Genomic DNA, 115,343 nt, shown 5'->3' with positions numbered 1-115,343 from the left:
GGAAATAGGCGTCCGGGGCAGACTCGCGGATCAGCTCCAGCGCCGGCGTACCCAGGTTGCCGCCCACCGCGGCGTCGAACCCGGCCTGCTCCGCCATTGCGGCAAGCATGCTGGTGACCGTGCTCTTGCCATTCGAACCGGTGATCGCCACCACCGGTGCGTTGGCGTGCCGCGCAAACAGTTCAATATCGCCGAACACTTCGCGGCCGGCGGTGCGGGCCTGCTGCAGCACCGGCAGATCGGCGGCAACGCCCGGGCTGACGATGACCCGATCGGCGTCGAGGATCAGCGCCGCGTCGAGACCACCCAGTGCCAGCGGACGGTCGACCAGGTCCGCCGCCTCACGCCGTCCTGGCGGCTCGGCGCGACTGTCCGTGGCCCACAGCACCTCGCCGCGACGGCGCAGGAAACGCAGGCAGGACAGGCCCGTGGCACCAAGGCCCACCACGACCGTGCTGCGCATGCTGTTCTGTGTCTGCGTCATCATCAGCGGATCTTCAACGAAGCAAGGCCGATCAGGACCAGAATCACGGTGATGATCCAGAAACGGACAATCACCCGCGGTTCCGGCCACCCCTTGAGTTCAAAGTGATGGTGCAGCGGTGCCATGCGGAAAATGCGTCGGCCGGTGAGTTTGTACGAGGCCACCTGCAGGATCACCGATACGGTCTCCATAACGAACACACCGGCCATGATGAACAGCACCAGTTCCTGCCGCGTCACCACGGCCAGCACGCCCAGCGCCGCGCCCAGCGCCAGGGCACCGACATCACCCATGAAGACCTGGGCCGGGTAGGCGTTGAACCACAGGAACCCGAGGCCCGCACCGACCAGGGCACCACAGAACACCACCACCTCACCGACCCCGGGGACGAACGGAATCCCCAGGTAGGTGGCGAAATAGAAATTGCCGGAGGCGTAGGCAAACACTCCCAGGGCGCCGCCAACCAGCACCGTGGGGTTGATCGCCAGACCATCGAGTCCGTCGGTCAGATTGACGGCATTGCTGGAACCGACGATCACGAAATAGGTGAGCGGAATGAACAGCAGACCCAACTGCCAGCTGACATCCTTCAGGAACGGCATGATCAGCGTGGTTTCCACCGCTTCCTGCGCGGTAACGAACAGGATCACGGCCGCCAGCAACGCCGCCACCGATTGCCAGAAGTACTTGCTCCGCGCACGCAGGCCCTGGGAATTGCCAAAGCGCAATTTCAGGTAATCATCGACGCCGCCGATCACGCCGAAGGCCAGGGTCGTCAACAGCACGATCCATACGTAACGATTGGTCAGGTCGGACCAGAGCAGGGTCGACATCGCGATGGCGACCAGGATCAGGGCACCGCCCATGGTAGGCGTGCCGGCCTTGACCAGATGACTGCTGGGGCCGTCGTCACGCACCTGCTGACCGATCTGATACTGGCTCAAGCGGCGAATCAGGAACGGGCCGACAATGAACGAGAAAATCAGCGCGGTCAGCACGCCGAGAATTGCGCGCAGCGTCAGGTACTGAAACACACGGAAGCCGCTGTGATAGGCCTCGAGCCATTCTGCGACATGCACCAGCATCAGCCCGCCTCCTCCGCACCGCGCTGCGGCGCGCCGAGTGCGCGGACCAGCTGATCCATGCCGGCACTGCGTGAACCCTTGATCAACACGGCGACGCCGCCGTGCAATTCCTGCTGCAATGTCGCCTGCAAGCCGGTCTTGTCCTTAAAATGGCGGCCGCCGGCGCCGAAGGCGTCGACGGCCGCAACGCTGAGGGGCCCCACGGCATACAACCGTGTCACCCCGGCTTCCCTGGCGGTGTGCCCCGCGGCGGCATGCAGGGCGGATGACTCCGGACCCAGCTCTGCCATGTCGCCCAACACCAGCCAGGGCTCGAGACCCTGCTGCAGAAGTACGTCTATCCCCGCGCGAAGCGAAGACGGGTTGGCGTTGTAGCTGTCGTCAATCAGGCAACTGCCATTGGGACCGGACAGCAATTGCAGGCGGCCGGCCTCCGGCTCGAATGCTTCCAGCCCGGTCGCGACCGTGGCCAGCGGCACCTCCAGCGCCAGCGCCGCTGCAGCGGCCGACAGCGCATTGCGTTGGTTATGCGTGCCGGGCACCGGCAGATGGAGGTCGACCCGCTCGCCCTGCCAATGCAGCCGCAGGCCGCCGCCGGCCAGTGTTTCGCCACGCAAGTCCGCCTCGCCGGCGAGCGACACGGTCACGCGACGCCGCACGCCGGCCATGTCGTGCCACAGCGTGGCGAAGGAATCATCCGCATTGATTACCGCGATGCCATCGGCCGGCAGACCGGAGAACATTTCGCCCTTGGCCTCGGCCACGCCCTGCAGGGAGCCAAAGCCTTCCAGGTGTGCCGGACCGGCGTTCAGCACCACGCCCACCTCGGGCTCGGCCAGCGATACCAGCCAGGCAATCTCGCCCGCGGCACTGGCACCCATTTCGATCACGCCGAAGGCATGCTCCGGTGTCAGCTCGGCGAGGGTCAGCGGTACCCCGATCTCGTTATTCAGATTGCCGCGCGTTGCCAGCGTCGGCCCCACCTGTGACAGGATCGCCGCCAGCATCTGCTTGCTCGTGGTCTTGCCATTGCTGCCGGTAATGGCCACCAGACGCGCCGGCATCCGGCGGCGCCAGTGGCGTGCAAGCTCGCCCAGTGCACGGCGGCTGTCCGGGACTTCGATACCCGGCGCATCCGGCAAACGGCCGTATTCGCAGAGCAACGCCGCCGCGCCGCCGGCGCGGGCCTGCTGCAGGTAGTCGTGACCGTCGAAATTCGGCCCCCGCAAGGCGACGAAAAGACAATCCTCGCCGAGCTGCCGGGTGTCGGTACTCAGCCCGGTAAAGGCGGTGTCGGCATGCAACCTGGCACCCTGCATGGCGCTGGCGATATCCTGCAGCCGGAGGCGCATCATGACCCCGCCCCTCCCAGCAGCCGCTGCACGGTTTCCGCATCGCTGAACGGTCGCGCGCCGTCGGCACCGATCTGCACCTGCTCGTGCCCCTTGCCGGCAACCAGCACCACGCCGGAGGGCCCGGCCATGTGGATGGCTTCCGCTATGGCCGCCTCGCGATCATGCACCACCTGCGCCGAACCACGGCGAAAGCCCTGCTGAATGTCGGCAACGATTCGGGCCGGCGGCTCACCACGGGGATTGTCGTCGGTCAACACGACCCGGTTGGCAAGCCGCTCGGCGGCGGCAGCCATCAACGGCCGCTTGCCGCGATCCCGATCGCCGCCGCAGCCGAACACACAAACCAGGCGGCCATCGACATGCCGCCGCAGGCCATGCAATGCGGCGCGCAAGGCCCCCGGGGTATGCGCGTAATCCACGACGACCAGTGGCTTGCCGGCAACACTGAAGCGCTGCATCCGCCCGGGCACCGCGCTGAGGGCGGCCACCGACCGCTGGATTTCCGTCGCAGACCAGCCCAGCGCCACCAGTGCGCCGATCACGGCAAGGACATTCTGGGCGTTGAACCGACCCAGCAACGGCAGATCGGCCGCGACCAGCCCGACCGGGGTGATCGCCTCCAGACGGAAGCCCGTGGCATGCATCTTCAGGGATGTGGCGACCACGTGGGCATCACTGTCGGCCTGCATCGAGTAGCCGATACGGCGAATACCCGGGGCCAGCGAACGCCGCACCGAGCAACCGAAGCTGTCATCCAGGTTGACCACGGCGCTCTGCAAACCCGGTTGTCTGAAGAGCAGACGTTTGGCCTCGGCATAGGACTGCTCGGTGCCGTGGTAGTCAAGATGGTCGCGACCGAGGTTGGTCAGCACAGCGATCGCCACGCGAGCGGCATTCAGCCGGCCCTGATCCAGCGCATGCGAGGATGCCTCCATCACCGCATGGCGGGCGCCGGCATCGCGAAACTCCGCCAGCAGCTGCTGCAACCTGGCCGCATCAGGCGTGGTATGGCTCGCCGGATCGAGGCCGGGATACAGGCCGTAACCCAGGGTGCCGATCAGGCCACAACGGTCACTCGCCGCGGCCAGGGCCTGGGCCAGGAACTGACTGACCGAGGTCTTGCCGTCGGTACCGGTCACGGCGAACAGGCAAAGATCCGCCGATGGCTGGCCGTAGATCATCGCCGCCAACTGGCCAAGCTCCCGACCCAGCCCCGGCACGGCGACCGTTGGTACGCCCAGCGCGGGCTCCGGCGTAATGCCCGCCGCCGGTTCCCAGACGATGGCCACCGCACCCCGGTCTATCGCCTCCCGCGCATGGGCAAGGCCATGGGTACTCGCACCGGAACAGGCGGCGAACAGGTCACCGGGGGCTATCCGCCGACTGTCAACGCTGATCCCGGCAATCCGCGGGTTGCCGCCGGCAGCCAGTTCCGCACCGGGGACCAGGTCGGCAAGATGGAGATGCTCACCCAGGCACTGCGCGGGCATCATGGCTCCTCCCCGCGCATGGCGGTCAGCGACGGAGGGGGCTCATCGGGGCGTGCGTCCGGCGGAATGTTCATCAACCGCATGGCGCCGGCCATGACCTGCCCGAACACCGGCGCAGCAATCTGGCCGCCGTAGTAGGCCTGCCCGCCCGGCTCGTCGAGCATGATCACCATGGCCAGCCGCGGGTCACTCACCGGCCCGACACCGGCGAACCAGGCCACGTAATGGTCACTGGAATAGCCACCAGCCATGGACTTCCGCACCGTGCCGGTCTTGCCGGCCAGACGATAACCGTCCACCGCGGCGCGGGTGGCGGTGCCACCCGGCTCGACGGCCGCCTCCATCATTGCCATCAGGGCATCGGCGGTTTCACGCCGCATCACGCGCGTGCCTTTCACCGGTTCGTCAACGCTGACAAAGGAAACCGGCTTCAGCTCGCCACCGCTGGCAATCGCGGCGTAGGCCTGGGCCAGTTGCAGCGGGGTTGCCGACAGGCCGTAGCCGAAGCTCAGCGTGGCACGCTCGACACTGGACCGCGGCGCCTGCGCGGCCAGCGCGCCCGCCGACTCGCCTGGATAGCCGCTGCCGGTGGTGCGGCCGAAACCGAGACCTGCCAGCAGGTTCCACAGGGTCTCGTCCGGCAGTTCAAGCGCCAGCTTGGCGGCGCCAATATTGCTGGACTTGCTGATCAGCGTGGTCAGATCGATCTTGCCGAAATCGCGGACATCGGTGATGGTATGCCGGCCGACGCGCATGCTGCCCGGGTGGGTATTGAGGATCGTGTCGGCGTCGGCAATGCCGGCCTCGAGCGCGGCCGCCACGGTAAACGGCTTGATCGTGGAGCCTGGCTCCCAGGCGTCGACCACGGCACGATTGCGGTGCGCATTGCCACTCAGCTGACGCCGATTGTTCGGATTGAAGGCCGGCTGATTGACCATCGCCAGCACCTCGCCGGACCGCGTGTCCAGCAGCACCAGTGAGCCGCCACGGGCGCTGTTGTTCTGCACCGCACTCTTCAGCTCGCGGTAGGCGAGGAACTGCAGGCGCCGGTCGATGCTCAGTTGCAGATCACGGCCCGGCCGCGGCTCGCGCAACTGTTCCACGTCCGCAATCGTACGCCCCAGGCGATCCCGCAGCACCCGCTTGCTGCCCGGCGTGCCGCGCAACCAGCTTTCATAGGCGTACTCCATGCCTTCCAGACCGCGGTCATCGATATCGGTGAAGCCGAGCAGATGACCGACGATTTCGCCCGAGGGGTAGAAACGCCGGTATTCCCGCTGCACCGCAACCCCGGGCAGGCCCAGGGCCATCGCCTGTTCGGCGACCGCCGGCGAGGCCTGGCGCCGGAGATACATGAATTCCCGGTCCCGACGGTCGTCGAGCCGCTGCATCAGGGCTTCGCGATCGACACCCAACAGGTCGGCCAATTCTCCAAGGTCGGCGCCGGAATCCAGCAGGTTCGCCGGGTGCGCCCACAACGACTCGACCGGGGAGCTGATCGCCAGCGGCTGACCGGTGCGATCCTTGATCATGCCCCGGTGGGTCGGAATCGCCATGGTCCGCAAATGCCGCGCGTCGCCCTGCAACTGCAGGAAGTCCTTGTGCAGGATCTGCAGGTCCACGGCACGCGCCAGCAACACCAGGCACAGCAACGCCAGCACCAGCAACAGCAGCGCGTAGCGCCACGTCACCAGGTCCTGCGCTGTTGTCCGGGATTCGCCCATCAGTCCTCCGACCCTCGCGCCGCTGCACCGAGACCGCTTGCACTATTCACCACGCCGCCGCTCCAGAATCACCACATCCCCGGATGCGGGAAGCCGCATGTCCAATCGCTCCCTGGCCAGTCGTTCAATCCGGCCGTGGGTGGCCCAGGCGCCCTGCTCAAGCTGCAACTGCCCCCATTCCGCATTCAGGTCATCGCGCAGGCGGTTCTGCTCCTCCACGGCGGAAAACAGATCCCGACTGGCGTGTTTGCTGTAGACCACACCCAGGGCACTCAGGGTCACTGCGGCCACCAGCACCAGAAGCAGCACGAGTTCCGCAAGCCGGCTCACGCGGCTCGCTCCGCAACCCGCAGCACGGCGCTGCGTGCGCGCGGGTTTTCAATGTCATGCCGATCACCGAATAACGGCTTGCCCACCGCACGAAGCGACGGCCCGGTTGGTGGCTGCGCCACCGGAATCCCCGGCGGCAGATCGGTAGCGGCCCGTGCGCCACGCATTGCCCGCTTCACCATCCGGTCTTCCAGCGAATGAAAACTGATCACGACAAGACGACCACCGACACGCAGCCAGTTCGGAGCCTGCTGCAGAACGACTTCCAGGGCATCGAGCTCGCCGTTGACGGCAATTCGAACGGCCTGGAACGTCCGGGTCGCGGGATGCTTGTGCCGATCCCGGCGCGGAATTGCCGCCGACACCAGCTCGGCCAATCCCAGGGTCGTACTCGGCAAGGCGTCCTCATCGCGGGCGATCCGGATCGCCGTCGCGATGCGGCGCGCGAATCGCTCCTCGCCGTAGACCCGCAGCACCCGCACCAACTCCTGCTCGTCCACCTGCTGCAGCCATTCGCGTGCGGTGGGTCCGTGAGTGGTATCCATGCGCATATCAAGCGGCCCGTCGCGCATGAAGCTGAAGCCGCGACGCGGCTCATCGAGCTGCGGCGAGGACACGCCCAGGTCCAGCAACAAGCCGTCAAGCCGGCCCTCGGCGCCCGCCTCGGCCAACACGTCATCCAGCGCGCGGAACGAAGCATCGACAATCCGGCAGCGCGGATCATCACCGAAGTGGACCCGGGCATGGGCAATCGCTTCAGGATCCCGATCGATCAGCCAGAGCCGCCCACTGCTTCCGAGGCGTCGGAGGATGGCGGCGGCGTGCCCGCCGCGCCCGTATGTGCCGTCGATGTAGAAGCCATCTGCTCGCACGGCCAGCCCCTCGACTGCCTCTTTCAGAAAGACGGACTCATGTCCGCTCGCCTCACCTGTCGTCACAACGACAGCGACTCCAGCTCCTCGGAAAGCTCGAAGTCCTGGGCTGCTTCTTCCAGCCACTGATCGCACCGCTCGCTCCAGACCGTCTCGTCCCAGAGCTCAAACTTGTTGCCCTGGCCGATCAGCACCGTTTTCTTCTCCAGCGCCGCGAACTCGCGCAGCGGCGGCGGCAATAGAATCCGGCCGCTACCGTCCAGCTGCGCCTCGGTGGCATGCCCCATGAGCAGGCGCTGCAGGCGACGGGTCTGGGGCTTCAGGCTGGGCAGGGCAATGAGCTTGCGCTCGATAAGTTCCCATTCGGGCAGCGGATAGATCAGCAGACAACGATCAGGGTCGACAGTGACCACGACCTCACCGGCACACAGGGTCACGAGCTTTTCCCGATACCGGCTCGGAAAGCTCATACGCCCCTTGGCGTCCAGATTAAGGTGTGCCACCCCGCGGAACATGTTGCCCCTGACTCCCCCGATTACGCCCTTTCGCGCCACTTTTTCCCACTTCCGGACACTATAGGTACCGGGCAACCGAGGTGTCAAGCAATTCGGGGCGAATTCTTCCTGTCACAACAGGCACTTACGAAACATCAACAAGTCGCCGTCTGACGACTTCTGCGGGGCTTTCTTTTATTACTGGAAATCAGTCTTTTGGCGGATATTCCTCGGATCGGCTGGAATCGATGGGAAAACGCGAGGAGAACGAGACAGGGTCTGGAGGCGTCGTCTTGGGGTGATGCCCACCGGATGGCTCTCGAACCAATGAAAATGCCGTAAACATTTCCGTATTGGCCCGGGTCACCATTCTGAGGGCGCTCGGGCCAGTGCAAGCTTTTTTCTTGGCCTGACGTACGGTTGGTCCAACAGGACCAAGAAAAAAACTTCCACTGCCCCTACCCGACAGCGAGTGGTATTGCTTCGCCGGGACCGCGGCCGTGAAGCCCAGCAACTTCCGGAAGATCACCGCCATGCCAGCTGGCACAGAATGCCGGGGGACCTGATCCTGGTCCCGGGTAACGGACGACGACCGCCTGCCCGGCCAAGAACCGGACTGGCGGGGCGGCTGTTGAAAGGTGGAGTCGGCCTGTAAGCCGGGTTCTGTCGGGGACAGTCATTCATCTGGGGTGCGTGTCACCACGCACCTCTAGCGACCTACCCGGGAGCAGTGCGGGCCACACCAATGCTCCCCTATTTGGTCTTGCTCCGGGTGGGGTTTACCGTGCCGCGGCGTGTTACCACCCGCGCGGTGCGCTCTTACCGCACCTTTTCACCCTTGCCGGCGCCGAAGCGCTTAGGCGGTATGTTTTCTGTGGCACTTTCCGTAGGCTCGCGCCCCCCAGGCGTTACCTGGCACCCTGCCCTGCGGAGCCCGGACTTTCCTCCACCAGACCTGCTGGCAGCGACTGTCCGGCCAACTCCGGGGCGGATCATAGCAGAGCCGGGGCGAGCTAACCGCCCTTGGCAAGTTCCACCGCCCGCGCATACAGCGTTCGCTTGGGTTCCCCCGTCAATCGGGCCGCCAGCGCGGCGGCCCTGCTTGCCGGCAACTCGGCAAGCAGGGCTTGCAGCAGGTCATCGCACTGCACGGCAAGCCCGCTGCTTTCCGCCGGTCCTGGCGCACCAGCGACAACCAGGACGAACTCCCCCTTGCGTTGCTGCGGATCAGCCGACAGCCAGTCCAGCAGCTCGCCCAAGGTGCCGCGCCGCACCGTCTCGAAGGTCTTGCTCAGCTCGCGGGTCAGCGTGGCGCTGCGTTCAGCACCGAATAAATCCGCCAGGTCCGCGACGCAATCCATGATCCGATGGCTGGATTCCAGCAGAACCAGGGTGCGGGGCTCCGCGGCCAGGGCCTCGAGCCAGCGCCGACGGGCGGCCGTGCGCGAGGGCGGGAAGCCCTCGAAGCAGAAACGGTCACAAGCCTGGCCGGCAACGGATAGCGCGGCAATGATGCTGCTCGGCCCCGGCACGGTCCGCACCGGCAGGCCGGCGGCATGGGCTGCGCTGACCAGGCGGTACCCTGGATCACTGACAAGCGGTGTGCCGGCATCGCTGACCAGGGCGATGGAGGCGCCGTCCTGTAGCCGTTCCACCAATCCGCCCACGCGGGCCTGCTCGTTGTGTTCGTGCAGACTGAGCAACGTGGCGCTGACCCCGAAATGCGCAAGCAACCGCTTGGTATGGCGCGTGTCCTCGGCGGCAACCAGGGTAACCTGCTGCAGGACGTCCAGCGCCCGGGCACTGATATCGCCCAGATTGCCGATCGGCGTTGCAACAACATACAGCGTTCCAGGGTCGGCCACGGCTTCTCCTCCCGCCCCTGCAGACGGTGAATTGATCCCCGTTGGCGGGTTGATACACTTCAGAAACCAGACTGCGCGCCCGCGCGCGCCGCCGCTCAACATCAGGGATTCCTGCCTGCCATGCAAGCCACAAGCACTGTCACCGTAATCCGCCTGCTGGCGCTCGCCGCTTGCATCCTGGCCCTCGCTGCCTGCGAGACCACACCGCCGCCCGATCCGGAGCCGGAGGTGGCCGAGCTGGCCGCCGATGCCCGCGCCCGCGGCGATCTGGATCAGGCCCTGGCGCTCTACGATGAAGCGCTGGCGGACACCGAAGACGAACGGTCCCGCGCCCTGCTGAATCTGCGGGCCGCCGAGGTGCTGCTGTTGCAGGACCAGCGGGACGAGGCTGCGGAGCGCCTGGAGTCGGCGCGGCTGGATGATCCGGACGAGTTGGTGGACGACCTCGATGCGGCGCTGCGTGGGCGTATGGCGTTACTGGACGAGGAACCGGAAGCTGCCCTGGAACGGGTCGAACCGCGGCTTCCCGGCGAGCCGGGTGCCCGGCGCCAGTTGATGCAGGTTCAGGCCGAGGCCCTGGCGGCGCTTGGCCGCCACCTGGAAAGCGCCGAAGTGCGTAGCGAGCTGGAGGAGGAATTGCGCATCGCCGCCGATCGCGAACGCAATCGCGAGGCACTCTGGCAGGATCTGATGCAGGTACCCATGAACGAACTGCAGGAGATCATGCCGCCGCCACCGGATGTGTTCGGCGGATGGGTCGAATTGGCCTTCTTCGCCCGCAGCCACCGTTTCGACCGGGAACGGCTACGGCAACAGCTGGAACAATGGGCCGAGCGCTATGAGGGGCATCCGGCCGGCGAACAGATCCTGGCGGAGGTGCGGGACGATATCGATCGCACCCGGGTGGCAGCCGGACGGGTGGCGGTACTGCTGCCACTGAGTGGCAGTCTGGCGGATGCCGGCCGCGCCGTTCGCGACGGCATGCTTGCCGCGCATTTCAGTGATACCGGCAATGGTACCGAGCGCCCGCAACTGCGTTTCGTCGACGTCGGCGAGCACGGGGTGAAGCCCCGTGACGCCTACGAGCGGGCGGTTTCCGACGGCGCCGAACTGGTGATCGGGCCATTGACCCGGGACGACGTTGAAACCGTGGTCCTCGGCGGCGATCTGCCGGTGCCGCTGCTGGCCCTGAACGGCGTGCCGCGGGGCACCGAGGTACCACGCAACCTGTTCCGCTTCGGCCTGATGCCGGAACATGACGCGGCAGCCGCCGGCCGCTTCGCTGCCGAGCGTGGCTTCCGTGAGGCACTGGTGTTCGTGCCGATGGACGACTGGGGACGGCGAGTCAACGCCGCCTTCACCGAAGCCTTCGAACAGGGGGGTGGACGGGTCGTGGCGCGCGAAACATACACCAGCGGCGAACGTGACCACGCCAATACGCTGCGGCGCTTGCTCGGTGTAACCGGCAGTCGCGGCAGTGATCGCGCCGAAATGCGCAAGGATGCGGACCTGCTGTTCCTTGGCGCCTTCCCCGACAATGCGCGCCTGATCATGCCGCAGATTCGCTTCCACCACGGCGAGAATCTGCCGGTCATTGCCACCTCGCATGTCTACACCGGCAACCGCGATCGCCGCGACGATGACATCAAGGGCCTGGTGTTCATGGATGCGCCATGGATGGTTGGGGACACCGGTCCGAGTCCGAGACGCACTGAGCTCGCCCGCCACTGGGACGATCAACTGCGTGAGCAGGCGCGCTTGGTCGGCATGGGCCTGGACACCTACCGCCTGATTCCGCGCCTCCGCCAGGCGGCCGATGGCGCAATGCAGGAACTGGAGGGAGCAACCGGGCTGCTCCGCGTGAGTGACGATGGCGAGATTGTGCGCGGCCTGGTTCCGGCACAATTCACGGATCGCGGTGTCCGTCGCCTCGGGAGCGATAACGGCGCCTCGGAATGAGTGATGGACAGAGCAAGCGGCGGCGGGGTCGAAGTGCCGAACGAACGGCGCGCCGCTTCCTGGAAAAGGCTGGCATGCGGCTGCTCGACGAAAACTGGCAAGCACGTTGCGGCGAGCTTGATCTGGTCATGCAGGATGGCGAGACCCTGGTCTTTGTCGAGGTCCGGTATCGTGGCGCCGGCGCCTGGGCCGATGGCGCCGCCTCCATCGACAGCCGCAAGCAGGCACGGGTGATTCGCGCGGCCCAGCTCTGGTTGCAGCGGCACGGCAATCCGGATCGGCCCTGTCGTTTCGATGTCATCAGCCTGGGACGCACCGCCGAACCGGACTGGATCAGGAACGCGTTCGGCGCGTGACGACACCCCGATCCATTGCCGCGTCTGCATGCAAACCCAGCCGCTCCGAGAATGCGCGTGCAAACCACCGCATGGTCTCTTACAGTTGCGGCGGACTGCAGAAGCCAGAAAGGAACAGGCCGGCCCATGGATTCCCACGATCGTGTGATTCACCACTTTCACGACAGCATTCACACCAAACAGCTGGCAATGGATCAACTGGCGCCGTCCATCGTTCAGGGCGGCAGCCTGCTGGTTCAGGCCCTGAGCCGCGAAAACAAGATCCTCAGCTGTGGCAATGGCGGCTCCGCCGGTGACGCCCAGCATTTTTCTTCCGAACTGCTCAATCGTTTCGAAATGGAACGCCCCGGTCTGCCGGCCATCGCCCTGACCACGGACAGCTCCACGCTGACCTCGATTGCCAACGATTACAGTTACGCCGATGTGTTCTCAAAGCAGATCCGCGCACTGGGTCAGGCCGGGGACGTGTTGCTGGCGATCAGCACCAGCGGCAATTCGGGTAACGTTGTCGCCGCGGTCAAGGCGGCCCATGATCGCGGCATGCAGGTCATCGGCCTGACTGGCCGCCAGGGGGGCGCGATGGCGGCCCTGTATCAGGAACAGGACGTCGAGATCCGGGTGCCGTCAGGCGTCACGGCCAGGATCCAGGAAGTGCACCTGCTGGTGATTCATTGCCTGTGCGACATGATCGACCACACCTTGTTTGGCGGGGAATAGACAGTGCGGACGCTGCTGCCGGCGCAGGCCCTGCTGCTGTTCGTCGCGCTGGCCCTTGCCGCCGGCTGCGCACCGTCCCGGGTGGACGAGGTCCGTGATGACCGTGAAACCGCCGATGGCAGCCGCAACTTTGCCGACAGCATTGATGACCAACGGCTGCGGGGCCGCATCATCGGCCATATCCTGAACGACCGGGAACTGCAGGACCGCTCCCACATCAACGTCACGGTGTTCAATGGTGTGGTGCTGCTCACCGGCGAGGTTCGCTCGCGGGAACCGGGACGTGGGCTGGCCCGCTTCGCGGAGTCGCAGGACGGCGTTCAGCGGGTGCACAACGAACTGGTGGTCGCCGACCTGAGTTCGGTCATGGCCCGCAGTCGCGACAATGTCATGCAGAGCAGCGCCAGGACCCGGATCCGCATGTTGCGCGAACCCGAGGGGTTCGACCATCGCCGCGTGGTCGTGCGCGCGGAGCGGCGCCGCCTGTATCTGCTGGGTTCGGTAACGCGGGAGGAGGCCGATGCGATCACCGAATCGGTGAGGCGCATTTCCGGCGTCCGCGAGGTGGTCCGGCTGTTCGACTACCGGGACTAGGGAAACACTGATCTATTCCCGCGTCTCCAGCTTCGCCGCTATTTCACGACCCGCAGGTGCGGACGGCTGTCATTGTCACCCTTGCCCTCGCCATCGGAGGGGCCGCCGCCTGGAGGCGGAGGGGCGTCGTCGGAATCGCTGAACAGCATGCCCTGCCCGTTTTCCCGCGCGTAGATGGCCGACACGGCAGGTGTCGGCACCCAGACGTCCCGCGGCTCACCGCCAAAACGCCCGTTGAAGAAAACCGCCTCCATGCCCAGATCGAGATCGCGTACGGCACGCGGCGAGATGTTGAGTACCAGCCGGCCGTTCTCCACGTACTCCAACGGTGCCTGCAACTCGGCGTGCTCGGCATCGACCAGCAGGTACGGGGTCAGGCCGTTATCCACGATCCAGTCATACAGCGCCCGAATCAGGTACGGCCGGCTCGATGTCATGCCCTGACTGACAGACATGACTAGACCCGCATGGTCCGCTCGACATCGCTCAGGCTCTCCTGAAACGATGGCCGGGCGAACAGTCGTTCCGCGTAGGCGGTCAGGGCCGGCGCCTTGTCACCCAGATCGATGCCGTAACGGGGCAGCCGCCAAAGCAGGGGAGCCAGCGCGCAGTCCATTACCGACAGCTCCTCATTGAGGAAGAATTCCGCCTGTGCAAACAGTTCATCGCTGGCGATCAGGCTTTCACGAAGCACCTTGCGGTGTTTGGTCAGGCCGGCACCAGAGGTGTTGTCCAGCGCGTGCAGCACCGAGTACCAGTCGTTTTCGATCCGGTGCAGGGCCAGCCGCGCCTTGGCCCGGGAAACCGGGTCGATGGGCATCAACGGCGGGTGCGGGAAGCGCTCGTCCAGGTATTCGACGATGGTCCGCGTATCGTACAAGGACAGGTCACGGTCGACGAGTGTCGGCACCCCGCCATAGGGATTCAGGTCAATCAGATCCTCCGGCATCGCGTCCATATCCACCGAATGGATCTCGACGGTGATGCCCTTCTCGGCAAGGACGAACCGGACACGGTGGCTGTACGGACAGCTCGCACCGGAAAACAGGGTCATGATGGAACGTTTATTCACAGCAGCCATCAGGCGCTCCCTAGTCGGGTCGGAGAGTGGGTCGACGCTGAGGGCGTCGCGGGCGCCGACGGGAACCAGTCCCGGCGCGGCGCGCCGCTTGTGGGTTCAGGCAATGCGTTCATAGGCAGGAAAGACGGACGGCCGGGCCCGGACGATGCCGGACCCGGCCGCCGTTCCGAGCGTTCAAGGCTCAGTGAACATCTCTCCAGAATTCCTTTTTCAGCAGATACGTCAGCACCAGCAGGATCAGCAGAAAGCCGATCACGTATACCCCGAGGCGCTGCCGCTCCGCCTTTACCGGTTCGGCGATGTAATCCATGAAATTGGTCAGGTCACGGGTGAAGCGGCGGTACTCGGCGGGACTCATCATCCCCGCCTGGTTGAGTTCCAGGCCGACGAGCCGCTCCTGGCCATCCACGTCCTCGTAAACCGGCTCTGGCAAGCCCTGCAGCTCCTGCAACACGTGCGGCATGGACACGCCGGAGATCACCAGATTGTTGACCCCGAACGGCTGATTCTCGTCCTTGTAAAAGCTGTTGAGGAAAGTGTACACCCAGTCCGGACCATGCCGACGTGCGGTCATGGTCAAGTCCGGCGCCGGGGCACCGAACCAGTCTTGGGAGTCCTCCTGGCGCATGGCGTTGCGCATGACATCGACCGCCAGGGTTCCCGGCGTGAAGATCAGGAACTCCTCGACATCCTCATCGCTGAACCCCAGGTCGCGGGCGACGCGGTTGTACCGCATCAACTCGGCCTGGTGGCAGGCCATGCAATAGTTGGCAAAGGCCTGCGCACCACGCTGCAGGGACTCCTTGTCATGGGGGTCCACGTCCGCACTCAGCTTGCCATTCACCGGTGCCGCGCCGACGGCGAATGCCGGCACCAGGACAAGCGTCAGGATCATCAGGTATTTCTTCATGGCATTGTCACCCTTTCCGGTACCGGCTTGGTCTTCTCGAGCCCGAAATAGGTGTAAACCCAGAGGAACACGAAGAAGCCGAAATAGATGGCAGTAAAGATTCGCGCCAGTATCGTATACAGGCCGGTCGCCGGCTGCAGGCCGAGATAACCCAGCACGACGAAGCTGATGAAGAACAGTATCACGGCAACCTTGAAGCCCAGGCCACGATAGCGGATCGAGCGCACCCGGCCCCGGTCAAGCCAGGGCAGGAAGAACAGGATCGCCACTGCGGCACCCATGACCACGACCCCGCCAAAGCTGTCCGGAATCGCCCGCAACATCGCGTAATGCGGCGTGAAGTACCAGACCGGTGCGATATGGTCCGGCGTGACCTGCGGATTCGCAGGCTCGAAGTTCGGCGCCTCGATGAACAGGCCGAAGAATTCCGGCACGTAAAACACCACGATCGAGAAGAAAATCAGGAACACGATCAGGCCGAAGGTATCCTTCACCGTATAGTACGGATGGAACGGAATGCCGTCCTTCGGGTTGCCATTGGCATCCTTGTTCTTCTTGATCTCGATCCCGTCCGGGTTGTTCGACCCGACTTCGTGCAGCGCCAGGATGTGCGCCACAACCAGGCCGATGATGACCAGCGGCAGGCCGATCACATGCAGCGCAAAGAAGCGGTTGAGCGTGATCTCCGAGATCACGTAGTCACCGCGTATCCAAAGCGCCAGCTGGTCACCGATGACCGGGATCGCACCAAACAGGGAGATAATGACCTGGGCGCCCCAGAAGGACATCTGCCCCCAGGGCAGCATGTAGCCGAAGAATGCCTCGGCCATCAGCGAGACATAGATCAAAACGCCGAACACCCAGAGCAGTTCCCGCGGCTTCTGGTAGGAGCCGTACAGCAGCGCCCGCGCCATGTGCAGATAGACCACGACGAAGAACGCCGAGGCACCAGTGGTGTGGATGTAGCGGATCAACCAGCCCCAGTCCACGTCCCGCATGATGTACTCCACCGACTCGAAGGCGCGGTCGGCGGAGGGCTGGTAGTTCATGGTCAGCCAGATGCCGGAGAGGATCTGGATCACAAGGACCACCAGCGCCAGGGAACCGAAGTAGTACCAGAAATTGAAGTTTTTCGGTGCGTAGTACTGACCGACGTGCTCATTCCACATCTTGGTCGCCGGGAAGCGCTCGTCCACCCAGCCCATCAGGCCACCGCTGCTGCCTCTGGTCTCGCTCATTTAGACATCTCCCTCGTCTTCGCCGATGAGCACCGTGTTGTCATCAATGAAATGATACGGCGGCACTTCCAGGTTCAGCGGTGCCGGCACCCCCGAGTACACCCGGCCGGCCAGGTCGAAGTAGGAACCATGGCAGGGGCAGAAGAAGCCACCGAGCCATTCCCGCTCGATGCCGGCCGGCCGCTCATCGGGCCGGAACAGCGGCGAACAGCCCAGGTGGGTACACAGGCCCACCATGACCATGATCTCCGGCTTGATCGAGCGGTGCTTGTTCTGCGCGTACTCCGGCTGCTGTGGCTGATCCGAATCCGGATCGCGCAACAGGCCATCAAGCTTTTCCAGATCGCTCACGTTCTCGTCGGTGCGCTTGAACACCCACACCGGATTACCCCGCCACTTGACGTTGATCAACTGGCCCGGTTCCAACTGCGAAATATCGACTTCCACCGGTGCGCCGGCGGCCTGGGCGCGGGCACTCGGATTCCAGTACGAAAGAAACGGGACCGCCAAGAAGGCTGCACCTACACCACCGACCACACCTGTTGCTGCGGTCAGGAAGCGGCGTCTGCTCTTGTCTGCGCCATCCTGATTCATCTGGGACTCCTGCTTGGATATAAGCGATTTCGGCCTGATGCCGAAGAACGGCCCGGGTTCGGAAGGAAGGCCGGGTAAAGCGGACACGCGCCAACCCGTGTCCCTCGCGGACACGGCGCGTAAGGATCCAACATCCGCCGTTTCCGGTCAAGGCCAACGACGGAAATGGGGCCTGGCGACGCGCTTCATGCTAAGGTTTCGGCCTACCGGTCGAGACCGGTAGACGGCACGTCAAGCCCAGACCGCAGGCCACGTCGGTCATGCTTCGGGCCGCCGCGGCCTCGGGCCGTTCAAGCCGGCCGGGCCTCTCGTCCAGCGCGGGCGCATCGCCCACGCATGATTTCTGCAAGCCGCGTGGAAACCTCGGAACCCAGGACTGTCGACCATGCAAGCCCGTCGCCTCGCACGCTTCCTGCTGAGTTACATTCTACTCGGTGCCGTCGTGGCTGCCATCATTCTCTGGCTGTTCCCGGATTGGCAGGGTACCGGCTTTCCGTCCCGCGTTGTCGAAGTCCAGGAAGCGCCCAGCGAACGGCTGGCGGACGCCGTCGGAAGGCCGCAAGCCGGGCCGGTGTCCTATGCCGACGCCGTGGACCTGGCAGCGCCGGCCGTGGTGAACATCTTCACCAGCAAGCGCATCAGCCGCCAGGATCATCCGCTTTACGACGACCCGATGTTCCGCCATTTCTTCGGCGAGGACGATGAGGGTGAGCGGCGGCGCCCCGAGCCGACCGAGACCAACCTGGGTTCGGGGGTGATCGTCAGTGACGGTGGCTTCATCCTGACCAACAACCATGTCATCGACGGCGCGGATGAAATCCAGGTAGCACTGGCCGATGGCCGTTCCACGGATGCCGAGGTCGTGGGTACGGATCCGGAAACCGACCTCGCGGTGTTGCGCATCCGGATGCAGGACCTGCCGGTGATCACACTGGGCCGCTCCGAGGAAGCCCGCGTCGGCGATGTGGTGCTGGCCATCGGCAACCCGTTCGGGGTCGGCCAGACCGTGACCCAGGGCATCGTCAGCGCGACGGGCCGCAGCCAGTTGGGCCTGTCCACCTTCGAAAACTTCATACAGACCGACGCGGCGATTAACCCGGGTAATTCCGGCGGCGCGCTGATCAATGCCCGCGGTGACATGGTCGGCCTGAACACCGCGATATTCTCCGGCTCCGGCGGCTCCCACGGCATTGGTTTCGCGATCCCCGCGGAGCTGGCCCAGGGCGTGATGGAGAGCATTATCGAAACCGGACGCGTGGTGCGTGGCTGGGCCGGCGTCGAAGTCCAGAACCTGACCCGACAACTCGCCGAATCCTTCCAGCTGGATCGTCCTCGCGGGGTGCTGGTGGCCGGCATCATGCGCGGCGGACCGGCCGACCGTGCGGGCCTGCGGCCGGGTGACCTGATTCTGGCCATCGAGGGCGAGGAAATCGACAACGCGCAGGATCTGCTGCGGCTGGTGACCGAGCAGGCCCCGGGGCAGACAATTCAGTTCAGGGGCCTCAGCGACGGCGAGCGGGCAGACTGGGAGCTTCGGGTGCGGGAGCGACCGCGGATCGAGGACCTGCGATAGCAGGCCAGCGCAAGCCGGCGTTTGCCTCAGCCTTCGCCTACCGCGGCCAGCGCGTCGACGAAGGCCCGGTTTTCCCCGGTGCTGCCCACGGTCACGCGCAGGCAGTCGTGCAGCAGGGGATGACTGCCATCCAGGCACTTGATCAGGATGCCGGACTCACGCAGCCGGGCATGAATCGTCGCGGCCGATCCACTGCGGCTGCGGAAGGTGATGAAATTGGCACGGCTGGGCCAGGCCTTGACGACCGCCGGCAGCCGTTGCAGTTGCTCCAGCAGCAACTCCCGGTCGGCACGGATACGCGCCGTCTGCTCCTCCAGCAAGGTCTCGTGCTCCAGCGCGAACAAGGTGCTGCGCTGTGTCAGCGTATTGATGTTGTAGGGCAAGCGGCACTTTTCCAGTTCCCGGATCCAGGCCGGCTGCGCCACCAGGAAGCCGAGCCTCAGGCCGGCCAGCCCCATCTTCGACAAGGTCCGCATCACCAGCAGTTGCGGCCGGTCGGGCACCAGGTCGATAAAGCTCTCGCCGCAGAATGCATGGTAGGCCTCATCCAGTACCACGACGCCGGGAGCCAGATCGAGGATTTCCCTGACCTGCTCCGCATCGAAGGCATTGCCGGTCGGATTGTTCGGATAGGCCAGATAGATGATTGCCGGCCGACACTCGGCAATTGCCCTTCGCATTGCCGGCATGTCCAGCGCGAAATCCTCGCCCCGTAGCGGAACCTCGACAAACTCCATGCCGGTGAAGCCGGCGATCAGCCGGTACATGGCGAAGCCCGGCCCCGGGCTGAGCACGGTACGGGACTCGCCGCCAAGGGCCATGCCCAGCAACTGAATCAGCTCATCGGAACCGTTGCCCAGCAGCAGATCTGCCGCATCGGGGATGGCCTGACTGCGCCGCAGCGCGGCCTTCAGATCCGCGGCCTGCGGATCCGGATAGCGATTGATCTCGGCATCGCGCAGGGCACCAAGCCACTGTTCCCGCACTGCCTGTGGCCAGCTGTACGGGTTCTCCATCGCGTCGAGCTTGATCAGGCCACGTGCCGGGGGCACATGGTAGGCACGCATCTCCTGCACCGCCGGACGGACCAGTGCACGGATCAGCGCATCCGCCTCAGTGCTCGGCATCCGCCGCCTCCACGCGGTAGTCGGCGGAGCCCGCATGGGCATCCAGCCCCTCGGCCCGGGCTAGTACGGCGGCAGGCCCACCGAGGTAGGCGGCGCCCGCGGAGGTGCAATGAATCAGGCTGCTACGCTTCTGGAAGTCGTAGACCCCGAGCGGCGAGGCAAACCGCGCCGTGCGCGAGGTCGGCAACACATGATCCGGACCGGCACAGTAGTCGCCCAGGACCTCGGCCGTATGCCGCCCCAGGAAAATCGCGCCGGCATGGCGAATGCGTTCTGCCATCCGTTCCGGCTGCGCCACAGACAGCTCCAGATGCTCCGGGGCCACGAAGTTGACCACCTGTTCGGCCTCCACCAGGTCACGCACGCAGATCAGCGCACCGCGGCCGGCGAGGGAGGCCCGGATGATGTCGGATCGCTCCATGCCCGGCAGCATGCGTTCGATCGCCTGCTGCACCTCGTCCAGATAGCGGGACTCGGGGCAGACCAGGATGGCCTGGGCATCCTCGTCGTGCTCGGCCTGGGAGAACAGGTCCATCGCGATCCATTCGGGGTCGGTCTGACCGTCACAGACCACGAGGATTTCCGAAGGCCCGGCGATCATGTCGATGCCGACGGTGCCGAACACCCGCCGCTTTGCTTCGGCAACAAAGGCATTGCCGGGGCCGACGATCTTGTCCACCGCCGGCACCGTCTCGGTGCCATAGGCCAGCGCCGCCACGGCCTGTGCGCCACCGATCATGAACACCCGGTTGACGCCGGCCAGCCAGGCGGCGGCCAGCACCATCGGCTCCAGCTTGCCGTCGGGAGCCGGCACCACCATGACAATGTCCTCGACGCCGGCCACCTTGGCCGGCAGCGCGTTCATCAGCACCGACGACGGATAGGCCGCCTTGCCCCCGGGCACATACAGGCCAACCCGATCCAGCGGCGTGACCTTCTGGCCCAGCACGGTGCCGTGGCCGTCGTCGTAGCGGAAATCCTCGATTTTCTGCCGTTCGGCATAAGCGGTGATGCGCCGGGCAGCGAATTCCAGTGCCTCCCGTTGCTCCGCCGGCAATTCCTCGAACGCCGCACGCAGGTGTTCCACCGGCAACTCCAGTTCCGCGACGCTGCCCGCCTTCAAGCGATCGAACTTTTCCGTATAACGAAGCACTGCGGCATCACCCTCCCGCCGCACCGCCTTGAGAATATCGCGCACCACGCCCTCAACCCGGTGTTCATGGGCGTCATCCCAATCCGTGAGGCGACGCAGGGCATCCCAGAAATCGGGCTGCGTTGTGCTCAGTCGGGTGATATCCACCATGCTGTGTCCCTCGCTGACTCAGGCCGCACCAAGGCGTTGTTCCAGTTTTTCCAGGAACGCCTTGATCGGCTTGTGTTTAAGCTTCATCGACGCCCGGTTGACCACCATACGCGAGCTGATGTCCGCAATATGTTCCAGCGGCACCAGTCCATTCGCCTCCAGCGTACGTCCGGTGTCGACCAGGTCCACGATCAAATCCGCCAAACCGGCGATCGGCGCCAGTTCCATCGAGCCGTACAGCTTGATGGTTTCCACCTGGCGCCCCTGCTCGGCAAAATAACGCCGGGTAATGTTGACGAACTTGGTCGCTACCCGCAGCGTGCCCGGCCGCCGATGGGCGTCCGGGAAGCCGGCCACCATCAGCCGGCAACGGGCGATGCCCAGGTCCAGCGGTTCATACAGGTCGTCACCGCCGTGTTCCATCAGCACGTCCTTGCCGGAGACTCCCAGGTCCGCGGCACCGTACTGCACGTAGGTCGGCACATCCGTGGCCCGCAGCACCACCAGCTTGACCCCGGGGTCCGTGGTGTCGAGCACCAGCTTGCGGCTGCGCGCCGGATCGTCCACCGGCTCGATGCCGGCGGCGGCCAGCAGCGGCAGCGTATCCTCCAGAATCCGCCCCTTGGACAGGGCGATGATCAGGTGTTCAGTCATCGGTTTGCATTCCCGCCTCTCAATCCGGCACGCGACGGATCTCGGCGCCAAGCTGCGCAAGTTTCTCTTCAATACATTCATAACCGCGATCGATATGGTAGATCCGGTCGACCAGCGTCTCGCCCTCCGCCACCAGCCCCGCCAGGACCAGGCTGGCCGAGGCGCGCAGGTCCGTGGCCATGACCGGTGCGCCGGTCAGGAGCGGCACACCCTGACTGAAGGCGGTGTTGCCTTCAAGCCGGATATCGGCGCCCATGCGCTGCATCTCCAGCACGTGCATGAAGCGATTCTCGAACACGGTCTCGGTGATGGTTGCCGCACCCTCGGCTACCGCGTTAAGCGCACAAAACTGGGCCTGCATATCGGTCGGGAAAGCCGGGTAAGGCGCCGTTCGCAGGCTCACCGCCCTGGGCCGGCGGCCATCGCGCATTTCCAGTTCGATCCAGTCCGGCCCAACCGTGATCGTAGCCCCGGCCTCGCGCAGTTTGGCCAGCACCGCATCCACCAGATCCGCCCGGGTCTCGCGGAGCCGAACCCGACCACCGGTGATCGCCGCCGCCACCAGGTAGGTCCCGGTTTCGATCCGGTCAGGCAGCACATCGTATCGGCGCCCCTCCAGCCGCTCGACACCCTCGATCACGATGGTGTCGGTACCGGCGCCGGTGATCTGCGCGCCCATGGCATTGAGGCATTCGGCCAGGTCCACCACTTCCGGTTCCCGGGCCGCGTTCTCGATGATGGTCCGGCCATCGGCCAGCGTCGCCGCCATCATCAGGTTTTCGGTGCCGGTGACAGTGACCATATCCATGACGATCCGCGCGCCATGCAGTCGCTTGGCGCGTGCCTTGATGTAGCCGGCTTCGACCTGGATATCGGCGCCCATACGAGTCAGTCCGTCGATGTGCAGATTGACCGGCCGGGAGCCGATCGCACAGCCACCCGGCAGCGACACATCGGCGCGGCCGAACCGGGCCAGCAGCGGACCCAGCACCAGGATCGAGGCGCGCATGGTGCGCACGAGCTCATACGGTGCGAAGCAGCTGGTCAGCGTTCGCGGATCAACCTCGATGCGCATGCGCTCATCGACGGTCAAGCGCACGCCCATGCGCCCCAGCAACTCCATGGTCGTGGTGATGTCATGCAAGTGCGGTACGTTGCCAATGCTCATCGGACCATCGGCCAGCAGCGCTCCGGCAAGGATCGGCAGGGCCGCATTCTTGGCACCGGAAATGCGGATGCTGCCGTCAAGGCGGCGACCGCCGTTGATAATCAGCTTTTCCATGTTCGGATGTCTGTGCTCGGAATCGGGCGGCGGGATTGCCGCGAAGCCGCGCCCGGGATTCGCCTCGCCCCGGTTGCAGGCCGTTCTGTTGCGGGGAGCGGATTCAGCCCTGCTGCTGGTCCCATTCGGCCGGTGTCAGCAAGCGCGTCAGGGACAGCGCATGCAACGCCCCTGAATCCATCTGTTCCCTGACCGCCTCATTCACCAGCCGGTGCCGGGCCAGCAGCGGCTGGCCCTCGAACGCCGGGCAGACCACCACGGCCTGAAAATGCTGGCCATCACCACTGACCTCGGCGAACGAGCCATCCAGTCCCGACTCGATCAGTCTTTTGACCTGTTCCGGTTCCATCATGCTTGCAACTCCTGTTGTTCCGAATCGGCTGCCGGCACATCAAGTGCCAGGATCTCTCGCACACCGCAGGTCCCCGCGATGGCCCGGATCTGCTCCGGCACGCGCGTGAACGTCACTGCTCCGCCCTGCTGCCGGGCACGCCGAACCCAGGCCAGCAGAAAGGCAACGCCGGCACTATCCGACCGCTGCACCGCCTGCAGGTCAAGCGCGGTGGCAGCCGAAAAATCCACGTCCCGTTCGGCCTGTCGCCAGAGGGCTGTTACCGACTGAAACCCCAGCTCACCGCGCAGCGCGTAGCCCTGGCCGTCCACCCGGACCAGCTCTCCCGTGCCCTCAGTCGTCATCGCCGCCATCACCCATGCTGGTCAGGAAACGTCCGATCAGTCGTTCCAGCACCAGCGCCGACTGGGTCAGCGTGATTTCGTCGCCGTCCTCAAGGTAGAAATCAAGCCCGCCCGGGTCCAACGCAATGTACTGTTCACCCAGCAACCCCGAGGTATAGATCGAGGCGCCCGTGTCTTCCGGAATCTCGTTGAAATCGCGTCGGATGGTCACCGTGACCACCGCGTCGAAGCTACGCGGATCCAGCTCGATGGACTTGACCCGGCCGACCTGGACCCCGGACATCGTCACCGGCGCACGTTCGCGCAAGCCACCGATGTTATTGAAGCGCAGGTGCACATCGTAACCGTCCACGGTCTGAAACAGCGGGATATTGCTGACCTGCATGGCCAGTCCCAGCAGGGCCGCAAAACCGGCCGCGACAAACAGCCCGACCCAGATTTCGACGCTACGTGCCATGTTCATGTGCTACCCCGACTCAGCCGAACATCAGCGCGGTGAGGACAAAGTCCAGTCCCAGCACTGCCAGTGAAGTGTGTACCACGGTGCGTGTCGTGGCGCGGCTCACGCCTTCCGCCGTGGGTTCCGCATCATAGCCTTCGTAAACCGCAATCCAGCTCGCGACAAAGCCGAACACCAGGCTCTTGATCACGCCGTTCATCACGTCGTCGCGGAAATCCACGGCGGATTGCATCTGCCCCCAGAACGGCCCTTCATCCAGCCCCAGGGCGCCAACACCGACCACATAGGCCCCCATGATGCCGAGAAAACTGAAGATCGCTGCCAGCAGGGGCATGGAGATGAACCCCGCCAGCAGGCGTGGCGCAATCACACGCCGCATCGGATCCACCGCCATCATCTCCATGCTGGACAACTGCTCGGTGGTTTTCATCAGGCCGATCTCGGCGGTCAGCGCCGAACCGGCGCGTCCTGCAAAAAGCAGCGCCGTGACCACTGGTCCGAGTTCGCGCAGCAGCGACAACGCCACCAGCACACCAAGCGAGTCCTGGGCACCAAAGTTGACCAGGGTGTTGTAGCCCTGCAACGCAAGCACCGCGCCAACAAAGGTGCCCGAGACGACGATAATGATCAGCGACAGCACCCCGATCGAATAGATCTGCGCGACCACCAGCCCCGGGCGCAGAATCAGCCCGGGAAGCCCAACCAGGGCATGCCAGAGGAACAGGCAGCCGCGACCGATACGGGCGAGCACGCCCAGCGTCGAGCGGCCGATGCGCGAGAAGAAATCCGTCATCGCCGGGTGTCCAGCAAATCGTCGGCCAGCGAGTCTGCCGGATAATGGAACGGTACCGGCCCATCCGGCAGCCCGTGCATGAACTGGCGGACCCATTCGGACTCCGACGCCATCAGCTGCTCGGGGCTGCCCGACTCCACCACCCGTCCCTGGGAGATCACGTAGATCAAGTCGGCGATTCGGGCAGTCTCGGCAACGTCATGGGAGACGATGACGCTGGTCAGCCCGAGGGCGTCATTCAGGGTCCGGATCAGCGTCACCAGCGCGCCCATGGAGATCGGATCCTGCCCCGCGAACGGTTCGTCATACATGATGATGGCCGGATCCAGGGCAATCGCACGGGCAAGTGCCACACGCCGCGCCATACCGCCGGACAGCTCCGCCGGCATCAAATCACGGGCGCCCCGCAGGCCAACGGCCTGCAGTTTCATCAACACCAGATCACGGATCAGTGGCTCAGGCAGATCGGTGTGCTCACGCAGCGGGAAAGCCACGTTCTCGAACACATTGAGGTGCGTGAACAGGGCACCGCTCTGGAAAAGCAGCCCCATCCGCCTGCGCAGCCGGTAAAGCTGCCGGTGCCGCAACTGATGCACCGTTTCATCGCCAACGCGGACCTCTCCCGCATCCGGACGCAACTGGCCGCCGATCAAACGCAGCAAGGTTGTCTTGCCGGTACCACTCGGACCCATGATCGCGGTAACCGAACCGCGGGGAATGCGGATGTCGACTCCGTCGAAAATCACGTTGCGGCCGCGCGAGAAATGCAGATTGCGGATATCGACGATGCAATCGTCGGCAGAGTCTGAGGCGGCCATGGGTTTCCGTGATCGAGCGCGCAGTCGGAGAATGGCGGTCGAGTATCTGTGAAGGGCAGAAACGAGTCAAATCAAGGGCTGGCGGAGATTTTTCGACAACGCCGGGAGTCGCGCAGCGCAATTTCGGTGGGAAACGCGGATCTGTTCGCCTGCTATGATCCGCGCAGACCGCAGGAATTCCGGAGCAGATCTTGAGCGATGTAAACCGAACCGACCGCGGACCACCCCCGATCGACGACAGCTGCATGCTGGAACTGGCGCGCAGTGTGCTCGAACTGGAAGCCGACGCGGTGCGCGGACTCATCGCGCGCCTGGATCACGACTTTGCCCGCGCCTGCCACCACCTGCTGACCTGTCGCGGTCGCATCGTGGTACTCGGCATGGGTAAATCCGGGCATATCGGCGGCAAGATCGCCGCCACCCTTGCCAGCACCGGCTCACCAGCCTTTTTCGTGCATCCCGGCGAGGCCAGCCACGGCGACCTCGGCATGCTCACCCGCGATGACGCGGCACTGGTATTGAGCAACTCCGGAGAAACCGGTGAACTGGTCACGATACTGCCGTTGATCAAGCGTCTCGGGATTCCGCTGATCACCTTGACCGGCAATCCGCGTTCGACGCTGGCCGGGGCGGCCACTTTCAATATCGATGTCAGCGTACCGCAGGAAGCCTGCCCGCTGAATCTGGCGCCAACGGCCAGCACTACCGCCGCCCTGGCCATGGGCGACGCGATCGCCATTGCATTGCTCGAGGCCCGGGGCTTCACCGCCGAGGACTTCGCCCGCTCGCATCCGGGCGGACGGCTTGGCCGGCGCCTGCTGTTGCTGATTGACGATCTGATGCATACCGGCGAGCGAATTCCTCGTGTCGCCTCCGGAGCCCCGCTGCGGGATGCGCTGGTGGAAATGAGCCGGAAGGGCCTGGGCATGACCGCGGTCGTGGATGACGACGACCGTCTCGCCGGCATCTTTACTGACGGTGACCTGCGCCGCAGCCTGGACCAGGGTATTGACGTGCACGAGGCACGGGTCAGTGAACTGATGACCACCGGCCCGCGCACCATACGCCGAGGCGCCTTGGCCGCCGAGGCACTGCGGCTCATGGAAACTCACAAGATCAACGCCCTGGTGGTCACCGACGACAAGGACCGCGTGGTCGGCGCGCTGAACATGCACGACCTGCTGCGCGCCGGGGTGGTGTAATGGCTGATCCGCAATCGAGCCTGGTGCCGCTACCCGACGAGACCCTGCTGCGGCGGGCCGGACGTATCCAGCTGCTGGTCCTGGACGTGGACGGCGTACTGACCGACGGCACCCTCTGGTATGGCGAGACCGGGGAGGCGGTCAAGGCGTTCAACAGCCTGGACGGGCTGGGTATGACGCTGCTGAAACGCGAGCAGATAGCCGTCGCTTTCCTCAGTGCCCGCGACTCGGCGCCGCTACGACAACGGGCCGGCGAGCTTGGCGTCACCCATCTGCTGCTGGGGCGTCATGACAAGGCCGAAGCCTGGCAGGGACTGCTCCGAAAACTCGATATCACGGCCGAGCAGGCGGCCTATGCGGGTGACGACCTGATCGACCTGCCGGTGCTACGCCGGGCAGGACTGGCGATCACGGTCCCGAACGGGCACCCTGCCCTGCGCCAATATTGTCACTGGTGTACCGAACGCCGCGGGGGCCAGGGTGCCGTGCGCGAAATCTGTGAACTGCTGCTGGCCGGCCGCGGTCGACTGGATGCTGTAGTCCGGAGTTACGCGGATGCCTGAAAAGCCGACCCTGCGATCACCGCAGCGCCGCCTGTTTCCATGGGTGGTGGGCGTGTTGCTGGTGGTGGTCGGCTGGCTGGTGCTGGATGAGCAGATGCGGCCAACCGCGCCAACCGACGTGACCCGCGAGGAGGAAACGGAGCGCCAGCCTGACTATTTCATCGAGGACTTCCACAGCATTTCACTGGACGAGACCGGCGAACCCGCCTGGGAATTGCGCGGCCCGCGCATGGTACATTTTATTGATGAGGACCTCTGGACCATCGACTCTCCGGACATGCTCTACCATGTGGAGCGCGGTGAGCCATGGCGGCTGAGGTCGGATTCGGGCCGCGCCTGGTCGGCGCTCACCGAAGCCGTGCTGGAAGGCGATGTGCTGGCCAGCCGCGAAGCCGGTGAAGACAATGACTGGGCGGAGCTTGAAACCACGGAAGCCTGGCTCTATCCGCAGGAGCGCCTGGTACAGACCCAGAAGCCGGCAACGTACCGGACCCGCGGCGCGGTCGTCGATGGGGTGGGTGCACGAGGCGCGCTGGCGGTCAACCGTATCAACCTGCTATCCGAAGTGAGATCCCGCTATGCGCCGGAATCCGAGTAACCAGAACCGATCGCCATTTCGGCGACCCGCCGTCGGCGCCGCCCTGCTGCTGGCAATGCTGACGCTGGGTTCGGTTGCCACGGCCGACCAGAGCAGGCAGCCCATCTATCTCGATTCGGACACCGCCGAGCTGGACAACACGACCGGCACCAGTGTCTACACCGGCGATGTTGTCATGACCCAGGGCGTCAGGCGGGTGACCGGGGACAAGATGACCGTCTACACCACCGAGAACCGCCAGGTCCGGCGGATCGTGGTTGAGGGGCGGCCCGCAGTCTGGATCGAACGCCCCGCAGAGGAAGGCGAGTTGCTGAAAGGCGAGGCGCCGCGCATGGAATACCATGCGCAGGGACCAGAGCGGGTCATGCTGTTCGAGGGCGGCACCGTCACCCAGGGACGCAACACGGTGACCGGCGAAACCGTGGAATACGATCTGGAGACCGAGATCGCCAAGGCGCGCGGCAAGGACAGTCGGGAGCGGACCCGGATCACCTTCTTCCCCGAGGACGACAACGGCGACGAATGAGTACCCTCCGCGTCGTCGACATCAGCAAGGCCTACCGCCGACGCCGCGTGGTGGAAAATGCCTCTTTGCACGTCAGCAGCGGTGAAGTCGTCGGCCTGCTGGGTCCGAACGGTGCAGGCAAGACCACCTGCTTCTACATGATTGTCGGCCTGGTGCCCGTGGATGGCGGTGAGATCCTGCTGGATGACCAGGACATCACCGGGCTGGCGATCCACACCCGGGCGCGCCGTGGAGTCGGTTACCTGCCGCAGGAAGCCTCGATATTCCGCAAACTCAGCGTGATGGACAATCTGCTGGCAATCCTCGAGACACGACCGGAACTCGATGCAAGACGACGTCGGGACCGGGCACTGGAACTGCTGGAGGAATTCAACGTCGCCCACCTGCAGGACCAGGTCGGGATCAGCCTCTCCGGCGGTGAACGGCGGCGCGTGGAGATCGCCCGAGCGCTGGCGGCCGACCCGCGTTTCATCCTGCTGGATGAACCCTTCGCCGGTGTCGACCCGATCTCGATTGGCGACATCCAGGACATCATTCGCCACCTCGCGGAGCGGGGCATCGGCGTCCTGATCACCGACCACAATGTCCGGGAGACCCTGGGCATTTGCGGCCGCGCTTACATCCTCGGCGAAGGACGCATCATCGCCGAAGGCGACGCGCCCACGATACTGGCCAACCAGAAAGTGCGGGACGTCTACCTTGGTGAAACCTTTCGCCTTTGACGGACCACGAATCGCTGCGAAGGCCTGCGTCGGGATGCGGCTCCCCCTCACCGCCAGGGGCGTGCCAAATGCCGCCGGACAGGCACCGCGCCTTGCCAGATGACCAAAACCGGTCTCGGACGCAGACGCGGGAATAGATCAGTGTTTCCCTAGCAGGCAAGAGTCGGGCCAACTATTCAACAGCAGCCGCTATTCAGCTAACATAGCAAGCTATGCGAATTCACTCGCCGGCCTGTCATCGATATCCCTTGCTGCAGCGGCCTGCCGTTCCGCTGCTGTGCGCATGGCCATGCATGCCGTCATCGGGAGTCGCTGTCGCATGAAGCAATCGTTGCAGCTCCGCCTCGGTCAGACGCTGACGATGACCCCACAGTTGCAGCAGGCGATACGCTTGCTGCAACTGTCAACGCTGGAGTTGCACATGGAAGTGCAGCAGGCACTGGATTCGAACCTGATGCTGGAGCCTGCCGACGACAGCGATGACGGCGTCGAGGAACGCGAGGCGGAAGCCAACGGCGAGGATAAGAGCGAGAGTGCTAAAGCGGAGACCGCGCAGGCGGACAGTGTCCGGGATGCGGCCGAACGCGAGGTCGATGAACGCAGCAGTTCCGCCAGCAGTGACGATATCCCCAAGGATCTGCCACTGGATTCCGACTGGGGTGACATCTACGACGGCACCACATCGTACAGTGCGCCTGCGCCTGACGAGGACGGACGCGACGCCTGGGAAAACCAGACCACGACAGGCCGCAACCTGCAGGATCACCTGCGCGAACAGGCAAGTCTGGCCCGATTGTCGGAACGGGACATGGCGATTGCCGAGGCCATCATCGATTCCGTGCGCGACGACGGCTATCTGTGCAACGGTCTCGATGACATCCGCAGTGCCCTGCCCGAGGACTGGCTGGTGGAAACCGACGAAATCGAGGCCGTCCGCCACCTGATTCAACGCTTCGATCCGCTGGGCGTGGCCTCGCTGGATCCGCGCGAGGCGCTGTTGCTGCAGCTGGACAGGCTGGATCCTGATACACCCTGGCTCAGCGAGGCGCGGCAACTGGTCGACCAGCACCTCGACCTGCTTGCCAGCCGACAGACGGCACAGCTGCTGCGCCGTCTGAAACTGCGCCAGGAAGACCTTTCCGAGGTCCTGGCACTGGTCCGCACGCTGGACCCGCGGCCCGGTTCCCAGATCAGTGACAGCACCGCCGAGTATGTCATCCCCGATGTCTATGTACGGCGGGACAAGGATGACTGGCGCGTCGAATTGAACCCGGAGGCAGCCCCGCGGGTGCGGGTCAACAGCTACTACGCCAGCCTGGTGCGGCGCGCCGACAACAGCCAGGACAACAGCACCATGCGGCAGCATCTGCAGGAGGCCCGATGGTTCATCAAGAGCCTGCGCAGCCGCAATGACACCCTGCTGAAGGTGGCGACCTGTATCGTGCGCCACCAGCGTGAGTTCTTCGAGCACGGCGAAGAGGCAATGAAACCGCTGGTGTTGCGTGAAGTGGCCGAGGAAGTGGAAATGCACGAGTCCACGATCTCCCGGATCACCACTTCGAAATACATGCACACCCCCCGCGGCACCTTCGAATTCAAGTATTTCTTTTCCAGCCATGTGCATACCGTCGACGGTGATGAATGCTCCGCCACCTCGATCCGCGCCCGCATTCGGCGGCTTATCGGTGAAGAGAACCCGGCAAAACCGTTGAGCGACAGTCGACTTGCCGACATCCTCAAGCAGGAGGGCATTAATGTCGCGCGGCGGACTGTGGCAAAGTATCGGGAAGCGATGTCGATTGCCTCGTCCAACGAACGCAAACGGATCGCTTGACCCGGCGGAACCCGCTTGCCGGAGCAACAAGCCAGGAGCCGCAACGCGGTTTCGGTGCGTACCAAGGAGAGCAGAATGCAGATCGACGTGACCGGACACCATGTGGACCTCACCGATTCCCTGAACGATTACGTCTCGCAGAAGTTCGATCGACTGGAACGTCACTTCGATAATGTCGTGGATGTCCACGTGATCCTGACCGTGGAAAAGATCCAGCAGAAGGCCGAAGCCACGGTCCAGATCAGCGGCGCACGGCTGTTTGCCGACTCTGTCGCGGATGACATGTACGCTGCCATCGACGGCCTCGTGGACAAGCTCGACCGGCAGGTCAAGAAACACAAGGAAAAGCTGACGGACCATCATCGTAGCGAAGGCGCCCAGGCGAAGGCGCTCGGCGAGGAGTAAACTGCACCTCCGCCTGTTGCACGATGTGCTGATGGAACTCATACGCGGCCGGCCCGAATGCCCAGGCGACGGGCCGGCCTTCTACTTGGGGGTAGCCTCAGCCTGCCCGCCACGGCCCGGGATACCTGACTCAGCATGATCAAGATCGCCGACCTGATAACCCCGGAACGTGTTGTCTGCGATGCCGACGTCAGCAGCAAGAAACGGGGACTGGAACTGCTCAGCGAACTGGTTGCCGAGCGCGACTCTGAGCTGCAGTCCACCGCCATCTTCAACAAGCTGATCAGCCGGGAGCGGCTCGGCAGCACGGGGCTGGGACACGGTGTGGCCATTCCGCATGCCCGGATCGAGGGAATGCCCAGTGCCTGCGCCGCCTTTATCAAGCTGCGCGAGGGAATCGATTTCGATGCCTTCGACCAGCAGCCCGTGGATATGCTGTTCAGCCTCGTGGTCCCGGAACACTTCACCGATGAACACTTGCAGATCCTGGCGCGCCTGGCCGAGATGTTCAGCGATGTAGCGTTCTGCCGGCAGCTGCGCGATTGCACTGACGACACGGCCCTGCACGGCCTGCTCGTGCAGTGGGATTCCGGCACGCGGGGTGACTGATACCGGCAAAAAACCGGTCCGGACCCGCCCGGGGATCCCGGGGACCTTGCTTGCCCTCGACGATCAGGGACTGCTGATTACCGGCGACAGCGGCGTTGGCAAGAGCCTGCTTGCCCTGGGACTGCTGGATCGGGGACATGCCCTGATCAGCGACGACCTGGTGGAACTGGAGGTCGACGGGGATACGCTGACGGGGCATTGCCCCACCACGCTAGAGGGTCGGCTGGAGGTCCGTGGGGTCGGCCTGGTGGATGTTCGCCAGCTGTTCGGCGGACGGGCCTGGCGCTCGAGCGTTCCCATCAGCCGGATCGTGCACCTGCAACACATCCAATCGCCGCAGGTCTGGCGCAGCTGGCCGCGCCCGGACGGGAGCCGGGACCACACGATTGTGCATGGCATTCGCTTGCCGCGACTGACCCTGCCGGCAGGCACTCACGGGGTTCCGCCGTTGGTGGTTGAAACCGGCTGGCGACATGACATGGCGGGAGCGGCGGGCGGAATCGACGATGCATAAACCGACACAGCTCTACATCATCAGCGGCCTGTCCGGTTCGGGCAAGACCGTCGCCCTGCACACGCTGGAGGACGCGGGCTTCTACTGCATCGACAATCTGCCGATCAGCATGCTCGGGCACCTGGGCAATTATCTGCAGCGTTTGCCAGCCGGTACCCGACGTCAGTTCGCGGTCGGCGTCGACGCGCGCAGCCAGCCCGAGGATCTGCAGCATTTCGGCAGCACACTGGATAGCCTGCGGGTCCAGGAGCTCGATCCCAGCATTGTCTTTTTCACCGCCCAGGAAACAACCCTGATTCGCCGCTTCAGCGAGACCCGCCGCCGACATCCGCTGAGCCAGAATGGCATCTCGCTGGCAGAAGCGATCCGCCAGGAGTGGGGGCGGCTGAGCGTCATACAGGGCGAGGCGGACCTGGTGATCGACACCAGCACCACCAATGTGCATCAACTGAGGGATCTGGTGCGCAAGCGCCTGACCGAATCACCACCCGGGGTGTCGATCCTGGTGCAGTCCTTTGGTTACAAGCACGGGATTCCGGTGGACGCCGATTTCGTGTTCGACATTCGCTGTCTACCCAACCCCCATTGGGAACCGGGGCTGCGGCGACAGACCGGCAAGGATGCGGAAGTCATCGCCTACCTGCAGCAGTCCGAGGATGTGCGATTGATGGAGCGCCAGATCCGAACCTTCCTTGAGCAGTGGATCCCTGCATTCGAGCGGGAGAATCGTAGCTACCTGACCGTGGCCATCGGCTGCACCGGCGGCCAGCATCGATCCGTTTACCTGGCGGAGCAGCTGGCCGCCCACTTCCGCTCGCTGCGGGGCGAACAGGTCAAGCTGATACACCGGGAGTTGCCATGCGGGTAAGCATTCTGCTGGTTACGCACAATAACTTTGGCCGGCTGCTGCTGGACACGGTGGTCGACACACTGGGCTTCTGTCCGCTGTATACGGAGTGCCTGACCATTGCCCAGGATTCGGATCCGGATGCCCAGGCAGAACGGGCCCGCGAATTGCTGGCCGGCCTCCCGCGCAGCAGCGGCGTTCTGATCCTGACGGATATCTATGGTGCCACACCGTGCAATCTGGCCTTGCGGTTGCAGGTCGCCGAAGCGGTGCGAATCGTCTCCGGCCTGAATCTGCCGATGCTGTTGCGCGTGTTCAATTACCCGAACCTGGATCTGGATGCCTTGACCGAAAAGGCCCTTAGCGGAGGAAGGGATGGCGTCATGCTGGTGGAATCGGAGCAGGCAAAACCATGAGCCGGGATCATCACCACCACGACAGCCCCGAGACCGATGGCCAGCTCTCCGAAGAGGTTGTCATCTGCAACAGGCTCGGGCTCCATGCCCGCGCGGCGGCACGTTTCGTGGCGGTCGCATCACGGTTCGAGGCCAGCATCCAGGTCATTCGCGAGCAACGGCAGGTCAACGGCAAGAGCATCATGGGCGTGATGATGCTGGCCGCCTGCAAGGGCACCCGACTGCGCCTGGAGGCCGAGGGGAAAGACGCACGGCAGGCGCTTGACGCCCTTTGCCAGCTGGTCGAGGCGGGTTTCGACGAGCAGAAATAAGCGAGGCCGGCCGACAACCGGCCTCCGCTATTTGCCGGCGACGGTCATCTGCTCGAACAACAACGAGCCCGTGATGATGCTGCCCCGCTCGTCCCGGTCCGCACCCACGGCCTGCAGACCCGCAAACATGTCTCGGAGATTCCCGGCAACGGTGATCTCCTCAACCGGATAGGCAATCTCGCCATTTTCGACCCAGAAACCGGCTGCACCCCGCGAATAATCACCGGTGACCAGATTGCCGCCCTGCCCCATCAACTCGGTCACCACCAGGCCGCTGTCCATGGTGCGCAGGAGCTGCGTGAAATCCTTGTCACCGGAGCGCACCTCCAGGTTATGCACCCCGCCGGCATGGCCGGTGGACTGGCGGCCGAGGCGCCGTCCGGCATAACTGTCCAGCAGGTATGTCTGCAAGCGGCCATCCTCGACCACGGTGCAGTCCCGGGTCGCCACGCCTTCGTCGTCGAAAGCGGCACTGGCAAGCCCCCGGGGCCGGTGGGGGTGCTCCTGCATCTGCACATGCGCCGGAAACACCTGCTCGCCCAGGCGATCCAGCAGGAACGAGGACTTGCGATACAGATTGCCGCCGCTGATCGCCCCCAGAAACTGGCCGATGACGCCCCGCGCCATCATCGGTGTGTACAGTACCGGCACCCGACCCGTCTGCAATCTCCTGCTGCCGAGCCGACTCGCAGCCCGCTCCCCTGCCCGCCGGCCGACGTCGGCCGGTGATTCCAGTTCATCCGCGCTGCGCGCCACACTGAACCAGTAGTCGCGCTGCATGCCGGCGTCGTCCCGGGCGATCGCTATACAGCTGACCCCATGCCGGGTGCCCCGCCGACTGCCAACGAAACCGTTGCTGTTCAGATAGACGCGGATTCCCTCCCCGGTGGTAACCGTCGCCGAGTCGCAATCACTGATTCGGCTATCCGCATCCCGCGCCGAAGCCTCGGCGGCAAGCGCCCGCTCGATGGCCTGGTCCGCGCTCAACGGCCAGGGATGGTGGAGGTCCAGGTCCGGAAAATCGGTTGCCAGCAGGGCCGGATCCGCCAGCCCCCTGGCCGGATCCTCGGAGGTATAGCGGGCGATGCTACAGGCAGCAGCCACCGTCGCCTGCAGCGAGCGCGGGGAAAAATCGGCCGTGCTCGCCGCACCGCTGCGCTGACCCATGTACACCACCACGGCCAGACTACGATCCCGCTCGTGTTCCAATGTGTCGACCTCACCACGGCGCACGCTGACCGACAGGCCGGTGCCGACACTGATCGAGGCTTCCGCGGCGCTCGCGCCCTGACCGCGGGCCTCTTCCAGAACCTGCTGGCCAATGGCTATCAGACGCTGCTCGTCAGCCAGCTGGGCGCCATTGACCGATTCGACGATCTCGTTCATCTCCGCTCCTGTTGATCCCTGATCGCGTTGGCTGCTCAGCCGCGCGTGCCACCGACCGTCAATGCGTCCACCTTCAGGGTTGGCTGTCCCACCCCGACCGGCACCAGCTGACCGTCCTTGCCGCAGGTGCCGATACCGCTGTCGAGTTCCATGTCGGAGCCGACCATGCTGACCCGGGTCAACACGTCAGGCCCGTTGCCGATCAGGGTTGCACCCTTGACCGGCCGCGTCACCTTGCCGTTCTCGATCAGGTAGGCCTCGCTTGCCGAAAACACGAACTTGCCGGAGGTGATATCCACCTGCCCGCCGCCGAAGTTCACCGCGTACAGACCGCGGTCCACGGAGCGGACGATGTCTTCCGGATCATGCGGCCCGGCCAGCATGTAGGTGTTGGTCATGCGCGGCATCGGCAGATGGGCATAGGACTGGCGCCGGCCGTTGCCGGTGGGGGAAACCCCCATCAGGCGGGCATTCATGCGGTCCTGCATATAGCCTTTGAGAATGCCGTTTTCAATCAGCGTGGTGCATTGGCTGGGCTCACCCTCGTCATCCACATTCAGGGAACCGCGCCGGTCTGTCAGCGTGCCGTCGTCGACCACCGTGCAGTACTCCGAGGCCACCCGGTCACCGAGCCGCCCGGCGAAGGCCGAAGTCCCCTTGCGGTTGAAATCGCCTTCCAGGCCGTGACCGATGGCCTCGTGCAGCAAAATACCCGGCCAGCCCGCACCCAGCACCACCGGCATGGTTCCCGCAGGCGCCTCGTCCGCCTCCAGATTCACCAGCGCCTGGCGGACCGCCTCTCGCGCCAGTCCCAGTGCCAGATCGTCCTCCAGAAACCGGGTATAGGCATAGCGCCCGCCGGCGCCGGCATTGCCGCTTTCACGGCGCCCGTTGTGTTCCACCTGGACGCGGACATTCAAGCGCACAAGCGGCCGCACGTCGGCGTTCAGGCGGCCGTCGCCATCGGCCACCAGCACCACGTCATGGCTGCCGGATAGATTGACGAACACCTGCTCGACCCGGGGGTCGATGCGTCGGGCCTCGGCGTCCACCCGACGCAGCAGATCAACCTTGTCCTGATCAGGCATGGACTCCACCGGATCAAGCGGCGGATAGAGATCCAGTCCGTGACCACGCTGCCAGACCTGTAGGCCACGGGACTGGCCGCTGCGTGCGATGGCCCGGGCGGCACCCGAGGCCTCGAGCAGGGCCGGCAGAACGATATCGTCGGAGTAGGCAAAGCCGGTTTTTTCCCCGCTGATGGCGCGCACGCCGACACCCTGATCAATGCTGTGGGTGCCCTGCTTGATCATGCCATCCTCCAGTGCCCAGCTTTCACTGCGGGTGCACTGGAAATACAGATCCGCAGCATCCACCGACGGCGCCAGCAGCCGATCGAAGGCCTGCTCAAGCGCTGCATCATCCAGGCCCGCGGGGGCCAGAAGGGTCTGCCGTGCGATATCCAGGGATTCCGTCATGGATGTCTCCGTACACAAGCCTGAGTGTGAGCCGGACCCGGCTCAGGACTGATTGTCTGTCGAGAGCGGCACCGCGACCGACGCCGGAGCAGTCATAACCTCGTCGACCGGCACCGAGCGGCGATGGGCCAGGGCCGGAAATCGCCGCCGGATGTCCCGTAATGAATCGGGGTCGAAATCGCCGAAAACAACCCCGCTGCCATGCTCCAGCACGTCGAGGATTCGGCCCCACGGGTCGACGATCATGCTCTCGCCATGGGTTCTGCGGCCGTTGAGGTGGAAGCCGCCCTGGTTGGCCGCAATCACGTAACACAGGTTCTCGATCGCTCGCGCCCGCAACAGCGGCCGCCAGTGCGCCTCTCCGGTCCGTGCTGTGAAGGCAGAGGGAACCACGAGAAGTTCCGCACCCCGCTCGACCATGGCCCGGTAGAACTCGGGGAAACGCAGGTCATAACAGATGGAAAGGCCCAGGCGTCCGAACGGCGTCTCGACCACAACCGCACGATCACCGGGCTCCAGCGTGGCGGACTCGCGGTAAGCTTCATCGACCGAGACCTGCACATCGAACAGGTGAACCTTGTCATAGCGCGCAACCCGCTGACCGCGGTCATCGAACACCAGGCAGCTCTGGCGCGCGCGGCCCGGATCGTCACCAACCATCGGGATTGACCCGGCAACCAGCCAGAGGCCGTGGCTGGCCGCAAGTTCGGCGAGGCAGGCCTGTATCGGGCCACCGCTGTCGGGCTCGCGGATGGCAAGCTTGTCGGCCTCACTGCGCCCCATCAGGAACGCGTTTTCGGGCAACAGGACAAGGTCCGCGCCGCCGGCCGCGGCGCGCGCGACCAGCTTGCGGATCTCGGCGACATTGGCTGCCACCCGGCCACCGGAGGCCATCTGGATGGCCGCCAGACGCCCCGGTCGAGAAGGATTGCTATGCATCAGGCTGTGCCTCGTCTGCTTGATGATCAGGGCCGGGACGACCCGAACCGGCCCGGCCGTGACTGTGGCGCGTCGTCACCCGTGCCGTCCGCGTCGGGCGATGGGACACCGGTCCCGAAACGACCGAGCCGCTCGATTTCCGGCGCATGCCAGGGCCCGGTAATCCGGTAATCGGCCCGCGCGGCGCCATCGACGCCACCGCGGAACAGCTGCTCGGCGAGCATCATCGCGGCAACACCGGGCAGGCCGCCAACCAGACCGCCAACCAGCGGAAGCGTGGCGGAGGCCTTCGGCCGAACGATCACGTGCTGATCATATTCCCGGCGGGACAGGTCAACCGGCCCGCTGACCGCGATCCGCGCCGAAGGGCCTTCCATGACCAGCGTTTCCGGAGTCGCAATCCCGTTTGCAAAGCTCAGCTCCGCGTCCAGTGAATCGTAGGCGAACCCTTCCTCGAACACATCGCCAAAGTCCAGGTTAAGCCGTCGCGGAATCAGCGCCACACTGAGCAGACCGAAAACCCGGCCGGCACCCGGCTCGACCTGGACCAGCTGTCCATCGCGCAGCCGCAGGGACATTTCGCCCTGCATGGCGTCCATGCGCAGCGCCTGCGGCCCATCGGGCCATTGCAGGTTGGCGCGCAGCCGTCCCCGCCCGCCGCGCTTCATTTCACCGTACCCGAAACCCGCCAGCAGTGCGCCGACATCTTCACTGCGCAGCACGCCACGCAGCCTGACCCCGTCGGCGGACTGCCAGCCACCTCTGGCCTCCAGTTCGTGATCCGCGCCGCTCAGCCCCAGGTTCTCCAAGACATAATCGCCGTCTGCATCCGGTCCGGCGCGCAGCGCGAGACGCCCCAGGGGACGCTCCTCGAGCCGCAGATCGGCAATATTGAAGACCAGCCCAGGCAGATCCGCCGGCTGCAGGCCATCTGCCAGCCACGGTCCTCCGCCATCCCCATTCAGGGCCGTCAGTTCACCGACGCCGCGCAGGTTCAGGTAGTCAAGATCCGCACGAAACGGTTCCTCCGCATCCGCCGCCAGGGGGATTGCCAGACTACCCAGCGCATCGGTGCCGGAGAAGGTCAGCTGCAGGGTGTCGTTCTCCCGCACGCCGAACAACTCCACCTCGCGCAGTTCAAGCGCGTTGAATCGCAGGGAGGTGACATCCAGGTCCAGCCAGCGCAGCGGCAGCCCCTCGCCATCCGCCGCTGTGCCCTGCTCGCGGGGCCGATAATCCGTCCAGCCCGCAAGATCCAGCGTATCGAGACGGCCGCTCACTTCCAGACCGCCGGCGACCGGAATCCGCGGCTGCTCGCCGCCGAAACGTACACCGATGCCGTCGACACCCCGGTCTCCCGGCAGCACCAGCACCCGCGTCCGATCACCATAGGCGATGCGCACCGGGCCAAGCTGGGGGTCCACGTCAAACGCAACCTCAAGCCGCGTGGATTCGTCCTCGGCCTTGTCCAGTGGTGACGGCAAGTTGCTGCCGACGCCGCGCATACTGGAACGGAAATCCAGTCGCGCAAGCGGCTCATCGGCCGCCAGCCCGGAAAAATCGGGCAACCGTGCACGCAGCTGCACGTCGGTGCCACCACTCAGGAAATCCACGGCCGGTACATGCGCCTGCAGAGCGGACACCGGCACGCCGTCCAGTTCGGCCAGCAAGGTGATCCGTCCCGGATCATCAAGATGGGAACGGAGCCTCACCGGCGCACCATGAAAACGCCCCTGCACCTGATCGGCAAGAATTCCCGACTCGGTGAAGCGGACCGACCCGCTCAGCCGGTCAGCCCGCAAGTCCCAGTCGGGCACCGCAAACGCCGCATCTCGCAGATCAACCCGGCCGTTGACGGCGATCGGCTGCCCCTGAAACGGAACCTCCAGTCCCAGAGCAAGCGGATGACGTCCGTCCAGACGCATGGCGGAAAGCGCGGTGCGCAGGCCGTCGCCAGCCAGTGGCATCGCACGCAGGAAGTCCAGGTAGGCCTCGCCGTCCGCCTCGACCTCGCCATCGATGGTCAGGGCAGTCTGCCCCAGCACGGCAATACGGGCGGCAACGCCCCGGACCCCGGCGTCGCCAATGCGGCCTTCGGTGGCGCGAATGTCCATCGACTGGCCGAAGAAGTGCAGACGGCCGTCGGCCTCCTCCAGGGCAGGCCATTCCGGCCAGTAGTTCAGCGTTGCATCCCGCAGCTCCGCCAATACCTCGAACCGTCCCTCGCCGTGGGCAAACGGGAAATCCGGCGCGAAACCCTGCACGTTGACCTCGGCCTCGCGGGCGGTACCGTCAATCAGGCTGCGGTCCAGCCAGTCGACAAGCGCCGGCGGCATGATTCCCGCCGGCAGGTAGCGCGGCGTGCTGGCAACATTGCCTTCCTCCCCCTGCAGGCGACCGTGGATATCCAGATACAGCGGGCTGCCGTGCCGACGCCCGAACAGGGCGTGCCCCCGCAGTCGACCGTCAGCGGTCCGGGCGTCAACGGAGTGCAGATCCAGCACCCAGTCGTCGCCCCGGCGAAAATGCAGTGCAGCTCCTGCCTGCAACGAACTGAAGGGCAACTCACCGCGGAACAGTCCCGGAAAGACCAGCGCGCCATCGTTCAGACCGAGCGTGAACGCGACCTCGCGATCCGTGACGGCATCGCCTGGTACCAGCGATGCGAGTCCACCCTCCAACTCCAGCCAGAGCTCCAGATCACCACGCAGATTGGCAGAGGGCATCTCCCCAACCGGAACCGAGAGCGCAGCCTCGAGCAGGCCAGGACGTAGCCCGGGCATCTGCAGGTAAGCCCGCAGCCGTCGGTGCTCCAGCTCGCCGGTGCCCGCATCCCACTGCGCCCGCAGGTCCAGGCCGCCGCCCCAGGCCTCCGGCAGCCGGCCCCGTGCCGCCAGACGTGGCGGCACGCCACCCCCCAACTGCAGATCCAGCCGCAGTTCCTCCACAACCACGGTTTCCGCCCGGCGCAGATCCTGTATCTGCACCCGGCCGTCATGCAGGCGGATGCGCTCGACCTGTCCTGCAAGCCGATTCAGCCAGTCAAGCTGGAATTCCGGCTGCTGGGCCACACCCGCGCCGAGCAGGTGCCAGCGACCGTCCAGGGTTCGCTGGAGCGTCAGGTCCAGTGAGGACAACTCCACCGCAGCCAATACCGGACGCCGTTCGCGCACCGACGCTGCGGCATCCAGTTGCAGCCACAGCCCCTGCAAGCGGATGCCGGCATCCTCGTCATCCCCGCCGAGATGCAGTTCCGCAACCGAGAAGCCTGGCCTCAGGCCGTGCCAGTCCAGCTCGAGGCCGCCCAGCGCAACCGGCCGTCCGGAAAGCTCGGCCAGGGTGTCTTCCAAGGCATCCTGATAAAATGGCGCCAGCGCCGGCGCGGCACGCAGCAGACTCACTGCAACCGCCAGCAGCACCAGCACAGCGACCGTGCCGTAAGTCAGCCAGCGCATTAGCGCGTAGACAAGCGCAACCATGTCAGCCCGGAAATGGTCGGGTATCGAACCGCGCCTTCCGGCGCGGCGCCGGATTGCCCGCGCCGTGATCTGGCCGGAAACACGACTTGATCAGCAACGCGATTCATCGAAACTTCGACTACGGCGGCGGCAGCGCGGTTCACATCAGAACGACGTCGAACTGATCCTGGGCATACAGCGCTTCGGCCTGCAAGGTGACCGGGCGCTGGATAAAGGATTCCAGTTCGGCGATACCGAGGTTCTCCTCGTCCAGCATCAGATCGATGACCGCCGGCGCCGCCAGCACCAGCAGCCGGTCGGCATCGAACTGCCGGGCCTCGCGCATGATCTCGCGAAAGATCTCGTAGCAGACCGTCTCGGCGGTCTTCAGCGTGCCACGGCCACCACAGGTTGGACAGGGTTCGCAGAGCACGTGCTCCAGGCTCTCTCGTGTCCGCTTGCGGGTCATTTCCACCAGACCCAGGGCGGACACGCCACTGATCTGGGTCTTGGCGTGATCCCGGTCCAGGCTTTTCTCCAACGCCCGCAGAACCTGGCGTTTGTGCTCCTCGTCATGCATATCGATGAAATCGATGATGATGATGCCGCCGAGGTTACGCAGCCGCACCTGGCGGGCGATCGTTTGCGCCGCCTCCAGGTTGGTCTTGAAGATGGTTTCTTCCAGGTTGCGGCGGCCGACGTAACCGCCGGTGTTGACGTCAACCGTGGTCATGGCCTCGGTCTGGTCGATGATCAGATAACCGCCGGACTTGAGATCGACCTTGCGCGACAGCGCCCGTTGCATTTCCTCCTCGACCCCGTACAGGTCGAACAGCGGTCTCTCGCCCGGGTAGTATTCAACCCGCGTCGCCATGGCCGGAAAGAAATCCTTGCAGAAGGCAAGTACTTTCTGATGGTTCTCCCGGGAATCGACGCGGATCCGCTCCACCTCGACCGTTACCATATCGCGCAGGGTCCGCATGGCCAGCGGCAGATCCTCATGGATGCAGGTGCCCGCCCTGGCCGATGCAGCGTTCTCCGACACCGTTTCCCAGAGCTTCTTCAGAAACTCCCGGTCACTTTGCAGCGCATCCTCGGTCATCTGCTCGGCGGCCGTACGGATGATGTACCCGCCGCAGCCGTCCTCGGCCGAGAACTGCTGTGCAAGTTGCCGCAGACGGGCCCGCTCTGTCTCGTCCTCGATCCGCATGGAGATGCCGACCGTCGGGTTGTCGGGCAACAGAACAAGGTTGCGGGAGGCCATCGTGATCTGAGTGGTCAGGCGGGCACCCTTGGTACCGATCGGATCCTTCACCACCTGCACGACGATCTCCTGCCCCTCGTGCAGCAACTGCTGGATATCCGGTGTCGGCGGCCGTTCGCCGTTCTCGCCCTCGGCCAGCGGGGGCCGGACGATGTCCGAGGCATGCAGGAATGCGGTGCGCTCCAGGCCCATTTCGATGAACGCGGCCTGCATGCCGGGCAGCACGCGCTGTACCCGCCCCTTGTAGATATTGCCGACCAGCCCGCGGCGACGGGTTCGCTCCACCGCCACTTCCTGCAGGACCCCGTTCTCGACCAATGCGACCCGGGTTTCCTGCGGCGTGCAGTTGATCAGAATCTCTTCCGACATCGAAACGCCGGCGCCCTACCAGGACTGCCGGAAGTCGAGGCTGAACTCGGCGAGCAGGTCCGTCACCTCGTACAAAGGCAGGCCCATGACGCCGGAATAGCTGCCCTCCAGATGATTGACGAACACCGCGCCACGTCCCTGGATCGCGTAGGCGCCGGCCTTGTCCGCAGGTTCACCGGTGACCCAGTAGGCCTCCATATCGGCCCGGTCCAGCTCGCGAAAACCGACGCTGCTGACGCTCAGCCGGGTGGCCTCGCGGTCGTCGACCAGGGCAAGCCCGGTCAGCACCCGGTGGACGCGCCCGGACAGTTGCTCCAGCATCGCCAGTCCGTCGCTGCGGTTCACCGGCTTGCCCAGAATACGCCCGTCATCGAGCACGACAGCGGTGTCGGCACCAAGCACCGGCAGGCGCGGCGCATCCCCGGCCAACTGTGCCCAGCCCGCGCGCGCCTTTTCCAGCGCCAGCCGGATGACGTAGACCTCGGCGCTCTCTTCCTCACCCGCGGCCTCGTCCACATCCACCGTCAGCGGCAGGAATGGCAGCCCGATCTGCTGCAGCAGGGCATGCCGTCGTGGCGAGCGCGATGCGAGATAGATCTGTGCCTGTTCGGTCATGGTAACTCCGCTTGTTTCCCGGGATGATGCAACCCCCGGCGATTCAACGATGATAGGGGTGTCCGGCAAGGATGGTCGAGCCACGGTACAACTGCTCGGCAAGCAACACGCGCACCAGCATGTGCGGCAGGGTCAACCGCGACAACGACCAGGATTCGTCGGCCCGGTCGAGACAGGGCCGGGCCAGGCCGTCCGGACCACCGACGATAAAGGCGACATCGCGCCCATCCTGGCGCCAGTCCGATAGCCGCTCGGCCAGCGCCTCGGTGGTCTGCTGGCGGCCGCGCTGATCCAGGCAGACCACCCGCCCCGGCTGCGGCAGGGCCTGCAGCAGTCGCTCGGCTTCCACGTCGCGGGCGCGGGCGGGGTTGGCACCCTTGCCACGATCCCCGCTGGACAATTCCCGCAGCAGCAGCGGCATTTCCTTCGGCATCCGTTCCGCGTAGGTCCGAAACCCCTGCGCCACCCAGTCCGGCATCTTGCGGCCGATGGCAAGGAGGTGCAATCGCATGACTCAGCCGCCGTCCTGTTGCTCGGCCTCGTCCTCGTCGATCCCCCAGATGCGTTCCAGCCGGTACAGATCGCGCACCCGCGGCAACATGACGTGGACCACCACATCGGCCAGATCCACCAGGATCCATTCGGCAGACTCCACACCCTCCACGCCGAGCGGCCGCACGCCCCGCTCGCGGGCCTGCTCGACCACGGTGTCGGCGATCGAGCGCAGGTGCCGGTTGGAATTGCCGGCGACGATGATCATGAAGTCGGTAATCCCAGTCTTGCCACGGACATCAAGCACCACGGGATCCACCGCCTTGCTGTCCTCGAGCGCGACCAGGACAAGATCACGCAGTGCCTCGTCCGACAGGGCTGTTTGCTGCTCGTTCTGCTGCACGGTTCTGTCTTCCTCCGGGTGGATAGCTCAGGGGGCTGCGTAGAGTTGCTGTTGCTGAATCTGCTGCCAGACGGGCTCGGGCACCAGGTAGCGGGCGGAACGGCCGGCCGCCAGCCGTTGCCGCACCAGACTGGCGGAAATACCGAGTTGCGCGACCGGCTGGAACAGGACCCGCCCAAACGGCTCGGCCCGTAGGTCCGTCCAGTCCTCGGTGCGACGCTCGCGCATCCAGCGCGCCAGCACCGGGTCATCCGTCGCACTGAAATCGGGCCGCTGCATCACCACCAGGTGAGCCAGTTCACCGAGCTCGCGCCAGCGATGCCAGGATGGCAGCCCGTTGAAGGTGTCCGTTCCCAGCAGCAGGCAGAGGCGCGCCGCCGGGAAATCGAGATGCAGCGAATGCAGGGTATCGACGGTATAGGACACCGCGTCCCGGCGCAGTTCGCGGTCGTCCACAACAAGCCGGGGTTCCTCGCCATGGATTGCAGCCTGCAGCAGTTGCAGCCGCGTCGCCGCGTCAACCCGGGGCGTCTGTCGGTGCGGCGGGATATGACAGGGAAGCAGCCGGAGCTGGTCCAGCTGACCAGCCTCGCAGACATCCAGGGCTGCGCGCAGATGACCGTTGTGCACCGGATCGAAAGTGCCCCCCAGCAGTCCCAGCAGGCGGCTCATATGCACCCCCTGCCAGCCGCGGCGACCAGCCCGTTACTCACGGATATGGCCATCGCCGAGCACGATCCATTTCAACGTGGTCAACCCCTCCAGCCCCACCGGCCCACGGGCATGCAGCTTGTCGGTGCTGATCCCGATCTCGGCGCCCAGCCCGTATTCGAAACCGTCCGCGAACCGGGTCGAGGCATTGACCATGACCGAGCTGGAATCCACCTCGCGCAGAAAGCGCCGCGCGCGGCTGAAATTCTCGGTCACGATGGATTCGGTATGCCCTGAACTCCAGCGCGCGATGTGCTCCATCGCCGCCTCCAGGTCCGCAACCACGCGCACGGCGAGTACCGGCGCCAGGTACTCTGCGGCCCAATCCGCCTCTTCCGCCGGCAGCAATCCGTCGACCAATTGCCGGCTGCGTTCGCAGCCCCGAAGTTCGACGCCATGCTCGCGATAGCTGGCAGCAAGCCGCGGCAGCAGCGCTGCGGCCACCGGCTCGGCGATCAGCAGCGTTTCCATGGTGTTGCAGGTACCGTAGCGCTGGGTCTTGGCATTGACCGCCACCCGCACGGCCTTGTCCGGATCCGCCTGATCATCGATGTAGACATGGCAGACACCGTCCAGGTGCTTGATCACCGGCACCGTGGCTTCGCTGCTGATACGTTCGATCAGGCCCTTGCCGCCGCGCGGCACGATGACGTCGACACAATCATCGGCACGGATCAGCGCGCCGACCGCCGCCCGGTCGGTGGTCTCGATCAATTGCACCGCCTCCCCGGGGAGCCCGGCCTGCTTCAGACCCGTGCGAATGCACCCGGCAATCGCGCGGTTGCTGTGAATGGCCTCGGAGCCGCCGCGCAATATCGCGGCATTGCCCGACTTGAGGCACAGGCCGGCCGCATCGGCAGTCACATTCGGCCGTGATTCGTAGATGATGCCGATCACGCCCAGGGGCACCCGCATGCGACCCACCTGGATGCCGCTGGGGCGGTAATCCAGATCGCTGATCGCGCCCACCGGATCCGCCAGGCTGGCGATCTGGCGCAAGCCCTCCGCCATGGCGCTGATCCGCGGCGGCGTCAATTCCAACCGGTCCAGCAGTGCCGCATCCAGGCCGTTGCTGCGCCCTGCCTCCATATCGCGGGCATTGGCGGCGGCGATGGTTTCGGCCTGCGCCTGCAGTGCATCCGCGATACCGCGCAATGCCGCATTCTTGCACCCGCTGTCCGCCCGCGCCATGGCACGCGCCGCCTGCCGAGCCTGCTGTCCCACCCGGCGCACGTAATCCGGAATGTCGGTAGTCGCTGTAACTGTCGCGTTCATGCCTCTTCCTGCACCACGGAACTTCCGCTTATTGCCAATCCAAAGTTTATCAGTTCATTCCAGGGTTCACCCCAGCCACGCCCTGAAGACGCGCCCTTGATCACCCGATCCACGGTCGCGGCCCGCGACAGCAACTGCTCCCAACGCGCCCCGGAATGGCGTCGTGCACCCCGCTCGACGGCACGACCCAGATCACCGAACACACGGTTCTGCTGCAGGGCCTCGCGCGGCGCCTGCCCGATACGGATCGCGGCGGCCGCACGAACACCGGCCGCCAGGGCCCAGAGGGCGAGCACCGGCTCGGCGGCCTCGGCCCTCAGATGGCGCGCGATGCGCAGCAGACGGGCCGGCTGCCCGGAGAATGCCGCCTCGGCCAGACCGAACACGTCATGCCTGGCGCTGTCGGCGACAGCGTCACCGACGTCCTGCACGGTAATCGGCCCGGCACCGTGCAACAGGCGCAGCTTCTCGATTTCCTGGCTGGCTGCCAGCAGATTGCCTTCACTGCGCTCCGCCAGCAGTTCGACGGCACCCGCCGCGGGCTGGAGTTCCGTGGTCTGCATGCGGCGCCTGACCCAGGCCTGCAGCTGGGACAGTGGCAGTGGCCAGACCTGCAGTACCTGGCCTGCGCGGTCGATGGCCCGAAACCAGGCGGCACGACGTTGCGCGGCCTCGAGTCGACCGCAGAGGACCAGCAACACGGTGTCGTCTGGCGGTGATTTGCACCAGTCCGCCAGCACCCTGGCACCGGTCTGGCCGGGCTTGCCGCCGGGCATGCGCAGCTCCAGCAGCCGTCGTTCGCCGAACAGCGAGAGATTTGCGCCGGCGGCATGCAACTGCCCCCAGTCGAAACCGGCATCCACGGTCAGCACCGTGCGCTCGCTGTGGCCCTGTTCGCGCGCCACGGCCCGCAGCCCGTCGGCCGCCTCCTGCAACTGCAGGGGCTCCTCGCCGGCCAGCAGGTAGACCGGTGACAAGTGCCCCTGGCGGAGGTGCGCCTGCCACTGGTCCGCACGCAGGACCATTCAGCGCTCCCGAGACAAGCGTGTCCCGGCCTGCGTCGCCAGCATCTGCGCCACATCCCGACGCAGCTCCAGCACCACCTGATCCCGGCGGACACGGCTGGCCAGTTCACGCTCCTGCTCTGCCGTGTAGTAGCGGACCTGCTCGAAGGTCTCCCGGTTGCCCAGGCGCTCGCCGTCCGCGTCGCGCAGTTCCCAGTCCATCTCGTAGCGCAATTCGGTTTCACGGACCAGCGCACGGCGGCCACCGGTAATCGCCCGCGTCCCGGTGCGTTCATCGCTGAGAATCAGGGTCGGCACACCGGGACCGGAGGACACCAGCCTGGCACCGGCACCTTCCAGCGCGTCGCGCACCTCGCGATACAGCTCACCGGTTCCGGTGCGGCTGGAGAGATGCAGTTCCTGGCCATCCAGCCGGGCGCTGTCTTCCGGCACCGACCCGCGCACATGCCAGCCGCAGCCGACAACCGCGGCACACAGCAGCAACAAGCCGCAGCGCCTCAGCCAGGCCACGTTAGTTGGCCACCACGTTGACCAGGCGGCCGGGCACCACGATCACCTTGCGCACCGTCTTGCCCTCGATGAAACGTCCCACGTTCGGCTCCTCCAGCGCGGCGGCCTCCAGCGCGTCGCGCGCGGCATCCACCGGCACCAGGATCTGGCCGCGCCGTTTGCCGTTGACCTGTACCACCAGTTCCAGACTGTCCTGCAGCAGGGCCGTTTCGTCCACTGTCGGCCAGGCGGCATCCAGTATCGGCTCGGCATGTCCGAGTTCCTGCCAGAGGCGATCACAGACATGCGGCACGATCGGCGCGAGCAGCAGTACCGTGGACTCGAGCCCCTCCTGCAGTACGGCACGGCCCTGATCGCTGTCGTCATCGATGGCCTTGTACAGCGCATTGACCAGTTCCATCGCCGCGGCGATACCGGTATTGAAGGTATGCCGACGACCGAGATCGTCCCCGACCTTGGCGATGGTCTCGTGTACCTTGCGCCGCAGTCCCCGCTGCGCATCATCGAGCGCATCCCGATCCACGGCCGGCGCCGGCGGCCTCTGCAGATGGTTGTGGCTAAGGGCCCACAGGCGCTTGAGAAAACGGAAGGCGCCTTCGACGCCGGAGTCACTCCATTCCAGCGACTGATCCGGCGGCGCCGCAAACATCGTGAACAGGCGCACAGTATCCGCGCCGTAGCGCTCCACCAGACCCTGCGGATCCACAGTGTTGCCCTTGGACTTGGACATCTTGGCGCCGTCCTTCAGCACCATGCCCTGGGTCAGCAGCCGCTGGAACGGTTCGTCGCCGGGCACCAGGCCTTCGTCACGCAGCAACTTGTGGAAGAAGCGCGCGTACAACAGATGCAGGATCGCATGTTCGATACCGCCGATGTACTGGTCCACCGGCAACCAGTGAGCGGCGCGCCCGTCCAGCATCGCCTGATCGTTGTCGGCGCAGGCGAAGCGGGCGAAATACCAGGACGATTCCATGAAGGTGTCGAAGGTGTCCGTCTCGCGCTCTGCCTGGGCGCCGCATTGCGGGCAACTGCAGCGCGACCACTCCGGCATCTTCTTCAGTGGCGAACCGGAGCCATCGATGGCCACGTCCTCGGGCAGGACTACCGGCAGGTCGCTGTCCGGCACCGGCACCACGCCGCAGTCCGGGCAATGGATCATCGGGATCGGCGCACCCCAGTAACGCTGCCGGGAGACACCCCAATCGCGCAGGCGGTAGTTGACCCGCCGCCGGCCGACACCCTGCTGTTCCAGATCGGCGGCAATGGCCTCGAACGCGGCAGCCGAGCTCAGGCCATCGTAGGCGCCGGAATCGACCAGCACGCCGGGGGTGGTGAACGCCGCCTCGCCGGTATCCGGCAGACTGCCATCCTCTGCCGCGATCACGGTCCGGATCGGCAGGCCATAGCGGCTTGCAAACTCCCAGTCGCGCTGGTCGTGGGCCGGCACTGCCATGACCGCGCCGGAGCCATATTCCATCAGCACGAAATTGGCGACCCAGACCGGAATGCTGTCGCCGGTCAACGGATGGATCGCACGCAGGCCGGTATCCATGCCGCGCTTCTCCATGGTCGCCATGGCCGCCTCGGCGACGCCACTGTGGCGGCAGTCCTCGACGAACGCAGCCAGCTCCGGATTGTCCGCAGCCAGCTCCCGGGTGATCGGGTGTTCCGGGGCCAGGCCCATGTAGCTGACGCCGAACAGGGTATCCGGGCGGGTGGTATAGACGGTCAGGCGTTCGTCCCGATCGGCCAGCGCGAACTCGAGCTCGACGCCCTCCGAGCGACCGATCCAGTTGCGCTGCATGGCACGCACCTGTTCCGGCCAGCCATCAAGCTGCTCCAGGCCCTGCAGCAGTTCATCGGCGTAATCGGTGATGCGCAGGAACCACTGCGGGATCTCCCGTCGCTCGACCACCGCGCCGGAGCGCCAGCCGCGGCCATCAACCACCTGCTCGTTGGCGAGTACCGTCTGGTCCACCGGATCCCAGTTCACGGTGGCGGTCTTGCGATAGACCAGGCCCTTTCCATAGAGGCGGGTGAACAGCCACTGCTCCCAGCGGTAGTAGTCCGGATCGCAGGTGGCAAATTCGCGGGACCAGTCGTAGGCGAAGCCGAGCTGCTGCAACTGCGTCCGCATCGCGGCAATGTTCTCGCGGGTCCAGGCCGCCGGCGGCACGCCACGCTGCAGCGCGGCGTTCTCGGCCGGCAGGCCGAAGGCGTCCCAGCCCATCGGCTGCAGCACATTGCGGCCCTGCATGCGCTGATACCGGCTGATCACGTCACCGATGGTGTAATTGCGCACATGCCCCATGTGCAGCTTGCCGCTGGGATAGGGAAACATCGACAGGCAGTAGTAGGTCTGGCGCTGCGGATCTTCGACAACACGGAAGCTGTCCTGCTGCTGCCAGTGGGCCTGCACCTCGGCCTCGATGCGCTGCGGATCATAGTGTTCTTGCATGAAACGGCGTCGCTTTGTCTGTGTCCGGAAAAGCCCGCAAGTATACGGCATCGACCAGCGCCTGCCGATGCGACGACAGGGGTCGGTCTGGATTAGGCTTACGGAGCGGGACAGACAATACGCCCGGACTTTTGAGAGGAGCACGGCGAATGAGCGAACCGGAGAAGAAGGACAGTGATCGGCAACTGCACGGCTACGAGCGAATGCTGGAGCGCATCACGGAGTTGCTCGAGGAGGCCAACGACAAGGCCCGCCCGCGGCTGCGCGATGCTCTGGAACGCGCCAGGAAACGCGCCATCGAACTGGGGGAACTGAGCCAGGAGGAAGCAGCGCGGGTCGCCGACTACATTCGCCGGGACGTGGAGGATGCGGCGCGCTACCTGGCACGTCCGGACACCGATGATGATCTGCGGGGCTGGTTCCGCATGGATCTGGCCCTGCTCGAGAACTGGCTGCTTGACCGGTTCACCAGTATCGCCGACAAGACCCGGCTTGAATGGCTGGCCTTGCAGGATTCCCTGCGCCAGGCCGAAACCTGGCGCACCGGCGAGGTCACGGGACCAGGCCAGTTGCGCTGCGAGAACTGCGGCAAGGTGCTGCAGTTCCGGGCTACCGGGCATATCCCGCCCTGCGGCGGCTGCAAGGGGACGGCGTTTCGACGCGTGGCGCGGGAGGACGACACGACCGACGACTAGGCGGCCAGGACGGGAACCGGGCGCTCAGCCGGAGCCGGCACCGTCGGCGTCGGCCACCGGGCGCCGACGGTGCCACCAGCGCAGGCCACCGCTGAGCAGCAGCATGCCGGCCAGCGTCAGCAGCACGGGCAGGTCACCGGTGCGGGTATACAGCGTACTGCCCTGCATCGGCGTGATCTCGGCAGCCAGCGCCTCGACACTGAACTGCGGTGCGCGCGCCACGACCCGGCCACGATGGTCGACTGCCGCCGTTATGCCGGTATTGGTCGAGCGCAACAGCGGGCGCCCGGTCTCACGGGCCCGCATGCGGGAGATCTGGAAGTGCTGGTGTGGCCCGATCGAGGTGCCGAACCAGCCGTCATTGCTGACGTTGACCAGCAGGGTCGCCTCCGGCAGGAAATCCCGCACCTCGTTGGGGAAGGTGATTTCGTAGCAGATCGAGACCGCGGCGCGCTGGCCGGCCACCGATAACGGCTCGGCACGCCAGCCGGCGGAAAAATCCGACATCGGCGCACCGAATACGTCGAGGGCGCCGCCGAACAGCCCCCGGAACGGTACATACTCGCCGAACGGCACCAGATGGCGTTTGTGGTAGAAACCGATCTCCTCGCCCAGGCCCAGCACGCTGTTGAAGATTCGACGACTGTCGGCATCGTAGGAGGGGATTCCGATCAGCAACTCGGTGCCGTGCTCGGCGGCCTCCTCGGCTAGCGGCACCAGGTAGCTGTCAACGACATGATGGTAGAAGGCCGGCACCGCGGTCTCGGGCCAGACGATCAGGTCCGCCCCCAGGTAACGGTCGTTCAGGCGGCGGTAAAGCTCCAGCGTGCGAACGCGGTTGTCGGGTTCCCATTTTTCATCCTGGGCAATATTTCCCTGCAACAACGCGACCTGCAATGGCTCGCCGGCCGGCTCGGTCCAGTCCCGGTCGATTACGGCGCCGCCGACCCAGAAGGCGAGCGCAGCGCCGACGGCAAGCACCATGCCCCGGACCCGCCCGGCCAGCACAGCGGCGACCAGGCCACCGGCCAGCACCGCCAGCAGCAGGCTGATCCCCAGTGGCCCGATCAACGGCGCATAGGCACCGAACCAGCCATCCGTCTGGCTGTAACCGAGTTGCAGCCAGGTGGTACCGGTGAACAGCCAACCCTGCACCCACTCCAGCATCACCCAGGCGGCCGGCAGGGTAAGCAACAGCATCGGCAGGCGCTGGCCCGGACGCAGCACCCAGGCGAGCGCAACCGCGGCCAGGGTCAGCAGGCCAAAGCCCAGCGCCAGCAGCACACAGAACACGGTGGCTACCAGCGGGCCACCGCCGAACTCGCCGACGCTGTACCAGATCCAGTGTCCGCCGGCGGCATAGTAGGCCACGCCGTGCACATAGGCCGCCTCGAACGCCAGGCGACGCGGCAACTGCAACACCAGGGCAAACAGCGCCGCCGGAATCAGCAGCGCCAGAAGTGACCAGCCGAATGGCGCGTAGATCAACGGCGACAGGCCACCGGCAACGGCGGCCAGCAGGTAGATCCAGCGGCGTTGCGTCAGGGCCGGAGCGGGAATCTGCATGCAGGAACTCTGTTGTTTTTGAAAAGCGCCTTAGGGAAACACTGATTTATTCGCACGCCTGCGTTGGAGTCCGCATTTTTTCCGAGGCAAGGCGCGCTGCGCAGCGCCGCAGTCATTCTGCGGTCAAGCAGCGCAACACAGCAATCGGGAAAAATGCGACCCAACCCGAAGGGCCCGGCCGGTTTTGGCCCCTGACTGTGTTGCGTCACCGGCCCGGTAGCTACAGCTACCGAACCGGCACCGCGCCTTGCCAGATGACCAAAACCGGTCTCGGGCGCAGACGCGGGAATAAATCAGCGTTTCCCTAGCGCGTCGACGGAGGAGCCGGCGGCACTGTCCGGCTGCCTTCGCTCCTGCGAACCGGAGGTCGGGATCTGACGAACCAGCAGCAGGTGAATGCGCCGGTTGTCCGCGCGGACCACCTCGAAGCGCAGGCTGTCGATGGTCACTATCTCGCCCCGCTTTGGCAGGTGACCGAAGCGGTGCGCCACCAGTCCGCCGATGGTATCGAATTCGTCATCCGACAACTCGGTCTCGAAATGACTGTTGAAATCCTCGATCGGGGTCAGCGCCTTGACCATGCTGCCACCCTGACGATGACTGAGGATGTAGCGATCGTCGTCATAGTCGTGCTCGTCGTCGATCTCGCCGACGATCTGCTCCAGCACATCCTCGATCGTGACAATGCCGGCCACACCGCCGTATTCGTCAACCACCACGGCAAGGTGGTTGCGGCTGCTGCGGAACTCGGTGAGCAACACATCCAGGCGTTTGCTCTCCGGGACGAAAAGCGCCGGCCGCATCAGTTCCCGCATCTTCAACCGCGAATCGCCGTCGTCCGCGACAAAACGCAACAGGTCCTTGGCAATCAGGATGCCGACCACGTCATCGCGGCTGTCACCGATAACCGGAAAGCGCGAATGCCCGGACTCGATCACCGGCGCCAGCAACTCCGCCATATCCGCATCACGCCGGACCACCACCATCTGGCTGCGCGGAATCATGATGTCGCGCACCTGCAGTTCGGAGACATGCAGCACGCCTTCGATCATTGCCAGCTGATCGGCATCCAGCAGCTCACGGCGCTGCGCATCCCGCAGCGTATCAACCAGATCCTCGCGGTCGCGCGGCTCGCCGCCCGAAAGCGCCTGGCCCAGGCGCTCCAGCCAGCCGCGTTGTCCGCCGCCACCCTGTTCGCTTCGCTTGTCGTCGACGCTCATGCCAGCCTCGCTGCTGCGTCTTCCAGGTAAGGATCGGCGAAGCCGAGGCGGGCAAGCAGGTCCCGCTCGATCCCCTCCATTGCGGTTGCCTCACGCTCGTTCTGGTGATCATGCCCCAGCAGGTGAAGTACACCGTGGGTCAGGATATGGGCCCAGTGGGCGTCCCGGGTCTTGGCCTGCTCGGCACATTCGCCGGCCAGCACCTCGGCACAGACCACCAGGTCTCCAAGGATCGGCAGACTCAGGCCGGGCGGCGACTCGAACGGGAAGGACAGCACATTGGTTGGCGCGTCGCGGCCCCGGTACCGGCGGTTCAGGCTGCGGGATTCCTCCGAGTCCACCAGACGAACACACAGTGAGGCATCGGCCGGCGCAAGATCCAGCACCGGTGTCAGCCAGGCGTGAATCTGCTGCTCGGTGGGACAATCGGGCTGGCGACAGGCGTACTGGATCTCGATCCGCTCTGCCGCCGATGTTCGGCTGTCCTGACTCATGTCCGCGATCCGCTGTCCTTGCCCGCCGACTGTCGATCGTAGGCCTGGACGATGCGCTGAACCAGCGGGTGCCGAACCACATCGTGGGCGGTGAAGAAGGTAAAACTGACGCCGTCCACATCCTTCAGCACCTCGATTGCATCGCGCAGGCCGGAGGCGGTGCCCCGCGGCAGGTCGATCTGCGTGACGTCGCCGGTGACCACCGCCGTGGCACCGAAACCGATCCGGGTCAGGAACATCTTCATTTGCTCGACGGTGGTGTTCTGCGCCTCGTCCAGGATGATGAAGGCGTTGTTCAGCGTGCGGCCGCGCATGTACGCGAGCGGCGCCACCTCGATGATGTTGCGCTCGATCAGCTTGCCCACCCGCTCGAAGCCGAGCATCTCGAACAGGGCGTCGTACAGCGGCCGCAGATACGGATCCACCTTCTGCGCCAGGTCGCCCGGCAGAAAGCCCAGACGTTCGCCGGCCTCGACCGCAGGCCGCACCAGCACCAGGCGCCGCACCTCGTCCTTTTCCAGGGCCTCGACGGCAGCGGCGACCGCAAGATAGGTCTTGCCGGTACCCGCCGGCCCGATGCCGAAGTTCAGGTCATGGCCCAGCACATTGTGCAGGTACTTCTGCTGATTCGGACCGCGGCCGCGGATCTCGGTCTTGCGGGTGCGGATGACCACATCCTGCGGTGCCGGTCCATCGTCGCGCAGCCGTGCCTCGACGCCCGAACGCTGCAGGAACAGGTGCACCTGCTCCGGACTCAGGTCGCGGCCACCGGAGGCATTGTAGAGGTCACGCAGCACCAGCTCCGCGGCCCGCGCGGCATCGCCTTCACCGATCACGCGGAAGCGGTGGGCCCGGTTGCTGATCTCGACACCCAGTCGCCGTTCGACCTGGCGCAGGTTTTCGTCGAATTGCCCGCAGAGATTGGCCAGGCGCTGGTTGTCCGCGGGCTCGAGGGTGAAATCCAGGGCGTCGGGATTGGCTTTCAAGAGGTCTCCTCTAGCTCAGGCACTGGCCGGCACGGCATCACCCGGCAGATCCTCTTCCACCGCCACGATCTCGCCGCGCAGGGAATGCGCCAGGGCATCGGTGATCCGGACCGTCACGAAGCGTCCGATCAATCGCCGTTGGCCCGGCATGTTGACCACGCGATTGTTGCCGGTGCGGCCCTTGATCTCAGTGTCGTCCTTCTTCGACACGCCATCCACCAGCACCCGCTGTTCGGTCCCCACCATGGACGCGCTGATGCGCCGGGCATTGGCCTCGATGGCGGTTTGCAGGCGCTGCAGCCGCGCCTTTTTCTCCGCCATCGGCACGCTGTCCGCCAGCGAGGCTGCCGGTGTTCCGGGGCGTGGGCTGTAGACGAAGCTGAACGACTGATCGAAACCGATCTCCTCGACCAGGGTCATGGTTTCCTCGAAGGCATCCGCGTCCTCGCCGGGGAAACCGACAATGAAATCGGAACCGATACTGATGTCCGGCCGGATTTCGCGCAGCCGGCGGATCTTGTCCTTGAACTCGTCGATGCCGTGACCGCGCTTCATCAGCCGCAGCACGAAATCGGAGCCGCTCTGCACCGGCAGGTGCAGGTGGTCCACCAGCTCAGGGATCTCGGCATAGGCCTGGATCAGGCTGTCGGAGAATTCCAGCGGATGACTGGTGGTGTAGCGGATGCGGTCGATGCCGTCGATCGCCGCCAGGAACTGGATCAGCAAAGCCAGGTCGGCGCGCGTGCCGTCCGCCATTTCGCCGTCGTAGGCGTTGACGTTCTGGCCCAGCAGCGTGACCTCGCGCACGCCCTGCTCGGCCAGCATCGCCACCTCGGCCAGCACATCGTCGAACGGCCGGCTGATCTCCTCGCCGCGGGTGTAGGGCACGACGCAGAAGCTGCAGTACTTGCTGCAGCCCTCCATGATCGAGACAAACGCCGTCGGCCCCTCGGCGCGAGGCTCCGGCAGGCGGTCGAATTTCTCGATCTCGGGAAAGCTGACATCGACCACGGGCTGACGCTCGCTGCGCGTCCGGTCGAGCATTTCCGGCAAACGGTGTAGTGTCTGCGGCCCGAACACCAGATCGACAAACGGCGCCCGCTGCTGCAGCGCCTCGCCTTCCTGGCTGGCAACGCAGCCGCCGACCCCGATAACCAAGTCGGGATTTCGCTCCTTCAGAGCCCGCCATCGGCCGAGCTCGGAGAACACTTTCTCCTGCGCCTTCTCGCGGATCGAGCAGGTATTCAGCAACAACAGATCCGCCTGTTCCGGATCATCCACCGCCTCGTAGCCACGCGCATGCCCAAGCAGCTCCGCCATCTTCGCGGAGTCGTACTCGTTCATCTGGCAACCATGGGTCCTGACGTAAACCTTCTGTTTCATGCGGACCTGACGCAACCTCTCGTCGCACCTGAAATAATAGCGCAGCGGTCACCCGCCAGCGAAGCCGGCAGAGGGTACCGCCACCGTCCCCCCGCGGGCAAGTGACAAGCGCGCGGTCATTGCTAATTGAAAGCACACCGCGTGCAGCCGCGGGAATACAACAGTGTTTCCCTAGCAGGGACAGTGGAAGTTTCTCCCTGGCCCTGTTGGCGCGGAGCGTCGTCAGGCCAGGGAGAAAGCTTGCACTGGCCCCGCCAGTGTCGGATCAGCACGAACCCCGTGCCGCGTGAGGACAAGCTTTTCCTCGGACTGACGAACCTCCGGTTCAACAGATCCGAAGAAAAACCTTCTCCTCCCCCGGCACTCTGGGGCAACCGGCACGGCAGTAGCCGTCCCGGTCTCGTCGAACCGCAGGGACCTGAAGCTGGACGGAGCAAGACCATTCGCAGCCTGGTAAGGACGGCGCAAGTCTTTGCCTGGCCCTGTTGGGCCGAAGGCACGTCAGGCCTGGTAAAGACTTACGCTGGCCCAAACGCTCGCGGAGAGGCACCGTCCCGGTCCGAAACCTGAGCGTCAGTTCGTGGCGGCTGCGGAAGCCCGCTGAAACACGTGGGATGTCCGGTAGACTGTGCCGGGCATTCTCATCATGCGGGGCCGCGAATGGACTTTCCGATGCCGGAAATACTGGACACCGCCGACGGGCGGCCGCGCCGGCTGGGCGTCGAGCTGGAATTTGCCGGTCTGCCCCTGGCTGAGATCAGCAGCCTGGTGCACGCCCTGTATGGCGGCAGGCTGGAGCGGGAAAGTGCCTTCATCCACCACATCCGCGACACCGAATGGGGCGACTTCCAGGTCGAAATCGACACCGCCCTGCTGAAGGAGCGTTCCTACCTGCGTTACCTGTCGGCGATTGGTATCGAGCTGGACGCCTCCGAGACACGCGACCGCGTGGAGGACACGCTGGCGCGGCTGGCCGGCACCGTCGTACCCCACGAGATTGTCACGCCGCCGATTCCGTTTCGCGACGTCCACCGCCTGGAGGCCCTACGCGAGCGGCTCCAGCAGGCCCATGCCCGCGGCACCCGGGCCTCGGTGCTGTATGCCTTCGGTCTGCACCTGAACCCGGAGGTGATCCGCCTTGACGGTGACGCGATCCTGCGGCACCTGCGGGCCTTCCTGCTGCTCTGGGACTGGCTGGTAACGCGCGGCGAGATCGACTGGAGCCGCCGCATGACGCCGTACATCAACGAATTTCCGCCGGACTACCGGCACCTGGTGCTCGACGAGGCCTACCAACCGGATAGTGAATCCCTGCTGCGCGACTACCTGCGCTACAACGCGACCCGCAACCGCGCACTGGACCTGCTACCCGTTTTCCGCCAACTGCACGGCGACCAGGCGGTGCACGGCGTGCCCGATGCGGCACTGGTCAAGCCTCGCCCGGCATTCCATTACCGACTGCCGAATTGCCGCATCGACGAACCCGACTGGACGCTGGCCGATGAGCTGAAGGGCTGGCTTGCCGTCGAATGGCTGGCCAATCGGGACGCCCTGATGCAGACCATGATCCATTCCTGGCGCACGCGCACCGATGTCGCGGTCAGCTCGGTGGACCAGGTCTGGGCGGACCGCTGCCGGCACTGGCTGAATGGCTTCTGAGCGACGCCACCGACCCTGCATCGGTGTCACCGGACCGGACCGGGGCGGGCAGGCGGCCTGGCTTTTTACCGCGCTGGCCGTGTACCTGGCGGGTGGACGACCACGGCGAATCCGGCCACGGCATCGCCAGCGCATGCCGGGCCTGGACGGGCTGATCATCGGCGGGGGTGCCGATGTCGACCCGGCGCTTTACGGCGAAACGCGGGTGGTGCCACCGTTGCGGGAATTGCGCCGCCGCAGTGGCAGCCTGTCCGGCTTCCTGCTGAGTCTGCTGCTGTTCCCGCTGATCTGGATCGCACGTCGTCTATCCGGTCTGCGGGGCCGGCACGGCGGCGACCGGGACCGGGACGCGCTGGAAACCGAACTGCTGCAGCAGGCACTTGCCGAGGGCAAGCCCGTACTCGGCATCTGTCGCGGCGCGCAACTGCTGAACGTGGTGAACGGCGGCACGCTGTATCAGGAGCTATCGGATTACTACGACGAGGCGCCGAACCTGGACACCATCTGGCCGCTGAAAACCGTGGATCTGGTCAGCGACAGCCGACTGGCCATGGTCCTGGGCCGGACCCGCTGCCCGGTGAACTCCCTCCACCGGCAGGCGATCCGTGACCCGGGCAACAAGCTGGTGGTGGTCGCCCGGGACCGGCAGAACGTCACCCAGGCCATCGAACTGGAGGCCGAAACCTGGGTCATCGGCGTGCAGTGGCATCCGGAATACCTGCCGCAACGCCGGGAACAACGCCGCCTGTTCCGCGCGCTGGTGACCGCGGCAGGACAGAACCGCGGCACCTGAACGCAAGGCGCCGGAGCTAGGGAATCACTGATTTATTTCCGCCTCTGCGTTGGTGTCCGCATTTTTCCAAGGCAATGTTCCCTCCAGCGCAGGAATGCACGCGGTGTCAGGCATCCCGGTGCAGCTGGGTCTCCCAGGAGAATTAAGGCCATGGAAAAACCGGGCAGACTGGCCGGCCAGGCCAATTCGATAACGGCTCACACCGCGCGGGTCCGCTACGCTTGACCCGCCCTACACGTCTGGCCAGAAGCAGGTTGCCGTGGGTAGTGGGGCTACCGAACCGGCACCGCGTCCTTCCAGATGACCAAAACCGGTCTCGGGCGCAGGCGCGGAAATAAATCAGTGTTTCCCTAGCGCCCGACCAGGAAATACGGGTTGAGCAAGGATTCCTTGTTGTAACGCAACGGCTCACGGGATCCGTCCGCCAGCACCACCTTGCCACCGGCGGCCTCGACAATGGCCTGGCCGGCACCGGTATCCCACTCCATGGTCGGGCCGAAGCGGGGATACAGGGTCGCCCGGCCCTCCGCCACCGCGCAGAACTTGAGCGAACTGCCGACCGGCACCGAATCCGCGACCTGGATGGTATCGAGGAACGCCGCCAGCTCGCCGGATGGATGGGAACGACTCTTCACCACCGCGTGGCCCTCACCCGGTGCCGGCGCGCGGACCTGCAAGGCCTTGCGGCTGCCGCCGGCATGCTGCACCCAGGCCCGATCGCCAACCATGCCGACATAGATTGCGTCCAGGGCCGGCGCGACAATCACCCCCCAGACCGGCCGGCCTTTCTCGATCAAGGCGATGTTGACCGTGAACTCGCCGTTGCGCTTGATGAACTCCTTGGTGCCGTCCAGCGGGTCCACCAGCCAGAACCGGTCCCAGGCGCGACGCTCGGCATAGGGAATGTCGCGCCCCTCCTCCGAGAGCAACGGGATCTCCGGCGTCAGCCGCCGGATCCCGGCCTCGATCACCCGATGCGACGCCCGGTCCGCCGCAGTCAGCGGCGACTCATCCGCCTTGGCCTCGACATCGAAGTCGGAACCGTTGTAGACGGCAAGAATCGCATCGCCGGCCTCGCGGGCGAGTGCGATGACTTCGTCGAAGGGAATTGTGGGCATGAAAACCTCGAAAGAAAAAAGTGTTCAGTTTTCAGTGTTCAGACGGTGCCGTGGAGCTGGAATGGCCCTGTCTGAAAACTGAAACCTGAACACTGAATCCTCGACAACGACTGAGGCCCCGCCTCAGTCGTTGTCGATATACCCCTGCTTCTCCAGCTGCAGCAGGATCTGCTGGGCCAGTTCGTCGGCGCTGTACCTGGAGGTATCGACTACGACCTCGGCCTGTTCCGGCGCCTCGTAGGGATCATCGATACCCGTGAACTGCTTGATCAGGCCGGCCCGGGCCTTGGCGTACAGGCCCTTGCGGTCCCGCTGTTCGCAGACCTCCAGAGGCGTGGCCACATGCACCTCGATGAAGCCGCCGTACTGGGACACCATCTCGCGCACGGTGCGCCGCGTGGCGCGGTAGGGTGCAATCGGCGCGCAGATGGCGATCCCGCGGTTCTTGGTGATCTCGCTGGCCACATAGCCGATACGCTGGATATTCAGCTCCCGGTGTTCCTTGGAGAACCCGAGTTCGCTGGACAGGTGCTTGCGCACCAGGTCGCCGTCCAGCAGCGTCACCGGCCGCGTGCCGACTTCCATCAGCTTGGCCATCAGCACGTTGGCTATCGTGGACTTGCCGGAGCCGGACAGGCCGGTAAAGAACACCGTGAAGCCCTGCTGACGCTTGGGCGGGAAGGCCTGCCGCAGATGCGCAATGACCTGGGGATAGGAGAACCAGTCCGGCAGATCCAGGCCTTCCTTCAGCCGCCGACGGAGCTCGGTCCCGGAGATGTTCAGTACCCGGGCGCCTTCCGGCACCTCGGAGCGCGGCACGTACTGGGCGCGGTCCTCGACGTACACCATTTCCTCGAAGGGCTGCATGGTGATGCCGAGTTCTGCCTCGAAGCTGCGCACCAGCTCCTGCGCATCGTAGGGTCCGTAGAAATCCTCGCCCTGGCCGTTTTTGCCCGGGCCGGCATGATCCCGGCCGACGATGAATCGGCTGCAACCGTGATTCTTGCGGATGATCGCGTGCCAGACCGCCTCCCGCGGGCCGCCCATGCGCATGGCCAGCGGCAGCAGCGACAAGGTCGTGGTCTGCTCCGGGAAGTGCTTGACCACTTCCTGGTAACACCGCACGCGGATGAAGTAGTCGACGTCACCCGGCTTGGTCATGCCCACCACCGGGTGGATCAGCAGATTCGCGGCACCGGTCTGCGAGGCGCGCTTGGCCAACTCCACATGGGCCCGGTGCATCGGGTTCCGGGTCTGGAAGGCCACCACGTTGTTCCAGCCCAGCTTGGCAAACCACTCACGCAATTCGCGCGGCGTGTGCCGCAGATGCTTGAAGGTGTGGTGCGGCGGCAGCTCCAGGCCCTCCAGCCGACCGCCCAGATACACCGGATTGCATTGGTTGAACAGCCGGAAGACCTCCGGATGCGCATCGTCGGCAGCGCCGTAGACCAGCTCTGCCTCGCGCTTGAAGTCCGGCCGGTAGATATCCTCCACCGTCATCACCGCCAGCACCATGCCTTCCGGGTGGCGCAATGCGATTCGGTCGCCCGCCTGAAGGCCCTCGACGAAGGCTTCCGCCACATCCAGGTTGATCGGGATCGGCCACAGTGTGCCGTCCGCCAAACGCATATCGGTGCAGACGCTGTCGTAATCCCGTTCGGTCAGGAAGCCGTACAACGGCGAGAACCCGCCGTTCAGCAGCAATTCGGTATCACAGACCTGACGCTCGGTCAGATCCCAGGATCGTAGATCCACGGCCTCGGCCTTGAGCTGCTCGACGCGTTCCGGCGCCGCCAGCAGTTCCCGCAGTGCACCGCCATGCGGTTCCACCAGATCGGATGTCGACTCAGTCATGATTCACCTCGAAATACCAATATCGGTTGTTCAGAACGGCCAGACCAGCGGGATGACGAGCACCGCGATCAGGCCGGTTACAAGATTCAGCGGCAGCCCCAGCCGAAAATAATCGCTGAAGCGGTAGCCCCCGGGCCCCATGACCATCAGGTTGGTCTGGTAGCCGATCGGTGTCGCAAAACTGGCCGAGGCGGCGAGCATGACGCCGATCACAAAGGGCAGGTAGTCGAGCCCGAGATCCCCCGCCACCGCAAAGGCGATCGGGAACATCAGGACCGCCGCCGCGTTGTTCGTGATCACCGCCGTGAACAGCGCGGTCAGCAGGTAGATCACACCCAGGTTGACCCAGGGATTGTCCCCGGTCACACCGATCACTGTCTGCGCCGTGGTCACGGCGACGCCGGTCTTGTCCATCGCAAGGCCCACGCCGAAGGCAGCAGCAATCACCAGCAGCACCGACCAGTCGATGCTGCGTCGTGCGGCCTCCACCCCGACACAGCGCGTCACGATCATACCGGCGGCCGCCAGCAGCGCCCCTTCCATCATGCTGAGCCAGCCGAAGGTGACCACCAGCACCATGAGCACCAGCAGGGCCAGCGCAATCGGGGCCTTTTCGTGCCGCGGCGTCACCGAATCCTCCAGTTTGCTGACCAGAAAGAAATCGCGATTATTGCGCTGCTGCTCCAGAAACACCGGCCGCGCCTCCATCAGCAGGGTATCGCCGGGGCGCAGTACGATATCACCAACCTTCTGCCGCAGCCGCTCGCCATCCCGGGCCACGGCGATCACCACCGCGTCATACAGGGAGCGAAATCGGCCGTCGCGTATGCTCTTGCCCACCACCGGGCAGCTTCCCGAAACCACCGCTTCGACCAGCGTCCGCTGCGAGCGATGCCCCTCGAGCTTGAACACCTGGTCCGTTGCCGGGCTCAGGCCACGGATCTTCTGCAGCTCCGCCACCGAGTCAACCACACCGACGAACAGCAGCCGGTCGCCGGACTGCAATTCCTCCTGCGGGGTGACCGCCGGCAGTATGGTACCGTCCCGATCAATTTCCGCCAGAAACATGCCCGACAGGTGACGCAGGCCGGCGGCTTCGACGCTGCGCCCGACCAGCGGACCATCCCGGTCCACCAGCATCTCCACCGAATACTCGCGCGGATCGCCCATCTGGCTCAGCACCGGACGCCGGTCCGGCAGCAGCCAGCGCGTGGTCAGCAGGATGAAGGCAAGCCCCACCAGCGCCACCGGCACGCCGACCCAGGCCAGGTCGAACATGCGTAGACCGTCATGCTCGGTGCTGTCGATGATCAGGCCGTTGACCACCAGGTTGGTACTGGTGCCGATCAGCGTGCAGGTGCCGCCGAGGATCGCCGCATAGCTCAGCGGAATCATCAGTTTCGAACTGGCCAGGTTGAATTTCCGGGCCCACTCGCTGACCGCCGGGATCAGCATGGCGACCACTGGCGTGTTGTTCAGAAAGGCGCTGAGAAATGCCACGGGGCTCATCAGCCGCAGCTGGGCGTGGCCCAGCGAGCGCGGACGGCCGAGCACCCGCTGCACGATCCAGTGGATGCCACCTGTCTCCTGCAGACCGGCCACCACCACGTAGAGCACGGCGACCGTGATCAGGCCCTGGTTGCCCAGGCCGCGAAACGCCTCCGCCGGCGTCAGCACCCCTGCCACCAGCAACACGGTGAGCCCGCCGAGGAAAACCATGTCGGCCGCCAGCCGGGTCAGGCTGAGAATACCCAGCATCGCGACCACGACCGCCACCGTTAACCAGGCTTCAACCCCCACCGCGACTGTACGCCTCCCTGCCGTGCCAACTGTCTACCCGGAAACCGAGGGGGACCCATGCACGCCAGTGCCGCAGCACGGCGGAACGTCATCGGCAGGCCTGCCGATGTTCCCCAATGCTGCGGCACTCTATAGTCAAGCACGGCGCCTGCCAACGTAGCAGTCGCTATATGCTTAGCACGGCGGGAGATTTCAGTCGCTACTGCGCTGCCGCAAATAGGCGGCGAACTCGGTACCCAACTCGGGGTGACGCAGGCCGTATTCCAGGGTTGCCTTCAGATAACCGAGCTTGCTACCGCAATCGTAGCGGTGACCCTCGAATTCGTGGGCCAGGATCTGTTCCTGATCCAGCAACGCCGCGATGGCGTCGGTGAGCTGGATCTCGCCGCGCTGGTCGGGCCGCGTGGCCTCCAGCAGATCGAAGATGGCCGGCGTCAGGATATAGCGTCCGACCACGGCAAGGTCGGATGGCGCCTGCTCCGGATCGGGCTTCTCGACAATTCCGCTGAGCTTCGACAGACGCGGCCCGAACTCGCTGCTGCTGACCACACCGTACTTGTCGGTCTCCTGTTTCGGCACCCGCTCGACGCCAAGGATTGAACACTGGTGCGCCTGGTACTGCCTCGCCATCTGCAACAGCACCGGATCACTGCCGCCATCAATCAGATCGTCGGCCAGGATCACCCCGAACGGCTCGTTGCCGACCACCGGCCGCGCGCAGGCCACCGCGTGCCCCAGCCCCAGGGCCTCGCCCTGGCGGATGTAGATGCAGTTGACCCCGTCCGGCACGGTGTTCCGCACCAGGTCCAGCATGCGTTGCTTGCCCTTGGCCTCAAGCTCGACTTCTAGTTCATAGGCCTTGTCGAAATGGTCCTCGATGGCTCGCTTGGTCCGACCTGTGATGAACACCAGGGTATCCGCGCCGGCCGCGACCGCCTCCTCCACCGCATACTGGATCAGCGGCCGGTCAACCACCGGCAGCATCTCCTTCGGGCTGGCCTTGGTCGCGGGCAGAAACCGCGTGCCCAGCCCGGCAACCGGAAACACAACCTTGCGAATGCTGTCAGCCATGAGTGCTCCTTGTGACCATGCGTGTGATTCAGCGCTTGCCGCGCAGATAACGCAGCAAGCCGAGTGTGGAAGGATCCATGTCAACCGGAGCAGATTCGCCAGTCACCGCCGGCAGCAACTCCGCGGCCAGCCGCTTGCCCAGCTCGACGCCCCATTGATCGAACGGATTGACCTGCCAGATGACGCTCTGCACAAAGACCTTGTGTTCGTAGAGCGCCACCAGCATGCCCAGTGTGTAGGGATCCAGTCGCTCGAACAGCAGGGTATTGCTGGGCTTGTTGCCGGGATGCACCTTGTGCGGCACGGCGCGCTCGATGGCGGCCTCGGCCATGCCCGAGGCCCGCATGTCGGCCCGTGCCTGGTCTTCCGACTGACCCTCCATCAGCGCCCGACTCTGGGCGAAACAGTTGGCCAGCGCCAGATCATGGTGACGCGGATACTCCGAGGAACCGTTCACCGGCGCCAGGAAATCGGCGGTCACCAGCGATGTCCCCTGGTGCAGCAACTGGTAAAAGGAATGCTGGGCATTGGGCCCCACCTCTCCCCAGACGATGGGACAGCTTTCCCAGGCCAGCGGCCTGCCCTCCCGGGTCACGCACTTGCCGTTGCTTTCCATTTCCAGCTGCTGCAGATAGGCCGGAAAGCGATGCAGACGATGGTCATAAGGCAGCACGACATGGCCGCTGGCGCCGAGAAAATTGCGATACCAGACGCCGGTCAGGGCCAGGATCACCGGCAGATTCTGCTCCAGCGGTGCATCGCGCAGGTGTTCGTCCATGGCATGAAAGCCATCCAGCATGGCCTCGAAGTGATCCATGCCGATGGCCATCGCCAGCGGCAGCCCCACCGCGGAGGCCAGCGAATAGCGGCCACCGACCCAGTCCCAGATGTGAAAGCGATTCGCCTGCGGGATGCCGTACTCCGCCATCGCATGGTCATTCGCCGAGACACCGAGAAAATGCCCGGCCATGGCCTCCGGGTCATCCACATGGCGCATGAACCAGTCGCGCGCGGTGCGCGCATTGGTCATGGTATCCAGGGTGGTAAAGGACTTGGACGAGACGATGAACAAGGTGGTCTTCGGATTGACCCGTTCCAGCACGTCGGTGACATGCACGCCGTCGATGCTGGAGACGAAATGCATGCGGATGGCATTGCTGCGGAACGGCGCCAGCGCCTCGGTGGCCATGACCGCGCCCAGGTCCGAGCCGCCGACCCCGACATTGACCACGTCGGTGATCGCCCGCCCGGTACAACCCCGGTACTCGCCCCGATGCAGCCGGTTGACGAACAGCCGCATCCGGACACGTTCCCGATACACCTCCGGCACCACGTTGACGCCATCGACATAGACCGCATCGTCGCCGCGCGTCCGCAGCGCGGTATGAAGCGCCGGACGGTCTTCCGTGTCATTGACGTGTTCGCCCCGGAACAACCGCTCGATCCAGTCCGCAAGGCCACGCTCGCGCGCCAGATCCAGCAGCAGCGACAGCGTCTCGCCGGTCGCCAACTGCTTGGAATAATCCAGCAGCAGGGGCCCGCACCTCAGGCTGAAGCGGTCAAAGCGCTCCGTATCATCGGCAAACAGGCTGGCGATGGTACGCCCTTGCATCGCGGTTGCATGCGTTTCCAGGGCATGCCAGGCAGGACTTCCGCTGTCAGCCGTCATTCCGTCTCCCGGATACTCAGTGGCGATGGACACTGTCTCCGCGGCCGATGGCGTAATAGGTGAAACCGAGATCGGCCAGACGCTGCGGATCATAGAGATTGCGTCCGTCGAAGATAACAGGCTCGCTCAGCATTGTGCGGATGCGTTGCATGTCCGGACTCCGGAACGACTGCCACTCGGTGCAAATCGCCAGCGCATCGGCCCCCTCCAGGGTCTCCATTGGATCATCGAGCAGCAGCAGATCGTCACGCTCACCGTAGATGCGAAGAGTCTCGGGCATGGCTTCCGGGTCATGGGCCCGGACACGAGCGCCCGCCTGCCACAGGGCTTCCATCAGGCTGCGGCTGGGAGCCTCGCGCATGTCGTCGGTATTGGGTTTGAAGGCGAGCCCCCAGAGCGCCACCGTGCGCCCGCGCAGGCCATCGGCACCGTAATGCCGGAGCATGCGCTGGAACAGCACTTGCTTCTGACGCGCGTTGACTGCCTCTACAGCGTCCAGCACCAGTGGCTCGTATTCAACTCCGCGCGAGGTCCGTGCCAGCGCCTTGACGTCCTTCGGAAAACAGGAACCACCGTAGCCGCAGCCCGGATAGATGAAGTGATAGCCGATCCGGGGATCCGAGCCGATGCCATGCCGCACCTGCTCAATGTCCGCGCCCAGGCGCTCGGCCAGACCGGCAAGCTCGTTCATGAAGCTGATCTTGGTCGCCAGCATCGCATTGGCCGCGTACTTGGTCAGTTCCGCGGAGCGCACGTCCATCACGATCAGCTTGTCATGGCTGCGACTGAAGGGCCGATACAGCTCCCGCATCAATTCGGCAGCCCGCTCATCGTCACTGCCGACAATGATCCGGTCGGGCTTGGTGAAATCGGCAATCGCCGCGCCCTCTTTCAGGAACTCGGGATTGGACACCACGCTGAACGGATAGTCGGCGCCGCGGGTGGCCAGGGCCTCATCCAGGGTCGCGCGCACGCGGTCGGCGGTGCCAACCGGCACCGTCGATTTGTCGACCACCACGCGGTAGCCGTCCATGTGCTCGCCAATGGACCGGGCCACCGCCAGCACATACTGCAGATCGGCGGAGCCGTCCTCGTCCGGCGGCGTGCCGACGGCAATGAATTGCAGCAGACCGAATGCAACGGCCTCAGCCACATCGGTGGTAAACCGCAGCCGGTCGGCATCGCGGTTCCGGGCAATGATGTCATCCAGGCCGGGCTCGTAGATCGGCACCTCGCCGCGATTCAACCGCGCCACCTTGTCCGCATCGATATCGACGCAGAGCACTTCGTTGCCGGCGTCCGCCAGACACGCGCCGGTCACCAGACCGACATAACCGCTACCAAAAATCGTGATCTTCATGCTGTCCCTGTGCTCGATTCAACGTTGAATACGTAACCCGGCCGGGGGTTTCCGAATGCCCGCCTGCCGAGGCGCGCATCGGATCTTATAGGAAACACTGATTTATTCCCGCGTCTGCGAAAGGATTCAGTGTTTCCTATACTCCGTAATATCCCCGGTACCAGTCCACGAACCGCTGCACGCCCACCTCGATCGGCGTGTCCGGCCGGTAGCCCACATCATGGGCCAGATCCGTGGTATCCGCCGCCGTGTCCGGCACATCCCCCGGCTGCTGCGGCAGCAACTGCTTGTCCGCCTTGCGCCCCAGACAGTCCTCAATCACCTCGATATAGCGCATCAGATTCACCGGCTGACCATTGCCGATGTTGTAGATCCTGTAGGGCACATTGCTACTGGCCGGGTCCGGCGCGACCGCCTGCCAATCGGGATTGGCGCTGGCCACCCGGTCGAGGCTGCGCATCACGCCCTCGGTAATATCGTCGATGTAGGTGAAATCGCGTTGGTGCCGGCCGTCGTTATGCACCGGAATCGGCCTTCCGTGCAGGATCCGGTCGACAAACTTGAACAGCGCCATGTCGGGACGCCCCCAGGGACCATACACGGTAAAGAAACGCAGGCCGGTCACGGGCAAACCGTGGAGGTGTGCGTAGCTATGCGCCATCAACTCGTTGGCCTTCTTGGTCGCCGCGTACATCGACAAGGGATGGTCCACCGCATGGTGCTCCGAGAACGGGAACTGCCGATTACCGCCATAGACCGAGCTGGAAGAGGCGAACACGAGATGGGCGACGCCGGCACGCTGACAGCCATCCAGTACATTCATGAAACCGACCAGGTTGCTGTCGACATAGGCGTGCGGGTGACTGACCGAATACCCGACCCCGGCCTGTGCACCGAGATGCACGACCCGATCGAATCCGGCCCCGGCGAACAGGGCCGCCATGTCGTCACGATCGGCCAGGTCCAGGCGCTGGAAGGAGAAGCCATCGCGGGCCTGCAGGCGGGCAAGGCGCGCCTCCTTCAGCGCCACATCGTAATAATTGTTGAGGTTGTCCAGACCAACCACCTGGTCGCCACGGTCCAGCAACCGGTGGCACACATCGGCGCCGATGAAGCCGGCCGCGCCGGTCACGAGTACCCGCATTCCCTGTCAGTCTCCGTCCGGGCTGAAAGCGGCAATGGTGCCCTGCACACACACCGACTGTCGATTGGGTATACTACGCGGCCGCTCGCGTCCACGAAAAACCGTTGATTCTCCATGCCTGACACGACACAGACCCTCGGCCGCCTGCTCGCGGAGCGCATCCTGCTGCTGGATTCGGGCATGGGCACGATGATCCAGCAGTACCCGCTGACCGAAGAAGATTTCCGGGGCGAGCGTTTCCGGGATCACCGCTCGGACCTGAAGGGCAACAACGACCTGCTGGTCCTGACCCGGCCGGATCTGATCCGGGAGATTCACGACCGCAATCTCGCGGCCGGTGCCGACATCCTCGAGACCAACACCTTCAGTTCCACCACCATCGCGCAGGCGGATTACCAGCTCGAGGAGCTGGCCTACGAACTGAACGTGGAAGCTGCGCGCCTGGCCAAGGCGTCCTGCACGGCGGCCATGGCGGAACAGCCGGACTGGCCACGTTTCGTCGCCGGCGCGCTGGGGCCCACCAACAGGACTGCATCGATTTCCCCGGACGTGAACAATCCGGGCTACCGCAACGTCAGCTTCGAACAACTGCGTGCGGCCTACCTGCAGGCAGCACGCGGATTGGTCGACGGGGGCGCCGACCTGCTGCTGATCGAGACCATCTTCGACACGCTCAACGCGAAGGCGGCGATCTACGCCATCGAAGAGTTGTTCGACGAACTGGGCTACCGCGTGCCGGTGATGATCTCCGGCACCATCACCGATGCCTCCGGCCGCACGCTGTCCGGCCAGACCACCGAGGCCTTCTGGAACTCGGTGCGCCACGCCCAGCCGTTCACGGTGGGCCTGAACTGCGCCCTGGGCGCCGAGCAGATGCGTCCCTTCGTGCAGGAAATTTCCCGGGTTGCCGACACCTACACCACGATCTATCCGAACGCCGGGCTGCCCAATGAATTCGGCGAATACGACCAGTCACCGGACTACATGGCCGGGCTGGTACGGGATTTCGCCGAAAGCGGCTTCGTCAACATCGTCGGCGGCTGCTGCGGCACCACCCCCGAGCACATCGCCGCGATCCGCGAGGCCGTTGCCGACTGCCCGCCACGCAGGATTCCGCAGCGTGAGCCGGCAATGCGCCTGTCCGGCCTGGAGCCGTTCAATATCGGTGCCGACAGCCTGTTCGTGAATGTCGGCGAGCGCACCAATGTGACCGGATCGGCGCGATTCAAGCGCCTGATCAAGGAAGGTGATTACGACACCGCGCTGGAGGTCGCCCGCGACCAGGTGGAGGGCGGCGGCCAGGTAATCGACGTCAATATGGACGAGGGCATGCTGGATGCCCGGCAGGCGATGGTCGACTTCCTCAACCTGATGGCCGCCGAACCGGACATCGCCCGGGTGCCGGTGATGGTGGACTCCTCGAAATGGGAGGTGCTGGAGGCGGGCCTGCAGTGCGTGCAGGGCAAGGCCATCGTCAACTCCATCTCGCTCAAGGAGGGCGAGGAGCCGTTCCTCGCCCAGGCCCACAGCATCAAGCGCTATGGCGCGGCCACTGTGGTCATGGCCTTTGACGAGGACGGCCAGGCGGACACCTACGAGCGGCGCATCGAGATCTGCGAGCGGGCCTACCGGCTACTGGTGGACCAGGCCGGGTTCCCGCCGCAGGACATCATTTTCGACCCAAACATCTTCCCGGTGGCCACCGGCATTCCGGAACATGACAACTACGGCATCGATTTCATCGAGGCCACGCGCTGGATCAAGCAGAACCTGCCCCACGCCCGGGTCTCCGGTGGCCTGTCCAATCTGTCCTTCTCGTTCCGCGGCAACAACGTGGTCCGCGAGGCCATGCACTCGGCATTTCTGTATCACGCCATCAAGGCCGGCATGGACATGGCGATCGTCAACGCGGGCCAGATCGAGATCTACGACGACATCCCGAAGGATCTGCTGGAACGGGTCGAGGACGTCATCCTCAACCGCCGCCCGGATGCCACTGAGCGCTTGCTGGACTTCGCCGAATCAGTCAAGGGTGATGGCGGCGGCAAGGTTCGGGTGGAGGATCTGGCCTGGCGCGAGCAACCGGTGGAGAAGCGCCTGGAGCATGCCCTGGTCAAGGGCATTATCGACTACATCGATGCCGATACCGAGGAGGCCCGGCAGCAGGCCAGCCGTCCAATCGAGGTCATCGAGGGGCCGCTGATGGACGGCATGAACGTGGTCGGCGATCTGTTCGGCGAAGGCAAGATGTTCCTGCCCCAGGTGGTCAAGTCCGCCCGCGTGATGAAGAAGGCCGTGGCCTACCTGCTGCCCTACATCGAGGCGGAGAAGGACGGCGGCGAGAACAAGCCCGCCGGCCATATCCTGATGGCCACGGTCAAGGGCGATGTCCACGACATCGGCAAGAACATCGTTGGCGTGGTGCTTCAGTGCAACAACTTCAAGGTCACCGATATCGGTGTCATGCAGCCGGCGGAGAAGATCCTGCAGACCGCCATCGACGAGGGGGTGGACATCATCGGACTGTCCGGCCTGATCACACCCTCGCTGGAAGAGATGGTGAACGTCGCGAAGGAAATGCAGCGCCGCGGCATGCAGCAGCCCCTCCTGATCGGCGGCGCGACCACCTCGCGGGTGCACACCGCGGTGAAGATTGCGCCCGGCTACGAGCATGAGGTGATCTACGTCAAGGATGCCTCGCGTGCCGTCGGCGTGGCCTCCAACCTGGTCAGCGAGACACGGCGCGAGGCCTACGTGGCGGGCATCCGCGAGGAGTACGCGCGGGTCCGGGAAAACCACGCCGCGCGGCAGAAGAAACAGAAATGGCTGCGCATCGCCGATGCGCGCGCCAATGCCACGGTAATCGACTGGCAGGCCTTCGAACCGCTGGCGCCCCGGCAGCCCGGGGTTCAGGTGCTGGATGACTACCCGCTGCGCGAGCTGGTGGATTACATCGACTGGACGCCGTTCTTCAAATCCTGGGAGCTGGCGGGCAGCTACCCGGCGATCCTGGACGACCCGGTGGTTGGTGATCAGGCCCGCCAGCTGCTCGACGATGCCCGGGCGATGCTCGAACGGATCGTCGACGAGGGCTGGCTGCAGGCACGCGGGGTCTACGGCATCTTCCCGGCCAATACGGTCGGCGATGACGTCGAACTGTATCGCGATGCCTCGCGCGACAGCGCGCTGATCACGCTACACCAACTGCGCCAGCAGACCGAACGTCCCGCCGGCAGACCCAATCAATGCCTGGCGGACTTCATCGCACCGAAGGACAGCGGCAAGGCGGATCACATCGGCGCCTTCGCGGTGACCGCCGGTATCGGTATCGATGAACATATCGCCCGCTTTGAAGCGGATCATGACGATTACAACAGCATCCTGCTCAAGGCGCTGGCCGACCGGCTGGCCGAGGCCTTCGCGGAACGCCTGCATGAGCGCGTGCGAAAGGAATTCTGGGGCTACCAAGCGGATGAGGCGCTGAGCAACCAGGACCTGATCAAGGAGCGCTACCAGGGTATCCGGCCGGCCGCCGGCTATCCGGCCTGCCCGGACCACACCGAAAAGGACCTGATCTGGGAACTTCTGGAGGTGGAGCAGCGGATCGGCCTGCGCCTCACGGAAAGCCGGGCCATGGTGCCAACGGCGGCGGTCAGCGGCCTGTATTTCGCGCATCCCGAGAGCCGTTATTTCGGCCTGGGCCGGATTTACCAGGATCAGGTGGAGGATTACGCCCGTCGCAAGGGAATGTCCCGGCGCGAGATCGAGCGCTGGCTGGCGCCCAATCTCGGCTATGAGCCGGACGACTAGGGTTATTTCTCTGTGCACAACGTGAGCATGCGTTATGAAGACTCTGCGTGATTTGCTGCTGTGCCTGACCGTTGCCCTGGGCTTCGTCGCCACGCCGGCCGCCATGGCTGACCTCGGTTCCGGCTCCGTCGACACGCCGGACGCCCATCACGGTGACAACGAGCATGATGAGGACCACGACAACGGTTATTGATCGGTTGCAGGAATACTGCCGCGTAGCGGAGGATTGACAGAATCGATTGGTGCGTCCGAAAGCGGGTCCGGGATGACCGGATCCGCTTTTTTCATGCCGACGGTTGTCGCATGCGCTGCTCGGCCAGACGATCCGCCACCTGCTCGGGCTGCAGGCCATTGGAGGTGGCCTCACGGAAAATGGTCCTGAGTGTGTCGGCGATGGCGACGACCCGGGCATGGACCTGTTGCGGCCGATAGTTGCCGAGTTGGGCGGCAACGTCGATGACCCCACCCGCGTTGATTACGTAATCCGGGGCATACAGGATGCCGGCATTGCGTAACGCGGCGCCAAACTCCGGCCGTGCGAGCTGATTGTTCGCAGCGCCGGCGACGATGCGTGCCCTCAGCCCATCGATGGTGTCACCGTTGATGGCGCCACCCAGGGCGCAGGGTGCGAACACGTCCACCTGGGCCGCGTGAATGGAAGCCACCGGCAGGACTTCTGCACCGAACCTGTCGGCCGCGTCCTGCGCCCGCCCGGCATGAATGTCCGCCACCAGCAGCCGCGCGCCCGCCGCGTGCAGCGCTTGCGCCAGGCGCAGACCGACACTGCCGACACCCTGGATGGCGATACTGCGTCCTGCCGGGTCGCCGCTCCCGAAGACTGCCTCCAGGCAGGCACGGATGCCGTGATACACACCAACGGCCGTCGCCGGCGATGGATCGCCGGTTCGCTCCTCGCCATCCGGTCCGCGACTGGCCTTCAGCCCGGTAACATGCGCGGTGGTCTGCGCCAGCTGCCGCAGGTCCTCGACGCGAACGCCGGAGTCCTGGGCCGTGATATACCGGCCACCGAGGCTCTCGACCAGACGGCCCATGGCCCGCATCAGCGAAGGCGTGCGCAGCGTCTCCGGGTCACCGAGGATCACGGCCTTGCCACCGCCATGCGGCAGGCCCGCCATGGCGTTCTTGTAGCTCATGCCCCGGGACAGTCGCAGCACGTCAGCCAGCGCCTCATGCTCCGAGGCGTAGTCGCGCATGCGCAGGCCACCAAGCCCGGGACCCCGTGCCGAATTGTGAATGGCAATCACGGCCCGTAATCCACTCTCCGGATCATGGCCAAACAGGACCGTTTCGTGCCCCTGGTAATCCGGGTGCTCGAACACGGCCTACGGCTCCTCGATGATCTGACTGCGCACGCACACGGCCATATTGCGCGGGATCATGCGTTTGCCCCTGGCCTCCATGTGCACCCGGGTAAAGGCCGCGCCGAACAGCAGGATCAGCGACGAGTAGTAGACCCACAACAACAACAGCACCAGCGACGCCGCGGCGCCATAAGCGGATGCCGGTGCCGTATACGTGAGGTAGGTCGCGATCAGGGTGCGACCGACCGCGAACAGCAGCGCGGTCACCAGGGCGCCGAGCATCACGTCCCGCCAGCTGAGTACCACATCCGGCAGCACCTTGAAAATGGTGGCGAACAGCAAGGTCACCATGAACAGCGAGATCACGAATTCCGAACCTGTCAGCAGCCCCCCGGGTATCGGAATCCATTCATCGGCAAACTGCACGACGGCCCGCAGCGCCACACCGAACACCAGCGAAACAAGCAAAACGAAACCAATCGACAGGGCCACCGTCAACGACAGCGCGCGGTTCTTGATGAAAATCAGCATGCTGTTGCGACTGGGTTTCGCGGCAACGCCGAAGATCGCATTCAGTGAGAACTGCATCTGGGCGAACACCGTGGTGGCACCGATCAGCAACGCCCCCACACCCAGTACCGTCGGCAGCACGCCGGAGCGCTCGAACCGACTCTCTGCCACCGCGGTCTCCACCGCCTGGGCCGCCTCCGCACCCATCGTGTCCTGCAACTGCCCGACCACCCGTCCCTGGGCAGCATCCTCACCCATGACCAAGCCCATGACGGCGACCGCAATGATCACCGTCGGCGCCAGCGAAAACAGGGTGTAGAACGCCAGCGAGCCGGCGTAACTGAAGGCATTGCAGTCCAGCCACAGGCGCACCGCCCGCCGCAGGATGCCGAACCAGTTCTGCACCGGTGCCAGCAGATGCCGCAAAGGCGCCGGCAGGCTTTCCAGGTCGGGCAGGGACGGCAGACGGATCATCAGCGACTCCGGAAGGTGTAGGCGAGGACCACACCCAGGTAGCCTTCGTTTGCACTGCCCAGGTCGTCCACGATGGGGCTGTCCTTGGCATCATTCAGCAAGCGCCCCACCCCGGCAACCGTGGTCAACGACCACTGGCGGTTGAAAAGATAGGTGAGGCGCCCCTGCAACCGGACCTCGGTGAGGCCCGAACCCGCCCGGTAGGGACCAACCCCCAGCGCAGCCGCATCGCGCTCATCGAGACCGTAGATGGAGTTGGCCGAACTGGCACTGCGGTAGACGAGCGTCGGACCGATGCTGGTCAACCACGGACCGATCCGATGGTCATGCCGCACACCGGCGGTGGCGCGATAGCCGTTGACATCGCCGGTCATCGGGAAGCGGACATCCGCATCCAGCCGCAATCCGTTCAGGCGGTACTCCATGAAACCGCCGGCGGCGACGCCACCCCGTACCGACCGCGTATCAGACAATGCCCCGCTGCCCCGCCGACCTCCGGCATACAGCAGCACCGGACCAGCACGAAAGTGCTCGGTCCGGATGGCGTTCCAGCCGAGCCCGGAAAACGGATTGAAGAACAGGCTGTCGCGGTACCGGGCGTCGATAAACGGTGCCGGCCGCACGCGGTAGCTGTCGGCGCCGCTGTACCGCGGCAACACGATGGCACCACCACCCAGGGTCAGGTTGAGTCCACTCGCCTCTCCGCCGGGGCGGCCTTCGCCGGCCTTGGAGAGGCCGGGAACCAGTAGCGCGGCCAACACGATACAGCGGACCACGCCGCTGACTGAACAGGAAAATCGCATGAGATCACCATTATTGCTTGTTCGTAATGCGCCAGGGAAATACTGGGTCATTCCCGCTGCAGTGGTCAGTTTCCAGAGTCGCCGCCGGCCACAACCCGCGTGGACAGCACCAGCAAGGCACCGCAGAGCAACGACACGCCGCCGAGCAAAAACAACGGCACGTAGCTACCGACGACCGCATACACCAGGGCCATGCCTTGCGCCGCGATCGCCTGGCTGACCGCGAATGCGGCGGTGGCCCAGCCCCAGGCGCGGCGGTGTACCGCGGTATCGACCAGACTGGTAACGTAACCGGAGGTCAGCGACACCATGGCTGGCGCCAGGGCGCCAGCCAGCAGGGAGCACAGGCTTATCAGCAGCAGGCCCAGCGGGGCCGCGGACAGTGCAACGATCACGGCCTTGCAGAACGCGACCAGCAGCAAGGCGAGGAACCAGCCGCTGCGCTTGGCCAGGAAACCGGCAACGAACGGCCCGATGATGGCACCCGCCGCGAACAGGGCCCATTGGAGCGACCCGAGGTCAAGGCCGTAGTTCCGCTCCCGCGCGACAAAATCCACCCAGAACAGGGTATGCGGCACGAAACCGGCCGCACTGACACTGTAGGCGGCAATTACCAGCCAGACGACGAACGGCGTCGCTGCCGCGTTCGCCGCACCGGCAGCGGTGGCCGCAGAGCGGATACGGCTTGTTGACCAACGCTGCCAACTCCAGGCGGTCAGCAGCAGACTGGAGAAGCCGAGCAGGGCCCAACCCCAACCGGTTCCAAGCCGCAGCACCGGTGGCATGAGCAGCGCTGCAGCCAGGATACCGACACCGATGCCGCCGAAGATCCAGGCCGCGGCCATCGGTCGATGGCGCACGGGGGTCAATGCGAGCGCCGTGCTCGGCGCCACCACCATCAGCACCGCGCCGGCCCAGCCGGCAAGGAAACGCCAGACAAAGAACCAGAGAAACGGGCCTGGCAGGCTGCAGAGCAGAAAACCCAGGCTGACGATCAGCAACGACAGGCGAATTGTCGAGCCAATACCGAACCGGTTCGCCAGCGCCGAGGCGGTGACTGCACCGAACAGATATCCGGTGAGGTTGGCGGCGCCCAGGTGCGCCGTCTGGTCGGCGCCGAACCAGCCCGCGTCCACCATGCCCGGAATCAACGGCGCGAAACCGAAGCGGGCAAAACCCAGACCGACGATCACCGCCGCCGCGCCGGCCAGCACCAGACTCCAGGGCATCCGCTCCGCGGCCGGCTGCACGGCACTCATGCGCGAGCCTCGAATACCGCGCCCGAAGTCCGAACCCGCCCGTTACCGGAGATCGGCCGTCCGGCAACGGATCCGACGGCCGGCCTGCCGCCCCAATCAGGCGACAGGCGGCCGGGCGAATCCATTGCGAACGCATCTATGCCGAACATAGCAGAGGACCATGACAGCCGATGGGAAGACGCCGAACCACAAACCCCGCGAAGTCAGGCACGTACTGCCCCAGAGAGTGCCTGATTGATCGGTCAGCGGCGAGCCGGATTGAGAGGATTTCGGGAATCGCTGTCACTTATACTCGTGCCCCGTCTCGCAAGGGAATGCCCACTCATGCCGCAGTCGTCAATTCGTATCACCGGTGCCCGCCAGAACAACCTCCAGAACCTGTCCCTGGAACTGCCGCTGGGCGAGTTGATCGTGATTACCGGTGTTTCCGGATCGGGCAAGTCCTCGCTGGCCTTTGACACGGTCTATGCCGAGGGTCAGCGCCGCTACGTCGAGACCTTCTCACCCTATGCCCGGCAGTTCCTCGATCGCATGGACCGCCCGGCCACCGATCGCATCGAGGGCGTACCGCCGGCCATCGCCATCGACCAGACCAACCCGGTGCGCACCTCACGTTCGACGGTCGGCACCATGACCGAGCTGAATGATCACCTGAAGCTCCTGTTCTCGCGCCTGGCCGAGGTCTACTGCCAGGGCTGCGGCCGCCGGGTGCAGCGGAATACCGCCGAGGGCATCGTCCGTCGCCTGCTGGCTGAACTGGCCGGCGAACGTGTGATGTTCTGCGCCCGGCTGGCGGTGCCGAAGGGGCTGGACAAGCGGGAAATGCAGGCCCTGCTGGAACGCCAGGGCTACAGCCGCTTCCAGCGCCTGACCAAACAGTTCGTCGAGGTCATCGTGGACCGGGTAAGGCTCGACGAGGAACGCCGGGACCGGCTGGTGGAAGCCGCCGAAAACGGCCTGCACCTGGGCCAGGGGCACCTGCTGGTCTACCCGCTGGATGCCGACCGAAAGCCGCTGGAGCCACGGCGCTTTTCCGCCGACCTGCATTGCCCGGACTGCGACATGCACTACCGTGAGCCGGTCTCCAGCCTGTTCTCGTTCAACTCGCCGCTGGGGGCCTGCGAGACCTGCCGCGGCTTCGGCCGGATCATGGGCATCGACCTTGACCTGGTGATTCCGGACCCCCGCCTGAGCTTGGCCGAGGGCGCGATCCGGCCCTGGCAGAGTGGAAAATCCGCCGACTGCCAGAAGGACCTGATGCAGGCCGCGCGGCGCGCCGGCGTCGCCACCGACATCGCCTGGCAGGACCTGCCCGAGGAGCACCGGCGCTGGGTGCTGGAAGGCGACGGGCAACGGCGCGGCTGGTACGGCGTCGACGGCTTTTTCGACTGGCTGGAGTCGAAGAGCTACAAGATGCACGTCCGCGTGCTGCTGTCCAAGTACCGCTCCTACGACCACTGTCCGGACTGCGAGGGCGCACGCCTGAAGCCCGAGGCGCTGGCCTGGCGGATCGGACGGCACGAGGATGCCGACCGGGTGCTTGCCCGGGAGCAGCGCTTCCGCGCCCGCACAAGCAGCTTCTCCGAACAGGCGTTCCTCGGTCTGCCCGGGCTCTGCCTGCATGACGTCATGCAGCTGCCGCTGGCCCGCTGCCGGGATTTTTTCGACGCTCTGGAACTGCCCGGCGCCCGCGACGAGGCCGCCAGCCAGGTGCTGGACGGCATCCGCCAGCGGCTGCGCTACCTGTGCGAGGTGGGACTGCCCTACCTGACCCTGGATCGCCAGTCCCGCACCCTGTCCGGCGGCGAGGTCCAGCGGATCAACCTGACCACCGCCCTGGGCACCTCACTGGTCAACACCCTGTTCGTGCTCGACGAACCGTCGATCGGACTGCACCCCCGGGACATGCAACGCATCATTCGCGTGATGCAGCGGCTGCGGGATGCGGGCAACTCGCTACTTGTCGTGGAGCACGACCCGGACGTGATGCGCGCCGCCGACCGACTGATCGACATCGGCCCCGGACCCGGAGCCCGCGGCGGACGGATCCTCTACGACGGTCCGCCGGCCGGCATTCTCGAACGGCCCGATTCCCTGACCGGCGCCTACCTGTCCGGCCGCGAACGGATCCGTCTGCCGGCTGCAGCCGGGCAGCCACCGGCCGACCTGCATCTGACCGTGCGCGGGGCCCGCGCGCACAACCTGCAGGACCTGACGGTCCGGATCCCGCTGCAGCGGCTGGTGGTGTTGACCGGCGTCTCCGGCTCCGGCAAGTCGACGCTGATGCAGGAGGTGCTCTACAACGGATTGCGCAAGCAGTTCGGCCAGGCGGCCGATCCGGCCGAAGCGCATGACGGGATCGACGGTGGCGAGGCCATCGATGATGTGGTCTACGTGGACCAATCGGCCATCGGCAAGACCACGCGATCGAACCCCGCCAGCTTCGTCGGCGCGCTGGAACCCATCCGCAAACTGTTCGCTGCCACGCCGGAGGCACGCACACGCGGTTACACCCCGGGCACCTTCAGCTTCAACAGCGGCAATGGCCGCTGTCCGGGCTGTGGCGGCAACGGCTTCGAGCATGTGGAGATGCAGTTCCTGTCGGACGTCTATCTGCGCTGCCCGGACTGCAATGGCCGCCGCTACCGCGAGGATGTCCTGGAAATCACCCTGCCGGCGGCGCCGGGTTGCCCGCTGTCACCCCAGTCCATGGCCGACGTGCTGGCACTGACCGTGGAACAGGCAACGGACTTCTTTGCCGACCAGCCCGAGGTCCTGAGCCGGCTGGAACCGCTGCGTGCCGTTGGCCTGAGTTACATGGGCCTGGGCCAGGCCGTGCCGACCCTGTCCGGCGGCGAGGCACAGCGACTGAAGCTGGCAGGCCACCTGGCCGCCAGCAGTGGCCGCCGCCGGCAGCGGCAACGGCTGCTGTTCCTGCTGGACGAACCCACCACCGGATTGCATTTCGCCGATGTCGCGGTGCTGCTGCAGGCCTTCCGCCGGCTGCTGGACGCGGGCCATTCGCTGCTGGTTATCGAACACAATGTGGATGTCATGCGCGCCGCCGACTGGCTGATCGACCTGGGCCCGGAAGGCGGCGACGGTGGCGGCCGGCTGGTGGCCGAGGGAACGCCGGCGGAACTTGCCGGACAGCCGCACAGCCATACCGGCCGGGCGCTGGCCAGTGCCGGCCGGCCTGTGACACCCGCCGACCGCATCGCCGAACCCGCGGTGGCCGCGCAGGGGCAGGCGATCCGCATCCGCAATGCCCGCGAGCACAATCTGAAGGGCATCGACCTCGCCATCCCCCGGGACCGGTTCACCGTGATTACCGGCCTGTCCGGCTCAGGCAAGTCCACGGTCGCCTTCGACATCCTGTTCACCGAGGGCCAGCGCCGGTACCTGGAATCGCTGAACGCCTATGCCCGGCAGTTCGTGCAGCCCGCATCCCGGCCGGACGTGGACGCCATTCTCGGCATTCCGCCGACGGTCGCCATCGAGCAGCGCACCAGCCGGGGCGGGCGCAAGAGCACGGTCGGCACGATGACCGAAATCCAGCATTTCCTGCGGCTGCTGTACGTCAAGCTGGGCCACCAGTATTGCCCGGACTGCGACATCCCGATCCGTGCGCAAAGCCCGGAGGCAATCGTCGGCCAGTTGCTGGGCGAGCATCGCGGCGAGACCGTGCGCCTGCTGGCGCCGCTGGTGGTGACGCGCAAGGGCTATTACACGGACCTGGCGCAATGGGCCGCGGGCAAGGGATTCGAGACCCTGCGGGTGGACGGCGAAGACCAGGCCACCGGCCAATGGCCGCGGCTGGACCGTTACCAGGAACACACCATCGAGCTGCCAGTGGCCCGCCTGCAGCTGACCCCGACGAATGAGGACACCATCACCGCCGCCGTGGAGGAGGCGCTGAAACATGGGCGCCACAGCCTGACCGCGGTGTTCGAGGATGGCAGCGAGCAGCTGTTCTCCAGCCAGCGCGCCTGCCCGGGCTGCCAGCGCGGCTTCGCCGAACCGGACCCGCGCCTGTTCTCCTACAACTCGCGGCATGGCTGGTGTCCGGAGTGCTTCGGCACCGGCCTGCTGCTGAGCGGCTTCGATGCCGACCAGACCGGCGAGGAGAGCGCGTGGCGGGACGCCGACAGCGACACCGTCTGCCACCGTTGCGAGGGGCGGCGCCTGAATCCGGAGGCGCTGGCGGTGCGCTTCCAGCAGCAGTCCATTGCCGACCTCAGCGCGATGACGGTCGAACAGGCCAACCACTGGTTCGGTGAGCTGCAACTCAGCGGCCGTGATCAGGCGGTGGCACGGGACATCCTGCCCGAAATCCGGCACCGCCTGGCCTTTCTCGGACAGGTTGGACTCGCCTATCTGGGGCTGGACCGGGCCGCGCCGACCCTGTCCGGCGGCGAGGCCCAGCGCATCCGGCTGGCGGCACAACTGGGCTCCAACCTGCAGGGTGTGTGCTACGTGCTGGACGAGCCCACCATCGGCCTGCACCCGCGTGACAACCGCATGCTGCTCGACACCCTGTCCCGACTGGAGGGCAAGGGCAACACGGTTGTTGTGGTCGAGCATGACGAGGACACCATCCGGCGCGCGGATCATGTCATCGATCTGGGTCCGGGTGCCGGCGTCCACGGCGGCCGCGTGGTGGCCGAGGGCACGGTCGCCGAACTACTGGCCAATCCGGATTCGCCCACCGGCCGGGCGCTGGCACAGCCGTTTCGGCATCCGCTGCGGGGCCGGCGTCGCGAGCAGCCTGCCGAGCAGGTGTTGCGGCTGCGCGGCGCCCGGGCAAACAATCTGCAGGCCGTCGATCTGGACATCCCGCTGGGTCGGTTGATCGTGGTCAGCGGCGTCTCCGGCTCCGGCAAGTCAACCCTGGTGCGGCGGGTGCTGCGGGACAACCTGCAGGGGCTGGTCCGGTCCCGAGGCGCTTTGCCGTCGCTGCAGGACTGCGCGGCGCTGGATGGCTGGAAGGCGGTGGCCCGGGTGCTGGAAGTCGACCAGACCCCCATCGGCAAGACGCCCCGCTCCTGCCCCGCCACCTACATCGGATTCTGGGACGCAATCCGGCAATTGTTCGCGCAAATCGAAGAAGCCCGGATCCGCGGCTACGGCCCGGGACGCTTCTCGTTCAACACCCGCGACGGCCGCTGCAGCGACTGCGACGGTCAGGGCGTACAGCGTGTGGAAATGAGTTTCCTGCCCGACGTGGAACTGCCCTGCGACAGTTGCGGCGGCAAACGCTTTTCCCGCGAGACACTGAGCGTGACCTGGCGGGATCGCTCGGCCGGCGATGTGCTGGCCATGTCGGTCGACGAGGCGGTGGACTTCTTCGGCGCCCACAACCGCATCCATCACCCGCTGTCACTGCTGCAGGATGTCGGCCTGGGCTATCTGACCCTGGGCCAGCGCAGTCCGACGCTGTCCGGCGGCGAAGCGCAGCGGATCAAGCTGGTCAGCGAACTGGCCAAGGTGCGGCCGGACCCGCGACGGCTGCCGCCGCACACGCTCTACCTGCTGGACGAGCCCACGGTGGGGCTGCACATGGCGGATGTGGAAAAGCTGATCCGGGTGCTGCACCGGCTGGTGGATGCCGGCCATACGGTGATCGTGATCGAGCACAGCCTGGAGATAATGGCCGAGGCCGACTGGCTGATCGACATGGGCCCGGAGGGCGGCGAGGCCGGCGGCCGGGTGGTCGCCGCCGGCGTCCCGGAAACCGTGGTCACCACCAGCGACTCGCACACGGCCCGCTTACTCAAGGAGCACCTGGCCCGATCCGCCACACCGTGACGACGAGGATCTGGTCGGGGCGACCGGAAGACGCTGTTTTCCATTTTCAGCACCACCACACGCCGGCCTGGGGGTGGGAAACGCCGTGGCGGGATGTCGGCCGCAGGGACGCGGCCGTCAAGCCCGCATGGATGCGTTCACGGCGGTCCCGCGACGGCGTTTCCCGACACCAGGCTCGGAGCCGCACCAGGCACTCGGTGCCAACCGGTATGGCGGCGGCCATCCCGATTGACCTGAAAGGCGTAAATTCCTATCGAAGGAAACAACGTCAGCGGCGTTCGGCAGGGCCAGTGGAAATTTTCGGCTGGCGTCGTTGGCCCAACGGGACGTCGCGCCAGACGAAAACTTCCACTGGACCAGACACTATCGGAAGTGTACTCACAGACTCCAACGCAGGCGCGAAAATTGGTCAGTATGTCCTTAACACTCGGTGCCTACCGCTATGTCGCCGCGCCCCGACTGCCTCGGGCGCCGGAGCATTCGTCCCGAACGAAGCAACACAATGCGCAGTCTGGCAGGGGCAGTGGAAGCTTTTTCTTGGCCCTGTTGGCCCAACGGGACGTCAGGCCAAGAAAAACCTTGCACTGACCCCGACACTCTCGGACAGCAATACAGCACTCCACCGTGACATAGACATTCAGACCACCGCACCCCACAAACAAAATCGGAACACGCTGCAGTAAAGCCCGCCGGTTAGATTCAGCTATCCGCCATATCGTTGGCCAAGAGCAGAAAGGCGTAGCGGCGGGCGACTTCTTCCAGGTAGTCGAAGCGGCCGCTTGCGCCGCCGTGGCCGGCGCTCATGTTGGTCTGCAGCAGCAACAAATTGTCGTTGGTCCGCAATGCACGCAGCCGGGCCACCCACTTGGCCGGCTCCCAGTAGGTCACCCTGGGATCGGACACGCCGGCCGTGACCAGCAGATGCGGGTAGTCGCGAGCCGTGACGTTATCGTACGGCGAGTAGGACAGGATGGTCCGGTAGGCCTCCGGATCCTCGATCGGATTGCCCCATTCCGGCCATTCCGGCGGCGTCAACGGCAGCTCCGGGTCCAGCATGGTGTTCAGCACATCGACAAACGGCACATCCGCCACCGCCGCACGGAACAGGTCCGGACGCTGGTTCAGCACCGCGCCCACCAGCATGCCGCCGGCACTGCCGCCATGCATGCTGATGCGGCCGACGCCGGTGTAGCCGGTCTGGGTCAGGTGTTCGGCGCAGGCGATGAAATCACTGAAGGTGTTCGGCTTGTCCTGCAGGCGGCCCTGGCGGTACCAGCGGTAACCCCGTTCCAGGCCGCCACGGACGTGGGCGATGGCGTACACGAAACCGCGGTCCACCAGGCTCAGGCGATGCGGCGAAAAGGCCGGCAGGCTGCTGATCCCGTAGGCGCCGTATCCGTATAACAGCAGCGGCGTGTCGCCGTCCGGCTCGAGATCCGCCCGGTGGAACAGCGAAATCGGGACCTCCGCGCCATCCGGTGCCAGTGCATGCAGCCTTTTCGCAACGTAGCGGGACGGATCATGGCCGCTGGGGATTTCCTGCTGCTTGCGCAACACCCGTGAGCGGCTGGCCATGTCGTAATCGAAGACCTGCGTTGGCGTGGTCAGCGAACTGTAGCTGAAGCGCAGGTTGTCGGTGACGTATTCCAGCCCCGGGATCACGCCCAGGCTGAAACAGGGTTCGTCGAAGGCAATGCGATGTTCCTGGCCGTCGCTGACGCGGCGGACAACGATCCGCGGCTCACTGTCCTCCAGTTCCAGGCGCACCAGCCAGTCGCGGTAGACCAGCAGGTTGCGGATCAGACAGCCGGGACGATGCGGCACCACCACACGCCACTGGCCTCGCCCGCTCGCCGAAAGCGGCGCCTGCATGATGCAGAAGTCCTCGGCGCCGTCGGCATTGGTGCGAATCAGCCAGCGGCCGTCATGTTCCTCGACCTCGTACTCCACGTCGCGCTCGCGCGCGGCCAGCACCCGGGGCTCGGCCTCCGGCTGATCCGCCGGAATGACCCGGGTTTCCGAGGTGGTGTGGTCGTGGCTTTCGATCAGCAGAAAACGCTCACTGGCGCACAGTCCGACACCGAGAAAGAATCCGGGGTCCGGTTCACGGTAGACCAGCGGGTCCGCCGCCTGCTCGGTGCCCAGCCGGTGCCGGCGCACCTCCCGCGGCCGATGCTCCTCGTCCAGCGTGGTATAGAACAGCGTGCGCCCGTTGGCGGCCCAGTCGAAATCGCCATGCACGCCGCTGATTCGGTCCGGCAGATCCTGCCCGGTCTCCAGGTCACGCACCCGGATCTCGTGAATCTCCGCCCCGCTCCGATCCACGGCATAGGCGAGGTAACGATGATCCTGGCTGTGACTGACCGCACCGAGATGGAAGTAATCCAGCCCCTCGGACTCCGAATCGCCGTCCAGCAGGATCTGCTCCTGTCCGTCCTCACCCTGTCGGCGGCAGATCAGCGCATGCTGACCGCCCTCCCGGAAGCGGCTGTAGTAGTAGAAGTCGCCGTCACGCTGCGGCACCGAGCTGTCGTCCTCACGGATCCGACCGCGCAGTTCATCGACCAGCGCGCGCTGCAGCCCGGCGACCGGCGCCAGCGCCTGCTCGGCCCAGGCATTCTCCGCACCCAGGTAGGCACGGATGGCCGGTTCAAGCTGCTGCGCGTCGCGCATGGCCTCACGCCAGTTCGCATCGCGCAACCAAGCGTAGGGATCCTCGCGGCGGTGACCGTGCCATTCGAGGCTTTTCGGGCGGACATCCGCCACCGGCTCGGCCAGCGCGGCATCGTTCTGCTCAGTCATTCGTTTCTCCTGGGCGGTGGACCGGGGGCGCCGGTTACGCGGTGAGCGCGCAGGCCAGGGCCGCGACCAACAGCCCACCCGCCGTGTCCTCATCCGGGCCGAAGGCAATAACGCCGTCCTCGTGGCCACCCATCGCAAACACGCCGGAATCAGCCATGCCGGCAGCATCGAGAAGTCGGGCCACTTCGGCCGCCATGGCGGGCGTGCCGTAGGTCACGGCGGCATCGGTGACGGCCAGTCCGAGGTTCGTCGCACGCTGCCAGATCTCACTGCTGTGGCCGTGCAGGACGCAGCCCGCCTGCGGCCGGGCACGATACACGGCGCCGTGGGTCAGCGCCTCCGACGATGGTCGGACCGGACCGCTGGCTTCGACGCGATTGACCGTCGGGTCGCAGTCCGTCACCTGGCAATAACCGTCCACGGCCAGGGATTCGCGCTCGCCGGTCTGGGTACCCGAGATGATGAAACCGCTGCCCCGGCGGCAACTGACGTTGCCGAAACCCAGGCCACCGTAACGCGCCGGATCACGGCCGATCAGCTGCAGCCGATGAAGGACCCCGCGCCAGCCATCCAGCAGGGCCACGGCATCCCGGGGCGGTGGCGCGCCGGGCCTGAAGCGGAGGTCGAACTGGATGACACCCTCTTGCTCCGTCACCGCGTCCGCCTCAGGCACTCCCGGCAGTCATGTCATCGGGGGAATGGAAATACTCGCTATTGCGTGCCATTTCCTCGGCATGGCCGAGCAGTTCCCGCAGGCGCCATTCCGCGGTCCGCAGGCTGGCGCAGTCGGTGCAACGGGGATCCTCGCAGGGCTGGTGGGCATACAGCCAGAAATGTATCGCCCCGGCCAGCAGACCGGCTGCAACCTCCTGCATGTCTGCCTCGGACTCGTCCTCGACCAGTTCGTTGCCCAGTTCCACAAGCCGCCGCGCGGCCTCATCATAGCTTGAATGCTGACTCATGCCGGATCCGTTGTTCCTCTGCCATCGCTCCCCGGGCCTGATGCCCCGACGCGTCATGCCATTCTGGCCCGCGCAGTCTATCGCAGATCTCCGGCAGCAACCGACGTCAATTCCCATCGGGCCGGAGCGGAAACGCAGGTTGTTGATTTTTCTGGTTAATGAAAAATTGATGAAAAGTTCACCGGACTAACGCAAGTGCCTAGTGGACAAGGCCTCAGCCGCACTTGCCCGTGCTTCGTCCACACACTTGTCCACAGCTTCTGTGGATAAGGGAGAGACGGACCGACTTCAGGCCATACCGAACATGCGCTGCCCGGCCTGGTCCATACTGGCGTGCGGGAAACGGCCAAGCTGAACGGAGGGTCCGTCATGTACCGATGTATTCCGGCAATGATCGTGCTGCTCGGCGTCGCGGGTCTGGCCATCGCGGAAACCCGCTATCAGAGCGAACAGCATGAATTCATCGTCGAGACCCTGCGCGACGACCTGCGACATCCCTGGGGTCTGAGCTTTCTGCCGGATGGCGACATGCTGGTGACCGAACGCGGCGGCCGCCTGCTGCGAATCTCGGCGGACGGCAGCGAAAGCACCGCGGTTGCCGGCGTACCCGATGTGCATGTCGCGAACCAGGCGGGCTTGCTCGATGTGGCCTTGCACCCGGATTTCGACGACAACCAGCTGGTCTACCTGAGCTACAGCAGCCCGGATGGTCAGGCAGCACGGACCGCGCTCGGGCGCGGACGCCTGGACGGCGACCGGCTGCAGGATTTCGAGGAAATCTTTGCCGCCAGCCCAGCGCTCGGAGGTGGTCGCCATCTGGGCAGCCGGATCGTCTTCGACGAGGACGGCACACTGTTCCTGAGCGTCGGTGATCGCGGTCAGCGGGACATGGCGCAGGATCCCGCCGACCACGTCGGCACGGTGCTGCGCCTGAATGAGGACGGCAGCGTTCCGGAGGACAACCCGTTCGTCGGCGACTCGGAACGGCGGCCGGAGATCTTCAGCTATGGCCACCGCAATCCTCAGGGCATGATCCGGCATCCGGACAGCGGCGAGATCTGGATCAACGAACACGGGCCGCGCGGCGGCGACGAACTGAATCGCCTGCAGGCCGGCCTCAACTACGGCTGGCCCGAGGTCACGCTCGGCACCGAGTATTCCGGGCCCAGTATCGGGGTCGAGGAAAAGGAAGGCATGGAGCCGCCCGTGTATCACTGGACGCCCTCCATCGCACCCTCGGGCATGGCCTACTACGATGGCGAGGCCTTCCCGGAGTGGCGCGGCAACCTGTTTGTCGGCGCGCTGGCGCATACCCACCTGGCACGCCTGACCATGGATGGCGACCAGGTGGTATCGGAAGAGCGACTGCTGGATGATGCGGGTTGGCGGATCCGCGACGTCCGCCAGGGCCCCGACGGCGCACTCTATCTGCTGGTGGATGCGCGAGACGGCCGCCTGGTCCGGCTAAGCCCCGCCGACTCGGACAGTTAAGGAAACACTGATCTATTCCCGCGTCTGCGCCCGAGACCGGTTTTGGTCATCTGGCAAGGCGCGGTGCCGGTTCGGTAGCCGTAGCTACCGGGCCGGTGACGCAACACAGCCAGGGGCAAAACCGGCCGGGCCCTTCGGGTTGGGCCGCATTTTCCCGATTGCTGTGTTGCGCTGCTTGACCGCAGAATGACTGCAGCACTGCGCAGCGCGCCTTGCCTCGGAAAAAATGCGGACTCCAACGCAGGCGTGCGAATAGATCAGTGTTTCCTTAGGGCAAAGGCCGGTTTTTTCTCGCTTCCGGGATCAACGCTGCATGCGCATTCTCATCATCGGTGCCGGCCTCGCCGGCGTCACCACGGCCTGGTTTCTGCAGGACAGAGGCCATCAGGTTCGCCTGTTCGACCGGCAACCGACGGCCGCCAACGAAACCAGCTTCGCCAACGGTGGCCTGCTGCACGCCAGCCATGCCGAGCCCTGGAATGCGCCGGGAGTTCTCGGGCAGTTGCTGCGCTGGATCGGGCGGGAGGATTCGCCGCTGTTGCTGCGGCCACGGGCGCTGCCGGGTCTGATGCGCTGGGGCCTGGGGTTTCTGCGTTACAGCCGGCCTCAGCACTACCGCCTAGGCATGCAGCGCAATGCCGCGCTGGCCCTGCACAGCATCGCCGTGCTGCGTGAGCTGCGCCGAGAGCTGGACCTGCGCTACGACGATCGCCAGAACGGGATCCTGAAGATCTTCCGGGATCAGCAGACGCTGGATGGCGCGGTGGACAACAGCCGCACCATGGCGGACGTCGGACTGCGCCACACGGTCCTCGATTCACGGCAGGCAGTGGCGCTGGAACCGGCACTTGCCGATTGTGCGCACGAGCTGAGCGGCGCAATCTACTTTCCGGAGGACGAGAGCGGCGATGCCCACCTGTTCTGCCAGGCCCTGATCGAGCGGTTTCGGCGAGCCGGCGGTGAGCTGGAATTGCAGACCTCGGTTTCGCGCATGCTTCGCAAGGGTGACCGGATCGAGGGCGTTCAGACCGATGCCGGGGTACAGACCGCCGACTGCTATGTACTCGCAGCCGGCAGCTTCAGCACGCAACTGGCCGCGACCGCTGGCCTGCGCCTGCCGATCTATCCGGTCAAGGGCTACTCGCTGACCGCCGAGCTGCCGGACTGGGGAGGGGCGCCGGCCATTCCGCTGATCGACGATGGCAACAAGGTGGTGATGGGCATGCTCGGCAGCCGCCTGAGAATGGCGGGGACTGCCGAATTCAATGGCTTCGACCTGTCGCTGAGCGAGGCGCGAAGCGACTATGTGCTGCGCCAGTGCCTGAAGACGTTTCCCTCGCTGGCGGATCGACTGGAGCTGGCGGACGCCAGCCCCTGGTGCGGGCTGCGCCCGATGACCATGGACGGCCCGCCGATCCTCGGACCCAGCCCGCTGCGCGGCCTTTACCTGAATTGCGGCGCCGGGCATCTTGGCTGGACCCTGGCCTGCGGCAGCGGCCAGCTGGTGGCGGATCTGATCAGCGGCGAACCACCGGCGATGGACGCGGAGGCATACAGCCTGGCGCGGTTCTGAGTCAGGTCGCGACTCGACTCTGCTTCAATCCGGCCGGGACATCCCACGCAGGCGGTCTTCGATGGCGGTCAGTTCCGCGGTCGGATCCTCCATCGGCGGCAGAAACAGATTGCCCTGCATCAGATTGCAGCCCAGGCGCAACAGCAGGCGGAATTCGCTGACACGCTCGACGCCCTCGATGATCATGTCCAGCCCACCGAGCTGGCTGGTGGCCGTACGCAGGGTATTCAGGAACAGCATGGCCATGCCCCGTTGCTCCTCGTCACCAGCGCGAACATCCGCCATGAACTTGCGGTCCACCTTCAGTGCATCCACGGGCATGCGCCGCAGGCCGGCCAGCGCGCCATGATGGATGCCGAAGTCATCCAGCACGATCTGCAAGCCGGGCAAGCGGTGCCGCAGGTTATCCAGCTGCTCCACGCTGTGTCGGAAGTTACGCAGCACGTGCCCTTCCTGCACCTCCAGTTCCAGCGCACTGGCCGGCAGGCCGCGCGCGGCCAGCAACTGCTCCAGCTGCCCCGCCAGGTCCGGACTCCGCAGGGTGCTGCCGGACAGGTTCCAGCAGAAGCGGAGATCCGGGAATGCCCGCCGCCAGCCAAGCAGGTGATCGAGCCCCCGTTGGAGCACGCGGAAGTCGATCTGGGAGATCAATCCCGATTGCTCGGCCACCGGAATGAAGTCCTCTGCAACGATCAGGCCCCGCTCGGGGTGGCGCCAGCGAACGAAACCCTCGACACCCAGCAAGCGGCCGGCGGCAGCGTCCACCCGCGGCTGGAAATACGCGTGAATACTGCCATCGTCCGCCGTCAGGGCCTCGTTTAACTGGCGACCGGTGAGCAGCATGCGGTGCGCCTGCTCGGACATCTGGCGATTGAAGAAGCGGATGCCGTTCTTGCCGTCGTCCTTCGCCGCATACATCGCGGAGTCCGCGGCCTTCAGCAGGCCGTCCGCATCCTCGGCATCCACCGGATACAGACTGATACCGACGCTGGGCGGAGTCCGCAAACGTTTGCCGTCCACAATCACGTCCTGGGCCAGGGCGTCGAGGATCTTGCGCCCGACGCTGATCGCGTCCCGCCGTTCCGGCACTGCCGTGACCACCACGAATTCATCGCCACCCAGGCGTGCCACCAGATCCGTCTCGCGCACGCAGCCGCGCAGCCGTTGCGCCACCTCGCGCAGCAGACGATCGCCGATCTCGTGCCCCAGGGTGTCATTGATCAGCTTGAAATCATCCAGATCAAGCAGCAGCACCGCCATCAGGCCGTTGGATCGCCTGGCCTCATCAATGGACTTCCGCAGGTGATCCTGCAACCGCTCGCGATTGGCCAGTCCGGTCAGCGGATCCCGGGAGGCGCGCTCCTGCAGGTCCCGCACCATTCGGGAATGCGATACCGCCAGGGAAATCAGATCACCGAATTCGCGGGAAAAGCCGTAATGCCCGTCGGCAGGCTGCATCGCGCCCCGCCACAGGAGCACCAGGGCGCCCGGCGTCCGGCCGCGGTCGTCGACATAGGGTTCGACCAGCAGGCCCCGATAACCGCTGGCCTGCAGTGCAGCCTGGACGTCCTCGCCAAGATCCTGCACAGCGCTGTCGACGACAAGCCGGCGTTGTTCCTGCCGTGCCTGCATCACGACGCCGCTCTCGGCGCCGAGCAGCAGGCGACTGACGGCACCGTCGACCGGCTTGGCGTCAGTGGCCCGCAGTATCGCTGGTTCACCGTCGTCGTCCTCGCCGACGACCATGGCCTCCATACCGGGAAATTCGCGCTCCAGGCCGCGGCAGACCGCGTCGACGCTGGCATGCAGCGGCCAATGCTGAATGATGCCCTCGAGCACCTCGGCACGCAGCGTGGAGAGCCGCTCGGCCCGTTCCTGGGCACTGACATCCATGATCACGTTCATCAGCAGCCCGCGGTCCTCCTGGCCCCGCAGGCTACGCACCGTGATCCTCACATCGCGCCAACCACCGCTGCCGGCAGGCAGACTGAACAGGCCGCTACGATCCCTGTTCTGCGCCCGAACCGAAGCCAGTATCTGGTCATAGCGGTTCCGCTCTTCCTTCCTCAGCAGCTCCCGAATGCCGCGCCCGACCAAGTCTTCGGCATTCGCCTGAGACAGCTCGGAGAAATACTGATTCTGCTCAAGCAACACACCATCCGCGTCGGTAACCGCCATGCCAGCCCGCGCCGTCTGATAGATGCTGTCGAGCAGGTCCTCCCGGGCTCGCAGGCGCTTTTCCGTCTGTTGCAGATCAACCAGCGCAGCGCGCAACTCGATCATCGCGACCACCGCCTTGGCCAGATCCTGCAGTCGCTGCACGGCCTCGGTATCGACGCCATCGCGGGCCTGGCGATCAATCACGCACAGGGTTCCGAGCACATTGCCCGCACTGTCGATCAGCGGTGCGCCGACATAGAACCGGATGTACGGCTTGCCAGTGACCAGGGGATTGTCACGAAACCGGGCATCGCTGCTGGCGTCGAGGATGGTGATCACATCCGCCGCCCGCACGGCATACTCGCAGAAGGCGTGACGGCGATCCGTCTGGCGAACGTCCAGCCCGACCGCCGCCTTGAACCACTGGCGGTCCTGATCGACCAGGCTGACCAGCCCGATGGGTGCATCGAAAAGATGCGCCGCGAACCGGGCAAGGCGATCGAACTGGTCTTCCGGCGGGGTATCGAGTATCGCGTAATGCCGAAGCGCGGCGATCCGCTTCACCTCGCGAGCCTGACGGGCGGCGCTCGCCGCTGCATCGGTCATTCCCGGTCTCCCCCGGTCTCAGGGTCTGTTCCCGCATCCACACCGGCCGCGATCAGCGGCGGCATCTCCCGGCTGAGCGCCATGCGCTCGCGGATTCGCTTGCCGGTCAGATAAAAGCCCTGCAACACGCCGGCGGAGTCACGGAATTCCCCACGCAGGTCGGCACCAGTGCCATTGTGCTGCCACCGGCCCGAGGCGTCGTGATCCGGTGGCCATGCCACTATACGGAAACAGGAGGTTTTCACCGTGACCGGCATCACGGGGTAGTGCACTGCGGTCCGCTCTCCAGCAAGGGTCCTTGCAAGGCTGCGCGCGGCGTTGGTCAACGGTGCCACATAGCAAAGCGAGTAACCCTCGACCTGGGCACAATCGCCAAGCGCAAAAATGCTGTCGTCAGAGGTGGCCAGGAAGCGATCAACCTTGATCCCGCGATCAACGTCCAGACCGGCCTCGAGCGCCAGATCGGTCCTGGGGCGCAAGCCAACGGCGCTCAGTACCAGCGCTGCGCGCAGTCCGGTACCGTCCGAGAGCTGCGCCCGAACACCCTCGCCATGCCGTTCCACCGTCTCGACGGTGCACCCCGGATGCAATTTCACGCCGAGGTCCTGCAGCGCTTTGGCCAGGCCCTGCCCTGCTGGTCCCGGCAACAATGCCGGCAGCGGCAGCTCCTCCGGATAGACCAGATCCACGCCGTATCCCGCCTCGGCCAGGTCGTTCGCGAATTCGCAGCCGATCAGCCCGCCACCGACCAACAATACCCGGCCCTCATCACCAAGCGCCTCACGAAAGGCAGCATACTGCTGCAGGTTGTTGACCTGATGCACCCGCCCATCGGATCGATCCTCGAACGGCAGCGGCAACGGATCGGCGCCGATAGCCAGGACCAGCAGATCGTAGTCCAACTGCCCATCATCGAAGACCAGCTGCCGGGTCTGGGTCTCGATCGCCCGGACGTCGACGCCGGTCAGCACGTCCGCCTGCAGTGACTCGGCCATGGCCTCGGCACTGGCCTGCGCCAGCTCGGCAGCGGTCTGTCCCTTGCGCAGGGCGTTGGACAACATCGGTTTCGAGTAGGAAACCCCGTCATCGGAGGTCACCAGGGTCAACCGCGCCTCCGGCGCCAGGGAGCGGAACTCGCGGGCCGTGGTATAGCCGGCAAGCCCGGTTCCGATGATCACCACATGGTCCTGCATGGTCCTACCCTCCTTAAGGAAGCACTGACCTATTTTCGCGCCTGCGCGAAAATAGGTCAGTGCTTCCTTCATCATTCGGCGGCACCGAAGCCACCGCCGCCGGGCGTCCGCACCACCAGGATATCGTCCACCGCGACCGCCTCACTGTCACGCCCGGTGAGTGGGGTCCGCCGGCCGTCGGCGTGCAGGATCCAGTCCTCGCCGCAAGCCGCATCGCCGCCGCCGGCGCGACCACGCGGTGGCTGTCGCCGGCTGTTGGCTAGCAGGGCGATTTGCATCGGCTCGAGAAACCGGATGCGGCGCTCAACCCCATTGCCCCCCGGCCAGCGGCCCGAGCCTGCCGAGTCCTGACGAATGCGAAACGCCTCAAGGCGTACGGGGAAGCGCGACTCCAACACTTCCGGGTCGGTCAGGCGGCTATTGGTCATGTGCACCTGGACGGCACTGGCGCCGGCAAAACCATCACCGGCGCCGGCGCCACCGCACAGGGTTTCGTAGTGCTGGTAGCGCGTATTGCCGAAGGTCAGGTTGTTCATCGTGCCCTGGCTGTCCGCGAGGCGGCCGCAGGCCGCGTAAAGTGCATCGGTCACGACCTGGCTGACCTCGACATTGCCGGCAACCACCGCGGCCGGATGTCGGGGGCGCAACATGCACCCCTCCGGCACACGCAAGGTCACCGGTTTCAGACAGCCATCGTTCAGCGGAATGGCGTCCGCCACCAGTGTACGCAACACATACAACACCGCTGCCCGTGTGACCGCCAGTGGTGCGTTGAAGTTGCCGGACTGCTGCGCGCTGGTGCCGGCGAAGTCCACGCTCAGATGGCGTGCCTGGTGATCAACCGTGAACCGGACCCGGATCCTGGCGCCGTTATCCATCTGCTTTTCTGCGACGCCGTCGGACAAGCCATCGATCACCCGCCGCACCTGCTCTTCGGCGTTATCCTGCACATGTCCCATGTAGGCCGCGACCACGGAATGACCGAACTGGCGGATCAGCGCCGCCAGTTCTTCGGCGCCGCGCGTATTCGCCGCGAGCTGCGCCTGCAAATCGTTGATGTTCTGATCGATATTGCGCGACGGGTGCGGGCCGGCCGTGAAATGCCGGCGCAGGGAGTCCTCCAGCAAGTGTCCGTCACGGACCGCGGGCGTTACCCCGAACAGCACGCCTTCCTGGTCAATGTGACGACTGTGCGCCGGCATCGACCCCGGCGTGATGCCGCCGACATCCGCATGGTGGGCACGGCTGGCAACGAGAAAAAGCAGTGTCTGGCCGGCGGAGTCGAACACCGGGCTGACCGTGGTGATGTCCGGCAGGTGGGTGCCGCCCTGGTAGGGGTCGTTCAGCAGGTAGGCATCGCCCGGCCGCAAGCCGTCGCCAACTGTCCGCAGGACGGCTCGCACACTCTCGCCCATCGACCCCAAATGCACCGGCACATGCGGCGCATTCGCCACCAGGTTGCCGTCGGCGTCGAACACGGCGCAGGAGAAATCCAAGCGTTCCTTGATATTCGTGGATTGTGCAGTCTGGCGCAATACGGCCCCCATCTGCTCGGCAACCGACATGAACAGATTGTTGAACACCTCCAGCATCACAGGATCCACCGCCGTATCGACGTTGGCGTCAGACGCCGGCTCGGCCTCGCGACGCAGCAGCAGCACCCCGCCAGGACGAACGCCGGCAGACCAGCCAGGCTCCAGCACGATGGTTGAATCCGGATCGGCGATGATCGCCGGGCCCTCCAGACACTGTTGCGCCTGTAGCGCCTGGCGCCGATAAACAGGTGTGCGCGGCCAGTCGCGTTGCGCCATCCGCGTCGGCACATGGCATTCGGGCGTCGCGGCTGCCGCTGCGAGGCCAGGCATCCCGGTTTCCGAGCCGAGCTCCGGCAGTTCGCCGGCGGCACGTGCCTCGACGGTAATACTTGCGACCACAAGCTCTCGCTGGGGAAGCGCGAAACCGTAGCGGTGCCGATGGCGTTCCGCAAACTGGCTGGCCATGGCATGCGCTGACCCCCAGTCCACCGTCAGACTGGTGTCATTACCCGCATAGCGCAGGCGCAGTTGCCGGACCAGACGCATTGCCGACGGCGCCGCGCCCTGTTCCTGCAGCATCCGGCGGGCTGATTCCTCGAGCCCGGCGAAGGCCTCCTCAAGCTCGTCCAGCCGGGTCACATCCAGCACCGCATCGACGCTGCGCTCACGCACCAGCCCCAACTCGGCGAGGCCCATGCCGTAGGCAGACAAGACCCCGGCCAGCGGATGCAGCAGCACCCGCCGCATTCCCAGGGCATCGGCCACCAGACAGGCGTGTTGCCCCGCGGCCCCGCCGAAGCAGTTCAACACGTAGTCGTCCAATGCGTGTCCACGCTGCACCGAAATACGCTTGATGGCATGTGCCATATTGTCCACGGCAATCCGGAGAAATCCCTCGGCAACCGCCTCCGGCCCCCGCTCGTCTCCGGTGTCCTGGTGGATCTCGTCGGCGAGCCGGGCAAAGCCCTCCACCACGGCCTCGCGGTCCAGCGGTTGGTCACCATGAGGCCCGAACACGGCCGGGAAGAATTCCGGTTGCAGCTTGCCCAGCATGACATTGCAGTCGGTCACAGTGAGCGGCCCGCCACGGCGGTAGCACGCCGGCCCCGGATTGGCACCGGCCGAGCGCGGGCCGACCCGGTAGCGGGTGCCGTCAAAGCCCAGGCAGGAACCACCGCCGGCAGCCACGGTGTGAATCTGCAACATCGGAATGCGCATGCGCACGCCGGCGACCACGGATTCAGAGCTACGCTCGTAGTCACCGCGACAATGCGACACATCGGTCGAGGTTCCGCCCATGTCGAAACCGATGACGCGGTCGAAACCCGCGGCCCGGGCAGTGCCCACGCAGCTGACGATACCGCCGGCCGGACCGGACAATATTGCGTCGCGCCCCTGGAAATGATCGGCATCGGTCAGCGTGCCGTCGGACTTCATGAACTGCAGCGGGGTCCTGCCCAGTGCTTCACGCAATTGCTGCACGTAGCGTCGCAGGATCGGTGACAGGTACGCGTCGACGACCGTGGTATCGCCGCGCGCGACGAAACGGATCAGCGGACTGACCTCATGCGAGGCACTGACCTGGCTGAAGCCCGCGGAACGGGCGAGCGCGGCAGCACGGCGTTCATGCTGGGAATAGCGGTAGCCATGCATGAACGCAATCGCACAGGACCGGAATCCGGCATCGCGCAGGCGTTGCAGCTCCGCCAGCAGGCCTTCCTCGTCGAGCGCCGCGACCACGGTGCCATCGGCGGCCAGGCGCTCATCCACCTCCACGGTGCAGCGCTGCAATTGTTCCGGCAGGCGGATATCCAGCGCGAAGATATCCGGCCGTGCCTGATAGCCGATGCGCAAGGCGTCGGCGAAACCACGGGTGACCAGCAGCACGGTGGCTTCACCCTGCCGCTCCAGCAAGGCGTTGGTCGCCACAGTGGTACCCATGCGGACCCGGCGCAGCAATTCCTCGGGGATCGGCTCGGACCGGCCAAGGCCAAGACTGCGGCGGATCCCCTCCAGCGCAGCATCCGGATACTGCTCCGGGTTGTCGGATAACACCTTGAGTCGACTCAGTGCGCCGGACGGGTCTCTGGCCACGATATCGGTAAAGGTGCCGCCGCGATCGACCCAGAATTCCCAGCCGGGTTCGGCTGCCGGCTTATCCGCCATGACGACCGGCCCAGACGCGCAGGGGGCACGGACCTGACTGATCCGTTACCATGACGGATTGAGCTGCGCAGCGCGATCTGCCAGCCACCGAAATACCATTTGTGTACAATTTATGTATAAGATTAAATGACGCCATGAAAATGAACCTGCCGCCGAAGGACCGCATCCGATGAGCATTGATATGGACAAGTGTTTCGCACAGATCATCACTGCCATCGGTGAAGATGTCGACCGAGAAGGCCTGGTCAAGACGCCGCACCGCGCCGCCGATGCATTTCGCTTCCTAACCCGGGGTTACCATCAGGACCTGGAAACCGTCGTCAACGAGGCGGTGTTCACCTCGGACAGTGACGAGATGGTCATCGTGCGGGACATCGAATTCTATTCCCTGTGCGAGCATCACCTGCTGCCATTCATCGGTCACGCCAATGTTGCCTACCTCCCCAACGGCAAGGTGATCGGACTGTCCAAGATCGCCAGGATTGTCGACATGTTTTCTCGCCGGCTGCAGATCCAGGAGAACATGACGCGGGAAATCGCCGAGGCATTGCTGCAGGCCACCGATGCCCACGGGGTCGCGGTACAGATCACCGCCCGCCATATGTGCATGATGATGCGTGGCGTCGGCAAGCAGAATTCCTCGATGAGCACCTCGGTGATGCTTGGCGCTTTCCGTGATTCGCAGTCCACCCGCAACGAGTTCCTGCAACTGATCGGACGTTGAACTCATGGCCAGCCCGACCCCGGAAAGTGGTATCAGAAAAACCGAGGGGCGGACGCTCGAGAGATCGCGCATCCGCATCAAGGAGTTGCGGCTGCGTACCTTTATCGGTTTCAACCCCGAGGAGCAGCAAAAGCTGCAGGACGTCGTGATCAACGTGCTGATCGAATACGACGCACTGAAGGCGGCGCGCTCGGATCAGCCGGAGGAAGCGCTCAACTACAAGACGGTGACCAAGCAGATCATCCGGCTGGTCGAGGAAAACCGCTTTCTGCTGCTGGAAAAACTGGTCCATGACGTGCTCAACTGCGCCATGGAGCATCCGTCCGTGGAGCGTGCCGAGGTCGAGATCGACAAGCCGCATGCCCTGCGTTTCGCGGATTCCGTATCGCTGACCATGAGTGCGCACCGTAACGACACGGGTGGTTGACCGGCCCACGCGATGAACGAGCTTGCCCGACCGATAGACGCGCAGACCCGTCGTACCGCCACCTGGCTGGGGTTGGCGGGGGTGCTGCCGTTCCTGCTCGGGGCAGTCTGGGCCTGGATCCTTGGCGGGGGCGACACGGCCGACTGGCTGTTACGGGCCGTAGCCGCCTATGCGGCAGTCATTCTGTCCTTTCTCGGCGGCGTGCATTGGGGGCTGGCGCTGCGCGACCCGGTTGCGGACAGCAGTCATTACATTGTCAGCGTGGTTCCGTCCCTGCTGGCATGGCTTGCGCTGCTTCTGCCATTGGGCCCGGCGCTGGCCATGCTCACCATCTGCTTCGTCGCGCAGCTGGTGGTGGACCTTCTGCGCCTGAAGCTGCCGGGCTGGTTTCGCAACCTGCGGGCGCTGCTGACGCTGCTGGTCGTGGCCGCGCTGGTGCTCGCCCTGCTGGCACGATATCAGGCCTGATTCAGCATCTCCCGGTATTCCGCCTCGTAGAAGAATTCCTTGTCGCCGAACGCCGGTCGCAACTGATTCAGCCAGGTCGCCTCGGGATCAAAGCGGGCAAAGAAGGGCCGCTGCACCCAATCCGGATTGCGCCCCTGGATGAAGCGCAGCACGAACACCTTTTCACCATGAATCTCCGTAACACCCTGGATTTCTACCTTGCCCGGATCGGCGCTCATCGACGGACCACGCGCGGTCCGGCCCAGGCCGGAGACCTGCTTCATCGCCTGCCGATAGACCTCCCAGGCACGGGCCAGCGGCACCTCGAAGTAGCGGCGGGCACCCGTATCGCGTTCGACAAACATATAGTAGGGGATGATCCCCAGCCGCACCTGCTTGCGCCAGAGCGCGGCCCAGTCCGCCGGATCGTTATTGATGTGGTTCAGCAACGGCCCCTGGGAACGGATCTCGGCGCCAGTATCCCGCAGTCGGCGAATCGCCTCTTCGGCAATGGCCGTGGAGATCTCCTGGGGATGGTTGTAATGGGCCATGATCGCCACATGGCGGCCGCTCGCCACCAGACGTTCCAGCAAGCGCAGCAGCTCATCGGCATCCTTGTCGGTTACGAAACGATAGGGCCAGAACGTCAGCGCCTTGGTACCAATACGTACAGTCTGCACGTGTTCGAGCCCGGGTTTCAGCAGGGGCTCCAGGTACTGCGCCAGGTTCCGGGTCTTCATCACCATCGGGTCGCCGCCGGTCATCAGCAGGTCGCTGACCTCCGGGTGGCTGCGCAGGTAGTCCAGCAGGCTGTCCGCCTCGTTGGAGGCGAAGCGCAGTTCCTTGTCACCGACGAACTGCGCCCAGCGGAAACAGAACGTGCAATAGGAATGGCAGACCTGGCCCTGGCTGGGAAAGAACAGCACCGTCTCGCGATACTTGTGCTGCATGCCCTCGACCGCCTCACCCTGGTGCTGGGGCACATTCAGTTCCATCTGCCCGGCCGGGTGCGGATTCAATGTACCCCGGATGTCCCGGGCTAGCTGCTGGATCTCGCCCCGATCACGATCTCGACGAATGGCCTCCGCCATGCGGGAAAAACTCTCCGGGGCCAGCATGTCCCGTTGCGGGAACACCAGCTGGAAGATGGGATCGTCCGGTACCCGATCCCAGTCGATGAGTTCCTCGACCACATAGTCGTTGACCCGGAACGGCAACACACTTGCCACCACCTGCATCGCGAAGCGCTGCGACTCCGGCAGGTGGGACACCCCGGGAATCCGGGCGAGATTGCGGGCGGTGAACACCTGAAAACGACGTCCGGAAAAGTCATTGGTCGAAGCCTGGTGACGAAGCGGAAGCGTGGAACTCACAGAGAATCCCCCTCGGTAAATCGATATCTTGCTGTTGGCTGGGGCATTGACGGCGCCGGCGGCCGGCTGCGTAACCGAACACCTGATCAAACGGGCGTCAGCGGCGAATGCCGAGCGAGACGGCCGGCGCGGACCAAACGGAGCCGCGGTCGAGTGAAACCTGTCAGGATACCCATGCGGAAGGCGGATGGCTAACCGGAGCTCCGGGATTCGGTCGATATATTGCAATGCAACAAATTGCCTGCTATATTGCATTGCAACATCACACAACCCGGGAGGTAGCGATGTACAACGAAATCTTTGGATCCGTGAACAAGCAGATTGAAGAAGTGACTGCGCCGGTTCGTGCCGCGCAGGAAGCCTTTGTCGAACATCTCGCCAGCCTGACCGAGTTCCACGTGGACGCGGTTCGGGGCTACAGCGAACTGGGCCTGAACCATCTGCGGGCCGTGCAGGGTATCGACAATCCGCAGACCCTGATCACCACCCAGAACGAATTGCTGAAGACCTTGGGTGAGCGTGTCAGCCAGGATCTGGGCACCCTGAGCAAGCTGCAGCAGGACTATGTCCAGCAGGTGCAGGGCCTGGCCGCCGAGACGGCCAAGACGGTCGAGGCCAAGGCCGAGAAGACCGTGCGCAAGACGGCTTCCACCAGCCGCGGCGGCGCCAAGAAGACCGCCTGATCGGCTGACCACAGCCAGACGTCGTGGACGCCCGCCTCGCGCGGGCGTTTTGTTTGTCCACCCCCCGGAAGCCAACGCAGGCGTGCGAATAAATCTTAACCGGTATACTGGTTGCCCGATTCGCGCCCGGATTCTGCCGCGAATCGACCGACTGGCGCCGGCAGCGCGCCGCTCCACGCACTCAGGCCGCACTGGCGGCGTCGCGACAAGGGCATTCAACAGGTGGACTTCGCCAACCAGATCATCCTGATTGCCGGTCTCCTGTTTCTGGTCAGCATCCTAGCCAGCGTCATCTCAAGCCGTATCGGTGCACCGCTGCTGCTGGTGTTCCTGCTAATCGGCATGCTCATGGGCGAGAGCGGGCCGGGCGGCATCGAGTTCCACGACTTTCCCACCGCCTACCTGATCGGCAGCCTGGCGCTGGCGGTCATCCTGTTCGACGGCGGCCTGCGTACCAAGGTGGAAACCTTCCGCGTCGGCCTGCGACCCGCGGTCACACTGGCCACGCTCGGCGTCCTGCTGACCGTAGGCATCACCGGCCTGCTCACCGCACTGGTGCTGGACCTGCCGCTGATCGTGGGCCTGCTGATTGCCGCCATCGTCGGTTCCACCGATGCGGCGGCGGTTTTCTACCTGCTGCGTGCGCACGGTCTGGAGCTCAAGCAGCGGGTCGGGGCCACGCTGGAAATCGAGTCGGGCAGCAATGACCCGATGGCCATCTTCCTGACCATCGCGCTGGTGGAGTTCATTGTCGGCGAGCACACCAGTCTGGGTGTCGGCCTGGCGGTGGAATTCGTCCAGCAGATGGGCATCGGCGCTGTAATCGGCCTCAGCGGCGGCCTTCTGTTACAGCTATTGATCAACCGGATTCGACTGACCCCGGGCCTCTACCCGCTACTCGCAGTGTCCGGTGCGCTGCTGCTGTTCGGCGCCGCCGCGGTGCTGGAAGGCAGCGGCTTCCTCGCCGTCTACCTGGCCGGCATCCTGCTCGGCAACCGGCCGCTGCAAAGTGCGCAGAATATCCGCCGCTTTCACGACGGGCTCGCCTGGCTCGCACAGATCATCATGTTCCTGATGCTCGGACTGCTGGTCACGCCGCGGGAATTGCTCGAGGTCGCAGTGCCGGCACTGGTGGTGGCCGCCATCCTGATCCTGCTGGCGCGACCGCTGGCCGTGGTCGCCTGCCTGCTGCCGTTCCGCTTCCCCTGGCGGGAACAGTTGTTCGTGGGCTGGGTGGGGCTGCGCGGCGCGGTACCCATCCTGCTGGGTTTGTTGCCGTTCCTGGCCGGCGCCGAAGGCGCGGCCATGTATTTCAACATCGCCTTCTTCGTGGTGCTGATCTCGCTGGTGGTGCAGGGCTGGACCGTGGCACCGCTTGCCCACTGGCTGCAGCTCGACGTGCCGCCGCGCAGCCGTGTCGTCCACCGGCTTGAACTGGACCTGCCCGGGCAGGCCGAATTCGAACTGGTCGGCTACACCATCGAAGCGGACAGCCCGGCCGTCTACAAGATGGTCGGGCGACTGACGCTGCCCGAGAACACGCGGATCGTCACCGTCGTGCGTCAGGGTGAACCGTTGGCCGACGCCTGCGATGACATCCTGCAGGTGAACGATTACGTCTACGTGCTTACCTCGCCGGACCGGCTGCCGGCGCTCGACCGGGTGTTCGTCGCCGAACATGGGCCGGCGCGACTGGAGGAACACGTCTTTTTCGGCGATTTCGTGCTCAATGGGGAGACCGACCTGGACGACCTGGCGGGCGCCTACGGCCTGGATATCCCGGACCGCAAGGACAGTGACCGGGATCTGAACAGCTACCTGCTGCGCCTGTTCAAGAATCAGGCAGTGGTCGGTGACCGGGTGCGCCTGAACAACATGGAGTTCGTGGTCCGGGAGATGGACAATGGACAGATCACCAGAGTGGGTCTGAAGATCCGTCGGCAAGCGGGAGAGAAACGGTGAGCGATGCATTGCGTGACCAGCTGCTCAAGGCCGGGCTGGCAGACGAGAAAACCGTGAAGAAGGTTGACCGGGAGGCACGCAAGGGCCGCAACCGGCGCAAGAAGGGCGAGCGCACCGAGGTCGAGACCCGGACTGCCGCCGCCCGGGCCGAGGCGGAGGCCAAGCGGCAGGCGCGCAAGGAACGCGACCGGCAGTTGAATCGGGAACGCAATGCGCAGCAGGCGGCAACTGCGAGCCGTGCCCAGGTCGACGACCTGCTGAAACAGCATGCGCTGTCCATGCGTGATGGCGACCGTGCGTTTCACTTCACCGAGGACGGCAAGGTCAGGCGCGTCCACGTCACCCGGGAACAGCAGATGGGCCTGAGCGCCGGGCGCCTGGCCATCGTGCGGCACCGCGACCGCTACCACCTGCTGCCGATCGGTGCGGCCGAGATGGTCCGGCAGCGTGCACCGGAGGCGTTTCTGTATGTTCCGCAGTCCAGTGCCAGCGAGGCTGATGACCCCTTCTACGCGGACTTCCCGATCCCCGATGATCTTGACTGGTAGTGGGCAGGGGCATGGATGAGCTGAAACCACTGCTGGCACACGCCGACCGGCTGCTGTACCGGCTGGAACGCCTGCTTCCCGAGGCCCGGGATGCGGCACCCGACTGGACGGCCAGCAATGCCTTCCGCTGGTACCGGACTTCAGGCGGCGGCCATCTGCATGCGATCCCGAAACCGCATGCGATCAGCGCATCCCGTTTGCAGCGCATCGACCGGCAGCGACAGCGCCTGGACCGCAACACCCGCCAGTTCGTCAACGGCCTGCCGGCCAACAACGCCCTGCTCTGGGGCTCCCGCGGCACCGGCAAGTCATCGCTGGTCAAGGCGATGCTGCAGGATTACGCGGCACAGGGGCTGCGGCTGATCGAGGTCAGCCCGGCGGACCTGGTGGATCTGCCGTGGATCATCGAGCAGGTCACCGACCGGCCGGAACGCTTCATCCTGTTCTGCGACGACCTGTCATTCGAGGCGGACGACCCGGGCTACAAGGCCTTGAAGGCGAGCCTGGACGGCTCGCTCAGCGTGGCGCCGGAGAACCTGTTGATCTATGCCACCTCCAACCGCCGCCACCTGCTGCCGGAATCCATGCGCGACAATCTGGACAGCCATCACGTGGACGGCGAGTTGCATCATGGCGAGGCGGTGGAGGAGAAGATCTCCCTGTCCGAACGCTTCGGGCTCTGGATCGCCTTCCGCCCGTTCGACCAGGACGCGTACCTGGACATCGTCGACAACTGGCTCCGGCATTACGGGCTGGGCCTGGGCCACGCCCCCGACACCCGCGAACGCGCACTGCGCTACGCCCTGGAACGCGGCTCCCGCAGCGGCCGCGTTGCAGCACAGTTCGCCCGCGACTACGCGGGCCTTGTGGGTCTGGAGGAGCGGGACGCCTGAAGAGCCGATCCAAGGCCATAAATGCAGCCACGGCGAGGCCGGTGCTGGTGGTCGCCGTGGAGGAACGTCGGCCGCAAGGACGCGGCCGTCGAGCCCCACGGACGGTGTTGGCGTTTCCGGAACGGCGACCACCAGCACCGGCCGGACGAAGCCACAGACGTTCCGACTTCGACGCCGGGGCGACAAATGCCGGCTCCGGAACCGCCATTAAGGAAACACTAATGTATTCCCGCGACTGCGCCCGAGACCGGTTTCGGTCATCTAGCAAGGCGCGGTGCCGGTTCGGTAGCCGTAGCTACCGGGCCGGTGACGCAACACAGCCAGGGGCCGAAACCGGCCGGGCCCTTCGGGTTGGGCCGCATTTTCCCCGACTGCCGCGTTGCGCTGCTTGACCGCAGAGCGACTGCGGCACTGCACAGCGCGCCTTGCCTCGGAAAAAATGCGGGCTCCAACGCAGGCGTGGGACTACATCAGTGTTTCCTTGACCCATCCCTGGGGGCTTGACGATCGCATCCATGCGATCGACATTCCTCCGCCGGCATTCGCCGCCCCGGCTTGAGGCTTGCTGCAACCTCAGACCTATTGAGCCTTTCGATCGTCTGATACCACCAACAAACCCTCAGCCCAACCAGACCCGTGCGTTGCGGAACATGCGCAGCCAGGGGGCATCCTCGCCCCAGCTATCCGGGTGCCAGGAATGCTGCACCGTGCGGAACACGCGTTCCGGGTGCGGCATCATGATCGTGACCCGGCCATCCAGCGTGGTCAGGCCGGTAATGCCGTCGGGCGAGCCGTTGGGGTTGGCCGGATAGCGCACCGCCGGACGCCCGTGACCATCCACGTAGCGGATCGCCACCAGGCCGACACTGGCGGCCTTGCGCGGTCCGCTGTCGCCGGTGAATGCCACCCTGCCCTCACCATGGGCCACCGCGATCGGCATGCGTGAACCCTCCATGCCGGCCAGCAGTACGGATTGCGAACGCAACACCTCCACCTGGGCCAGGCGCGCCTCGAACTGCTCCGAACGGTTGCGCAGGAAACGCGGCCACAGATCCGCGCCCGGGATCAGTTCCCGCAGATGCGACAGCATCTGGCAGCCGTTGCAGACGCCCAGCGCAAAACTATCGTCACGGGCAAAGAAACCCGCGAAGGCGTCGCGCAAGCGCGAATTGAACAGGATGGTCCGGGCCCAACCGGCACCGGCGCCGAGCACATCACCGTAGGAGAACCCCCCGCAGGCCACCAGACCCCGCATGCCCGCCAGGTCCTCGCGGCCGGCCAGCAGATCGGTCATGTGCACGTCCACCGCCTCGAAACCGGCGCGATCAAAGGCCGCCGCCATCTCCAACTGACCGTTGACACCCTGCTCCCGCAGGATTGCCACCCGTGGCCGGGCACCGGTGTTGATCAGTGGCGCGGAATTATCCTCGCTGGGGTTGAAGGACAGCGAGGCGTGCAGTCCCGGGTCGTCGTCATCCTGCACCGCGGCGTGCTCCTCGGCAGCGCAGTCCGGATCGTCGCGCAGCGCCTGCATCGCCCGGGTGGTTTCCTGCCAGATGCCCTGCAACACGGCCCGGCGACGCTCCAGCAACAGCTCCCCGCCCTGACGAATCCGGACCAGGTTGTCTTCGGATGGTGCACCGAGCTGATGCAGGTACTCGCCGAGGCCGGCCTCGCGAACCCGATCGCTGACCGCGGCGAGATCCGTGCTCCGGATCTGCAGCACCGCACCCAGTTCCTCGGCAAACAGCATCGGAATGACATCGCGGCCCTCGGGCAACTGCAGATCCAGGCCACAGCGACCGGCGAAAGCCATTTCACAGAGCGTGACCAGCAGGCCGCCATCGGAGCGGTCGTGGTAGGCCAGCAGCAGGTCGTCCTCGAGCAGTGCCTGGATCAACCGGAAAAAGCCTGCAAACCGCGCCGGATCATCCAGGTCCGGCGGCGTATCGCCGAGTGCACCGTGGACCTGTGCCAGGGCCGAGCCACCGAGCCGGTCCCGCGCGCCGCCCAGGTCCAGCAACAGCAGGCAGGTCTCGCCGGGACCGGTGCGCAGCGTCGGGGTCGCGGTCCGCCGCACATCGTCGCAGGTGCCGAAGGCGGAAATGACCAGGCTCAGTGGCGCGGTCACGCTGCGGGTTTCGCCGCCTGCGTCCTGCCAGACGGTCTTCATCGACATCGAGTCCTTGCCTACCGGGATGGTGACGCCGAGTGCCGGGCACAGCTCCATGCCCACCGCCCGGACCGTGTCGTAGAGTATGGCGTCTTCGCCGGGATGCCCGGCCGGCGCCATCCAGTTGGCCGACAAATTGATCCGGTCCAGGCGACCAACCGGCGCCGCCGCCAGGTTGGTCAGCGCCTCGCCCACCGCCAGCCGGCCGGAGGCCGGACCACTGAGCAGCGCCACCTGCGGCCGCTCGCCCATGGCCATGGCATTGCCGGTATGGCCGCTGAAATCATTCAACGTGACCGCGACATCGGCCACCGGCACCTGCCAGGGCCCAACCATCTGGTCGCGGGCCACCAGGCCGGTAATGCTGCGATCGCCGATGGTGATGAGGAAATGCTTGGCCGCGACCGCCGGCAGGCGCAATACACGGTCCAGGGCGTCGTTCAGGTCCAGCGTTGCGGTTGCGAAGGCTTCCCGCGGCACCTGCAACCGGCGGACGTCCCGGCTCATCTTCGGCGGCTTGCCGAACAGCAGGTCCATCGGGATATGCACCGGGTAATTTTCGAACTCGCGGTCAGCCAGGATCAGCTGCTGCTCGGCGGTGGCCTTGCCGATCACCGCAAAGGGACAACGTTCGCGCTCGCACAAGTCCCGGAACCGCGCAAGGTCTTCGGGCAGCACGGCCAGCACGTAACGTTCCTGGGATTCGTTGCTCCAGAGCTGCATCGGCGACATCGACGGATCCAGGCTGGGTACTTCGCGCAGTTGCAGGCGGCCACCGAGCGCGTTGTCTTCCAGGATCTCGGGCACGGCATTGGACAGGCCGCCGGCACCGACATCATGGATCGACCGGATCGGATTGGCCTCGCCCTGGGCCCAGCAGCCGTCGATCACCTCCTGGGCACGCCGCTGGATCTCCGGGTTGCTGCGTTGCACCGAGGCGAAATCCAGTTCGGCATCGCCGGCACCACTGGCCACCGAGGACGCGGCACCTCCGCCCAGACCAATCAGCATCGCCGGGCCGCCAAGGACAACGACCAGGGCACCGGCCGGGACTTGTCCCTTCTGCACATGCTGCTCGCGCACCACGCCGATGCCTCCGGCCAACATCACCGGCTTGTGGAAACCACGGACCTCGGTGCCGTCGGCGGTGGCCACCCGCTGTTCAAAGGTGCGGAAATAACCGCTCAGCGCCGGGCGACCGAACTCGTTGTTGTACGATGCGGCCCCGATGGGGCCGTCGCGCATGATCTCCAGCGGCGAGGCAATGCGACCCGGGCGCCCGCTGTCCTCGGACTCCCAGGGCTGCTCGAAGCCGGGAATCCGCAGATTGGACGTGGTGAAGCCGGTGAGGCCGGCCCGCGGCCGGGCACCGCGACCGGTGGCGCCCTCGTCGCGGATCTCGCCGCCGGCGCCGGTGGCCGCGCCAGCAAACGGCGAGATGGCGGTGGGATGATTATGGGTCTCGACCTTCATCACCAGGTGCGCCATCTCCTCCCGGCTGCGGTAGATGCGGCTTGCCGGATCGGCAAAGAAGCGTGCCGCCGGATGGCCCTCGGCCACCGCCGCATTATCGCTGTAGGCGGACAACACGCCGTCCGACCGCTGCTGGAAGGTGTTGCGGATCATGTCGAACAGCGAATGCTGCTGCGGCTTGCCATCGATTTGCCAATCGGCGCGGAAGATCTTGTGCCGGCAGTGTTCGGAGTTGGCCTGGGCAAACATCATCAGCTCGACGTCGCTGGGGTTGCGGCCGAGCGCCTGGTACTGGGCAACCAGGTAGTCGATCTCGTCGTCCGCCAGCGCGAAGCCCATGCGCTGATCCGCACGCCGCAGCGCCTCGCGGCCACCATCCAGCACGTCCACTATCACCAGCGGCGCCGGCGCCGCCTGCCGGAACAGATCGGTGGCGAGTTGCTCCGGCGGCAACACCGTTTCGGTCATGCGGTCGTGAATGGCGGCCTGCGCGGCCTCGCGCTCAGCCTCGTCCAGGGTGCCGGGATGCTCCAGGCAATACAGCACGCCGCGCTCGATCCGGTTGACCGCGGCCAGACCGCAATTGTGGGCGATATCCGTGGCCTTGCTTGACCAGGGTGAAATCGTTCCGGGGCGGGGCGTGACCAGTAGCCGGGTACCGACCTGATCCATGGTCAGCGGCTCGCCCTCGTGCAGCAGGGCCTGCAGGCGCTGTTGCTCCCCGGCGTCGAGTTCGCGACTGGTCTGCACGAAATATTCGAACCGGGCCCGGATCGAGACCAGGGCCGGGATGGCGTCCTGCAGGGTCGCCAGCAAACGCTGGCGGCGGGACACGGAAAGGGCTTCACTGCCGGTCAGTCGCAACATCGGGTCTGTTTCCACCAGGGCCGCGGCGCTGGCCCGGCGGGCCATGGTCGGGCCATAAACAAATCGGCAGGCACCGAGCGGTGCCTGCCGTTATCCAGTCTGTTCAAGCCTGTCGGCAACAGCTAGGGAAACGCTGATTTATTCCCGCGTCTGCGCCCGAGACCGGTTTTTGGTCATCTGGCAAGGCGCGGTGCCGGTTCCGTAGCCGTCGCTACCGGGCCGGTGGCGCAACACAGCCAGGGGCCAAAACCGGCCGGGCCCTTCGGGTTGGGCCGCATTTTTCCCGACTGCTGCGTTGCGCTGCTTGACCGCAGAACGACTGCGGCGCTGCACAGCGCGCCTTGCCTCGGAGAAAAATGCGGACTCCAACGCAGGCGTGCGAATAAATCAGCGTTTCCCTAGCGAAGCTGCTCCTCGATCAGGGCCAGCAACTGTTCCGCCAGTTCCGCCGATACCGAGCCCTCGTCGTCCTCGGGAGCGACGCCAAGCACGGTGCGGCCCGCCTCCGACTGCACACGAATGACGTAATTGCCGGGTTCGAGCTCTTCCTCCCGGTCGCGCCAGAACGCCAGCCGCGAGAAGAAGCCGCGACCACCGCGATCGGCCTCGGCCGCCGGATCGTAGCGCACCACATAGCGCCCGGCCGACCGATCACGGTCCTCGACAGTAAAGCCGGCACGGTCCAGCGCCAGGCCGGTGCGCCGCCAGCCCTGCAGATAGGGCTCCTCGATCACCAGCCGCGGCACGCCGTTGTCACTTTCCATCGCGGTACGGATCGGCCCGGCATCGGCCGCCGAACCGGCCCGCGCCGCCTCGGCCTCGGCCATGCCCATGTGCACCATGAAACCCCGCAATGCCTCGGCTTCCCGGCCGCGCTCGGCGTCCCGCGGTTCCCAGCGCATCTCGCCGTCACGTTCGACCTGCACGGCGCGTCGATGGGCCACGTACAGCTCGGTGCCGCCACCACCAGTCAGCGGCTCCAGACGAAACAGGTACTGTTCGCGCACCGGTGCATCGGCATCCATCGGAATCGGCATGAAAATCCCGCCACTGACGCCAAGCGGCCGCGGCAGCCAGTCCGTTTCGACCAGACCCAGGCTTTGCGAGCGGCGCACCACCTCGACGTCGTTGTCGTCCAGGTAGCGGTTCAGCCAACGCCAGACCTGATCCGGCCCGGCTTCAAGCTCCAGCCAGCGGTCCGAACCATAGCGCTGGATCTGCATGCCGGGCGCCTCGGGCAACAGTCCGCCCCCGCGACCCGCGGCCAGATCCGACAAACGGGCCGACTGACGGCCCTGGGTATCCGGCACCGAACCGATTCGCTCGTCGGACAGGTCCGGCGGGATGGTTAGACGTTCGGCTTCATCGACCGGTTGGTCGCCACCGCGGCCAAACATGGAACAGGCGCTGAGCCCGCCGACCAGCAGCAGGACCAGGACAAATCTACAAACAGAAAATCGGCTCATTGGTTCACTGACTCACTCGAGAACGCCAGCCAGGATCATTGCCTGACGGACGGTCTCATGATGGTGTTCGGAGAGCGGGGTCATTGGCAGCCGGATCGCGGTGCCGACCAGACCGAGCTGGGCCACCGCCCACTTCACCGGTATTGGATTCGATTCCACGAAAAGTGCCTTGTGCAGAGCCGCGAGCCGAGCGTCGATCGCCTCGGCCTCTTCCCGCTTTCCGTCCAGTGCTGCCATGCACATGGCATGCATCAGCGCCGGTGCAACATTGGCGGACACGGAGATAACACCCTTGCCGCCGGCGAGAATGATTTCCCGCGCATTCCCGTCGTCTCCGCTGTAGACATCCAGCCGGTCACCGCAACGCTCGATGATCTCACGCGGGCGCTGCACCGTGCCTTGCGCTTCCTTGATCGCCACGATGTTGGGGATTTCGGCCAGCCGTTCGACGGTCTCCGGCAGAATGTCGCAGGCAGTCCGGCCTGGCACATTGTACAGGATCTGGGGGATCGGCACGGCGTCGGCCACCGCCTTGAAGTGCAGGTACAGACCTTCCTGGGTCGGCTTGTTGTAATACGGAGTGACCAGCAGTGCAGCGTCGCAGCCCCCCTCCATCGCGCATCGGGTCAGCTTGATGGCTTCCCAGGTGGAGTTGGCGCCGGTACCACCGATCACCGGCAGGCGGCCGGCGGCAAATTCGACCACGCGCCGCATAACCTGACAGTGCTCGTCGTAGTCGAGGGTGGCGGACTCGCCAGTGGTGCCGACGGCGACGATCGCGTCGGAGCCCTGGTTGACGTGGAACTCCACCAGCCGCCCCAGCGCGTCCCAGTCGACCGCGCCGTCCTCGTGCATGGGGGTGACCATGGCCACCATGCTTCCCCGGAACATCATCCGCCCCCTGGCTAAAAATCAAAGCTGCATACTACGTTTGCGCCTGCGGTCAGACAAGCACGCAGGGCGGCGAAAACGCTGCCCCGTGCTAGACTCGCCGGCCACCACGGAAATGCTGATTTCCGGCCCTGCCGGCCTTACCCGCCAGGCCAGGCCATAACCAGCGGAGAGACCGCGACCTCATGCAGAACATGCTCGTCATCAGCGCCCTCGGCGAGGACCGCCCCGGCATCGTCGACGCCCTGTCCGGAATCATTGCCAACTCCGGTTGCAGCATTCTTGACAGCCGCATGACTGTGCTCGGCGGCGAGTTCGCCGTAATCCAGCTGGTTTCCGGCAAGTGGAACCAGCTGGCAAAGCTGGAGAGCCTGCTGGGCAACGCCGGCTCCGAGCTGAATCTGGAGATTTTCTGGAAGCGAACCGCGGCGCCACGCTCCAGCGGCGATCTGCTGCCGTATGCGGTGGACGTTGTGGCCATGGATCACCCGGGAATCGTGCACAAGCTGGCCCACTTCTTTTCCGAGCGCCAGATCAACATCCGGGATCTGCAAACCAGCCGTTATGCCGCGGCCCATACCGGCACACCGATGTTTTCCGTACACATGACACTGGACGTACCGGCCAGCACCCAGATATCGGTGCTGCGCGAAGAATTCCTGGATTTCTGCGATCAGTTGAACCTCGACTCCATGTTCGAGCCGGTCAAGGGATGATGCAGCGCTGGCAGTGATCCCCCGCGAACGACCAATCGAACCATTAAGGAAACACTGATTTATCCCCGCACCTGCGCATCCGGGGGAACAGCTCGGAACAGACCAATTGATCAGACGTTGCCGACCATACGGAGTTTATTCATGAACACCTCTGCCGTGGACAAGACCGTAGCCGAGTTCAGCCTGCCGGCCACCGGCGATCGCACGATCAGCCTGTCCGAACTGAAGGGCAGGCAGATCGTGCTGTTCTTCTACCCCAAGGCGAGCACCCCGGGCTGCACCCGCGAAGGCCAGGACTTTCGGGATTTAAGGGACCGCTTCGAGGCCGTGAACACGGTAATCCTGGGCGTTTCCCGCGACGGACTGAAGGCGCAGGAGAACTTCGGCGCGAAATATGATTTCAACTTCCCGCTGCTGTCGGACAAGGACGAAACCCTCTGCCGCCAGTTCGACGTCATCCGCGAGAAGAACATGTACGGCCGCAAGGTGATGGGGGTCGAACGCAGCACCTTCCTGATTGATGCCGAGGGCGTGCTGCGCCGGGAATGGCGTGGCGTCAAGGTCCCCGGTCATGCCGAGGAAGTGCTGGCGGCCGCCGGCGAACTGTACGACGGGTGAGCACACTGCCTTAGGCGGCCGGTGCCTGCTCCTGATCGCCGTCCTGCCCGTCGGGGCCGGTGGTGGCCACCGGCCAGGCCTTGAGGATGGCCTGAATCACGGTGGCGAGGGGGATCGCGAAAAAGATACCCCAGAAACCCCAGATCCCCCCGAACACCAGGATCGCGACGATGATCGCCACCGGGTGCAGATTGACCACTTCGGAAAACAGGACGGGCACCAGTACGTTTCCGTCCAGCGCCTGGATGACGCCATACGCCACCATGATCCAGACGAATTCGCTGCCAAAACCGAACTGAAAATAGGCGATCAGCCCCACCGGAACCGTCACCACGGCGGCGCCGATGTAGGGAATGATTACCGAAAGGCCAACCATCAGTGACAACAGCATGGCGAATGACAGCCCGAGCATCTGGAAGGTGACAAAGGTCACCGCCCAGACGATCAGGATTTCGAGAAACTTGCCACGGACGTAGTTGCCGATCTGCGCGTCCACGTCCCGCCAGATGGTCTGCAGCAATTCCCGGTCCCGGGGCAGGTAACTGCTGAACCAGTTCACCAGCGGTTTCTTGTCCTTGAGGAAGAAGAAGACCAGAAACGGCACCAGCAGCAGGTACACCAGCAGCGTGATCAGCACCACCAGCGATTGCATCGAGAACGAGGTCAGCAGCCGCTGCCCCAGGTCCAGCGCCTCACGGCGGATGGCAAGAATCAGATCCGTGATCTGATCCTCCGAGAAGAGCTGCGGATATTGCTCGGGAAGCTGCAGCAGCAAGGCCTGGCTGGCACTGAGAATCTTCGGCAACTCGTCGACCAGCTGAGAAACCTGGCGAATCAGCACCGGTATCAGCAGGAAGAAAACCAGCAGCAGGCCGGCGAAGAACACCGAGAAGACGAACAGCACCGAGGGCATGCGGGGTATTCCACGCCGCTCCAGCTGACGCACTACCCCTTCAAGCAGATAGGCCAGCACCACCGCGGCAATGACTGGCACCAGCATGCCGCCGAAGAACAGAAAGAATCCGAAACCAAGCAACAACACCACGGCCAGGCCCATGACCTGGGGGTTGTTGAAATGGCGTGCGAACCACTGACGGATCTGCTGCATAGTTCCGGGAATTCCGTGGCGTGAGCGTTATCGGACGGGCTGATCGGCGCGCCAATCCGGATTACTGACCGATTTCGACGGTCCTGCGCGCCTTGCCGGCTGACCGGAACCGGCCTCCGGCAGCGCCCTGGCAACGGATCAGCGTTTCCTCGAACCAGAGGATACCCGGGCCCGGCAGAGGGCGCCAAGGATGGGGTTGAGGCTGCGTCAACGACAGTGGCCGGGGCCACCTAAAATGGCGCCTTGCCGGTATCGGCCGCGAGCAGCGCAACACTTGTCAAACGGCAACACTGGTATGATATCCGGATTGGCACGCATGCCCCGAGGACAGCGTGAAGAGCTTACTGACACACTGCATCGTAGTCCTGCTGACACTGGCGATTGGCGTTACCGCGGCCAGCGCCGACGGCGAACGGTCACCGATTCGCTTGCCGGATATCGGTGACCCGGCAGGACGCACCCTCACCGTGTCCCAGGAAAAGCGGCTTGGCGACAGCCTGATCCGGGAGGTGCGCCAGCGTATCCCGCTCAGTGACGACCCGGAACTGCGGCACTATATCCAGGACCTGGGTGACCGCCTGCTGGCCAGCGCCAACAACCCCGGCTTCGACTTTGAGTTTTTCGTGGTTGACAGCAACACGGTCAATGCCTTTGCGATGCCCGGCGGCTATATCGGCATGAACAGCGGCCTGATCATGCGCACGGAGAGCGAAAGCGAACTGGCCGCGGTCATGGCCCACGAAATCGCGCATGTCACCCAGCGGCATATCGCGCGCACGCTGGATGCCACGCGGGGAAGCGGCCTGCGGACCCTGGGCATCATCATGGCGGCCATCCTGCTCGGGATGCAGGACCCGGAGGCCGGTCAGGCGGCGGCCATGACTGGTATCGCGGGGTCAATTCA

The 115,343-nt window shown here is 65.2% G+C and carries 98 protein-coding genes and 1 other RNA gene (2 of these 99 running past the window's edge); 35 read left to right on the top strand and 64 right to left on the bottom strand.

Annotated features, from left to right (window positions below; genetic code table 11):
• From murD to rsmI, 10 genes are all read right to left on the bottom strand, one after another.
• Nucleotides 1-487, bottom strand: the 5' end (the start) of a protein-coding gene (gene murD, locus M0534_RS08115; RefSeq protein WP_345894710.1) for a UDP-N-acetylmuramoyl-L-alanine--D-glutamate ligase. The gene continues 860 nt to the left of window position 1, outside the view; only the first 487 of its 1,347 coding nucleotides appear in the window; the start codon lies at nucleotides 485-487; the stop codon falls past the left edge of the window.
• On the bottom strand, nucleotides 487-1,569 hold the full coding sequence (mraY, locus tag M0534_RS08110) for a phospho-N-acetylmuramoyl-pentapeptide-transferase (RefSeq protein WP_248567921.1): 1,083 nt from the start codon (nucleotides 1,567-1,569) through the stop codon (nucleotides 487-489). Before mraY ends, murD begins: the two co-directional genes overlap by 1 nt.
• Nucleotides 1,569-2,924 (bottom strand): UDP-N-acetylmuramoyl-tripeptide--D-alanyl-D-alanine ligase, encoded by a 1,356-nt coding sequence (locus M0534_RS08105; RefSeq protein WP_248567920.1) that lies wholly within the window; start codon nucleotides 2,922-2,924, stop codon nucleotides 1,569-1,571. Before M0534_RS08105 ends, mraY begins: the two co-directional genes overlap by 1 nt.
• A complete protein-coding gene (locus M0534_RS08100; RefSeq protein ID WP_248567919.1) occupies nucleotides 2,921-4,417 on the bottom strand; it encodes a UDP-N-acetylmuramoyl-L-alanyl-D-glutamate--2,6-diaminopimelate ligase in 1,497 nt (498 codons plus the stop codon). The genes M0534_RS08105 and M0534_RS08100 overlap by 4 nt, the downstream gene beginning before the upstream one ends.
• On the bottom strand, nucleotides 4,414-6,138 hold the full coding sequence (locus tag M0534_RS08095) for a peptidoglycan D,D-transpeptidase FtsI family protein (RefSeq protein ID WP_248567918.1): 1,725 nt from the start codon (nucleotides 6,136-6,138) through the stop codon (nucleotides 4,414-4,416). Before M0534_RS08095 ends, M0534_RS08100 begins: the two co-directional genes overlap by 4 nt.
• A 42-nt stretch (nucleotides 6,139-6,180) precedes the next feature.
• Nucleotides 6,181-6,468: a cell division protein FtsL gene (ftsL, locus tag M0534_RS08090; RefSeq protein ID WP_248567917.1), complete on the bottom strand. Its 288-nt coding sequence runs from the start codon at nucleotides 6,466-6,468 to the stop codon at nucleotides 6,181-6,183.
• Nucleotides 6,465-7,406 (bottom strand): 16S rRNA (cytosine(1402)-N(4))-methyltransferase RsmH, encoded by a 942-nt coding sequence (rsmH, locus tag M0534_RS08085; protein WP_248567916.1) that lies wholly within the window; start codon nucleotides 7,404-7,406, stop codon nucleotides 6,465-6,467. The genes ftsL and rsmH overlap by 4 nt, the downstream gene beginning before the upstream one ends.
• A complete protein-coding gene (gene mraZ, locus M0534_RS08080; RefSeq protein WP_248567915.1) occupies nucleotides 7,403-7,855 on the bottom strand; it encodes a division/cell wall cluster transcriptional repressor MraZ in 453 nt (150 codons plus the stop codon). Before mraZ ends, rsmH begins: the two co-directional genes overlap by 4 nt.
• 615 nt (nucleotides 7,856-8,470) lie before the next feature.
• Nucleotides 8,471-8,818: RNase P RNA component class A (rnpB, locus tag M0534_RS08075), an RNA gene on the bottom strand.
• A gap of 29 nt (nucleotides 8,819-8,847) precedes the next feature.
• Nucleotides 8,848-9,699, bottom strand: a complete 852-nt coding sequence (gene rsmI, locus M0534_RS08070) for a 16S rRNA (cytidine(1402)-2'-O)-methyltransferase (RefSeq protein WP_248567914.1) — start codon at nucleotides 9,697-9,699, stop codon at nucleotides 8,848-8,850.
• 120 nt (nucleotides 9,700-9,819) lie between these two features.
• Here rsmI and M0534_RS08065 point away from each other — a divergent pair, with 120 nt between their 5' ends.
• The 4 genes from M0534_RS08065 to M0534_RS08050 all read left to right on the top strand — a co-directional run bounded on the left by M0534_RS08065 (nucleotide 9,820) and on the right by M0534_RS08050 (nucleotide 13,325).
• Nucleotides 9,820-11,658 (top strand): penicillin-binding protein activator, encoded by a 1,839-nt coding sequence (locus tag M0534_RS08065; protein ID WP_248567913.1) that lies wholly within the window; start codon nucleotides 9,820-9,822, stop codon nucleotides 11,656-11,658.
• The gene (locus M0534_RS08060; protein ID WP_248567912.1) at nucleotides 11,655-12,014 is read left to right on the top strand and encodes a YraN family protein; all 360 of its coding nucleotides are present in this window, start codon (nucleotides 11,655-11,657) and stop codon (nucleotides 12,012-12,014) included. Before M0534_RS08065 ends, M0534_RS08060 begins: the two co-directional genes overlap by 4 nt.
• 126 nt (nucleotides 12,015-12,140) lie before the next feature.
• A complete protein-coding gene (locus tag M0534_RS08055; RefSeq protein ID WP_248567911.1) occupies nucleotides 12,141-12,731 on the top strand; it encodes a phosphoheptose isomerase in 591 nt (196 codons plus the stop codon).
• A 3-nt stretch (nucleotides 12,732-12,734) separates the two neighbouring features.
• Nucleotides 12,735-13,325 carry a BON domain-containing protein gene (locus M0534_RS08050; RefSeq protein ID WP_248567910.1) on the top strand — a complete coding sequence of 197 codons (591 nt, stop codon included), beginning with the start codon at nucleotides 12,735-12,737 and terminating at the stop codon, nucleotides 13,323-13,325.
• Nucleotides 13,326-13,363: 38 nt separating this feature from the next.
• On the opposite strand, the gene M0534_RS08045 is transcribed toward M0534_RS08050, so the two are convergent.
• The 5 genes from M0534_RS08045 to petA all read right to left on the bottom strand — a co-directional run bounded on the left by M0534_RS08045 (nucleotide 13,364) and on the right by petA (nucleotide 17,148).
• Nucleotides 13,364-13,762: a ClpXP protease specificity-enhancing factor gene (locus M0534_RS08045; RefSeq protein ID WP_248567967.1), complete on the bottom strand. Its 399-nt coding sequence runs from the start codon at nucleotides 13,760-13,762 to the stop codon at nucleotides 13,364-13,366.
• Nucleotides 13,763-13,782: 20 nt separating this feature from the next.
• Nucleotides 13,783-14,406 carry a glutathione S-transferase N-terminal domain-containing protein gene (locus M0534_RS08040; protein WP_248567909.1) on the bottom strand — a complete coding sequence of 208 codons (624 nt, stop codon included), beginning with the start codon at nucleotides 14,404-14,406 and terminating at the stop codon, nucleotides 13,783-13,785.
• A gap of 181 nt (nucleotides 14,407-14,587) precedes the next feature.
• Complete coding sequence (locus M0534_RS08035; protein WP_248567908.1) at nucleotides 14,588-15,316, bottom strand: cytochrome c1; 729 nt, start codon at nucleotides 15,314-15,316, stop codon at nucleotides 14,588-14,590.
• On the bottom strand, nucleotides 15,313-16,554 hold the full coding sequence (locus tag M0534_RS08030) for a cytochrome b (protein ID WP_248567907.1): 1,242 nt from the start codon (nucleotides 16,552-16,554) through the stop codon (nucleotides 15,313-15,315). The genes M0534_RS08035 and M0534_RS08030 overlap by 4 nt, the downstream gene beginning before the upstream one ends.
• Nucleotides 16,555-17,148 (bottom strand): ubiquinol-cytochrome c reductase iron-sulfur subunit, encoded by a 594-nt coding sequence (gene petA, locus M0534_RS08025; RefSeq protein WP_248567906.1) that lies wholly within the window; start codon nucleotides 17,146-17,148, stop codon nucleotides 16,555-16,557.
• A 385-nt stretch (nucleotides 17,149-17,533) separates the two neighbouring features.
• Between petA and M0534_RS08020 the strand changes: the two genes are divergently transcribed.
• Complete coding sequence (locus M0534_RS08020) at nucleotides 17,534-18,721, top strand: trypsin-like peptidase domain-containing protein (protein ID WP_248567905.1); 1,188 nt, start codon at nucleotides 17,534-17,536, stop codon at nucleotides 18,719-18,721.
• A 26-nt stretch (nucleotides 18,722-18,747) separates the two neighbouring features.
• On the opposite strand, the gene hisC is transcribed toward M0534_RS08020, so the two are convergent.
• The 9 genes from hisC to M0534_RS07975 form a co-directional block, all read right to left on the bottom strand.
• Complete coding sequence (gene hisC, locus M0534_RS08015) at nucleotides 18,748-19,848, bottom strand: histidinol-phosphate transaminase (RefSeq protein ID WP_248567904.1); 1,101 nt, start codon at nucleotides 19,846-19,848, stop codon at nucleotides 18,748-18,750.
• The gene (gene hisD, locus M0534_RS08010; RefSeq protein ID WP_248567903.1) at nucleotides 19,835-21,151 is read right to left on the bottom strand and encodes a histidinol dehydrogenase; all 1,317 of its coding nucleotides are present in this window, start codon (nucleotides 21,149-21,151) and stop codon (nucleotides 19,835-19,837) included. The genes hisC and hisD overlap by 14 nt, the downstream gene beginning before the upstream one ends.
• An 18-nt stretch (nucleotides 21,152-21,169) precedes the next feature.
• Nucleotides 21,170-21,805, bottom strand: a complete 636-nt coding sequence (gene hisG / locus M0534_RS08005) for an ATP phosphoribosyltransferase (protein WP_248567902.1) — start codon at nucleotides 21,803-21,805, stop codon at nucleotides 21,170-21,172.
• Between the two features lie 19 nt (nucleotides 21,806-21,824).
• On the bottom strand, nucleotides 21,825-23,087 hold the full coding sequence (gene murA, locus M0534_RS08000) for a UDP-N-acetylglucosamine 1-carboxyvinyltransferase (protein ID WP_248567901.1): 1,263 nt from the start codon (nucleotides 23,085-23,087) through the stop codon (nucleotides 21,825-21,827).
• 103 nt (nucleotides 23,088-23,190) lie between these two features.
• Nucleotides 23,191-23,439: a BolA family protein gene (locus M0534_RS07995; protein ID WP_248567900.1), complete on the bottom strand. Its 249-nt coding sequence runs from the start codon at nucleotides 23,437-23,439 to the stop codon at nucleotides 23,191-23,193.
• Entirely contained in the window at nucleotides 23,436-23,783 is a 348-nt protein-coding gene (locus M0534_RS07990; RefSeq protein WP_248567899.1) for an STAS domain-containing protein, read from the bottom strand. The genes M0534_RS07995 and M0534_RS07990 overlap by 4 nt, the downstream gene beginning before the upstream one ends.
• Nucleotides 23,773-24,246, bottom strand: coding sequence for an outer membrane lipid asymmetry maintenance protein MlaD (mlaD, locus tag M0534_RS07985; protein WP_248567898.1), 474 nt, complete (start codon nucleotides 24,244-24,246; stop codon nucleotides 23,773-23,775). The genes M0534_RS07990 and mlaD overlap by 11 nt, the downstream gene beginning before the upstream one ends.
• A gap of 13 nt (nucleotides 24,247-24,259) precedes the next feature.
• Nucleotides 24,260-25,036, bottom strand: coding sequence for a lipid asymmetry maintenance ABC transporter permease subunit MlaE (gene mlaE, locus M0534_RS07980; protein WP_248567897.1), 777 nt, complete (start codon nucleotides 25,034-25,036; stop codon nucleotides 24,260-24,262).
• A complete protein-coding gene (locus tag M0534_RS07975) occupies nucleotides 25,033-25,854 on the bottom strand; it encodes an ABC transporter ATP-binding protein (RefSeq protein ID WP_248567896.1) in 822 nt (273 codons plus the stop codon). The genes mlaE and M0534_RS07975 overlap by 4 nt, the downstream gene beginning before the upstream one ends.
• A gap of 245 nt (nucleotides 25,855-26,099) precedes the next feature.
• Between M0534_RS07975 and M0534_RS07970 the strand changes: the two genes are divergently transcribed.
• From M0534_RS07970 to M0534_RS07915, 12 genes are all read left to right on the top strand, one after another.
• A complete protein-coding gene (locus M0534_RS07970) occupies nucleotides 26,100-27,056 on the top strand; it encodes a KpsF/GutQ family sugar-phosphate isomerase (protein WP_248567966.1) in 957 nt (318 codons plus the stop codon).
• Nucleotides 27,056-27,619 (top strand): KdsC family phosphatase, encoded by a 564-nt coding sequence (locus M0534_RS07965; RefSeq protein ID WP_248567895.1) that lies wholly within the window; start codon nucleotides 27,056-27,058, stop codon nucleotides 27,617-27,619. Before M0534_RS07970 ends, M0534_RS07965 begins: the two co-directional genes overlap by 1 nt.
• Nucleotides 27,612-28,217: an LPS export ABC transporter periplasmic protein LptC gene (gene lptC / locus M0534_RS07960; RefSeq protein ID WP_248567894.1), complete on the top strand. Its 606-nt coding sequence runs from the start codon at nucleotides 27,612-27,614 to the stop codon at nucleotides 28,215-28,217. The genes M0534_RS07965 and lptC overlap by 8 nt, the downstream gene beginning before the upstream one ends.
• A complete protein-coding gene (gene lptA, locus M0534_RS07955) occupies nucleotides 28,198-28,743 on the top strand; it encodes a lipopolysaccharide transport periplasmic protein LptA (protein WP_248567893.1) in 546 nt (181 codons plus the stop codon). The genes lptC and lptA overlap by 20 nt, the downstream gene beginning before the upstream one ends.
• Entirely contained in the window at nucleotides 28,740-29,465 is a 726-nt protein-coding gene (lptB, locus tag M0534_RS07950; RefSeq protein WP_248567892.1) for an LPS export ABC transporter ATP-binding protein, read from the top strand. The genes lptA and lptB overlap by 4 nt, the downstream gene beginning before the upstream one ends.
• Nucleotides 29,466-29,784: 319 nt before the next feature.
• Nucleotides 29,785-31,299: an RNA polymerase factor sigma-54 gene (locus M0534_RS07945; RefSeq protein WP_248567891.1), complete on the top strand. Its 1,515-nt coding sequence runs from the start codon at nucleotides 29,785-29,787 to the stop codon at nucleotides 31,297-31,299.
• A 75-nt stretch (nucleotides 31,300-31,374) separates the two neighbouring features.
• A complete protein-coding gene (gene hpf / locus M0534_RS07940; RefSeq protein ID WP_248567890.1) occupies nucleotides 31,375-31,704 on the top strand; it encodes a ribosome hibernation-promoting factor, HPF/YfiA family in 330 nt (109 codons plus the stop codon).
• Nucleotides 31,705-31,839: 135 nt separating this feature from the next.
• Nucleotides 31,840-32,313, top strand: a complete 474-nt coding sequence (gene ptsN, locus M0534_RS07935; RefSeq protein ID WP_282571346.1) for a PTS IIA-like nitrogen regulatory protein PtsN — start codon at nucleotides 31,840-31,842, stop codon at nucleotides 32,311-32,313.
• Between the two features lie 46 nt (nucleotides 32,314-32,359).
• Nucleotides 32,360-32,827, top strand: coding sequence for an HPr kinase/phosphorylase (locus tag M0534_RS07930; RefSeq protein ID WP_248567889.1), 468 nt, complete (start codon nucleotides 32,360-32,362; stop codon nucleotides 32,825-32,827).
• Nucleotides 32,820-33,695, top strand: a complete 876-nt coding sequence (rapZ, locus tag M0534_RS07925) for an RNase adapter RapZ (RefSeq protein ID WP_248567888.1) — start codon at nucleotides 32,820-32,822, stop codon at nucleotides 33,693-33,695. Before M0534_RS07930 ends, rapZ begins: the two co-directional genes overlap by 8 nt.
• Complete coding sequence (locus M0534_RS07920; protein ID WP_248567887.1) at nucleotides 33,686-34,090, top strand: PTS sugar transporter subunit IIA; 405 nt, start codon at nucleotides 33,686-33,688, stop codon at nucleotides 34,088-34,090. Before rapZ ends, M0534_RS07920 begins: the two co-directional genes overlap by 10 nt.
• Entirely contained in the window at nucleotides 34,087-34,401 is a 315-nt protein-coding gene (locus M0534_RS07915) for an HPr family phosphocarrier protein (protein WP_248567886.1), read from the top strand. Before M0534_RS07920 ends, M0534_RS07915 begins: the two co-directional genes overlap by 4 nt.
• A 27-nt stretch (nucleotides 34,402-34,428) precedes the next feature.
• On the opposite strand, the gene pmbA is transcribed toward M0534_RS07915, so the two are convergent.
• From pmbA to leuS, 13 genes are all read right to left on the bottom strand, one after another.
• On the bottom strand, nucleotides 34,429-35,787 hold the full coding sequence (gene pmbA, locus M0534_RS07910) for a metalloprotease PmbA (RefSeq protein ID WP_248567885.1): 1,359 nt from the start codon (nucleotides 35,785-35,787) through the stop codon (nucleotides 34,429-34,431).
• Nucleotides 35,788-35,822: 35 nt separating this feature from the next.
• Nucleotides 35,823-37,265 (bottom strand): metalloprotease TldD, encoded by a 1,443-nt coding sequence (gene tldD, locus M0534_RS07905; RefSeq protein WP_248567884.1) that lies wholly within the window; start codon nucleotides 37,263-37,265, stop codon nucleotides 35,823-35,825.
• A 42-nt stretch (nucleotides 37,266-37,307) separates the two neighbouring features.
• Nucleotides 37,308-38,204 (bottom strand): carbon-nitrogen hydrolase family protein, encoded by an 897-nt coding sequence (locus M0534_RS07900; protein WP_248567883.1) that lies wholly within the window; start codon nucleotides 38,202-38,204, stop codon nucleotides 37,308-37,310.
• A 26-nt stretch (nucleotides 38,205-38,230) separates the two neighbouring features.
• Complete coding sequence (locus M0534_RS07895) at nucleotides 38,231-41,683, bottom strand: YhdP family phospholipid transporter (protein WP_248567882.1); 3,453 nt, start codon at nucleotides 41,681-41,683, stop codon at nucleotides 38,231-38,233.
• Between the two features lie 139 nt (nucleotides 41,684-41,822).
• Nucleotides 41,823-43,295 carry a ribonuclease G gene (gene rng / locus M0534_RS07890; protein WP_248567881.1) on the bottom strand — a complete coding sequence of 491 codons (1,473 nt, stop codon included), beginning with the start codon at nucleotides 43,293-43,295 and terminating at the stop codon, nucleotides 41,823-41,825.
• A gap of 15 nt (nucleotides 43,296-43,310) precedes the next feature.
• Entirely contained in the window at nucleotides 43,311-43,910 is a 600-nt protein-coding gene (locus tag M0534_RS07885) for a Maf family protein (protein ID WP_248567880.1), read from the bottom strand.
• A 43-nt stretch (nucleotides 43,911-43,953) separates the two neighbouring features.
• Complete coding sequence (gene rlmH, locus M0534_RS07880; RefSeq protein ID WP_248567879.1) at nucleotides 43,954-44,421, bottom strand: 23S rRNA (pseudouridine(1915)-N(3))-methyltransferase RlmH; 468 nt, start codon at nucleotides 44,419-44,421, stop codon at nucleotides 43,954-43,956.
• A 3-nt stretch (nucleotides 44,422-44,424) separates the two neighbouring features.
• A complete protein-coding gene (gene rsfS / locus M0534_RS07875; protein ID WP_248567878.1) occupies nucleotides 44,425-44,805 on the bottom strand; it encodes a ribosome silencing factor in 381 nt (126 codons plus the stop codon).
• Between the two features lie 27 nt (nucleotides 44,806-44,832).
• Complete coding sequence (nadD, locus tag M0534_RS07870) at nucleotides 44,833-45,477, bottom strand: nicotinate-nucleotide adenylyltransferase (protein WP_248567877.1); 645 nt, start codon at nucleotides 45,475-45,477, stop codon at nucleotides 44,833-44,835.
• 33 nt (nucleotides 45,478-45,510) lie between these two features.
• On the bottom strand, nucleotides 45,511-46,791 hold the full coding sequence (locus tag M0534_RS07865) for a glutamate-5-semialdehyde dehydrogenase (protein ID WP_248567876.1): 1,281 nt from the start codon (nucleotides 46,789-46,791) through the stop codon (nucleotides 45,511-45,513).
• Nucleotides 46,788-47,816, bottom strand: coding sequence for a DNA polymerase III subunit delta (holA, locus tag M0534_RS07860; protein ID WP_248567875.1), 1,029 nt, complete (start codon nucleotides 47,814-47,816; stop codon nucleotides 46,788-46,790). The genes M0534_RS07865 and holA overlap by 4 nt, the downstream gene beginning before the upstream one ends.
• Nucleotides 47,817-48,326: an LPS-assembly lipoprotein LptE gene (locus tag M0534_RS07855; protein WP_248567874.1), complete on the bottom strand. Its 510-nt coding sequence runs from the start codon at nucleotides 48,324-48,326 to the stop codon at nucleotides 47,817-47,819.
• A 1-nt stretch (nucleotide 48,327) separates the two neighbouring features.
• Nucleotides 48,328-50,784, bottom strand: coding sequence for a leucine--tRNA ligase (gene leuS / locus M0534_RS07850; RefSeq protein ID WP_248567873.1), 2,457 nt, complete (start codon nucleotides 50,782-50,784; stop codon nucleotides 48,328-48,330).
• A 149-nt stretch (nucleotides 50,785-50,933) separates the two neighbouring features.
• Here leuS and M0534_RS07845 point away from each other — a divergent pair, with 149 nt between their 5' ends.
• On the top strand, nucleotides 50,934-51,479 hold the full coding sequence (locus M0534_RS07845; RefSeq protein WP_248567872.1) for a zinc ribbon-containing protein: 546 nt from the start codon (nucleotides 50,934-50,936) through the stop codon (nucleotides 51,477-51,479).
• 24 nt (nucleotides 51,480-51,503) lie between these two features.
• Here M0534_RS07845 and lnt read toward each other — a convergent pair whose 3' ends face one another.
• The 5 genes from lnt to miaB all read right to left on the bottom strand — a co-directional run bounded on the left by lnt (nucleotide 51,504) and on the right by miaB (nucleotide 57,128).
• Nucleotides 51,504-53,045, bottom strand: coding sequence for an apolipoprotein N-acyltransferase (lnt, locus tag M0534_RS07840; protein WP_248567871.1), 1,542 nt, complete (start codon nucleotides 53,043-53,045; stop codon nucleotides 51,504-51,506).
• A 293-nt stretch (nucleotides 53,046-53,338) separates the two neighbouring features.
• Nucleotides 53,339-54,265, bottom strand: a complete 927-nt coding sequence (locus M0534_RS07835) for a CorC family transporter (protein ID WP_248567870.1) — start codon at nucleotides 54,263-54,265, stop codon at nucleotides 53,339-53,341.
• Nucleotides 54,262-54,759, bottom strand: coding sequence for an rRNA maturation RNase YbeY (ybeY, locus tag M0534_RS07830; RefSeq protein WP_248567869.1), 498 nt, complete (start codon nucleotides 54,757-54,759; stop codon nucleotides 54,262-54,264). Before ybeY ends, M0534_RS07835 begins: the two co-directional genes overlap by 4 nt.
• Nucleotides 54,756-55,745 (bottom strand): PhoH family protein, encoded by a 990-nt coding sequence (locus M0534_RS07825; protein ID WP_248567868.1) that lies wholly within the window; start codon nucleotides 55,743-55,745, stop codon nucleotides 54,756-54,758. Before M0534_RS07825 ends, ybeY begins: the two co-directional genes overlap by 4 nt.
• Before the next feature lie 15 nt (nucleotides 55,746-55,760).
• A complete protein-coding gene (miaB, locus tag M0534_RS07820) occupies nucleotides 55,761-57,128 on the bottom strand; it encodes a tRNA (N6-isopentenyl adenosine(37)-C2)-methylthiotransferase MiaB (protein WP_248567867.1) in 1,368 nt (455 codons plus the stop codon).
• Between the two features lie 672 nt (nucleotides 57,129-57,800).
• Between miaB and M0534_RS07815 the strand changes: the two genes are divergently transcribed.
• Together M0534_RS07815 and M0534_RS07810 are read left to right on the top strand one after the other, a co-directional pair.
• Nucleotides 57,801-58,787, top strand: coding sequence for an amidoligase family protein (locus M0534_RS07815; RefSeq protein WP_248567866.1), 987 nt, complete (start codon nucleotides 57,801-57,803; stop codon nucleotides 58,785-58,787).
• Entirely contained in the window at nucleotides 58,777-59,580 is an 804-nt protein-coding gene (locus tag M0534_RS07810) for a gamma-glutamyl-gamma-aminobutyrate hydrolase family protein (protein ID WP_248567865.1), read from the top strand. The genes M0534_RS07815 and M0534_RS07810 overlap by 11 nt, the downstream gene beginning before the upstream one ends.
• Before the next feature lie 350 nt (nucleotides 59,581-59,930).
• Here M0534_RS07810 and cysQ read toward each other — a convergent pair whose 3' ends face one another.
• The 7 genes from cysQ to M0534_RS07775 form a co-directional block, all read right to left on the bottom strand.
• Entirely contained in the window at nucleotides 59,931-60,698 is a 768-nt protein-coding gene (gene cysQ, locus M0534_RS07805) for a 3'(2'),5'-bisphosphate nucleotidase CysQ (RefSeq protein WP_248567864.1), read from the bottom strand.
• A gap of 123 nt (nucleotides 60,699-60,821) precedes the next feature.
• The gene (locus tag M0534_RS07800) at nucleotides 60,822-62,552 is read right to left on the bottom strand and encodes a bifunctional sulfate adenylyltransferase/adenylylsulfate kinase (RefSeq protein WP_248567863.1); all 1,731 of its coding nucleotides are present in this window, start codon (nucleotides 62,550-62,552) and stop codon (nucleotides 60,822-60,824) included.
• A 30-nt stretch (nucleotides 62,553-62,582) separates the two neighbouring features.
• A complete protein-coding gene (locus tag M0534_RS07795) occupies nucleotides 62,583-64,352 on the bottom strand; it encodes an SLC13 family permease (protein WP_248567862.1) in 1,770 nt (589 codons plus the stop codon).
• Nucleotides 64,353-64,544: 192 nt separating this feature from the next.
• The gene (gene galU, locus M0534_RS07790) at nucleotides 64,545-65,423 is read right to left on the bottom strand and encodes a UTP--glucose-1-phosphate uridylyltransferase GalU (protein ID WP_248567861.1); all 879 of its coding nucleotides are present in this window, start codon (nucleotides 65,421-65,423) and stop codon (nucleotides 64,545-64,547) included.
• A gap of 28 nt (nucleotides 65,424-65,451) precedes the next feature.
• The gene (gene pgi, locus M0534_RS07785; protein ID WP_248567860.1) at nucleotides 65,452-67,092 is read right to left on the bottom strand and encodes a glucose-6-phosphate isomerase; all 1,641 of its coding nucleotides are present in this window, start codon (nucleotides 67,090-67,092) and stop codon (nucleotides 65,452-65,454) included.
• A 16-nt stretch (nucleotides 67,093-67,108) separates the two neighbouring features.
• Nucleotides 67,109-68,452 (bottom strand): UDP-glucose dehydrogenase family protein, encoded by a 1,344-nt coding sequence (locus M0534_RS07780; protein ID WP_248567859.1) that lies wholly within the window; start codon nucleotides 68,450-68,452, stop codon nucleotides 67,109-67,111.
• Nucleotides 68,453-68,588: 136 nt separating this feature from the next.
• Entirely contained in the window at nucleotides 68,589-69,596 is a 1,008-nt protein-coding gene (locus M0534_RS07775; protein ID WP_248567858.1) for an NAD-dependent epimerase, read from the bottom strand.
• 114 nt (nucleotides 69,597-69,710) lie between these two features.
• On the opposite strand from M0534_RS07775, the gene metH reads away from it, so the two are divergent.
• Nucleotides 69,711-73,406, top strand: coding sequence for a methionine synthase (gene metH, locus M0534_RS07770; protein ID WP_248567857.1), 3,696 nt, complete (start codon nucleotides 69,711-69,713; stop codon nucleotides 73,404-73,406).
• A 34-nt stretch (nucleotides 73,407-73,440) separates the two neighbouring features.
• A complete protein-coding gene (locus M0534_RS07765; protein ID WP_248567856.1) occupies nucleotides 73,441-73,599 on the top strand; it encodes a hypothetical protein in 159 nt (52 codons plus the stop codon).
• 91 nt (nucleotides 73,600-73,690) lie between these two features.
• On the opposite strand, the gene M0534_RS07760 is transcribed toward M0534_RS07765, so the two are convergent.
• The 4 genes from M0534_RS07760 to M0534_RS07745 all read right to left on the bottom strand — a co-directional run bounded on the left by M0534_RS07760 (nucleotide 73,691) and on the right by M0534_RS07745 (nucleotide 77,774).
• Nucleotides 73,691-74,746 carry a Leu/Phe/Val dehydrogenase gene (locus M0534_RS07760; protein ID WP_248567855.1) on the bottom strand — a complete coding sequence of 352 codons (1,056 nt, stop codon included), beginning with the start codon at nucleotides 74,744-74,746 and terminating at the stop codon, nucleotides 73,691-73,693.
• A 3-nt stretch (nucleotides 74,747-74,749) separates the two neighbouring features.
• A complete protein-coding gene (locus M0534_RS07755; protein ID WP_248567854.1) occupies nucleotides 74,750-75,712 on the bottom strand; it encodes a YihY/virulence factor BrkB family protein in 963 nt (320 codons plus the stop codon).
• Nucleotides 75,712-76,515: a MipA/OmpV family protein gene (locus M0534_RS07750; protein WP_248567853.1), complete on the bottom strand. Its 804-nt coding sequence runs from the start codon at nucleotides 76,513-76,515 to the stop codon at nucleotides 75,712-75,714. Before M0534_RS07750 ends, M0534_RS07755 begins: the two co-directional genes overlap by 1 nt.
• 65 nt (nucleotides 76,516-76,580) lie before the next feature.
• Nucleotides 76,581-77,774 carry a YbfB/YjiJ family MFS transporter gene (locus M0534_RS07745; RefSeq protein ID WP_248567852.1) on the bottom strand — a complete coding sequence of 398 codons (1,194 nt, stop codon included), beginning with the start codon at nucleotides 77,772-77,774 and terminating at the stop codon, nucleotides 76,581-76,583.
• 324 nt (nucleotides 77,775-78,098) lie between these two features.
• Here M0534_RS07745 and uvrA point away from each other — a divergent pair, with 324 nt between their 5' ends.
• Nucleotides 78,099-83,582 (top strand): excinuclease ABC subunit UvrA, encoded by a 5,484-nt coding sequence (uvrA, locus tag M0534_RS07740; RefSeq protein WP_248567851.1) that lies wholly within the window; start codon nucleotides 78,099-78,101, stop codon nucleotides 83,580-83,582.
• A gap of 699 nt (nucleotides 83,583-84,281) precedes the next feature.
• Here uvrA and M0534_RS07735 read toward each other — a convergent pair.
• The 3 genes from M0534_RS07735 to M0534_RS07725 are packed head-to-tail and all read right to left on the bottom strand — an operon-like array spanning nucleotide 84,282 to nucleotide 87,346.
• Nucleotides 84,282-86,384 carry a S9 family peptidase gene (locus M0534_RS07735; RefSeq protein WP_248567850.1) on the bottom strand — a complete coding sequence of 701 codons (2,103 nt, stop codon included), beginning with the start codon at nucleotides 86,382-86,384 and terminating at the stop codon, nucleotides 84,282-84,284.
• Nucleotides 86,385-86,418: 34 nt separating this feature from the next.
• Nucleotides 86,419-87,039 carry a class II aldolase/adducin family protein gene (locus M0534_RS07730; protein WP_248567849.1) on the bottom strand — a complete coding sequence of 207 codons (621 nt, stop codon included), beginning with the start codon at nucleotides 87,037-87,039 and terminating at the stop codon, nucleotides 86,419-86,421.
• A 10-nt stretch (nucleotides 87,040-87,049) separates the two neighbouring features.
• On the bottom strand, nucleotides 87,050-87,346 hold the full coding sequence (locus tag M0534_RS07725) for a hypothetical protein (protein ID WP_248567848.1): 297 nt from the start codon (nucleotides 87,344-87,346) through the stop codon (nucleotides 87,050-87,052).
• A gap of 369 nt (nucleotides 87,347-87,715) precedes the next feature.
• Between M0534_RS07725 and M0534_RS07720 the strand changes: the two genes are divergently transcribed.
• Nucleotides 87,716-88,837: a PQQ-dependent sugar dehydrogenase gene (locus M0534_RS07720; RefSeq protein ID WP_248567847.1), complete on the top strand. Its 1,122-nt coding sequence runs from the start codon at nucleotides 87,716-87,718 to the stop codon at nucleotides 88,835-88,837.
• A gap of 313 nt (nucleotides 88,838-89,150) precedes the next feature.
• Nucleotides 89,151-90,410 (top strand): D-amino acid dehydrogenase, encoded by a 1,260-nt coding sequence (locus M0534_RS07715; protein ID WP_248567846.1) that lies wholly within the window; start codon nucleotides 89,151-89,153, stop codon nucleotides 90,408-90,410.
• A gap of 24 nt (nucleotides 90,411-90,434) precedes the next feature.
• Here the strand turns inward: M0534_RS07715 and M0534_RS07710 are convergent, their stop codons facing one another.
• From M0534_RS07710 to M0534_RS07700, 3 genes are all read right to left on the bottom strand, one after another.
• Nucleotides 90,435-93,176: a bifunctional diguanylate cyclase/phosphodiesterase gene (locus tag M0534_RS07710; RefSeq protein WP_248567845.1), complete on the bottom strand. Its 2,742-nt coding sequence runs from the start codon at nucleotides 93,174-93,176 to the stop codon at nucleotides 90,435-90,437.
• Nucleotides 93,173-94,369 (bottom strand): NAD(P)/FAD-dependent oxidoreductase, encoded by a 1,197-nt coding sequence (locus M0534_RS07705; RefSeq protein ID WP_248567844.1) that lies wholly within the window; start codon nucleotides 94,367-94,369, stop codon nucleotides 93,173-93,175. Before M0534_RS07705 ends, M0534_RS07710 begins: the two co-directional genes overlap by 4 nt.
• Before the next feature lie 71 nt (nucleotides 94,370-94,440).
• The gene (locus M0534_RS07700; RefSeq protein ID WP_248567843.1) at nucleotides 94,441-98,070 is read right to left on the bottom strand and encodes a hydantoinase B/oxoprolinase family protein; all 3,630 of its coding nucleotides are present in this window, start codon (nucleotides 98,068-98,070) and stop codon (nucleotides 94,441-94,443) included.
• 169 nt (nucleotides 98,071-98,239) lie between these two features.
• Here M0534_RS07700 and folE point away from each other — a divergent pair, with 169 nt between their 5' ends.
• Genes folE through M0534_RS07685 form a run of 3 tightly spaced genes read left to right on the top strand, consistent with a single transcriptional unit; the run spans nucleotide 98,240 to nucleotide 99,689 of the window.
• Nucleotides 98,240-98,794, top strand: coding sequence for a GTP cyclohydrolase I FolE (gene folE, locus M0534_RS07695; RefSeq protein ID WP_248567842.1), 555 nt, complete (start codon nucleotides 98,240-98,242; stop codon nucleotides 98,792-98,794).
• Between the two features lie 4 nt (nucleotides 98,795-98,798).
• Nucleotides 98,799-99,221 carry a dihydroneopterin triphosphate 2'-epimerase gene (gene folX / locus M0534_RS07690; RefSeq protein ID WP_248567841.1) on the top strand — a complete coding sequence of 141 codons (423 nt, stop codon included), beginning with the start codon at nucleotides 98,799-98,801 and terminating at the stop codon, nucleotides 99,219-99,221.
• Nucleotides 99,222-99,233: 12 nt separating this feature from the next.
• On the top strand, nucleotides 99,234-99,689 hold the full coding sequence (locus M0534_RS07685; RefSeq protein WP_248567840.1) for a DUF3429 domain-containing protein: 456 nt from the start codon (nucleotides 99,234-99,236) through the stop codon (nucleotides 99,687-99,689).
• On the opposite strand, the gene M0534_RS07680 is transcribed toward M0534_RS07685, so the two are convergent.
• Nucleotides 99,680-101,041: a KamA family radical SAM protein gene (locus M0534_RS07680; RefSeq protein ID WP_248567839.1), complete on the bottom strand. Its 1,362-nt coding sequence runs from the start codon at nucleotides 101,039-101,041 to the stop codon at nucleotides 99,680-99,682. The genes M0534_RS07685 and M0534_RS07680 overlap by 10 nt on opposite strands.
• Nucleotides 101,042-101,349: 308 nt before the next feature.
• Here M0534_RS07680 and M0534_RS07675 point away from each other — a divergent pair, with 308 nt between their 5' ends.
• The 4 genes from M0534_RS07675 (at nucleotide 101,350) to M0534_RS07660 (ending at nucleotide 105,127) form a co-directional block, all read left to right on the top strand.
• Nucleotides 101,350-101,724, top strand: a complete 375-nt coding sequence (locus M0534_RS07675; protein ID WP_248567838.1) for a phasin family protein — start codon at nucleotides 101,350-101,352, stop codon at nucleotides 101,722-101,724.
• 222 nt (nucleotides 101,725-101,946) lie between these two features.
• Nucleotides 101,947-103,686, top strand: a complete 1,740-nt coding sequence (locus tag M0534_RS07670) for a potassium/proton antiporter (RefSeq protein ID WP_248567837.1) — start codon at nucleotides 101,947-101,949, stop codon at nucleotides 103,684-103,686.
• On the top strand, nucleotides 103,683-104,234 hold the full coding sequence (locus M0534_RS07665) for a DUF2058 domain-containing protein (protein ID WP_248567836.1): 552 nt from the start codon (nucleotides 103,683-103,685) through the stop codon (nucleotides 104,232-104,234). Before M0534_RS07670 ends, M0534_RS07665 begins: the two co-directional genes overlap by 4 nt.
• A gap of 11 nt (nucleotides 104,235-104,245) precedes the next feature.
• Entirely contained in the window at nucleotides 104,246-105,127 is an 882-nt protein-coding gene (locus M0534_RS07660; protein ID WP_248567835.1) for an ATP-binding protein, read from the top strand.
• 619 nt (nucleotides 105,128-105,746) lie between these two features.
• On the opposite strand, the gene purL is transcribed toward M0534_RS07660, so the two are convergent.
• The 3 genes from purL to dapA form a co-directional block, all read right to left on the bottom strand.
• Nucleotides 105,747-109,640, bottom strand: coding sequence for a phosphoribosylformylglycinamidine synthase (purL, locus tag M0534_RS07655; RefSeq protein ID WP_248567834.1), 3,894 nt, complete (start codon nucleotides 109,638-109,640; stop codon nucleotides 105,747-105,749).
• Nucleotides 109,641-110,038: 398 nt separating this feature from the next.
• Complete coding sequence (gene bamC, locus M0534_RS07650) at nucleotides 110,039-111,106, bottom strand: NlpB/DapX family lipoprotein (protein ID WP_248567833.1); 1,068 nt, start codon at nucleotides 111,104-111,106, stop codon at nucleotides 110,039-110,041.
• Between the two features lie 12 nt (nucleotides 111,107-111,118).
• A complete protein-coding gene (gene dapA, locus M0534_RS07645) occupies nucleotides 111,119-111,997 on the bottom strand; it encodes a 4-hydroxy-tetrahydrodipicolinate synthase (RefSeq protein ID WP_248567964.1) in 879 nt (292 codons plus the stop codon).
• Between the two features lie 185 nt (nucleotides 111,998-112,182).
• Here dapA and M0534_RS07640 point away from each other — a divergent pair, with 185 nt between their 5' ends.
• Both M0534_RS07640 and M0534_RS07635 read left to right on the top strand, forming a co-directional pair.
• A complete protein-coding gene (locus tag M0534_RS07640) occupies nucleotides 112,183-112,713 on the top strand; it encodes a glycine cleavage system transcriptional repressor (protein ID WP_248567832.1) in 531 nt (176 codons plus the stop codon).
• A 141-nt stretch (nucleotides 112,714-112,854) separates the two neighbouring features.
• Complete coding sequence (locus M0534_RS07635; protein ID WP_248567831.1) at nucleotides 112,855-113,331, top strand: peroxiredoxin; 477 nt, start codon at nucleotides 112,855-112,857, stop codon at nucleotides 113,329-113,331.
• A 10-nt stretch (nucleotides 113,332-113,341) separates the two neighbouring features.
• On the opposite strand, the gene M0534_RS07630 is transcribed toward M0534_RS07635, so the two are convergent.
• Nucleotides 113,342-114,439: an AI-2E family transporter gene (locus M0534_RS07630; RefSeq protein WP_248567830.1), complete on the bottom strand. Its 1,098-nt coding sequence runs from the start codon at nucleotides 114,437-114,439 to the stop codon at nucleotides 113,342-113,344.
• 332 nt (nucleotides 114,440-114,771) lie between these two features.
• On the opposite strand from M0534_RS07630, the gene M0534_RS07625 reads away from it, so the two are divergent.
• Nucleotides 114,772-115,343: the start of a beta-barrel assembly-enhancing protease gene (locus M0534_RS07625; protein ID WP_248567829.1), read on the top strand. 892 nt of this gene lie beyond the right edge of the window; 572 of the gene's 1,464 nt are visible here — the first part of the coding sequence; the start codon lies at nucleotides 114,772-114,774; its stop codon lies beyond the right edge, outside the window.

Source organism: Methylonatrum kenyense (assembly GCF_023195885.1).
Classification (GTDB): Bacteria; Pseudomonadota; Gammaproteobacteria; order Nitrococcales; family Aquisalimonadaceae; genus Methylonatrum; species Methylonatrum kenyense.
This window is presented reverse-complemented; position numbering and strand designations above follow the sequence as displayed.

Bases quoted from the DNA above. Each gene is read 5' to 3' on its own strand.
- mraY (WP_248567921.1), bottom strand. From the start codon at position 1,569: ATGCTGGTGCATGTCGCAGAATGGCTCGAGGCCTATCACAGCGGCTTC.
- M0534_RS08105 (WP_248567920.1), bottom strand. From the start codon at position 2,924: ATGATGCGCCTCCGGCTGCAGGATATCGCCAGCGCCATGCAGGGTGCC.
- M0534_RS08100 (WP_248567919.1), bottom strand. From the start codon at position 4,417: ATGATGCCCGCGCAGTGCCTGGGTGAGCATCTCCATCTTGCCGACCTG.
- M0534_RS08095 (WP_248567918.1), bottom strand. From the start codon at position 6,138: ATGGGCGAATCCCGGACAACAGCGCAGGACCTGGTGACGTGGCGCTAC.
- mraZ (WP_248567915.1), bottom strand. From the start codon at position 7,855: ATGTTCCGCGGGGTGGCACACCTTAATCTGGACGCCAAGGGGCGTATG.
- M0534_RS08065 (WP_248567913.1), top strand. From the start codon at position 9,820: ATGCAAGCCACAAGCACTGTCACCGTAATCCGCCTGCTGGCGCTCGCC.
- M0534_RS08060 (WP_248567912.1), top strand. From the start codon at position 11,655: ATGAGTGATGGACAGAGCAAGCGGCGGCGGGGTCGAAGTGCCGAACGA.
- M0534_RS08055 (WP_248567911.1), top strand. From the start codon at position 12,141: ATGGATTCCCACGATCGTGTGATTCACCACTTTCACGACAGCATTCAC.
- M0534_RS08045 (WP_248567967.1), bottom strand. From the start codon at position 13,762: ATGACATCGAGCCGGCCGTACCTGATTCGGGCGCTGTATGACTGGATC.
- M0534_RS08040 (WP_248567909.1), bottom strand. From the start codon at position 14,406: ATGGCTGCTGTGAATAAACGTTCCATCATGACCCTGTTTTCCGGTGCG.
- M0534_RS08035 (WP_248567908.1), bottom strand. From the start codon at position 15,316: ATGAAGAAATACCTGATGATCCTGACGCTTGTCCTGGTGCCGGCATTC.
- M0534_RS08030 (WP_248567907.1), bottom strand. From the start codon at position 16,554: ATGAGCGAGACCAGAGGCAGCAGCGGTGGCCTGATGGGCTGGGTGGAC.
- petA (WP_248567906.1), bottom strand. From the start codon at position 17,148: ATGAATCAGGATGGCGCAGACAAGAGCAGACGCCGCTTCCTGACCGCA.
- M0534_RS08020 (WP_248567905.1), top strand. From the start codon at position 17,534: ATGCAAGCCCGTCGCCTCGCACGCTTCCTGCTGAGTTACATTCTACTC.
- hisC (WP_248567904.1), bottom strand. From the start codon at position 19,848: ATGCCGAGCACTGAGGCGGATGCGCTGATCCGTGCACTGGTCCGTCCG.
- hisD (WP_248567903.1), bottom strand. From the start codon at position 21,151: ATGGTGGATATCACCCGACTGAGCACAACGCAGCCCGATTTCTGGGAT.
- hisG (WP_248567902.1), bottom strand. From the start codon at position 21,805: ATGACTGAACACCTGATCATCGCCCTGTCCAAGGGGCGGATTCTGGAG.
- murA (WP_248567901.1), bottom strand. From the start codon at position 23,087: ATGGAAAAGCTGATTATCAACGGCGGTCGCCGCCTTGACGGCAGCATC.
- M0534_RS07995 (WP_248567900.1), bottom strand. From the start codon at position 23,439: ATGATGGAACCGGAACAGGTCAAAAGACTGATCGAGTCGGGACTGGAT.
- M0534_RS07990 (WP_248567899.1), bottom strand. From the start codon at position 23,783: ATGACGACTGAGGGCACGGGAGAGCTGGTCCGGGTGGACGGCCAGGGC.
- mlaD (WP_248567898.1), bottom strand. From the start codon at position 24,246: ATGAACATGGCACGTAGCGTCGAAATCTGGGTCGGGCTGTTTGTCGCG.
- mlaE (WP_248567897.1), bottom strand. From the start codon at position 25,036: ATGACGGATTTCTTCTCGCGCATCGGCCGCTCGACGCTGGGCGTGCTC.
- M0534_RS07975 (WP_248567896.1), bottom strand. From the start codon at position 25,854: ATGGCCGCCTCAGACTCTGCCGACGATTGCATCGTCGATATCCGCAAT.
- M0534_RS07970 (WP_248567966.1), top strand. From the start codon at position 26,100: ATGCTGGAACTGGCGCGCAGTGTGCTCGAACTGGAAGCCGACGCGGTG.
- M0534_RS07965 (WP_248567895.1), top strand. From the start codon at position 27,056: ATGGCTGATCCGCAATCGAGCCTGGTGCCGCTACCCGACGAGACCCTG.
- lptC (WP_248567894.1), top strand. From the start codon at position 27,612: ATGCCTGAAAAGCCGACCCTGCGATCACCGCAGCGCCGCCTGTTTCCA.
- lptA (WP_248567893.1), top strand. From the start codon at position 28,198: ATGCGCCGGAATCCGAGTAACCAGAACCGATCGCCATTTCGGCGACCC.
- lptB (WP_248567892.1), top strand. From the start codon at position 28,740: ATGAGTACCCTCCGCGTCGTCGACATCAGCAAGGCCTACCGCCGACGC.
- M0534_RS07945 (WP_248567891.1), top strand. From the start codon at position 29,785: ATGAAGCAATCGTTGCAGCTCCGCCTCGGTCAGACGCTGACGATGACC.
- hpf (WP_248567890.1), top strand. From the start codon at position 31,375: ATGCAGATCGACGTGACCGGACACCATGTGGACCTCACCGATTCCCTG.
- ptsN (WP_282571346.1), top strand. From the start codon at position 31,840: ATGATCAAGATCGCCGACCTGATAACCCCGGAACGTGTTGTCTGCGAT.
- rapZ (WP_248567888.1), top strand. From the start codon at position 32,820: ATGCATAAACCGACACAGCTCTACATCATCAGCGGCCTGTCCGGTTCG.
- M0534_RS07920 (WP_248567887.1), top strand. From the start codon at position 33,686: ATGCGGGTAAGCATTCTGCTGGTTACGCACAATAACTTTGGCCGGCTG.
- M0534_RS07915 (WP_248567886.1), top strand. From the start codon at position 34,087: ATGAGCCGGGATCATCACCACCACGACAGCCCCGAGACCGATGGCCAG.
- pmbA (WP_248567885.1), bottom strand. From the start codon at position 35,787: ATGAACGAGATCGTCGAATCGGTCAATGGCGCCCAGCTGGCTGACGAG.
- tldD (WP_248567884.1), bottom strand. From the start codon at position 37,265: ATGACGGAATCCCTGGATATCGCACGGCAGACCCTTCTGGCCCCCGCG.
- M0534_RS07900 (WP_248567883.1), bottom strand. From the start codon at position 38,204: ATGCATAGCAATCCTTCTCGACCGGGGCGTCTGGCGGCCATCCAGATG.
- M0534_RS07895 (WP_248567882.1), bottom strand. From the start codon at position 41,683: ATGGTTGCGCTTGTCTACGCGCTAATGCGCTGGCTGACTTACGGCACG.
- rng (WP_248567881.1), bottom strand. From the start codon at position 43,295: ATGTCGGAAGAGATTCTGATCAACTGCACGCCGCAGGAAACCCGGGTC.
- M0534_RS07885 (WP_248567880.1), bottom strand. From the start codon at position 43,910: ATGACCGAACAGGCACAGATCTATCTCGCATCGCGCTCGCCACGACGG.
- rlmH (WP_248567879.1), bottom strand. From the start codon at position 44,421: ATGCGATTGCACCTCCTTGCCATCGGCCGCAAGATGCCGGACTGGGTG.
- nadD (WP_248567877.1), bottom strand. From the start codon at position 45,477: ATGAGCCGCCTGCTGGGACTGCTGGGGGGCACTTTCGATCCGGTGCAC.
- M0534_RS07865 (WP_248567876.1), bottom strand. From the start codon at position 46,791: ATGAACGCGACAGTTACAGCGACTACCGACATTCCGGATTACGTGCGC.
- holA (WP_248567875.1), bottom strand. From the start codon at position 47,816: ATGGTCCTGCGTGCGGACCAGTGGCAGGCGCACCTCCGCCAGGGGCAC.
- leuS (WP_248567873.1), bottom strand. From the start codon at position 50,784: ATGCAAGAACACTATGATCCGCAGCGCATCGAGGCCGAGGTGCAGGCC.
- M0534_RS07845 (WP_248567872.1), top strand. From the start codon at position 50,934: ATGAGCGAACCGGAGAAGAAGGACAGTGATCGGCAACTGCACGGCTAC.
- lnt (WP_248567871.1), bottom strand. From the start codon at position 53,045: ATGCAGATTCCCGCTCCGGCCCTGACGCAACGCCGCTGGATCTACCTG.
- M0534_RS07835 (WP_248567870.1), bottom strand. From the start codon at position 54,265: ATGAGCGTCGACGACAAGCGAAGCGAACAGGGTGGCGGCGGACAACGC.
- ybeY (WP_248567869.1), bottom strand. From the start codon at position 54,759: ATGAGTCAGGACAGCCGAACATCGGCGGCAGAGCGGATCGAGATCCAG.
- miaB (WP_248567867.1), bottom strand. From the start codon at position 57,128: ATGAAACAGAAGGTTTACGTCAGGACCCATGGTTGCCAGATGAACGAG.
- M0534_RS07815 (WP_248567866.1), top strand. From the start codon at position 57,801: ATGCCGGAAATACTGGACACCGCCGACGGGCGGCCGCGCCGGCTGGGC.
- M0534_RS07810 (WP_248567865.1), top strand. From the start codon at position 58,777: ATGGCTTCTGAGCGACGCCACCGACCCTGCATCGGTGTCACCGGACCG.
- cysQ (WP_248567864.1), bottom strand. From the start codon at position 60,698: ATGCCCACAATTCCCTTCGACGAAGTCATCGCACTCGCCCGCGAGGCC.
- M0534_RS07800 (WP_248567863.1), bottom strand. From the start codon at position 62,552: ATGACTGAGTCGACATCCGATCTGGTGGAACCGCATGGCGGTGCACTG.
- galU (WP_248567861.1), bottom strand. From the start codon at position 65,423: ATGGCTGACAGCATTCGCAAGGTTGTGTTTCCGGTTGCCGGGCTGGGC.
- pgi (WP_248567860.1), bottom strand. From the start codon at position 67,092: ATGACGGCTGACAGCGGAAGTCCTGCCTGGCATGCCCTGGAAACGCAT.
- M0534_RS07780 (WP_248567859.1), bottom strand. From the start codon at position 68,452: ATGAAGATCACGATTTTTGGTAGCGGTTATGTCGGTCTGGTGACCGGC.
- M0534_RS07775 (WP_248567858.1), bottom strand. From the start codon at position 69,596: ATGCGGGTACTCGTGACCGGCGCGGCCGGCTTCATCGGCGCCGATGTG.
- metH (WP_248567857.1), top strand. From the start codon at position 69,711: ATGCCTGACACGACACAGACCCTCGGCCGCCTGCTCGCGGAGCGCATC.
- M0534_RS07765 (WP_248567856.1), top strand. From the start codon at position 73,441: ATGAAGACTCTGCGTGATTTGCTGCTGTGCCTGACCGTTGCCCTGGGC.
- M0534_RS07755 (WP_248567854.1), bottom strand. From the start codon at position 75,712: ATGATCCGTCTGCCGTCCCTGCCCGACCTGGAAAGCCTGCCGGCGCCT.
- M0534_RS07750 (WP_248567853.1), bottom strand. From the start codon at position 76,515: ATGCGATTTTCCTGTTCAGTCAGCGGCGTGGTCCGCTGTATCGTGTTG.
- M0534_RS07745 (WP_248567852.1), bottom strand. From the start codon at position 77,774: ATGAGTGCCGTGCAGCCGGCCGCGGAGCGGATGCCCTGGAGTCTGGTG.
- uvrA (WP_248567851.1), top strand. From the start codon at position 78,099: ATGCCGCAGTCGTCAATTCGTATCACCGGTGCCCGCCAGAACAACCTC.
- M0534_RS07735 (WP_248567850.1), bottom strand. From the start codon at position 86,384: ATGACTGAGCAGAACGATGCCGCGCTGGCCGAGCCGGTGGCGGATGTC.
- M0534_RS07725 (WP_248567848.1), bottom strand. From the start codon at position 87,346: ATGAGTCAGCATTCAAGCTATGATGAGGCCGCGCGGCGGCTTGTGGAA.
- M0534_RS07720 (WP_248567847.1), top strand. From the start codon at position 87,716: ATGTACCGATGTATTCCGGCAATGATCGTGCTGCTCGGCGTCGCGGGT.
- M0534_RS07715 (WP_248567846.1), top strand. From the start codon at position 89,151: ATGCGCATTCTCATCATCGGTGCCGGCCTCGCCGGCGTCACCACGGCC.
- M0534_RS07710 (WP_248567845.1), bottom strand. From the start codon at position 93,176: ATGACCGATGCAGCGGCGAGCGCCGCCCGTCAGGCTCGCGAGGTGAAG.
- M0534_RS07705 (WP_248567844.1), bottom strand. From the start codon at position 94,369: ATGCAGGACCATGTGGTGATCATCGGAACCGGGCTTGCCGGCTATACC.
- M0534_RS07700 (WP_248567843.1), bottom strand. From the start codon at position 98,070: ATGGCGGATAAGCCGGCAGCCGAACCCGGCTGGGAATTCTGGGTCGAT.
- folE (WP_248567842.1), top strand. From the start codon at position 98,240: ATGAGCATTGATATGGACAAGTGTTTCGCACAGATCATCACTGCCATC.
- folX (WP_248567841.1), top strand. From the start codon at position 98,799: ATGGCCAGCCCGACCCCGGAAAGTGGTATCAGAAAAACCGAGGGGCGG.
- M0534_RS07685 (WP_248567840.1), top strand. From the start codon at position 99,234: ATGAACGAGCTTGCCCGACCGATAGACGCGCAGACCCGTCGTACCGCC.
- M0534_RS07660 (WP_248567835.1), top strand. From the start codon at position 104,246: ATGGATGAGCTGAAACCACTGCTGGCACACGCCGACCGGCTGCTGTAC.
- purL (WP_248567834.1), bottom strand. From the start codon at position 109,640: ATGTTGCGACTGACCGGCAGTGAAGCCCTTTCCGTGTCCCGCCGCCAG.
- bamC (WP_248567833.1), bottom strand. From the start codon at position 111,106: ATGAGCCGATTTTCTGTTTGTAGATTTGTCCTGGTCCTGCTGCTGGTC.
- dapA (WP_248567964.1), bottom strand. From the start codon at position 111,997: ATGTTCCGGGGAAGCATGGTGGCCATGGTCACCCCCATGCACGAGGAC.
- M0534_RS07640 (WP_248567832.1), top strand. From the start codon at position 112,183: ATGCAGAACATGCTCGTCATCAGCGCCCTCGGCGAGGACCGCCCCGGC.
- M0534_RS07635 (WP_248567831.1), top strand. From the start codon at position 112,855: ATGAACACCTCTGCCGTGGACAAGACCGTAGCCGAGTTCAGCCTGCCG.
- M0534_RS07630 (WP_248567830.1), bottom strand. From the start codon at position 114,439: ATGCAGCAGATCCGTCAGTGGTTCGCACGCCATTTCAACAACCCCCAG.